Here is a 115343-nt window from a genome sequence, read left to right as displayed (position 1 = left end):
TGGTGCCGATCAGGCTCGCGTCGCTGCGCATGATCGCGTCGAGCATGGCCTCGTGGTCGGACTCGGCCAGCGCGGCGCCCGTGCCGGCGCGGAAGGCCACCTCCAGCCGTGTGAGGCCCACGGCGCGCCAGGGCAGCCCCATGTAGCCCTGGTAGCCGCGCGTCTCGCGGTTGCTGGCGAGGTATTCGGTATCGCGGTGGAGGATGACGGGATAGTGCGGCTCGGGCAGTTCGAGCGGCTCGCCCACGCCGAGCACGTCGGGCCGGTTGCTGGCGATGGCCACGCCGTGCTCGTCCACCAGCGCGACGATCGCGTGGCGGTTGCCGTCGTCGATCTCGTCGAAGATCGCCCGCATCTCGGTCTCGAAGCCGAAGCTCAGCGCCACGCAGCCGACGGTGCGGCCGTCGTGCCCCTCGACCCGGTGCGCGTACACCAGCACATGCCGACCCTCGGCCACGAGCGGGTCGAAGCCGTGGAACTGCGCGAAGCCCGGCCGCGCCATCGCCTCGGTGAACCAGGGCGCGTCGGCGAGCGCGTCGGGCGCGGCGCAGGGCAGGTCTTCCAGCCGGCAGAGCACGCGGCCGGCGGTGTCGAGCAGCAGGATCTCGTCGTACACCGTGTACTTGGCGCGGTATTCGTCGAGCCGGGCGCGCAGCACGGCGGCGTCATGCTCGTCGGGCGCGCTGGCGAACTCGACCAGCACCGGATCGGTGGCGATGAAGCCCACGTCCGCCGTGCGCTCGTACAGGCTGCGCACCAGCACGTCGATCGTCACCTGGGCGCGCGCGATGAGGTCGTTGTGCTTGTTGGCCAGATGCACGTCGATCACGCGGTCGAGCAGCTTGTGCTGGAGCGCGCCGAACTGCTCGCGCGTCGCCACCAGCGTCGAAAGGAAACGCGCCGCCGCCACCGGACAGACCATGCGCGCGGTCGATTCGACCAGATCCCAGCGCAGCTGCAACTCGTGCAGCTCGCGTTCGAGCTGCTGCACATGGCGCATCGACGGCAGCGCCGCCTCGATGAGGGCGCTGCGGCCGCTGGCCTGATCGTGTTCGCGCGAGGCGGGGCGTACTCGCATGACTGGACTCCGTGGGATGTTGATGTTGTTGGCGGTGTCGGAGGTGGGCGCCACTTGTTGTGCCGGCCCCTGCGGGCCGGGGCGGGGCGCTCCATCGGGTCAGAGATTGCTGGCGGCGCGCACCTCGTGCATGTCGGTCACGCCCATGAGCGCCTTCTGGATGCCGTCCTGGCGCAGCGTGCGCATGCCGGCGCCGACGCCCGCGTCGAGGATCTGCTCGACGCGCCCGCCGGTCTGGATCAGGCGCTTGACCGCGCGGTCGGCCACCAGCAGTTCGTGGATGCCGGCGCGGCCCTTGTAGCCGGTGCCGCCGCAATGCTTGCAGCCCGGCGCATGCCAGAGCTGGAGCCGGCCGCGCTCGTTGCCGAACATCGCGATGCCCTTCCTGAGCATCTCGTCGCGGCTCGGGCGCGCGGCCTCGGGAATCTGGGTGCTGTACTCGTCGAGCAGCGCATTGATCTCGTCGCCGTCGAGTTCATGCGGCTCGCGGCACTTCTCGCACAGCCGGCGCACGAGGCGCTGGGCCAGCACGCCGAGCAGGGCGTCGGCGAAGTTGAACGGATCGAGCCCCATGTCGAGCAGTCGCACCACCGATTCGGCGGCGCTGTTGGTGTGCAGCGTGCTGAGCACCAGGTGGCCGGTGAGCGAGGCCTCGACCGCGATGCGCGACGTCTCCTGATCGCGCATCTCGCCGATCATGATCACGTCGGGGTCGGCGCGCAGGAAGGCGCGCAGCGCGTCGGCGAAGGTCCAGCCGATCTTGGGATTGACCTGCACCTGGCGCAGCCCGGCCTGGGTGATTTCCACCGGGTCTTCGGCGGTCCAGATCTTCCGGTCGGGCGTGTTCATGTGGGCCAGACAGCTGTGCAGCGTCGTGGTCTTGCCCGAGCCGGTCGGGCCGCACACGAGAAACAGGCCGTAGGGCCGCTGGGCGATCTTCTCGATCTCGACGCGGTTGCGCTGGCTCAGGCCGAGCTTGGCGAGCGGCACCGGCTTGGACGAGGCCAGCAGCCGCATCACCACGTCCTCCAGCCCGTTGTTGGTCGGGATGGTGGCGACGCGCAGTTCCAGCTTGACCGGCGCGTGGCGTGAGAAATCGATCTTCCCGTCCTGCGGCTTGCGGCGCTCGGAGATGTCGAGCGAGGCCATGATCTTGATGCGCGCGATCACGGCCCGGCGGTAGGTGGCGGGCAGCTCCAGATAGGGCTGCATGTCGCCGTCCTTGCGAAAGCGGATGCGGGTCTTGGCCTTGCCCGGGTAGGTCTCGATGTGGATGTCGCTCACGCCCTGCTGATGGGCGTCGAGGATCATCGTGTTGACGAGGCGGGTGAGGGCGTTGTCGCTCTCGCTCACCTGCACGTCCTCGATCTCGATGCCGTCGGCCACGCCTTCGGCGGCGAGGCGCTCGGCCAGCGCGGTCACGTCGCCCGGCTCGTACTCGACCATGCCGCCGTGATCGTCGTCGCCCGGGTCGCGGTAGCCGCGCGCCAGCCCGGCGTCGAGCGCCTCGGGCGTGGCGAGCACCGTCACCACCTTGCGCTGGGTGCTGAACTTGAGCTCGTCGGCCACATGGCCGCGCGCCGGGTCGTCCACCGCCACCACGAGCAGTCCGTTGCGCTCGGCGATCGGCAGCGCGCGCAGCCGGCGCGCGACCGCGGCCGGCACCAGCAGGGCGGCGGCCGGGTCGAGCGGAAAGGCGTCGAGATCGACCGTCGGCATGCCGAGCTTGGTGCCGAGCGCGGCATTGAGCGTGTCCTCGTCCACCGCGCCGAGGTCGAGCAGGGCGCGGCCGAGCGGGCCGCCCTGCTGCTTCTGGCGCTTGAGCGCGGCGGCGAGATCGGTCTCGGTGATGCGGCCGTGCTCCAGCAGCAGGTCGCCGATGCGCATGACCGGCAGCGTCGACTGGCTGTCAATCTCGCGCCAGAGCTTGTCGGCCGAGGCAATGCGCAGGTTGATCGTGTGCTGGAGGCCCGGGACCGTGGCGGTCGGATCCTCGGTCGGCGCGTCGCGCGGCACGAGTCCGAGCCCGGCCGCCGCCGGAAAAGCCGCCGGGGCGGGAGTGCGTCCGGCGCCGGCCGCGTCTTCCCTGGCGAGCGCGAGCGGCGCGCGGCGCGGGTCGAGCTCCCAGCGCAGCACCGAGGCATGCGGGATGAAGCTGCGCATCAGGCCGTCGTCGCTGGCGATGTAGAGGAAGGCGCCGCCGGCCGTGTCCACCGTGGCGAACACCTGCCCCTGCTCGCTGGTGTCGTCGGTGTAGATGACGCGGTAGTCGCGCAGCGGCGGCAGATGGCGTCCGGGCTGCGCATGCAGCGGCGTGGTCAGCCGTACCGCGCGCAGCAGCGCCAGCTTCATCGCCAGCGGCTTGCCGAGCGCGTCCGGTTCGAACAGCAGCGTGTCGGCACCCGGCGCGAAGCGCACCAGTCGGCCTTCCACATGGCTGCCGCGCAGCATGTCGAGACGGCAGGCGCGGGGATCGCCCTCGGCCAGGCTGACGCCGGTAAGGCCGGGCCAGTCAAGCGTGTCGAGCCCGGCAAGCCGGTCGTTTGAATCGGGGGCACCCATGGCGTGATTCGGGGGCGAAAAAAGACTCGCCTATCTGAACCCGCGCCGGGTCGCGCCGATGCCGCGATAAGCGGCCCAAGCCCGTTTTTGATGCGGGTTTCCGGATTGCGCGACCCGCGCGGCTGCCGGCTGCGCCAGCCGCGCTACAGCCGGCGCAGCCGGGCCGAGATGCGCGCCTCGATGAAGCCGTGCAGCCGGTCCCAGGCGATCGGCTTGTAGAGCAGCAGCGCGTCCGCCGGCAGCCCGCCGCGCTCGGCGATGGCGCTGGCGTCCAGCCCGGTGATGACGACCAGATCGACCGCGTCGTACTCGCGCGCCGCGCGCAGCCGCCGCAGCATCGCGAAGCCGTCCATGTGCGGCATGACCAGATCGGTCACGAGCAGGTCGGGCTGCCATTGCGACAGCTTCATGAGCGCCTCGATGCCGTCGCCCACCGCGAGCAGATCGACGTCGAACTTCCACTGCGCGACCTTGCGCTCGAACAGCCGGCGCGTCGGCGCGTCGTCCTCCACCAGCAGGATGCGCATGCGCCCCGGCGCGCTGGCCGCGTTGCGCGCGCTGCGCTGGCGCCAGGCCGCGAGCGATTGCGCCGAGATGCGGCGATGCCCGCCGGCCGTCTTCCAGGCGGCCAGCTCGCCGCGGTCGACCATGAGCTTGACGCTGCCGATCGACAGCCCGAGCTGCTCGGCCGCCTCGGCCGTGGTGAAGAAACGCTCGCCGTCGTCGGCGGGCTGGTCGTTGGAATTGGAAGGCGTCATGCCCCGATTTTTTGCCAACCACTGCCGAGGCTCAAATCTTTTACGGCGCTTAGAATCGTTTTTGTCGTTTTTGATGTTTTGATCCGGTTTGAGGCCGAATCGCTCCCGCCCCCCGGCCGACGCTGTCGCGTCCATCCCACGCTCCGCCACGCATCGTGACCTCCATCTCCCCTCCGGTTCCGCCGTCCCGGCCGTTGCGCGCGCTCGCCATCGACGATGACGCCCAGGCGCGCGAGCGCATCGCGGGAGCGCTGCTCGCGGCCGGCATCGGCTGCGACGGCTTCGCCGACGGACGCCGGGCGCTCGTGGCGGCGGCGCGCCAGCCCTACGACATCGTGGTGTGCGCGCGCGAGTCGGCCTGCTTCGACGGCGCCGCCGTGCTGGCCGAGCTGCGCCGGCTGCCGCAGACCCGGGTGCTGCCGGTCATCCTCACCACGCGCGTCGCCGACCGCGCCGGCCTGCGCGCCGCGATGAACCTCGGGGCCGACGACGTGCTCGCCAAGCCGCTCGATCCGGCCGAACTCGTCGAGGCCGTGCGCGCCCGTCTCGCGCGCGCCGAGGCGCTCGGCGACTGCCTGCGCGCGCGCCAGGAAGCCGACCGCGAGGCCCTGCTCGACATGTTTCCGCACGAGCTGAACACGCCGCTCAACACGCTCGTGGGCTTCGCCGAGGTGCTCGCCACCACGCCGCTCGACGCCGCCGAGCGCCAGGAGGCGATGACCGCCGTGGCCGACTCGGCCGAGCGGCTGCGGCGGCTGTCGGCGCGCTTTCTCGTCGCCACCCGGCTGCGCGAGGGCCAGAAGCTGTTCCGCAACGACACGGTGGACACGCGCGCCCTCGTCCGGCTCGCGCGCGATGCGGCCACGCGTCACGGCGCCGCCTGTCGTGCCCCGGACAAACCCGGGGCCGCGTGCTACTTCACATCGCCCGACGGCCTGCGTGCCATCCTTGATGAACTGCTCGACAACGCGATGAAGTTCCGCCACCAGCATGCCGAGGTGGTGGTGGGCGAAGACGCGGCGGGCCTGTCGATCGAGGTGCGCGACGACGGCCCGGGGCTGAGTCCGGAGCGGCTGTCGCGGCACCGGCTGTTCGACCAGTTCGACCGCCAGCGCCACGAGCAGCAGGGCAGCGGGCTGGGCCTGTTCATCGCGCGCCGCGTTGCCGAGCAGACCGGCATCAAGTTTCCGGCGCAGCCGACGTCAACCGCTCAGACGTCGGGCGCCAGGATCGTGTTGCGTCTCGACAAGACAACCTGAGTTCCTTCCATGCGATTCCGATTCCGCCTCCAGTCAGCGGTCGCCGCGCTCTCCCTCACGCTGCTCGCCGGGCTCTGGCTCGCGTTCCTCGTGCAGATGGACCATGAGCGCGACCTCACGCTCGACAACGCCCGGCGCGACATCCGCAACCTCGTGCTCTCCTTCGCCGAGCACACCGACCGCACGATCCAGGGCGCCGACCAGGCCGCCCGCTTCGTGCGCCACCAGGTCATCGAGCGCGGCAGCGCGGTCAATCTGCAAAGCTTCGTGAGGGACGGCCTCATCGTCGACCCGATGTACAACCTCATCACCTGGGTCGGCGCCGACGGCTGGACCGTCAAGTCGTCGCAGAACGACAACCGCATCAACCTGAGCGACCGCGAGCACATCCGGGTCCAGCTCGACGCCCCCGACGGCAGCGACAAGCTGTTCTTCAGCAAGCCCGTGCTCGGCCGGGTGTCGAAGAAGTGGTCGCTCCAGCTCACGCGGCGCATCAATGCGCCCGACGGCAAGGCGGCCGGCGTGATCGTGGTGTCGCTCACGCCCGACTACTTCACCGGGCTGTTCGCGAATGAAGACCTCGGCCACGGCGGCCTGCTCGCGCTCGTGGGCGCCGACGGCATCGTGCGGGCCCAGGCCGGCGGCGAGCGCCAGATCCTCGGCGACAACGTCGGCGACAGCGCGGTGTTCCGCACCATCGGCAAGCTCGGCAACGGCGCTGCCGAGGGCAGCGACTTCATCGACGGCACGCGCCGGCTCTACTCCTTCGCGACCCAGGCCGATACCGGCCTCACGGTTGTACTGGGCGTGGCCGAGAACACCGTGCTCGCGGCCTGGGAGCGCCGGCGCAACGCCGGGCTGGCGAGCCTGATCGCGATCACGCTCGTGGGCCTCGGGCTCACGGCGCTGGTCATCCGCCAGGCCACCGCGCAGGACCGGCTCGTGACCGCGCTGCGCGAGAGCCAGCGCCGCGCCAACGAGGCCAACGAACTGAAGAGCAAGTTCCTCGCGAGCGTGTCGCACGAACTGCGCACGCCGCTCAACGGCATCCTCGGCTATGCCGAACTCATCCGCGATTCGGCCGAGGACGACGACATGCGCGAGATGGGCGACATCGTTCACCAGAGCGCGACGCATCTGCATGCGCTCGTCAATTCCATCCTCGACTTGGCGAAGATCGAGGCCGGCCGCATGGACCTGCAGGAAGAAGACTTCACGCTCGGCAACCTGTTCGAGCGCGTGGCCCAGCTCAACGACGTGGCGGCGCGCAACAGGCGGCTGGAGCTGCGCACCGACGTCGATCCGATGCTCGCGCGCCCGGTGCACGCCGACCAGATGAAGCTGTTCCAGGTGCTCAACAACCTGGTCAACAACGCCGTCAAGTTCTCGGAACACGGCGTGATCAGCCTCGGCGCGAAGCCCGTGGGCGACGGACGGCTGCAAATCCTCGTGAGTGACAATGGAGTCGGTATCCCGCGCGAATCCCTCGCGCGGATCTTCGACCGCTTCCAGGGCACGTCCAACGACTTCGTCCATCCGTCGCAGGGGGCGGGGCTGGGCCTGCCGCTGGCCAAGGAGTTCATCGAGATGATGCACGGCACCATCGCCATCGATTCCGACCGCGACGCGGGCACCCGCGTGACGATCGAACTGCCGCTCGTGTTCGCGCCCGAGCCGGCTGCCCGGCCGGAGGTGGCCCATGCCTGATTCGCGTCACGCCCTGGTCGTCGACGACAACCAGATGAACCGCAAGCTGGCGATCGCCTTCCTCAAGCGCCTGAACTGGACCGCCGACGAGGCTCAGTCGGGCAGCGAGGCGCTCAACCGCGTGCAGGAAGGCAAGTACGACGCGGTGCTGCTCGACCTGCGCATGCCGGTCATGAGCGGCGAGTCGGTCTGCCGCGCGATCCGTTCCGAGCCGCGCTTCGCGCATCTGCCCGTCATCGCCTACACGGCCCACGCGATGATCGAGGAGAAGCAGCAGATCCTCGGTGTCGGCTTCAACGCGCTGCTCATCAAGCCGACGTCGTTCTCCGACTTCAAGGCCGTGTTCGAGACGCTCTGATGACCGCGCCCTTGCGACGGGTGCTGCTCGTCGAGGATTCGCCGGTGCTGCGCCGGCTGTTCGCGCTGTGGTGCGAGCACGCGGGCTGCGCGGTCACGACCGCGCCGGGCCTGCGCGCGGCCGAGGCGCTGCTCGACGAGCTCGCGCCCGAAGCCATGCCCGAGCTGCTGGTGGCCGATTTCGAGCTGGGCGACGGCGCCGCCTTCCATCTGTTCGAGCGCGTGGGCGCGCCCGTCATCGTGTGCTCGGGCCATGAGCGGCGCGCGCTGCCCGACGGCCATGACGCCCGCGTCGCGGCCTGGCTGCGCAAGCCGGTGTCGCGCGCCGAGTTCGTCGCCGCGCTCGATGCCGCGCTCGGCCGCAGCGAGCCGAGCGTGTCGCCGCGCGACCTCGCGCTGCGCGCCGCCTACGAGGCCGAGCGCAGCAAGGAATTCACCGAGCTCGTGCGCGAGCTGACCGACGGTCTGCTGGATGACGCGCGCCGCCGCGCTCACCGCTTCGCGGGCGTGGCCGCGGTGTTCCGCGACGAGCCCATGGCCGACGTCGCGCGCCGCGTCGAGCAGGCCGCGCTCGCGGGCGAGGCCCGCGTCGCGCTCGACACGCTGCGCGCCTGCCCGGATTTCAACGCTGCATCACCGAAAGCCCAGCCATGACTCCGCCCCTGCGCGCGCCAACGATCGCGGGTCGCCCGCCGAGCGCGCTGATCATCGAGGACGACAGCTTCTTCGCCGCCCAGCTCTGCCAGCAGCTCGCCCAGGCCGGCGTGCACGAGCTGGTCGAGCTGGGTTCGGTGGCCGAGGCCGACGCCTTCGACTTCAGCCTGGTCGCGCCGGTCGATCTCGCGCTCGTGAGCCTGTCGCTCTACGACGGCGACTGCCTGGGCCTGCTGCGTCGGCTCATGGAGGCGCGCGGCGCGCGCCGGCTGCTGCTGCTGAGCGCGCATTCGTTCAGCATCGCGCGCACCGTGCAGGCGTTTGCCGAGGTGCTCGGCTTTCCGGTCGTGCAGGTGGTGGAGAAGAGCGAGCCGCCGCAGGCGGTGAGCCGGGCCATCGCGCATGCGCTGCGCACGCCCGTTCCGGCGGCGGCGGCGCCGCTGCGCCCGCTCAGCTCGCGCGCGGTGGCGATGGCGATCGCCGAGGAGCGCATCGAGGCCTTCTTCCAGCCCAAGATCCAGCTCGCCACCGGCGAGGTCGTGGGTGTCGAGGCGCTGGTGCGGCTGCGCGAACCCGATGGCCACATCGTCTCGCCGGCCGAGATCCTGCCGGGCCTGATCGGTACCGGCTCGACCAGCCTGCTCACGCTCCAGATGCTGAGGCAGGCGGCGCGGCTGTCGGCCGACTGCCTCGACCTCGGCCAGTCGATCGCCTGCGCGATCAACGTGTCCACCGCCGAGCTGGCCGATTCGGCGCTGTGCGAGGAAATGGCCGAGATCGTCGGCAGCCACGGCATCGATCCGTGCTGGATCACGCTCGAGGTGACCGAGGGCGAGATGATGGGCGACCTCGCCGCCACGCTCGAGAACGCGGCGCGGGTGCGCATGGTGGGCTTCGGCCTCGCCATCGATGATTTCGGCACCGGCTATTCGTCGTTCCAGCGGCTGTCGACGATTCCGTTTTCCGAGCTGAAGGTGGATCGCGCCTTCGTGCACGGCGCGGCGCGCGACGAGCGCGCCCGCCTCATCGCCAAGGTCTGCGGCGAGATCGGCCGCACCTTCGGCCTGCGCACCGTGGCCGAGGGCGTCGAGAACCGCGACGACCTGGCCGTCGTGCGCGACCTCGGCTTCGACTACGTGCAGGGCTGGGTCTACGGCAAGGCGATGCCGCGCGACGAGTTCATGAGCTTTCTCCAGCGCTCGAACGCGCTGATCTGAGCCGGCCGGCGCCCGAGCGCGCCGATCGGCGGTCAGCCCGGCGCGCCCGCCCGCGGTCCCGGGCGGGCGTCGGGTCGCGCTACCGCAGACAAAGTGCGAACTCGTTCACGAAGCGTTAACGTCGGCGCCCCCAAACAGCAATACATCGGAGCGTCCGCCATGGTTTCACGTCGTGTTCTCGCCCTCGTCGGGGCGGTTTGTCTAGCGGGTCTGGCGGCCTGCAATTCGTCGGTCGATGGCGCATCGACCGCCAAGCCCAGCTTCAACCGCGTGCTGTCCTTCGGCGACAGCCTGAGCGATGTCGGCACCTACGCGCCGGCCGTCGCCTCGGTCGGTGGCGGCAAGTTCACCACCAACCCGGGCCCGATCTGGGTCGAGCGCATCGCCACCGACCTCGGCCTCACGATCACGCCCTGGGAAACCGGCGGCTTCGGCGCCCCCGTCACGGTCAAGACCGGCTACGGCTATGCCCAGGGCGGCGCGCGCGTGTCGAAGCAGCCCGGCATCGACTGCGACTACGTGCCCGCGACCGACAGCTGCGCCATCACCGGCCCGCTCGCCACGCCGCAGTCGAAGCAGCTCGACGCCCAGCTCGCGCGCGGCAACTTCACCGACCACGACCTCGTCTTCCTGCTCGGCGGCAGCAACGACGTGCTCTATCACGCCAACCTCGTCGCGGCCGAAGCCGAGAGCCAGGCCGTCGCGCTGGCCGAGATCACCACCGCCGCCAACGACCAGGTCGCGCAGATCGCCCGCGTGCTCGCCACCGGCGGCAAGTACGTCGTGACCTTCACGCTCCCCGACGTGGGCCGCGCGCCCGACGGCGTGGCCGCCGGCGCCCAGGCCCAGGCGCTCATCAACGCGCTGGTGGTGCAGTTCAACACCCAGCTCAGGCAGGCGATCGCCACGCAGAAGCTCGACGTGGTGGTGGTGGACGGCTATGCGCTGCTCAACGACGAGCTGAGCAATCCCGCCAAGTACGGCTTCACCAACACCAGCGGCACCGCCTGCAACCCGACGCTGACGCAGGACACCTCGCTGCTGTGCTCGTCGGCGACGCTGGTCGCGGCCAATGCCGACCAGACCTATGCCTTCGCCGACGGCAAGCATCCGACCACGCGCGGCCATCAGGCCATTGCCGACGCGGTAAAGGCGGCGCTCGTGGCCAAGGGCTGGAGGTAAGCGCCGGGGCAGGGTGGGCGGCTCCTATAATCCGGCTGCTTTTTTATCCAGTGGCAACCGCCCACCTCCCGCGCCCATGTTCCCCGACCACCTGCTCGACAAGCTCAACGACGAACAGCTCGCCGCCGTCACCCTGCCCGACGAACCGGCGCTGATCCTGGCGGGCGCCGGCTCGGGCAAGACGCGGGTGCTGACGACGCGCATCGCCTGGCTCATCCAGCAGGGGCGCGTCAGCCCGAGCGGCATCCTCGCCGTCACCTTCACCAACAAGGCCGCCAAGGAAATGCTCGCGCGGCTCGGCGCGATGCTGCCGATCAACCTGCGCGGCATGTGGATCGGCACCTTCCACGGCCTGTGCAACCGCTTCCTGCGCGCCCACCACCGCGACGCCGGCCTGCCGCAGACCTTCCAGATCCTCGACAGCGCCGACCAGCTTTCGGCCATCAAGCGCCTGCTCAAGGGCCTGAACGTCGACGACCAGAAGTACCCGGCCAAGAACCTCCAGCACTTCATCAACAACTGCAAGGAAGAGGGCCTGCGCGCCGAGAAGACGCCCGCCCACGATCCGCAGAGCAGGAAGTTCGTCGAGCTGTACGAGGAGTACGACCGCCAGTGCCAGCGCGAGGGCGTGGTGGACTTTGCCGAGCTGCTGCTGCGCAGCTACGAGGTGCTGCTGGCCAACGAGCCGCTGCGCGAGCACTACCAGCGCCGCTTCCGCCACATCCTCGTGGACGAGTTCCAGGACACCAACAACCTCCAGTACAAGTGGCTCAAGCTACTGGGCCGGCAGGCCTCGGTGTTCGCGGTGGGTGACGACGACCAGAGCATCTATGCCTTCCGTGGTGCCAACGTCGGCAACATGGCCGCCTTCGAGCGCGACTTCCGCGTCCAGCACCTGATCAAGCTGGAGCAGAACTACCGCAGCTACAGCAACATCCTCGACTGCGCCAACGAACTCATCGCCAACAACGGCAACCGCCTCGGCAAGAACCTGCGCACCACGCGCGGCCACGGCGAGCCGGTGCGCATCTACGAGTCGATGACCGACCAGCAGGAAGCGCAATGGCTGGTGGACGAGGCGCAGAACCTCATCGCCGGCGGCAAGTCGCGCAGCGAGATCGCGGTGCTCTACCGCAGCAATGCGCAGTCGCGCGTGATCGAGAGCGCGCTGTTCAAGGCCGGCATTCCCTATCGCGTGTACGGCGGGCTGCGCTTCTTCGAGCGGGCCGAGATCAAGCACGCGCTGGCCTATCTGCGGCTGATGGAGAACCCGCATGACGACACCGCCTTCCTGCGCGTCGTCAACTTTCCGGCGCGCGGCATCGGCGCGCGCTCGATGGAGCAGCTGAGCGACATCGCGCGCGAGCGGCAGTGCTCGCTGCATCAGGCCGTGCCCTACCTGAGCGGCAAGGCCGGCAAGACGATCGGCGACTTCGTGACGATGGTGGACGGCCTGCGCTTCGAGACCGCCGGCCTGCGCCTGCCCGAGGCGGTCGACCAGATGCTGGAGACGAGCGGCCTGCGCGCCCATTACCGCGCCGAGAAGGAAGGCCAGGAACGGCTGGAGAACCTCGACGAACTCGTCAACGCGGCGGCCAACTTCATCAGCGACGACGGCATGGTGAGCGGCATCGCGGGCGCGAAGGGCTTCGGGCTGTCGGGCAGCGAGCAGGCGGCGCTGGCGGAGGGTGCGGGCTTCGACGCGACGGGCGGCGGGCAGGGCGATGCGGGCTTTGGCGCCGACGGCCTGGCGGCGGGCGGCGGCGCCGATGGCCTCGCCAGCGACGGTGGCCCGGCCATCGCGGACGGCGCAATCGCCCTCGTGCCGGACGCCGACGGCGTGCTCGACCTGCCGATCCCGCCGCTCGCGGCCTTCCTCGCCCACGCCTCACTGGAGGCCGGCGACAACCAGGCCGAGGCCGGCCAGGACGCGATGCAGCTCATGACGGTGCATGCGGCCAAGGGGCTGGAGTTCGACGTGGTCTTCCTCACCGGGCTGGAAGAGGGTCTGTTTCCGCACGAGAACGCGGCCGCCGAAACCTCGGGCCTGGAGGAGGAGCGCCGCCTGATGTACGTGGCGATCACGCGGGCGCGCGAGCGGCTCTACATCAGCCATGCCCAGACCCGCATGCTGCACGGCCAGACCCGCTACAACGTGCGCAGCCGCTTTCTGGGCGAGCTGCCCGAGGGCTGCTGCAAATGGCTCACGCCCAGGATCTCGGGCTATGCCGCCCAGCAGGCCGGCAGCGTCAAGGCCGGTTGGAAGCGCGACTGGAAGGAAAGCCGCTCGACCGGCTGGGAGGAGCTTGGCGAGTACGACGCCAAGGCCGCGCGTCGCGCCGACATCCCCGACACCGGCGGCGGCCCGGTGCCCGGCTGGGTGCAGAAGCAGCAGGCCAGCGACGCCGGCCTGCGCCTCGGCCAGAGCGTGCGCCACGCCAAGTTCGGCGAGGGCGTGGTGACCAACATCGAGGGCAGCGGCAGCGACGCGCGCGCGCAGATCAATTTCCGCAGCGCTGGCAGCAAATGGCTGGCGCTGTCGGTGGCCAAGCTCGAACCGCTCTGAGCCCGGCTTCGATCATCGCGTCGTTCCGGGGCGTCCGCGGTCCTGCGTGACGCGGGTGTTGCCGGCGCGCCCGGCGGTCATGCAAGCCCTTGCATGACTTGCTTCGCATCAAGCAAGGGCCGCGAACGCGGGCAGAGCATGGAATCGAAGGCGGGGCCGGATAGCCCGCCGGATCCGAAAACCACCGGAGATTCCATGACCACCTTCCACGCTGTCGTCTGGCTCGATCACGCCCAGGCGCATGTCCTCCACTTCGATGCCGACGCTGCCGATGCCACGCATCTCAAGCTGCGCGGCAAGCATGCGCGCCATCCCCAGCAGTCCGACGTCAATGCCTTTTTCGCCGATGTCGGCAATGCGCTTGAAGATGCTTCCGAAGTGCTGGTTACTGGAAGCTCGGGCGCGGCGGCCGACTTTGCCGCCTGGGCGCGCGGCCATCGTCCCGTGCTGGAGAAGAAGATCGTCGGCGTCGAGACGCTGGCCCAGCCGACCGACAACCAGCTCGTCGCGCATGCGCGCAAGGCCTTCGTAAAGCTCGACCGCTTCAACGGCACGCCCACGCCGAGCTGACCGCAAGCCATCGGCAGGCCCGCGCAAGGCGGGTTTGCCGCCGATCGTCCGGTCGCGCCGCTTCAGATCTTGAACGCGCCGACCGCCGCGACGAGCTGGGCCGCCTGCGCGCGCAGGCTGTCCGCCGCCGCCGCGCTTTCTTCCACGAGTGCCGCGTTCTGCTGGGTCACGCGATCGAGCTGGCCCACCGCGTCGTTCACCTGATCGATGCCCTGCGTCTGTTCGCGCATCGCCAGGCTGATGTCGCCGATGATCTGGGCGACCGCCGCGACCTGTTCCACGATCGTCCGCATCGACGTGCCGGCGTCATCGACCAGGCTCGCGCCGGTCTGCACCCGCTCGACGTTCGTGCCGATGAGCTGCTTGATCTCGCGGGCCGCGTCGGCGCTGCGGTGGGCAAGGCCGCGCACTTCGCTCGCGACCACCGCGAAGCCGCGCCCCTGTTCGCCCGCGCGTGCCGCTTCGACCGCCGCGTTCAGCGCCAGGATGTTGGTCTGGAAGGCGATACCGTCGATCGCGCCGATGATGTCGGCCACCTTGCGCGAGCTGCGGTCGATTTCCTCCATCGTCGTCACCACGCGCTCGACGAGTTCGCCACCTCGCGCCGCCGCGTCGCGCGCGGCCGCCGCGAGCTGGTCGGCGCGCGTCGAATGCTCGGCCGTCGCCTTGACGGTGCCATTCATTTGCTCCATCGAGGCGGCGGTCTGCTGGAGGTTGCTCGCCTGTTCCTCGGTGCGCTGGCTCAGATCGGCGTTGCCGCTCGCGATCTGGCTGGAGCCGGTGGCGATCGAGTCGCTGCTCGCGCGCACCTTGCGCACCACGCCCGCGAGGCTGGTGTTCATGTCGCGCAACGCGGCGAGGAGCTGGCCCGTCTCGTCGCTCGTGCGCACCTCGATGGACGAGGTCAGATTGCCGGTGGCGATCGCGCGGGCGGCGGCGACGGCGGTGCCGATGGGGCGGGTGATCGAGCGCGTGATGAGCAGCCCCGTCACCACGGCAACGAGCACGCCCAGCGCGCTGCCGAGGCCGATCATCCAGCGGTTGCTGCTGCGCGTGTCTTCGACGAGCGCCGAGCGTTCCTTGAGCAGCGCTTCCTCCGTGCCCGCGAATTCGTGCTGGAGCGCGCGGAAGGCGTCCATCGCCGCCTTGTCGCGGCCCGCGCCGAACGCCTTCATCAGATCGGCCTCGGACTTGCTGCCGGCGCTCACCTGCCGGCGCAGCGCGATGTAGTCGTCGGCAACCGTGCGGAATTCGTGGTGATGCGCCTCGATGTCGGCGAGCCGGCGCTGCTGGGCCGGGTTGTCGGCGGTGAGCTGGCGCGCCCGGACGAGGTGCTCGTCGAACGCGGCGACGCCGGCCTTGTACGGATCGAGATAGCCGTCCTGGCCCGCGATCAGATAACCGCGCACGCCGGTTTCCATGTTGATCATGGCCTGAAGCAGGTCCTCTGCCTCGGACAGGACCTGGTAGGTATGGGTGTTCCAGCCTTCGGCTTCCTTGATGCGGCCGGCGGAGAAGAGCGTGCCGCCGATGACGGCCATGAAGACGAGGATGACGGTGACGAAGGCAAGCGCGAGTCGGCGCCCGATCGGGAGATTGGCGAGCACGGAGGTCCTTTCGGAATGCTGCTGTCGAAAAAGGCCGGTGCGGCCATGAAGCCCGCGCATGCTTGGCGCGGCAGCGCCAGAAGGTGGCGATTTCCGCATTGTGGTGAGCGGTCGTGCGGGCATTCGTTCGAAAAGGCGGCGAAACGGTGGCGTGGAGGCGGGTCGGTCTTTGCCGATGAACTCGCCCGCCTGCCGGCTTCACCGGTGCCGGCAGGCGCCGCGGCGCACCGGCTCGAACCTGCCCGCGCTTCAGCGGCGCGGCTGCGTCAGCAGGTCGAGCGTCATGCGCTCGAAGCGCTTCACGTCGACTTCCCGCACCACCTTCACCGGCCGCTCGCCCATGCCTGGGCCGTGGCCGACCGGCCAGCTAAGCGTGCTGCCGTAGCCTGAACCGGCGCTGTCGGTATCCACATCGACGAGCACGGTGTCGGCGCGCGTGACGAGCGTCGGATCGAGCCAGACCGCCACCGCCATCTCGTCCCACATCGGCAGGTTGAGGCCGAAGCGTCCCAGATAGCCCGCGAAGGGCGTGCGCCCGGCGCCGGCGCGGCGGATGAAGTCGTCGCTCCAGAAGCTGCGGGTGGTCGGGTCCACGGGCAGCTGCGTGACCTTGCGCCAGGTTTCGTGCAGCACCGCGCTTGCGGCCTCGGGGTCGAAGCGCAGGTTGAATTCGAGCCTCGGGTTGTGCGCGTACTCGGCGGCGAAGGCGTTGTCGGCCGGCAGCGGGTTGTAGCTGCCGCCCATGAACACGAGTTCCTTCGCGTTGCGCGCGAAGTCGGGGTCGATGCGCGCCGTGAGCGCGAGGTTGGTGAGCGGGCCGGCCGCGATGATCGTGACCTCGCCCGGAAACTCGCGTGTCTTGCGGATGAGGAAGTCCATCGCCGTGCCGGGCGCCGGCTTGATGTCGGGCAGGCCCGACGCCACCGGCGGCACGCGCCACGGATCGTCGGGATGCGCCTCGCGCGGCGCGCTCTGGTAGGCGGGCCAGCTCTCGGTCCAGGCGCCCTTGTAGACCAGCTTGCCGAAGCGCATCTCCCAGGCCCTGGTGCGCGCAGGGTTGTTGACGAGCGGCAGCACCGCGCCCGCGAACACCGGCACTTCGGTGCGCTGCGCCACCTCCAGCAGCCGCAGCGCATGGGCGACGTTCTCGTCGCGCCAGCCGTCGCCGCTCACCACGGTGATGCCCAGCAGCTCGACGTCGGGCGCCTGCAGCAGCATGAGGATGGCCTGCTGGTTGGAGCCGGCGGCGCCGTAGGCGTCCTGGTCGATGATGACCTTGCGCTTCGGAGTGTCGGCGAGGGCGGTGGTGCAGGCGAGCAGGGCGAGGGCGGCGAACAGGCGCGTCTTGGGCATGACGATGGCGGAGGAGGTGGGGTCGGCGAAGGAAGCAGCATGCATGCCGCGCGACCCAGGACCGTGGTGGCGGCGGCGCCGGCCGGTCAGGCCTCGGGATCGGCGTGTCGGTGGCGACTCGCCAGCCAGTCGCGCAGGGCGAGGTAGAGCGTCAGCAGCAGCAGCAGCGCCGTCGGCAGCAGCACCGCGCGCCAGCGCGCGACTTCGGCTTCCTTGAGCGCGGTACGGGCGGCGAGCCTGACGGCCGCGTCGATGTCGGTGGGGTGGCTGTCCAGCACGCTCTTGCTGGTGCGCTCGACGATGTCGTCGGCCAATTCCGCCGGCGTGTGCGGCAGCGCGCGCAGGGCCTGGTGGAGCGGGCCGGTGTCGGTCGGCGCTCCGGCCGACCACCACATGGCGCCGAGCAGCACGGCGGCCGGGAGCAAGCCGAGCAGCAGCGCGCGCAGGCCGGCGACGAGCGCGCACAAGCCGGTGGCCAGCCACCGCAGGCACCTGGCCAGCGCGGCCCGACAGCGCGCGATCCTGGCCCGCCACCCCGGCGTGCCGGCCGGCGCGCCGGCCGCCGAGACCGCCACGCGGCGACAGCCTGTCCGCGCCATCAGCCAGCCGGCCACCAGCAACAGCCCGAGGGCCATCGGTGGCAACCCGCTCGCCACGCCGGCGATCAGCAGCGCCAGCAGCACCGTGACCGCCGTGAGCTGTCCGGGTCCGGTGGCCAGCCCTCCGCCGCGCAGCAGCAGCATCAGCGCGCCGACGGCGGTGAGCGACCACCCCAGCCCAAGCAGCGGTGACTTGAGGCCGTCGCCCAGCCCGGCGGTGATCACGAGGGTCACACCCAGCGCCAGGATCAGCAGCCGCAGCGCCGAGGCGGTGCTCGAACCGCGCGAGAGATCGCGGCTGGCCCAGTAGAACAGCGTGACCGGCAGCTTGAGCGTCTTGAGCAGCGCCGCCACCGGATCGACCCCGAGATGCGGACCGCTCGCCGCCGCATGCACGACGGCGACGGTCTTGCCGAGAGTGGCGGTCATGAGATCGCTGCCGAACTGGCTGCCGATGCCTTCGCGGCCGAGCGCGCAGGCCTGCACCAGCCGCACGAGCCGCGTGGCGTCGAGATGAGGATCCCAGGTCGCGAGCAGTACGCTGGCCGGCGGGCGCGGGTCGGCGCCCGCCGCGCGGTCGGCCCGCAGCGCCTGCACCACGTCGGGCATCTCAGCGCGCATCACGCGCAGCTGGAGCTGGCGGATGAGGGCGTCGGCACTGGTGCGCAGCTCGGCCGGCGGCAGCACCCGCGAATCATCGAGGAATCGCAGTTCGGCGTGAATCTGCGTGGTCAGCGCCGCGCGGCGCCGCTCCCGATCGGCTTCGACAAGCTCGGGCAGGGCGTCGGGTGCGAGCGTGCTGTCGCGGGTGGCGAGGTCGGCCAGCGCGGCGGCGACCTCCCTGGCGCGGCCGGGGTAGAGGCGGGCGAGGCGGCGCGGCACGAGCACGGCGCGCACCAGCCGGTCGATGGCGTCGAGCCGGCCGTGCATCCAGTCGTTGGCGCGCCAGGAGCGGCGGTAGAAGGCGCCGAAATGCGCGAGCTGCATGCCGGCGACCTTGGCCTCGGGCGAGAGCACGCCAGCGCCGGTGTTGCCCCAGGCATCGCGGTCGAAGCGCGCGCTGACCTGCACGAGTTCGACCGCGCCGGTGGCGTCGCTGTCCTGGCCGTCGCCGAAGACGGTGGACAGCACATGCAGCGCGATGAGGCGCCGCGTCGGACCGTCCCAGCCGTCCAGGTGCGCCGCCGCGCCGAAGGTGTAGGCATGGGCGCGCTGGAGTGTGGCGGCGATGCGGGCGTCCTCGGTGTCGGCTCCGGCGTCGAGCAGGCGCTTGCCGCGCAGGATGTCGAGCATCGACTTCATGACCCGGCCGAGGGCGGCGAGGCCACTGTCGAAGGTGGTGAGGAAGTCGGCGGCGGTGTCGGGTTTGTCCGGTCCGGCGGGTGTGTCGGGCTTGTCGAGGGCGGTCGCGAGTTCGCGGAGCTGCGCGACGAGCTGTTCCACGCAGTGGCCGGACACGTCGGCGGCGCTCGTGACCCGCGCGAGGCTGGCGGCGATCGCGGCGGCGCGGCTGGGGCCGTCCGGCGCGACCGCCTTCTTGAGCACGTCACGGCAGTGGCGCGTCGTCGTCCAGGCGCTGGAGCGCAGCTGCTGATCGAGCCGGGTGATGGCGTCGTGGGCGATGCTCAGGTCGGAGTTGTCGGCAGTGCCGAGCCGGCGTTCGTCGCAGAGGTGGATCGAGCGCAGGGTCTTGCGCATCAGCGAGCGCAGCCGGGCAAGCAGGCTGGTCCGGAGGTGGAGGTCGAGATCCCGCGGCAGACGGGGCGCGCGGAAGTCGGCGCCAGCGGGTGGACTGTCCGCGGAGGTGGTGTCGGAGGGCGGGCTGTCGGAAGGCAGGCCCACGGCATCGTCTTCATGCGCGGCGATCGGCGCGACCCTGCCGCGCCAGAGCTGCTCCAGCCAGTCGCGCGTCGATTGGGCGAGACCGGGTGTGGTCGGGTCGCCGACGAAGGCGTCGCTGGCGGCCAGCGCGGCGATGACGGCGCTGGCGCGCCGCGCGGCGCGGTCTTCGAGATAGGTCGGCCAGACCGTGCGGGCGAGACCGATGACGGTGCCCGCGTCGGCCTTCTCGACGAGGATGTCGATCTTCGAGCGGTAGTTGCGCACGGCGGCGTTGTGGTCGCGGATCTGGGCCAGCTGTTCGCTGATGACCTGGTTGCCCGGGATGCCGACCAGCGCGTCGAGCGCGACCGCGCCGATGCTGGGCTGGTCGCCGGGCGCTCGCTCGCGCACCGAGGCCGACGGATCGGGGATGACATAGAGGAAGACGCGCCGCACCGGCCGGTCGGCCGGCATCGTCATGATGGCCGCGAGCGCGGATTCGATCGGCTTGTTGTTGAGCACGCCGCCGTCGATGACGTAGCGCGGCTTCGACGTCATGTCGGGATCGGTGGCGCGCAGTCGCGCCTCGACGCTCGCGGGCTGGGCGAGGCGGTCGTCGGCACCGGTGAGGAAGGGCTCGAAGGCGGCCGGGAACGAGGCGGTGGCGCGGGCCGCGCGCGCGAGCCGCCGGGCGACGGCGCCGCTGTCGCCATCGAAGCTGGCCATCGGCACGACATCGTGGCGGTTGTCGATGCTGGCGCCGTGCACGAAGTGGAAGCGGCCGCGATGGTTGACGTCGAAGATGGTCGAGCCGAGGTCGTCGGCCTGGCGCACGAGTTCGCCGTCGAGCAACGTGGTGGTGAGCGTGAGCGACAGCGGCGCTTCGATGGCCGGCGCGGCCGCACGGCCGCCGATCAGATTCTCGAAGGCCGTCTTGATGCGCGGCAGGAAGTAGTCGTTGCCGTCGAGCAGCGAGGGTGGCGCGGGCGTGGCCGGGTCGCGCAGCAGGTCGGTGAGCGAGCCGCTGTCGAGCCAGACGTCGCGCAGCGTGTCGATGCCGCAGCGATAGACCGCGCCGATACCGAGCGCGGCGCCGTTGATGCCGCCGGCGCTGGTGCCGCTGATGACATCGACGCGAGCCTCGTAGCCGAGCAGGCACAGCAGATCTCGATAGACGTCGCAGGCCGGCTCGTCATGCTGCGGATTGGAGCGGGTGAGTCGGTTGATCTCGGTGGCGACGCCGCCGATCCAGATGCACAGGCTCACGCCGCCGTTCATGGCGACCGCGAAGCGCAGTTCCTCGACGAGGCCGGGCGGGGCGGTGAGAGGGACGCTGGCGCCGACGGGCGCGGTAGTGGCGATGGTCATGGCGGCTTCCTCCCGGGCGGGATGCGGTGCGCCGGAGTGTGGACAGCGCCGCCGTCAGGCGCCATCAGGGCGAAATGTCCTGCCCCGGCGTCCTTCAGGACTCGCCGGTCTCGTCGCCCAGAAACCCGCCCGCCTGCCGGCTCCACAACCGCCAGTAGGCCCCGCGCCGCGCCAGCAGCGCCTCGTGCGGGCCGTCCTCCACCACGCGGCCGTGCTCGAACACGACGATGCGGTCGAGATGGGCGATGGTCGACAGTCGGTGCGCCACCACGATCACCGTCTTGCCGCGCATGACCGTGTCGAGCGTGCGCTGGATCGCCTGCTCGGTGAGCGAATCGAGCGCCGAAGTGGCCTCGTCGAGGATGAGCACCGGCGCGTTCTTGAGCACCACGCGCGCGATCGCGATGCGCTGGCGCTGGCCGCCCGACAGCTTCACGCCGCGCTCGCCCACCATCGAGTCGTAGCCTTCCTTCATCGCGGCGATGAAGTCGTGCGCCTGGGCCTGGCGCGCGGCGGCCTCGACCTCGGCATCGCTCGCGTCGAGCCGGCCGTAGCGGATGTTGTCGCGCAGACTGCGGTGGAACAGGCTCGGGTCCTGCGGGATGAGACCGATCTGCGCATGCAGCGAGTCCTGCGTGAAGTCGCGCAGGTCGTGGCCGTCGATGAGGATGGCGCCCGACTGCGGGTCGTAGAGCCGCAGCACGAGGTTGACGAGCGTCGACTTGCCCGAGCCCGAGGCGCCCACCAGCCCGACGCGCTCGCCCGGCGCGATGCGCAGCGACAGGCGGTCGAACACGAGCGGCGCGCCGTCATCGCCACCGCGCGCGGCCGTCTTGCCCGCGTTCGCGTCGGTGCCGGCGCCGCGCGACTTCGTGGTCGGCGCGCCGTCGCCGGCCCTGTGACCGTAGCCGAACACCACCTCGCGCAGCTCGATCGCGCCGCGCTCGACCACGACGTGGCGCGCGCCCGGCGCATCGACGATCTCGTGCGGCCGGGCGATCGTGTTCACGCCGTTGGCCACGTTGCCCGAGTACTCGAACAGCTCAAGGAAGCGCCGGCTCAGGTTGCGCGCCTCGGTGATGATGAGCAGCGCCAGCCCCGTGACCGTAACGAACTCGGCCACGCCGATCGCGCCCTCGCGCCACAGCCGGATCGCGTACCAGAGCATGCCGATCTTGAGCGCTGCCGCCGCGAGGAACTGGAACCAGCGCACGCCCTCGGCATAGCGGTTGGCGGTGCCGATCGCCTTCAGTTCGCGCCGATACTGGTCGCGCAACAGCATGCGTTCGTGCCCGAAGCGCGCGAACAGCCGGCTGCTCGTGAGGTTGCCGACGGCATCGACGATGCGGCCGTTGGTCTCGCTGCGCGCCGCCGCCGCCGCGATCGAGTACGGCTGGCAGCGCCGCGCGAGCCAGAACGACGCCAGCACGAAGCCCGCGATCCACAGCGACACGAACAGCGCCAGCCCCGCGTTCGCGCGGTGCAGCAGCACGATCGACACGCCGAACACCACCGACACCGGCCAGAAGTCGAACAGCATCAGCCCGAGCGTCTGGTTCACGCCGAGCGAGGTCTCGCCGATGCGGTGGGCGAGCGCGCCCGCGAAGTTGTCGCCGAGATAGCGGTGCGAATGGCCTTGCAGCCAGGCCGACATCGCCTGCGCGATGGCCTGGCGCTGGCGCGGGAACATCCAGAGGAAGAGCGTCCCGCTCGCGCGGCTGGCGACGACCTCGCCGAGGCTGAGCGCGACGAACCACGCGAACGGCCCGTCGATGCGCGCGAAGGCGTCGGCGGCCGAGCCGGCGCCGGTGACGGTGCGCACCACCTCGCCCAGCGCCCAGGGCAGCAGGATGCCGCAGCCGGCCTGGGTGGTTTCGAGCAGCAGCAGCGCGAGATAGCTCCAGGGGCGCACCCGCACCGCCGCCCAGAGGAAGGCGAGTGGCGTGGCGGGCAGTGGTGTGACCGGCGTGCCGTCGGCGCGGGCGAGGCCGGTGGCGCGATCGGGCGCGCGGTCGTCAGGCATCGGCGGGATCGGTGCCGTCGGTGCGGCGCGGCAGGTCGAGCGGCGGGATCAGCTCGGACGGGGCGGCGCACGGGTCGGCGGCGTCGGCCGGCGCGTCGGGCTCGCCGGGCGGGCTGGCGTGGCCATCGAGTCCGGCGGCGAGGTTGATCAGGCCGACATTCCTGCCGGCAAGCAGGTTCAGGTCGAGCGTCGCGTTCGGGTCGATCGCGTCGAGCTGGTTGGCCGAGGGCGCGTGTGCCGCCACCTCGGCGCGCGGCACGGTGGCGCTCACCTGGGTGCCGCGTCCGCCCGGGCCGGGGCCGATCTCGAAGCGCCCGCCGAAGAACTCGACGCGCTGGCGCATGCCCGCGATGCCGTGACTGCCGGGCCGGCCGCGCCAGCCTGGCGGCAGGCCGGTGCCGTCGTCGGCCACGGTCAGGCGCACGCCGCCCGCCACCTCGTGCAGGTTGACGCTCACCTGCGTGGCGCGGGCGTACTTCGCCGAGTTGTTGAGCGCCTCCTGCACGATGCGGTAGAGCGCGATCGCGCGGTGCTCGTCGAGCACGGGCAGCTCGGGCTCGACATCGAGTCGCCATTGCAGGCCGCTCGTGCCCGCGAACTGCTCGACATGCATCTGCAAGGCCTTTTCGAGACCGAAGGTGTCGATGAGGCTCGGGCGCAGGCCCTCGACGATGCGGCGCTTGATGTCGGTGGTCTCGGCCAGCGTGGCGAGGGCGCGGTCGAGCCGGGGCAGCAGCGCGGGCGCGGTCTCGCGCAGGCCGCGCTGGATCGCGGCCAGGTCCATGCGCAGCACCGTGAGGTAGGCGCCGAGTTCGTCGTGCAGCTCTGAGGCGAGGCGGGATTTCTCGTTCTCGCTCACGTGCAGCAGGTGGCGCGAGAGGTTCTGCAGCTCGGCGGTGCGGGCCTCGACCTGGGTCTGGAGGTTGTCGTTGCGCGCGCGCAGGCCGTGCTCGGAGGCGCGCAGCTTGAGTTCGGTGTGCTTGTTGAGCGTGACGTCGAAGGCGGCGCCGCTCATCGCGACGGCCACGCCGTCCTCGTTGCGCACCGGCGCGCCGCGCGAATTGATCCAGCGGATGCTGCCGTCGGGCCAGATGACGCGGAAGGTCTCGTGATAGGGCGCCTCGCCGCGCAGCGCCGCCTGCACCCCCTCGTCGACGTTGTCGCGGTCCTGCGGATGGATCACGCCAAGGAAGCGGGCGTAGGTGACGGACTGGTCGTCGGCGAAGCCGAAGATGCGCTTGCACAGCACCGTCCAGTCGATGACCTCGGAGGTGAGATCCCAGTACCAGAGGCCGACGCTGCCGGCGACGGTCGCGTGTTCGAGCTGGTGCTGCGAGCGTCGCAGCGCGAGCTTGGTACGGCGTTGCAGCTCGACCTGGCGACGCAGCATCACTTCGGTGGCGACCGCGCCGGCGAGGTCGAGCAGGTTGCCGAGCTGGTCGGCGCTCCAGTCGCGCGGTACGCGATCGCAGACCGACAGCGCGCCGAGCACCGGGCCGTCCTCGCTCAGGCGCAGCGGCACGCCGCAATAGCTCACGAGGCCGAGCGCGCGGACCGGCAGGCTGCCGGCGAAATGCGGATCGAGCCGCGCGTCGGTGAGCAGCAGCGGCGCGCCGGTGGCGACCACGCGCTCGCAGAAGCCGCCGACCAGCGGCAGCTCGCGCGAATCGGGCAGGCCGCCGTCCATGCCGAAGGCGCTCTTGATGAACTGCCGGTGGTCGTCGATGAAGTTGATGAAGGCGATCGGCGCGGCGTTCATGCGCGCGGCCACGCGGGTGAGCCGGTCGAAGCTGGCGTCGGGCGTGGGGTCGAGCAGGCCCGCTTCGCGCAGGACGTCGAGGCGGGTGGAGCCGGCGCCGCCGTCGATCGGGGTCGGCGTCGCGGCCTCGCGTCCGGTGGCGGTCGCGCGGGACGGGGCGGCGCCCGTGGCATCGGGGCGGGAGTCGCGCTTGCTCATGGCGGTCTCGTCCCCGTCTGCGTCAGCTGGGGCGGTAGCCGAGGCGCACGTAGATCGGCGCGTAGGCCTCGGCCTGGGTGATTTCGAGCAGCGATTCGCGCGCCAGCTCGAGCATCGCGACGAAGTGCACGACGACGATGGCCGGCCCGCGCCCGAGCAGGCGCTCGTCGCCGAGGAACAGCTCGGTGAACTCGACGAAGCGGCTGTCCTGCAGGCGCCGCAGGATGCGGCTCATGTGATCGCGCACCGACAGCTCCTCGCGCGTGATGCGGTGGTGCTGCACGAGCTTCGCCCGCTTGAGGATGTCGGCGAAGGCCTGGCGCAGGTCGTCGGGATTGACGTCGGGCAGGCGCACCGACGTGGTGTTGTCGATGAGGGCCTCGGCGCGCCAGAAGTCGCGGCCGAGCTGGGGCAGGTCGTCGAGCTGGCGGGCGGCGAGCTTCATCTGCTCGTATTCGAGCAGGCGGCGCACGAGTTCGGCGCGCGGGTCCTCGGCTTCGTTGCCGTCGTCGGCCTTCTTGACCGGCAGCAGCATGCGCGACTTGATCTCGATGAGCATCGCGGCCATGAGCAGGTATTCGGCGGCGAGCTCCAGGTTGCGCTCGCGGATCTGCTCGATGTAGCCGAGGTACTGCTTGGTGACATCCGCCATCGGGATGTCGAGCACGTTGAAGTTCTGCTTGCGGATGAGATAGAGCAGCAGGTCGAGCGGCCCCTCGAAGGCCTCCAGGAACACTTCAAGCGCGTCGGGCGGGATGTAGACATCCTGCGGCAGCTTGAACAGCGGCTCGCCGTAGAGCTTGGCGTAGGCGAGGCCGTCCACCGTGTCGGGCAGGCCGTCGGCCGCCTGCGTGTCGTGCAGGGCGGCCTCGTCGAGGGGCGTGGCGCTCACGCGCTCAGGGCTCGGAGCCGTAGACGTAGGGCTTCTGCGCCACGCGGGCCTTCTTGAAGGCTTCCTGCTCGTCGGGATCGAGGTTTCTTTCCCAGAGGAGGGCGCGGCCGTCGCGCTGGGCCTGATCGAGATAGGGCTTGGCCTGCTTGAGCTGCTTGAGGAACTGGGTGATGTCGGACGTGTAGGTTTCCATGGCGGTTCCCGGCGGTATCGATCTTGAAGCGCGCGATTCTAGCCTTGCGTCGCTGACGCGGAACCGTCGGCGCCGGCGAGTTTCCAGGCCAGCGCCAGCGCCGCCGCGCGATCGGGCTGGAGATGGTCGGCGCCGAGTTCGGCGAGCAGCCCGCTGCGCTCGATGAGCGAGCGCGGCTGGGGGTTGGCGCCGAACAGCACGAGGTCGCCGCCCGCGCGGCGCTGGTTGTCGAGCCATTCGCGCAGCGCCTCGGCGCCGGTGGTGTCGAGGTTGATGAGCCGCGTCAGATCGACGATGACCACGCGCGCCGACGCCGCGTTGCTCAGCGCCTCGACCTTGCCCACCGAGCCGAAGAACAGCGAGCCGTACAGCCGGCAGGCGGCGACGCGGCCATAGGCCGATTCGTCCGGCGTCAGCTCGACCGGCGCGGCTTCCGTCAGCGAGGCTACGCGCGTGATGAAGAAGGCCGCCGACAGCACGAGGCCCACTTCCACCGCCACCGACAGGTCGAGCACCACGGTGAGCAGGAAGGTGCTCACGAGAATGATCCGGTAGTTGTTGCTGAACGCCCTGGCCTTCACGAACTCGCGCCACTCGCCCATGTTCCAGGCCACGAACAGCAGGATCGCGGCCAGGCCGGCGAGCGGCACGTGCGCGGCGAGCGGCGCCGCCACGAGCACGATCACGAGCAGGAACAGCGCATGCGCGATGCCCGCCACCGGCGAGGTCGCGCCGGCGCGCACGTTGGTGAGCGTGCGCGCGATCGTGCCCGTGGCCGGGATGCCGCCGAACAGCGGCGTCACGAAGTTGGCGACGCCCTGGGCCATCAGCTCCTGGTTCGGGTCGTGATGCTCGCCGAGCAGGCCGTCGGCCACGCGCGCGCACAGCAGCGACTCGATCGCGCACAGCAGCGCGATCGTGACGATCGGCCCGAACAGCTGGCGCACCGTCGCCCAGTGGAACTCGGGCAGATCGGGCGCCGGCAGCGCCTGCGGAATGCCGCCGAAGCGCGAGCCGATCGTGCTGACCGGGATATCGAGCAGCCACACGGCCGTGGTGGTGGCGACCAGCACCGCGAGCGGAGCCGGCAGCATCGCCGCGAAGCGCCGCCAGCGCGGCACCAGCGCCGTCGCCGACGGCGGCTTGGGCCAGGTGAACATGATCGCGAGGCCGCCCGAGGCCACCGCCAGCGCCCAGGGGTTGAAGCTGGCGCGCGCGGCCCAGAGCGCATGCAACTGCTCGAAGAACTCGCCCGGCATCTTCGGGATCGCCAGCCCGAGCAGGTCCTTGAACTGCGACAGCGCGATCAGCACCGCGATGCCGTTGGTGAAGCCGATCACCACCGACACCGGGATGAAGCGGATCAGGTTGCCGAGCCGCAGCGCCCCCATGGCGAACAGCAGCAGCCCGGCCAGCATCGTGGCGATCAGCAGGTTGGCCAGACCGTGCTGCTGGATGATCCCGAACACCACGACGATGAAGGCGCCCGCCGGTCCGCCGATCTGCACCCGCGAGCCGCCGAGCGCGCTGATGCACAGGCCCGCGATGATGGCGGTGAACAGCCCGGCGTCGGGCGTCACGCCGCTGGCGATGCCGAAGGCCATCGCCAGCGGCAGCGCCACCACCGCCACCGTCGCGCCCGAGGCGCAATCGCGGCCGAAGCGCGCGAGGCTGTAGCCGGCGAGGTTGTCGATCAGGCGCGGGCGAAAGCGCCAGGACGCGGCGGAGGGGCTGGACATGACGGGACCGGAGCGGAAGGGAAGCGACCGAGTCTAGGCAGCACGCCCGGGGATTGCCATGCGCAGTCGCAGGGAGTGCGCAACAGCGGGGCAGCCGCGGAGCGGGGAGGTGCGGGCGCCGCCAGGCGCGTGGGCGGGGCCTGATGAGCAGCGCCCGGCCCGATCGTGCGGTCGGCCGGCTCAGGCCCGCTGGAGCGCCGGCGCGGCCGCGCTGTCCGCCGTCGCCGTCGTTGGCCTGAGCGCGCGTGCGAGCGCGGCGTCGAGTTCGGCCTCGGTCGGCCAGCAGCCACCGCCGCCGAGCGCGCTGCTGCGCACCGGATCGGCCGGCGCGAACACCGGCACCGGTCCGTCGCGGAACAGCATGATCGTGGCGACGCGGCAGGCCGAGGCGATGTGGCCGAGGCCGGTGTCGGTCGACACGCACAGCCGGGCCGTGCCGAGCCAGCCGATCCACGCCGGGATGTCGAGCCGGGGCGCGAGGCGCGCGGACGGGCCGATCGCGGCGCAGATCGCGGCCGATTCGGCACGCTCGGTGTCATTGCCCCAGGGCAGGACGGGCGTGACGCCGCGCGCGACCAGCGCCTGGCCCAGTCGCACCCACAGCTCGTCGGCGCAGCGCTTGTGCGGCCGCGAGGCATGCGGCTGCAGCAGCGCCCAGTCGGGCGGTGGCGGCTCGATGCCGGCCGGCAGCGCGACGCAGTGCAGCGCATAGTCGGGCGGGCAGTGCGGATCGCTGTCGAGCGCGGCGGCCATCAGCGCGCGCAGCCGCGCGGCGCCATGCAGATGCGGCACCGGCGGGCAGCGGCGGCGGAAGTGGCGCGCGCTGCCCGCCTCGCCGCAATCGCCCGGGTCGTGGGTGATGCTGTCGGCGGCGCGCGCGAGCCGACTGACGATCAGGCTCTTCCACATGCCCTGGCCGTCGACGACAAGGTCGTATTCGGATTCGCGCAGGCTGCGCACGAGGGCGGCGAGTTCGCGCCAGTGCGCGCCGCGCAGCGGTGCCTTGCGCCAGCGCCGCAGCGGCACGGTGAACACCCGCCTCACCTCGGGATGCAGGCGCGGGATGGCGGCGAAGCGCTCGTCCACGACCCAGTCCACCTCCAGACCGGGCCAGCGCCGCAACGCGTCGGTCACGGCGGCGAGCATGAAGATCTGGTCACCGAGGGCCGACAGCTTCACCACCAGCAGGCGGCGCGGCGGACGAGCGAGGCGGGGGGCGGACAGGCCGGGCAGAGCGGGAGCGGCGGGCAGGTTCACTCGGGCAAGGTCTGATGCGGAAACGGTCGGCGCGTCTGGCGCCAGCCTTTGGCCGAAGGTCGGATGAAATCGCCCGGAAAGATAACCGCAAGCTGCTGCCGAAGTGTGTTTGAGGTGACTGGGTCGATGGGCGGAGCCCGGTTGCTAGACTCCGACCCTCTTCAATCCGTCCGGCCATGCAAAGCCGGGCGTCAATCGCCCGCAACCGGTCCTGCCGGTCTCGTGCGCGGGCCCAGCAGGGAGGGGCGACGTGCCCGAGATTCTTTCCGGCCTGTTCCAGGTCAAGTGGCTGGTCGTGGCGATCTTCATCGCCTCGACCACGTACGTGCATTTCAGGGGGCGGGTGCGGCACCGGTTCTTCCGCCAGCTCACCGACCATTCGACCTTCACCGCGCCGATCAACACGGTGATGTACCTGTGCTCGAAGGTGCCGGCGACGCCCTTCCTGCGCGAAGCCGATTTCCCGCGGCTCAAGCCCGTGACCGATGCCTGGGAAATGATCCGCGACGAGGCGGTGGCGGCCTACCGCGAGGGCGTGATCAAGGCGGCCAACGGCTTTACCGACGCGGGCTTCAACTCGTTCTTCCGCACCGGCTGGACGCGCTTCTACCTCAAGTGGTACGGCAAGCCGCTGGATTCGGCGCGCTCGGTGTGCCCGAGGACGCTGGCGCTGCTGGAGAGCATTCCGGGCATCGAGGCGGCGATGTTCACGGTGCTGCCGCCGGGCGCGCGCCTGCCCAATCACCGCGACCCGTATGCCGGCTCGATCCGCTACCACCTCGGGCTGGTCACGCCCAATTCGCCCGAGTGCTACATCGAGGTGGACGGCGAGAAGCGCCACTGGCGCGACGGCGAGGCGCTGTTCTTCGACGAGACCTACATCCACACGGCCGTCAACAACACCGAGGTGGCGCGGATCATTCTCTTCCTCGACATCGACCGGCCGCTCAACAACCCGCTGGCGCGAGCCTTCAACCATCTGGTGCGGGTGACGCTGCTGCGCGCCTCGGCCACCGAGAACGTGCCGGGCGAACGCATTGGCCTCATCAACCGGCTGTTCTCGCAGGTCTACAAGATCCGCGTGGTCGGCAAGAACCTCAAGAAGCGCAGCAAGCCCGCCTACTACCTCGCCAAGTGGGTGCTGATCGGCGGGTTGCTGTACCTCGTGCTGCGCTGAGTCCCGCGCGCCGCCGACGGCGGGCGAGCGGCCTGGAGCATCTTCCGGCGCGGACCGGGCGGCCGCTCATGACCGATGCGGTCGCGGCCGGGCGGGCGTGACTCCGGCGGACGTTGCGGCGACCGCCGGCGCCGGCAGGCCGCCGCCCGGACTGTGCTCACTCGGTCAGCCGGCAGACCCGACCCGGTTCCGGCTCGACAACGGCCCAGCGCACGCGCACTGGCCGGGCCTTGCGGCCGCCCCAGGGCGCGGTGAACTCGCCGTGCTCGCCGCCGCGCTCGAACAGCGCGACCACGCGCGGATCGGGCAGGTCGCCGCCTTCGCCGGTGCGGCTGTCGTCGATGACGACCAGCGCGCCGCAGCCGGCCACGTCGGCATCGCCCGTCCAGGGCGCCTTGAGCGGATCGGCGTCGATGAACACCGCCGGCACCGGCTTGCGGTGGATGGCGATGTTGCCGGCCAGCCAGGTGTCGCCCACGACCACCCGCAGCGGCCCGCGCCGCGCCGGATTCCAGGCTTCCACCGCCGCGCGCGACACCGTCTCGCCCGGGAAGTTGCTGCGGCCGCGATGGCCCGCGAGCGAGGGCAGCAGCGTGTTGCCGAGCAGATAGCCGACCGCCAGCGCGACCTGGATCGCCGCCACCACCTTCAGCACGCGTCCGAGGTCGAGCGCCTTCGCGCCACCGCGCGGCCAGGCCAGCACCGCCAGCCAGCCCGCGAGCAGGAAGTACATGCTGGCCCATGGGCTGTCGATGAACATGCCGCCGAACAGCGCCAGCGCCAGCGTGATGATCAGCGGCCCGAGGCCGACCGCGAGCACGAAGCGCCGGTCGCTCGGGCAGAGCAGGGCGGCGCGGTCGGCGGCGAGGTCGTCGCCCCTGACCGCCGCGTGGCCCTCCGCCGTGGCACTGCGCCGACCGAGCCAGTGCACCAGCCCGAGCCCGAGCGCCACCGGCAGCAGCCGCACGATCTGCGTCGAGACGAAACCCCAGAGGTTCACGAAGCGGTTCATCCGGTGCATGTCGCCGACCGAATGCTCGACATAGCGCAGCGTCGGGAAGTCATGGGCGATGCCCCAGGCGAGATGGGGCGCCAGCACCACGAGCATGACCGCCGTCGCCAGCGCGATGCCGCGCCACAGCCGCGCCTCGCCCAGGCGGCGCTCCCACGCCACCAGCGCGGCGAAGCTCGCGAAGAACAGCGTCGCGCTGTACTTGGTCAGCAGCGCGATGCCGCAGGCCGCGCCCAGCGCGATCCAGTCGCGCCTGCGGCCGAGCCGCAGCGCGCGGTGGAAGAACAGGAAGGCCGCCGCCAAGGACGGCAGCTGGGCCACGTTGTGGTTGAAGTAGAGCCCGCGCAGGTTGTGGTACGCCGCGAGCGACGCCAGCAGCACCGTGGCCAGCGACAGCGCCGGCGCCACCGGCCGGCCCGCGCCGTCGCGCAGCTCGCAGCCAAGCTTCCAGACGAAGGCCAGCGCGATCGCCACGCAGCCCGCGCCGGCGAAGAAGGTCAGCCCCGGCGACGGTCCGAACAGCGTCACCAGCCCGTGCATGACCCAGGACGGCAGCGGCGGATGCTTGTAGTAGCCCAGCTCCAGCGTGCGCGACCAGACCAGCTCCTCGATGTTGTCCCAGGGCGAGTTCAGGCCGATCGCCGCCGGCAGCACGGCCCAGAGCAGCAGATGCGCGCCGAGGCAGAGCGCGAGCAGCCGGGCGATGCCATGCCGGTCGGGCGTGGCTGCGAGGAGGGGCGAGGCGAGGTCGGGGGCGGGCTGGCTGCTCATGCGGCGACGAGCGGCCGGGCCAGCAGGCGTTCCAGCACGCGTAGCGGCGAGGTCTCGGGCTGGAGCTGGTCGGCGGCGTCGAGATAGAAGGTCTGTTCCATCATGAACTGGCCGCCCATGACGGCATGCAGCACCTGGTCGCTGAACACGATCCAGGTCGTGCCCGGCGAGAACTCGACCGTCGCCTGCTCGCAGTCACGCTGCCAGCCCAGATCGGCCTTGCCCTCGTCATGCAGGCCGAGCATGTAGTGGTCATAGGGCGTGCGCAGCGACTTGGTCACGTGCAGCGCGCGCAGCACCGCCGCCGAACCCGGAAAGGGTGCCTTGATGCGCGGCAGGAAGTGCTTCGCGAAGGGCTCGAACTCCTGGCCGACGCGCCAGACGCGCGGCTTGCCCACCGGATTGAGGTTGTGGAACACGCGCAGCAGCCGCGTGCCGTGGGTGGGGTTGGACGGGAAGGCGTCGACATGCAGCCGGGTGTCGTCCTTGCGCCAGCTGGTTTCGCGGCCCTCGACGGCCACCGGCCGGTAGGAGGTGTTGCCCAGGCGCAGCTTGCCGACGTAATGCGGGAACAGCCGCTCGGCGAGCGCGGTGGCCTGGTCGCGATAGCGCGCGACCATCGCATGCAGCTCGGTCTGTTCCTCGGGCGTGCCGCTCGCGCCGCGCAGTTCGCCGTTGGTGCGCAGGCTGATGTTCTTGGCCTTGCCGTCGCCCCAGCGCGGGTCGAGAAAGCGGCGTTCGGCGTCGCGCAGCGCGAAGCGCAGGTCGGGAAGGCAGAGCACCGCGCCGGCTTCGAGCTGGCGTTCGACGGCATGCGTCGGCGCGCCGGCGCCGGCAACCCAGGCGGTGTCGGGCAGGGTGATGAGCGGGGTAACTGGCATGGCGGTCCGGTGCGTCTGGCGGAAAAGGCCGCAAGCCTAGCAAGCCGGGATTGGCGCCGCCTTGCGGCGGATCGGTGCGGACGGTGATCGGCGCGTGGCCGGCTGGCGACGGGCGCGCGGTTGCCCGGACCGGGCATCACGCCGCCGGGCCGGCCCGCGCCCGGTTCAATTGCGCCGGCCCAGGTTCACCACCAGCACGGCCTCGTGGCGCTGCCACTGGATCGCGATCACGTAGGGATGGCTGCAGGCGCGCTGCTGCAAGGCCGGCGCCGGTCCGCGCAGCGTGGTCGGCACCGAGATCACGAGCCGCTCGCCGAAGTACTCGCGCGCATTGCCGGCCAGGGTGTTGGCGATCTCGCCCACGGCGTCGAGCAGGTTGCTCTCGTCGCGGATGGGTTCGCGCATCGCCACCAGCAGATGCTCGATCGTCGCCCGGCCGGTCGAGAAATAGACGTTGCCGCTGAAATCGCCGCTCACCTCGATGAGGCCGGTGTACTCGTGGCTGGGCAGCGGCTCGTCGGCGGTGGACAGCCAGGCCGAGCGCAGCATCGGCGCGGTCGCGGTGATCTGGTGGAAGTAGCGCTCCACCGCCGCGACGAACACGCCGATGTCCTTCTCGTTCAGGTCGATCATGGTCGTCAGCTCACCAGTTCGGTGAGGGCCGCGCCCAACTGGGCTTCGGTGAAGGGCTTGTACAGAAAGCCCTGGGCGCCGCGCTTGAGCGCCTGGAGCGCGGTGGCCTTATCGGCCAGCGCCGACACCACCAGCACTTTCACCTCGGGCAGCAGGGCCACCAGCTGCCCGACGCATTCGATGCCGTCCATCTCGGGCATCGTCAGGTCGAGCGTGACCACGTCGGGCCTGTGCAGGCCGGCCAGCCGCAGCGCCTCGACGCCGTTGCGCGCCATGCCCACCACGGTGAATTCGTTCGCGCGCCAGTCGGCGGCGATCCGCGCGATGCGGGTGCGGATGATGTTGGAGTCGTCGACGATCAGCAGTCGCATGCCATGCCTTGGGATCAGTTCGCCAGTCGGACCGTGAACTGGGTGAATTCGTTCTCGCGCGTCGAGCAGCGCAGGCCCGCGCCGAGGCGGGCGAGCCGGTCGCGCACGAGGTCCATGCCGATGCCGTGGCCGGCGTGTCCGTCGGCCCGGTCGGCGGCGGTGCTGACGCCGGCCTCGAACACCTTCATGAGCACCTCGCGGTCGTCGAGCGCGGCGAGTTCGGCCTCGCCGTAGCGGCCGCTCGCGAGCAGCGCCGCGCGCACCGCCGCCGGCGACATGCCGCGGCCGTCGTCGCGCACCACGAGTTCGTAGCAGTCGGGCAGGGCACGCGCCTTCACCTCGATGAGCCCGGTGGCCGGCTTGGCGCGGGCGCGGCGCTCGTCGGGCGTCTCGATGCCGTGGCTGACCGCGTTGCGCACGAGCTGGACGGTGATGTCGCGCAGCTCGCCACGCAGCGGCGCCGGCAGCGGCGCGAGGCTGTCGAGGTCGATCGCCAGGTTGAGCCACTTGTTCTGGTCGTCGGCCACGTTGCGCGCGACGCGTTCGAGCTGGCTCGCCACGTCGAGCGGCGTGACCGGCGCGACGGTCTCGGCCGGCGCCGCGTCGCGCGGATGCATCTGCTGGATGCGCGCGGTCATCTCGCGCACGAGGGCGATGCGTTCGAGAAAGGCGCTCAGCCGCACCGGAATGCTCAGCAGGGCGTCGGCGTCGAGCCGGGGCGCGTCGCGCAGCGGCAGCAGCAGCCGCTCGAATTCGTGCGCCATGGTCTCGAACATGTCGAGTCCGAGCGCGGCCGCCTCGCCCTTGATGCCGTGCAGCACGCGGCAGAAGCCCTGGATCAGGCGGCGCGGATCGTCCTCGCCGACGCGTTCGCGCAGGTCGTCGTTGATCTGCTCCAGTCTGGCCTGGGTGTCGTCCAGATAGCCGGCGAGCGCGCGGGGCTCGGCGCGCAGCAGGTTGAGCAGCACGCCCACCTCGCTCGCGGCGCGTTTGCGGGCCTCGTCCAGTTCCTGCGCCAGCTCGACCTGCCCGGTCACGTCGGCCACCGTCACCAGCAGGTGCGAGACCTTGCCCGCGACCATCGCGCGCCTGAACTCGAAGTCGAGATAGCGCCGCGCGCCGCCCTGGCCTTCGAGCGTGACCGGCACCTCGCTGAGCGGATTGAGGCTGCGCACCAGCGTCTCCTTCACGCGGTCGCCGAACAGCAGGGCGAGGTATTCGCGCGCCGCCTCGTGCGTGGCCGGCGCCACCATCGTCGCCAGCAGATCGAGGAAGTTGTCGCCGCTCCTCACCTCGCATCCGAGGATGCCGCCGAGCGAGGCCGAGAACTGCGTGCCGACGCGATGGTCGGGCGCGAGCAGCAGCAGGCCTTCCGACACCGTGTCTAGGATCTCGCGGTTCTCCTGCTGGGCCTGCTCGATGCGCGCGTCGTTGTCGCGCAGCCGGCGCAGGAACTTGAACAGGATGAAGCCGAAGTTGAGCAGCGCCAGCAGCATGCCGCCGGCCTGCACGCGGCGCAGCCATTCGGCGCGGTCGGCGGCGCCGGCTTCGAGCGCGCCGGTCAGGTCGTTCATCGCGTCGAGCAGCCCGAGGTTGAGGTCGCGCGTGGCGAGCACGGCGGCGTCGAGGTCCGCGTCGGTGAAGGACTCGGCCACGAGCGGTGCCGTCGCCTTCTGGTAGCGGGTCCACAGACTGGTGGCGGCGGCCAGCACCTCGCGCCCGCGTTCGGATTCGACCGCGCGCAGCGTGACCGGCTGACCGGTGCCGCCGGCCGTCTCGCCGCCGCTGGCGAAGGCCTTGAGCGTGCGGTCGAACAGCGCCCGCGTGCGGGTCAGCTCGACCCGGGCCGCCTCGGCGGGTGCGCCCTCGGCGCGCAGCGACTGGAGGTCGAGCACCGCCTTGGTCATGCGCTGCGACAGCATCCGCTGGCGCCCGGCCAGGTTGATCGCGACCGCGTCCTCGTTGATCTGGAACGACGTGTAGAAATTGAGGATCAGGACGCCGAGGTCGAACAGCAGGAAGAAGGCAACCGCGATGACGATTTCGCGGTACTTGCCGAAAAGTGAAGCTTTGCGCGCTGGCACGGGAACTCCGCGTGATTGGCAGGGAATCGGTTCAGGCCCTGCGGGCCTTCCGGCCTCGCAAGGCATGTGCCCCCGATTCGCGCGCAATTCACGGGTGCCGGTTCACTCCGTGATATTCGTCACGGTTACAAACTCCATCGCAATGGCGATGCGCCGAGTCAGCGAATGCGCATTCCGGCCACGGCGCCCGAATGCGGTTCGAGTAGGAAAATTCCCGGATTGGATTTCTCATCCGCATGAGAAGCGGCTAATACCATTCCCTCGCTGATGCCGAATTTCATCTTGCGCGGGGCAAGATTTGCCACTACCGCCGTGTATTTGCCCGCGAGCGTCGCGGGGTCGTATGCACTCTTGATGCCCGAGAACACATTGCGGGTGCGGCCCTCACCAAGATCGAGCGTCAGGCGCAGCAGCTTGTCGCTGCCTTCCACATGCTCGGCCTTGACGATCAGCGCGATGCGCAGATCGACGGCGGCAAAGGTGTCGATCTTGATCTCGGGCGCGATTTCCTCGCCGCCCGGAATCAGCCTGGGCGCGGCCGGCGGCTCGAACAATGCGTCGAGCATCTTCGGATCGACGCGCTGGAGCAGATGCTCGTAGGGCTTGACCGTCGCGGGCAGGGCGGGAGCGTCGCCGTCAAGCGCGTCGAGGCGCAGCGGCTGCGGCAGGCCGAGCCAGCCGGCCACCTTGGCGGCCGTCGCGGGCAGCACCGGCGCGAGCAGGTAGGTGAGCACCGCGAAGGCGCGCACCGCGTCGCTGCACACGGCGTGCAGCTGCTCGCGCGCCTCGGGCTTCTTGGCCAGTTCCCAGGGCTTGGCGGCGTCGTAGCGCTGGTTGATGAAGTCGGCCACGGCCATGAGTTCGCGCAGCGCGCGGCCGGTGTCGAGGCCGTTGATCGCGGCGATGATCGATTCGCGCGCCGCGAGTGCGTGGAAAGTCATCGGCGACCATTCCTGCGCGCCGTCATTGCCGACGCTGAAGGCATTCAATTCACCGCCGAATTGCTTGACCAGAAAGCCCGAGGCGCGGCTGGCGATATTGACGTACTTGCCGACCAGATCGCTGTTCACGCGCGCGACGAAATCTTCCGGATTGAAATCGACATCCTCGACGCGGCCATTGAGCTTGGCGGCGATGTAATAGCGCAGCCATTCCGGATTCATGCCCAGTTCCAGATACTTGAGCGGCGAAAGTCCGGTGCCCCGGCTCTTGCTCATCTTTTCGCCGCTCACGGTCAGGAAGCCGTGGACGTGAATCTGGTCGGGCGTCTTGCGGCCGGCAAACTTGAGCGTCGCCGGCCAGAACAGGGTGTGGAAATAGATGATGTCCTTGCCGATGAAATGGTGCTGCTCGCAATCCGGATCGGCGAGAAATTCATCGAAAGTCTGGCTGGCGCCATTCGCGGCGGCCTTGCCCGAATCGAAATAGTTCTTGAGCGCCGCCAGATAGCCGATCGGCGCATCCAGCCACACATAAAAGTACTTGCCCGGCGCGTCCGGAATCGGAATGCCGAAATACGGCGCATCGCGCGAGATGTCCCAGTCGCCGAGGCCGTCCTCGCCTTCCTTGGGTTCGCCGAGCCATTCGTTGGCCTTGTTGGCGACCTGGTCCTGGAGGCGGTCGGTGGTGGTCCATTCGCGCAGGAATTCGACGCAGCGCGGATCGCTCAACTTGAAGAAGAAATGCTCGCTGCTGCGCATCTCGGGCGTCGCGCCCGACAGCACCGAGTACGGATTCTTGAGTTCGGGCGGCGTGTAGACCGAGCTGCACACCTCGCAGCTGTCGCCGTACTGGTCCTTGGCGCCGCACTTGGGGCACTCGCCCTTGATGTAGCGGTCGGGCAGGAACATGCCCTTCACCGGATCGAAGAACTGCTCGATCACGCGCGTCTCGATGAAGCCGGCGGCCTTGAGCGCGAGATAGATGCTTTGCGACAGCTCGGTGTTCTCTGCCGAGTCGGTGCTGTGCCAGTGGTCGTGGCTGATGTGGAAGCCGTCGAGGTACTGCTTGCGGCCGGCGGCGATGCCGGCGACGAAGGCCTGCGGCGTGAGGCCGGCCTTCTCGGCCGCGATCATGATCGGCGCGCCGTGGGCGTCGTCGGCGCCCATGAAGTGCACTTCGTGGCCCTGCATGCGCTGCGCCCTCACCCAGATGTCGGCCTGGATGTATTCCATGATGTGGCCGATGTGGAAGGCGGCGTTGGCGTAGGGCAGGGCGGTGGTGACGAAGAGCTTGCGCGGCATGGTCTGTTCTGAGAAGCGGGCGCCGGGGCGCGGGGGAGGCCGATTCTAGCCGCCGCTTCTCCCCCGGCCGGCCGTGCTCAGGCGAGGCGGAAGGCGGCGACCGCGCGCGTCAGATCCTTGGCGCGTTCCGACAGTCCCTCGGCGGTGCGCATGTTGGCGTCCACCAGCTCGGCGTTGGAGCGGGTGATGCGGTCGATCGCGCCGACCGCCTCGCTCACCTCGCGCACGCCGACGCTCTGTTCCATCGACGCGCGGCTCACCGCGCCGATCACCGCCGACACCTCGCTCACCTGGCCGACGACCGCGCCGATGCGTCCGCGCGCCTCGCCCACCTGCCGGCTGCCGGCGCCGATGCGCGTGACCGACTCGCCGATCATCGTGCGGATCTCGGTGGCCGCCTCGCCGCTGCGGCGCGCGAGCGTGCGCACCTCGCTTGCCACCACCGCAAAGCCGCGGCCCTGTTCGCCGGCACGGGCGGCCTCGACCGCCGCGTTGAGCGCGAGCAGGTTGGTCTGGAAGGCGATGCCGTCGATGACACCAAGGATCTCGCCCATGCGCTTCGCGCTCGTCTCGATGTGGGCCATCGTCTCGACCAGCGTGCCGACCGAGGCATCGCCGTCGCGCGCCACGTCGCTGGCGCCGCGCGCGAGTTCATCCACGCGCTCGGCGTTGCCGACGGTCTGGTTGAGCATCGAGGTCAGCTCGGCCATGTTGGCGGCGGCCTGCTCGAGGTTGGCGGCCTGGGTCGAGGTGCGGTCGGACAGTTCCTGGCTGCCGCCCGCGATCTCGTCGCCGGCCGCGGCGACGGCGACCGCGTCGTCGCGGATGCGCGCGACGAGCCGCGACAACCCGCCGACCATGCCGTCCAGCTCGCGGCCGATGTCGGCAAGCTCGTCATGGCCGTGATCGTCGACACGGGCAGTGAGGTCGCCGGCGGCCGTCGCCGCCATCACCCGGCCGAGCTGGCCCAGCCGATACGCGACCGAGCGGTAGAAGGCGATGGTCAGCAGCAGCACGGCCGCGAGGCAGCCGGCCACGGCCGAGCCGAGGGTCAGCAGCAGCCTCTCGCTGCGGGCGACGCGCTGACGCAATTCCTGGCGCAGCGCATCGAACAGGCCGGTGCCGACCGTATCGAGTCCAGCAATGGCCTGCGTCCCTTCGGAGAAAAAGGCTTCGGCCCGGTCGCTGTTGCCGTCGGCATCGCGGATCAAGGCGACGGCATGGTCGGTGAAGGCGATGGCTTGTGCGGTCGCGGACTCCAGTGCCGGCAGGCCGGCGCGCAGACCTGCGTCGTGGCGTGCGGCGGTTTCGACTTCTTCGTGTGCATCGCGCAGTTCGCTGGTGGCCATCTGGGCCCGGGCGATGACGGCCATGGTCTGGGCAATCGTCGCGTGACCGCTGGCGAGCGCGCCGGCGGTCGTGCCGCGCACCAGCGCGACATGCTCGATGGCACGCGGCAGATGCATCGTCGCGGCGGTCATCAGGTAGTAGGACGCGGCGTCGGGATCGAGCGCGAGGCCGCTGGTCTCGTCGATGCGATCCAGCAGGCGGCGCAGACGGTCGATCGCCTCGGTATGCAGCCGCAGCGAGCTGGCGGCGTCGAGGCCGTCGAGCCGGCCGGTGAGTTCGTTCCAGCTTGCGCGGTAGTCACGCCAGTCGTCGGCGAGGCCGAAGCGTGCGTGAGCGGCGATGCGGCGGTCGAGCGCGGCGAGCGCGGCATCGACGTCGCGGCGGGCGTCGGCGGTACGAGCCACCGATTCGGGCTTGCCGCCGAGTCTCATGCTCATGCGGCCGCGATGCTGCTGCGTGGCCTTGATGAGAACGACGGTGTCGTGTGCCAGGTCCAGGCCGTCGATCTCGTCGAGCGCGACGCGGCGGCTGTCATGCGCCAGTCCGACGCAGTAGGCGGCCATCAGGGCAAGCGCCAGGGTGAGCGGCCCGATGAGCAGCAGGAACTTGGGCAGAAAGCGCAGACGGCGCAGCAGCGCTTCCGCCGGGTCGAGAAGGAAGGACATGAAGACAACCCTGGAACATGCCGCGCGACGATGGCGGCCTGCTCGATTACAGGGGAGTTCATCAGCCTGAAATGAGGCAAGAAGCGCTGCGCGGCCGAGGCAGTTCGTCCCAATGTCCTACAGTCAAGCCAGGGTTTCCCGTGGAGGCGGGGCCACGGGCGGCAGCGCCTTCAGGCGTCGGCGGCTTCCGGCAGGCGCGAGGCCATGACCTTGTCCACGCGGTTGCCGTCCATGTCCACCACCTCGAAGCGCCAGCCCGCCCACTCGGCATGCTCGCCGGTGCGCGGGATGCGGCCGAGCAGCAGCATCATCATTCCGCCCAGCGTGTGGTAGGTGTCGCTCTCGCCCTCCGGAAAGTGCTCGATCGCGAGCTTGTCCTGCATCTCGGGCACGGCGATGGCGCCGTCGAGCAGCCAGGAGCCGTCCTCGCGCTGGAAGGCGGCGTTGTCTTCGGCCGCGTCGGCGGGCAGCTCGCCGATGATGGCTTCGAGCACGTCCTTGAGCGTGACGAGGCCCTGCACCTCGCCGTATTCGTCCACCACGAGCGCGACGGTGCTGCGGGCGCTGCGCAGGTTCTCGATGAGTTCGGTGCCGGTGAGCGTCTCGGGCACGTAGAGCGCGGGTGCGAGGCGGGCGGTGAGGTCGAGATCGCGGCCCGCGAGCGCCGAGGCGAGCAGGTCCTTGGCACGCGCGAAGCCGAGCACTTCGCCGAGGTCGCCCTTGCAGACCGGAAAGCGCGACACGTCGCTCTGCTCGATCTTGGCGCGGTTGACCGCCGATTCATCTTCCACGTCGAGCCAGACGATGTCGCCGCGCGGCACCATCAGCGAGCTGAGCTTGCGATCGTCCAGGCGGAAGACGTTGCGCACCATTTCGTGCTCCGAGCGCTCGAAGATGCCGGCCTCGGCACCCTGGCGCATCAGCACCTGGATCTCGGCCTCGCTCACCGGCGGCTCGTCGGTCTGGCGCGCGCCGAGGATGCGCAGCAGCCCGTCGGTGCTCGCGGTGAGCAGATGCACGAAGGGTGTGGCGATGATCGACAGGCCGCGCATCGGCCGTGACATCAGGCGCGCGAGCGGCTCGGGGCTGATCTGGCCGAGCCGCTTGGGCACGAGTTCGCCCAGCACGATCGACAGGAAGGTGATGAGCACGACTACGACCGTGAGCGCGAGCGGACGGGCGACCGGCTCGCTCATCCATGGCGCGTTTTCCATGAACCAGAGCGCGAGCGGATCGGCCAGCGCGCCCTCGCCGACGATGCCGGTGAGCACGCCGATCGAAGTGATGCCGATCTGCACCGTCGAGAGGAAGCGGGTGGGATGTTCGGCCAGCGCTAGGGCTTCGCGCGCGCCCTTGTCGCCTGCGTCGGCGAGTTGCTGGAGTCGGGCCTTGCGGGCGGTGACGACGGCGATTTCGCTCATCGCGAACACGCCGTTGAGAAGGATAAGAATCAGCAGGAAGCCGATTTCCATGGGAAATCAAGGGGATAAGGGGACGGGCCAGCATAGCAGAGGCACCCGCAGGGGTATCGCGGGCTTGCGGGCGCGGGCGTTGCTTGCTGCGGTAAATTGAAGTGGTTTTCATTCAGAACCGACAACGCGCGCAACGCTCCCAAGCCATGACCATCAGCCAGGAATCCGCCCAGGCCGCCCTCGCGGGCGTCGTCGATCCCAACACCGGCCGCGATCTCGTCGCCGGCAAGTCGGTGCGCAAGCTGCTCGTGCAGGGCGGCGGCGTGACCGTCGACATCGAGCTCGGCTATCCGGCCAAGAGCCAGATCGAGCCGATCCGCGCCGCCGCCACGGCCGCGCTCGTCGCCGCCGGCGCGGTGGCGCCCGTCGTGAACGTGACGCAGAAGATCGTCGCCCATGCGGTGCAGCGCGGCGTCAAGACCATGGCTAACGTGCGCAACATCATCGCGGTGTCGTCGGCCAAGGGCGGCGTCGGCAAGAGCACGACCAGCGCCAATCTCGCGCTCGCGCTCGCCGCCGAGGGCGCGCGCGTGGGCCTGCTCGACGCCGACATCTATGGCCCGAGCCAGCCGACGATGTTCGCGCTGTCGGGCAAGCCGGTGTCGGAAGACGGCGCGACCATGAAGCCGATGGAGAACTACGGCGTGCAGGTCAACTCGATCGGCTTTCTCATCGATCCGGGTCAGGCCGTGGTGTGGCGCGGTCCGCTCGTGGTGCAGGCGCTGACGCAGCTGCTGGAGCAGACCGCCTGGGACGACCTCGACTATCTCGTCATCGACATGCCGCCGGGCACTGGCGACATCCATCTGTCGATGGCGCAGAAGGTGCCGCTGACGGGCGCGGTCATCGTCACGACGCCGCAGGACATCGCGCTGATCGACACGCGGCGCGGCGTGGACATGTTCGACAAGGTCGGCATTCCGGTGCTGGGCGTGGTCGAGAACATGGCGGTGCATGTGTGCAGCAATTGCGGCCATACCGAGCACATCTTCGGTTCGGGCGGCGGCGAGCGCATCGCGAAGGAACTGGGCGTCGAGCTGCTCGGCGCGCTGCCGCTGGCGATGGACATCCGCCTGAATGCCGACGCGGGCAAGCCGACGGTCGTCGCCAGCCCCGACTCCGAGGCGACCAATCTGTACAAGGCCATCGCGCGCAAGGTCGCGGTCAAGGTGGCGGACAAGGCCAAGGACTACTCGGGCAAGCTGCCGGGCATCGTCGTCAGCAGCAACACCTGAGGGGGCGCATGGATACGCCTTCGCACCAGCTGACGATGACCGTGCTGATGACGCCGGACATGGCCAATTTTTCCGGCAACGTCCACGGCGGCACGATCCTCAAGTTTCTCGACCAGGTCGCCTATGCCTGCGCGAGCCGTTACGCGGGCAGCTATGTGGTGACGCTGTCGGTGGACCAGGTGATGTTTCGCCAGCCGATCCACGTGGGCGAGCTGGTCACCTTCCTGGCCTCGGTCAACTACACCGGCACGACCTCGATGGAGGTGGGCATCAAGGTGGTGACCGAGAACATCACCGAGCGCGTCGTGCGGCATGCGAACAGCTGCTATTTCACGATGGTGGCGGTGAAGGACGGCAAGCCGGTGGCGGTGCCGCTGCTGGAGCCGGTCAGTGACGTGGAGCGCTCGCGCTGGGAGGGGGCGAAGCAGCGGCGCGAGCTTCGGCGTGAGCTGGATGCGCGGTTGCACAGCACTCGGCGGGCTCCTGCCTCGGCGCCTTGACCGGCTGTTGGTTTGCGCACCGGCGCCGGGCGGGTGTCGGGCCGGGCGGGGCTGACTGGCGTGGCCGCGCCTGAACGGCGCGGCTGCCCTTCGCTCCTTCGGTAGCTCGCGGGATCGGCAATCCAACTCGGCCCGGCTGCGCCGGACCTCAGACAGGATTGCCTGAACGCCTGCGGCGTTCTCCCGCGACTACCTCGTCGCTCGGCACGCCAGACAGCCCCGCCCGGCCCGACACCCGTCCGGCGCCTCAGTGAGGCGGGCACGGGCGAGGGGGCTGCTGCGCAGCCCTTGCTGGCGGTGGGCGGAATGATTACTGCCGTGCTTGTCGCTGCCCGGACTGTGCCGAAGGCTCGTCCGTCTTCCCGCCACGCTCGCCGAGGCGTGCATGCCGTTGGAGCTGCGCCACTGCCATCGAGGCAGGCGAGCCGCAATGAGGCAGGCGAGCCGCAATCACCCGCACCAAGGGCCGCGCAGCGGCCCTATCAGCCCAAACGAGTGAACGAGGCGGTCGGTGGGGATGGGCGGGGGCGGGCGGCCATCGGAAGCGCCGAGCGACGAGGTAGACGCGGGAGAACGCCGCAGGCGTTCAGGCTTGCCTGTCTGAAGCCCGGCAACGCCGGGCTGAGTTGGCAAGCCGGCCCGCGGGCTACCGAAGGAGCGACGGGCGGCCACGCCGTCCAGGCGTGGCCGCTTCCGCAGGCCGCCCGCCCGCGCCCATCCCCACCGACCGCCGGAGCCAATCACTCAGCCGCAGCCCGCTCCCGCGCCGCCCACCGCTGCGCAAGCACCCCCCCGACGGCCAGTTGCAGAGGGTGGTAGATCATGATCGGCAGCAGGATCAGCCCCAGCGCCGGATTCGCGCCGAAGATCAGCTGCGCCATCGGCACCCCCGACGCCAGCGTCTTCTTCGAGCCGCAGAACACGCTCGCGATCCGCTCCGGCTCCGCCATCCCCAGCGCGCGCGCCACCGCGTTCACCGCCAGCAGCACGACGCCGAAGATCAGCGCCGTGCCCACCACCGTCTCGATCAGCGCGCCCGCGCCGTAGTGCGACCACACGCCCTGCGCGACCGAATCGGCGAACGAGGTGTAGACCAGCAGCAGGATCGTCAGCCGGTCCACGGTCGAGAGCCGCTTCTTGTGCTTCGCGGCCCAGTTGCCGAGCACCGGCCGCGACAGCTGGCCCAACGCCAGCGGCAGTACCAGCCAGATCAGCAGGTCGAGGATGACCTTGGCGAGCGGGAACTCCACGCCCGTCTTGCCCAGCACGAAGCCGAGCCACGCGGGCGTGAGCACCACGCCGATCAGGCTCGACAGCGTCGCGTTGAACAGCGCCGCCGGCACGTTGCCGCGCGCCGCCGCCGTCAGCGCGACCGACGACGACACCGTCGACGGCAGCGCGCACAGATAGAAGAACCCGAGTTGCAGATCCGCCTTCATGAAGCCGCCGGTCGTGTGCAGCAGCAGCAGCCCGATCAGCGGAAACACGAGAAAGGTCGTGAACTGGACAAGCAGATGCACCTTCCATTGCAGCGTGCCCGACTTGAGCGAGGCGAAGCTCAGCGACAGCCCGCTCAGGAAGAAGATCAGCGCCACGCCGATCTTGTTGAGCAGCTCGGGATGCAGCCAGCCGCCGTGCGCGCCGGGCTCGGGCCAGATCGCCGCGAGGCCGACGGCGATGAGCATGCCCTTCATGAACCAGTCGAACTTGAAACCCATGGTCGTCCTTCGGAGGGGCGCGCCGGAGCGCGCGGAGGAGAGGCGGCCCGCGTCGGGCGCGGGCTCGTGCTGTGGCGTGCGGCCGGTCGGCAGCCGCGTCGGGCCGGCTTACCAGGCCGCCACGCAGCCGTCGCTGCGCGGGTCTTCGCCGCCTTCGATCCAGCCGTCGGGATGCAGCACGAGGCCGCCCGCATGGCCGAGGCGTTCGTCGAAATCGCCCACCACCTCGACCGCGTGACCGAGCTTCGCGAGGCCATCGACGATCTGCGCCGGGAAGCGCGATTCGAGCTTGAGCGTCGTGGCCGGCTCGGCCCAGGTGCGGCCGAGCAGCCAGCGCGGCGCGCGTACCGCCGAGCGGATGTCGTGGCCGCCCCAGACGTAGCGCGAGAACACGGCGGCCTGCGTCTGCGGCTGGCCTTCGCCGCCCATCGTTCCGTACACGAGCACGCGGCCGTCGGGCAGTTCGGTCATCGCCGGGTTGAGCGTGTGGAAGGGCTTGCGGCCCGGTTCCAGACTGCGCAGCAGGCCGGGGCGCAGGTCGAAGGAGCAGCCGCGGTTCTGCCACCAGATGCCGGTCTCGGGCAGCACGCAGCCGCTGCCGAACTCGAAGAAGATGCTCTGGATCATGCTCACCGCGCGGCCCTCGCGGTCGACGGCGCCCATCCAGGTCGTGTCGCCGTCGCTGCTGGGAGCGGGCCAGGGGCTGGCGGCGTCGAGCGGCACGCGCGCGGCGAGCGCGGCCACATGGTTGGGCGACAGCCAGGCCTGCGGATCGATGCTCGCGAGCGCCGGATCGGCCACCTCGCGGTCGCGCAGCTTGAAGGCCTGCTTGGTCGCCTCGACCAGCAGGTGGATGCCGCGCAGCGTGTCGGGCGAATCGCCGTCGGCGCGCAACTGCTCGAACTGGGCAAGGATGAGCAGCGAGGCGAGGCCTTGCGTGGGCGGGCGCAGGTTGTACACGGTGCCGGCGCGCAGCTCGGCGCGCAGCGGCTCGGGCCAGTCCGGCTGGTGGGCGGCGAGGTCGGCGCCGGTGACGGGGCTGCCGATGGCGGCGAGGTCACGCGCGATGCTCGCCGCGAGGTCGCCGCGGTAGAAGTCGTCAGCGCCGGCGCGGCCGATCTGCTCCAGCGTCGCCGCGAGCGTGGGGAAGGCGTGGCGGTCGCCGTAGCGCGGCAGGCTGGCCGGCACGTTGCCGATGCCGCCCGCGCCGCCCGGTTGCGGCGGGCGCAGGAAGGCGCCGGCAAAGCCCGGCTGCATTTCCAGCTGGTGCAGCTTGGCGGCGGTGTTGGCGGCCTGGCTGTGCGTGACCGGAAAGCCTTCGCGCGCGTAGTGCACGGCCGACTCCAGCAGCCGCGCCATCGGCAGCTTGCCGCCCCAGTGGCGGCGCGAATGCTCGTAAGCCGCGCCCCAGCCCGACACCGTGCCCGCGACCGTGTTGGCCGCGAGCGGGCCGCGCCACGGAATGCTGTCCATGCCCGCGTACAGCTCGCGGCGCACGTTGGCGCCCGCACGGCCGCAGGCGTCGATCGAGCGCATCGGCACGCCCGGCGCGCGCAGCAGCCAGAAGCCGTCACCGCCGATGCCGGTCATGTGCGGATAGACGACCGCGAGCGTGGCCGCGACGGCGATCGTCGCCTCGATGGCGTTGCCGCCCTCGCGCAGGATGTCGAGCCCGGCCTGGGCGGCGAGGCTGTGCGGCGCGACGACGGCGCCACGGGTTCCGAGGATGGGGGTCATGGGGCGCTCCGGGCGCGGTTGGGGGTTCGGGGGCGGACGGTGGCGGTGCCGGTGGCCGGCGGTGCAGCCTTGGCGGTGTCGGCATTCGGAGCGGATGCGACGCGGGCGCGGGACGCATCCGTGGCGGGCGACTCCGACACCGGCGCGGCTGCCGCCTGGGCGGTCGCGATCACGGCCGCCGGCAGGCCGGCATGCTCGGCCGAGCCATGGGCCGGAACCAGATGCGCCCGCATCGCCCGATGCGCGCCGATCGCGTCGCGCGCCAGCACCGCCTCGACGATCTCCGCATGTTCGGCAAAGGACTCGGCCATGCGCTCGGGCTGGCGGAACTGGGTCCGCCGCCAGGCCGCGACCTGGGCATGCAGCGCCTCGGCCGTCCGCGCCAGCACCGGGTTGTGGGCGCCGGCAAGCAGCGCGGCATGCAGTTGCAGGTTGAGGTCGGCATAGGTGGCGCCGTCATCGGCGGCGACGGCGGCGCGGGCGCGGGCATGCAGATCGGCGAGGGCGGTGCGCTCGGCATCGGTCATGCGCACGGCGGCATGGCGCGCGCACGCGGCCTCGATCTCGCCGATGGCCTCGAACACCTGCCCGAGTTCCTCCGCCGACAGCTCTGCCACGGTCGAGCCGCGATTGGGCTGGTGATGCACGAGGCCACTTGCGGCGAGCTGCTTGATCGCCTCGCGCACCGGCGTGCGTGACACGCCATAACGCGCCGCGAGGGAGTGCTCGTCGATGCGCTCGCCGGGCACGAAATGGCCCAGCGCGATGTCATCGGCGATGCGCCGCGCGACGGCGTCGGCGCGACTGGGACGGGAAGGGTTGGATTGCATGCAATCTTGACGGTCATGACGCTGAGGTGAGCGTCGGGAGCCGCGATTCAACCGCATAAATCGGACTGATGCGCGCTTTTCCCCTGCCGTGATGGCTGGATTGCATGCAATTTCTCAGTGCGAAACCGGTCTTGGAGCCGCCATCCGCGTTCCGGCCCGACAACGCGTCGCGCCTGGTCCGGGGACGCTGGCGGCGCGGCGGGTGGCCGGCAAGGGCCGCCCGCATCTTCGTTGTTACCTGACAAACATTGCGTCGAGGCGGCTGTTGTGCAGGTGGCCGACGAGGGCCGGTGTCGCTCTCTCGGGCATATTTTTTGGCCGAAATGAAAACGGCGTCCGGAATCGCTTCCGGACGCCGTTCTGGCAATTGCGCCTAATTGCGGCGGCAATCAGCGCGACATCATTCCTCGAAGTCGGTAATCAGCTTGACGTCGATCGCACAGGCGCCCTTGTCATTCGTGCCGAGGCGGTATTCGACATGGTCGCCAATCTTGAGCGTCGCGAATTCGGCATTCACCACGCTGTTGTGGAAGAAGAAGAGATTCGTGCCGCCATTGAAAGGCGTGATGAATCCGAAACCTTCCTTGAGATTCTGGATCTTGCCTTCGAGCACTTCGTCGCTGTCGGGATCGACCGGCACGGCGGGCGAGGGCAGTGCCGCCACGGTCGGCGCGGCGGTCGGCTGCACGTCATCGCTCTGGACGCGCACGCGCGCCTCGGCGGGCGGGACGAACAGGCCGTTGATGAGCGGATCGTTGCGCGTGAAGCGGTCGTCGATGACCTGGTGCATCAGGAAGGGCAGGGTCACTTCCTCGATCAGGGACTGCGCGGTGCGCGTCTCGCGCTCGTTGCCGTGCTGGTCGGTGAACTTGAAGTCCCAGGCCATGAGCAGAACGCGGATGCCCAGCGTGTTGAGCTTGCGCACCAGCGGCAGGTAGTCGCCGTCGCAGGCCACGAGCGCGACCACGTCGTAGCGCTTGAAGATCGCGAGTTCGTAGGCTTCGAGCGCGAGCCAGACGTCGATGCCCTTCTCTCCGTTGGCACCGAGCGGCAGGTAGTGCGTGGTGACGCCCTGGCGCATGAGCACGTCGTCGAACAGGCGCTCCTTGAGCAGCACGTCGCGCTCGGCCGCGTCCTGGGCGCGCAGCCGGCCGCGGAAGTAATGCGCGTCGACGATCTGCGCATATCGGACGTCGATGCCATCGGCGGCCGCGACTTTCTGCTTCATGAATTCATGCATGCCGGCAATCGAAAGCCGGGAATGACGTGCATGAACATACTGGTAGTAGTTGCTCACGTGGAGCAGGAAATTGCCGTCGTAGAAAACGCCGATCTTGGTGAGTTTCTGATTTGCAACTGGCATTGAAACCACATCCTTAAGAATTGATTCGTGACTGCATTGAATGGCACTCAACCACCCGGGCGGGCGGGTTCGTGATCGTAACGGACAATTTTGTCCGCTATGAAACCGCCGGTCGGCCGACGTGACCGATTGGGTGTCCGGCGGGAACTCGGGCGGAATCCGGGTCGCCCGCAAGTTACGCCGCTCTCGCGTCAGCAGCCTTTCCGGCTTGCATCCGATGGTGTCGGCGGTCTCATTCGTTCACCGCCAGCGTCACTTCGGCCGAGGTCTGCTCCAGCGCGACGAGTTCGGCCGGGGTGGACGGCGCGCTGTCCTGCGAGCACGCACCGCCGTCGAGGCTCAGGGCGGCGTCGATGTGCAGCCGCCCGGTCGCGCGCTCGCGCAGCACTCGGGTCACGCGGATCCGCGCGCAGGGCGAGGCGCGCTGGCCGGCAAACACGCCGGCCACCATGCGGTTAGAGAAATTGACCGACGGCAGCGGCGGCGCCGGATCGTCCGGCGCGACATGCGCCTGCCACAGCGCCGACCAGCCGGACAGGTCGCGCGCGACCTGCAAGCCGGGCGTCGCGATACCCGAACGGCCGCGGCTGTCGATGACGCCGAAGCCGACTTCGTCCCAGCCGTCGTCCCACCAGCCACCGTCGCCCCAGTAGCCGCCGAAGCCGATGCCGACGCCTCCGCTGCACGCGCCGAGCGTCAATGCCAGCGCCAGCGCGGCCGGCAACCGGGGCACGCCCCCGCAACGTTGCATGTGTGCCATGTCAAATCTCCGCACAAACCCCGAATCCGGTCGTCGGCCATCGGCTCGGGAAGATTTCCCAAGCCGCATGGACAAGCTGTTCCTAGTCTCGGCCGGCTATCGAACACAGGGCGCCCGTCAGAGGCGTCCGGATCCCGGAGGAGACATGCAGCATCTTCATGCGCGCGCGCCGATGGCGCTCGCTGTTGCCATTGCGCTCGGCCACATGGCCGAGGCCGGGGCCCAGCAGCAGACCGCCCGGCTCGCCGACGTGGTGGTGGTCGCGCCGACGCCGCTGCCAGGCGTCGGCCAGCCCAAGAACGAGATTCCCGCCGCCGTGCAGACCGCGACCGACAAGGACCTCGAGCGCACGCATTCGCCCGACATCTCGGACTACCTGCGCCGCAGCGCGGCCGGCGTGTTCGTCAACGACATCCAGAACAACCCCTTCCAGCCCGACGTGAACTACCGGGGCTTCACCGCCTCGCCGCTGCTCGGCACGCCCCAGGGCATCTCGCTGTACATGGATGGCGTGCGGCTCAACCAGCCCTTCGGCGACGTGGTGAGCTGGGACCTGATCCCGAAGTCGGCCATCCGCAGCCTCGCGCTCATGCCGGGCTCGAACCCGCTGTTCGGCCTCAACACCCTGGGCGGCGCGATTTCGCTCACCACCAAGGACGGCCGCAGCGCGCCCGGCACGGCGCTCGACGTGAACTACGGCAGCCATGCGCGCCGCTCGGCGACGCTGGAGCACGGCGGCTCGAACGAGGCGGGCTTCCACTGGTTCGTGACCGGCACCCAGTTCCGCGACAACGGCTGGCGCGTCGAGTCGCCGTCGGACGTGGGCCAGGTGTTTGCCAAGCTCGGCTGGGGCGACGAGCGCACCGACGTGTCGCTCACCGCCGCGCATGCCAACAGCAACCTCAACGGCAACGGCCTGCAGGACGTGCGCCTGCTCGCCAGCGACTACCGCGGCGTCTATACCAAGCCCGACAACACGCGCAACAGCCAGAACCTGCTCAACCTCGCCCTGAGCCATGCGGTCAGCGACAGCTTCACGCTGTCGGGCAACGCCTATTACCGCGACATCGGCACCCGCACTTACAACGGCGACATCAACGAGGACAGCCTCGGCGAATCGCTCTACCAGCCCAATGCCGCCGAGCGCACCGCGCTGACCAACGCTGGCTACACGGGCTTCCCGACCCGCGGCGAGAACGCCTCCAACACGCCGTTCCCGTTCTGGCGCTGCATCGCCAACTCGCTCACCAACGGCGAGCCGAACGAGAAGTGCAACGGCCTCATCAACCGCACGAGCACGACGCAGACCCAGTTCGGCGCCAATCTCCAGGCGAGCTGGACCGCGCCGCTCGCGGGCCATGAAAACCGCTTCACCGTCGGCGGCGGCTATGACGGCAGCCGCGTGGCGTTCACGCAGTCGAGCGAGTTCGGCTATCTGGTGCCGGGGCGCGGCGTGGTCGGCACCGGCGTGTTCGCCGACGGCACGCAGGACTCGGAAAACGCCTTCGACTCGCGCGTCGATCTGACCGGCACCGCCCATACCTGGAGCGTGTACGGCACCGACACCTTCGCCGTGACCGACGCGCTGCGCGTGACGGCCTCGGCGCGCTACAACCGCACCCGCGTCTCCAACCACGACAACCTCACTCCGCGCGGCGAGGACGGCTCGCTCGACGCGGTGCACAGCTTCCAGCGCGTGAATCCGGCGCTCGGCCTGACCTGGACGCCCGAGCGCGCCTTCGGCGCCTATGCCGGCGTGACCGAGGGCAGCCGCGCGCCGTCGGCGATCGAACTCGGCTGCGCCGACCCGGCCAACCCCTGCCGCCTGCCCAACGCGATGGCCGGCGATCCGCCGCTGAAGCAGGTGGTGACGCGCACGATCGAGGCCGGGTTGCGCGGCCAGTTCGACCGCTCGCTGGAATGGAACGCGGGCGTGTTCCGCGCCGTCAACCGCGACGACATCCAGTTCGTCGCCGACGACCAGGCCGGCTTCGGCTACTTCCGCAACTTCGGCAAGACGCGCCGCCAGGGCGTCGAGCTGGGCCTGAACGGGCGCGCGAGCGACAGCGTGAGCTGGGGCGCCAACTACAGCTACATCGACGCGACCTACCAGAGCGCCGAAACCTTCAACGGCGAGGCCAACGGCAGCAACAGCGGCGTGCTCGAAGGCGAGCCCGGCTTCGACGGGACGATCAGCGTCAAGCCCGGCGACCGCATGCCGCTGATCCCGCGTCACCTGTTCAAGGCCTGGGCCGACTGGCGCGTGCTGCCGACGGTGCGCATCGGCCTCGACATGAACGTGGTGGGCGATTCGCTCGCGCGCGGCAACGAGAACGGCCAGCACCAGGCCGACGGCGTGTACTACCTCGGGCCGGGCAAGGTCGGCGGCTACGCGGTGCTCAATCTCGGCGCCGACTGGCAGGCGACGCGGGCGGTCAAGTTCTACGCCCAGGTCAACAACCTGTTCGACCGCAAGTACGCGACGGCGGCGCAACTGGGCGCGACCGGCTTCCGCGGCGACGGCAGCTTCATCGGCCGGCCGTTCACCACGCCCGTCATCGACGGCGAGCGGCCGCTGATGCATTCGACCTTCGTCGCGCCGGGCGCGCCGCGCATCTTCTGGATCGGCGCGCGCATCGAGTTCGGCCGCAGCTGATGCGGCCGAAGTGCGGGCGGTGCCCTGCCGGCGCGCGCGTCCGCGCCGGTACTTGCATGTCCGGCGCCACGGCTGGGCCGGCATGGCGGCCGCCGATCGGCGCGCGTCGTGCCGGCGCCCGGTCCATGCCCTCGGCTATCGTCGCGGCATGAAGTCGAATGCCCGCCGAGACCTGGCGCTTGCCGCCGCCAGCGCTGCCGCCACCTTCGCCGTCGGTGCCCAGCTCGAACTGAACGAGGCGCTGCTGCGCTGGACGCGCGGTCTGGAGCGCTTCCAGATCGACGAGGTGCCGCTCGCGCTGCTGGTGCTGACGCTGGCGCTGAGCTGGTTCGCCTGGCGCCGCGTGCGCGAGACGCGTTGCGAGCTGGCGCTGCGCATCGAGGCCGAGCGCCGCGCCGAGGACAGCGAGCGGCGCTACCGGCTGCTCGCGCGCGAGGCCATCGGCATCCAGGAAGCCGAGCGGCGTCGTCTCGCGCATGAACTGCATGACGAGATGGGCCAGACGCTCAACGCCATCAAGATCGAGGCGGTGTCGCTGCGCCGCCGCGCCGAGGCGATGGGCGAAGGCGTGGTCGGCGGGCAGCCGGCGGCCGTGCCGCTGCCTGCCGCTTCGCCGCCCGCCGTGCGTGATGACGCTGTCATGCCCGCCTCCGTCGCCGCCGAGCTGCGCCGGGGCGCGAGCGCCATCGTCGAGCTGAACGACCATGTGTACGCCACGGTGCGCGCGATGATGGGCCGGCTGCGGCCGGTCGCGCTCGACGAGCTGGGTCTGGTGGCGGCGCTCGAGCATTGCATCGACGGCTGGCGTCCGCGTCTGGCTGGCACGAGCTTCGAGTTCGGCGCGAGCGACGGACTCGACCGGCTGCCCGAGCCGATCAGCATCACCGTGTACCGGCTGGTGCAGGAAAGCCTCACCAACATCGCCCGCCATGCCCAGGCCACGCGGGTGCGCGTGGATGTCACGCGCGAGGGCGGCGTGGTGAAGCTGGCGGTGCATGACGATGGTCGCGGCCTCGTGCCCGGCGGCGGTCGCGGCGGGCTCGGGCTGCTCGGCATGCAGGAGCGGGTCGAGTCGGTGGGCGGGCGGTTCGCGCTCGCCAGCGAGCCGGGCGGCGGCACGATGATCACGGCCGAAATCCCGGTCACGGAGGATGAAGATGCATGACAGGGCCACGATCGCGGTGCTGCTGGTGGACGACCACGCGGTCGTGCGCGAAGGCTATCGCCGGCTGCTGGAGATGACCGGGCGCATCCGCGTCTGCGCCGAGGCGGCCGACGGCGAGGAGGCCTACCGGCGCTATGCCGAGGCCGACCGCATCGACGTGGTGGTGATGGACATCACCCTGCCGCGCATCAGCGGGCTGGAGGCGATGCGACGCATCCTCGCGCGCGACAACCGGGCGCGGGTGCTGGTGTTCTCGATGCACGAGGACGCGGTGTTCGTGAGCCGCGCGCTCGATGGCGGCGCATGGGGCTATCTCACGAAGTCGAGCGCGCCCGAGGTGCTGGTGGAGGCGGTGCTGGCGATCGCGGCCGGCCGGCGCTATCTCGGCCCCGACCTGGCCACCGCGCGCGACGACGCCACGCGCCGCATGCAGCGCGACGAGATCGCGCGGCTGAGCGAGCGCGAGTTCGAGATCTTCCGGCTGCTGGCCGAGGGCAACGGGCCGCAGCGCATTTCGGAGCTGCTCAACCTCACGCCCAAGACCGTGGCCAACTACCAGTCCAACATCCGCCAGAAGCTCGGCGTCGAGAACACGGCGCAACTGGTGCACCTGGCGATCGACTGCGGCGTGCTCGACCGCGCGCGCGATGCCGGAGGCGAGGCGTGATGGCGGGCAAGGGTGCTGCAAGCGCTTGCGGCCATGCGCCCGACGATGCCGGTCCGCCCGAATGTCGCGAAGGCTGCGGCGCCTGCTGCATCGCGCCGTCGATCTCGTCGCCGATTCCGGGCATGCCGGGCGGCAAGCCGGCGGGCGTGGCCTGCGTCCAGCTCACGCCGGAGCTGCGCTGCGCGATCTTCGGGCAATCCGGCCGGCCGGCCTGCTGTTCGGGTCTCCAGGCGTCGCACGAGATGTGCGGCGCCGACCGTGAGCACGCTCTGGTCTGGCTGACTGCGCTCGAAAGGGCGACGCAACCCTGACGCCGCGCCTCAGGCGGCGAGTTGTCCCTGGCCGCCGTGAATGGCGGCGTACTGGTCGTAGGCGTCGAGCGCGAGTGCCGCGTACATCATCGACGGGCCACCGCCCATGTAGACCGCGAGACCGAGCACTTCCTCGACCTCGGCGCGCGTCGCGCCGAGCTTGACCAGCGCCTCGACGTGATAGCCGATGCACGGATCGCAGCGCGCCGCGATGCTCATGCCCAGCACCACCAGTTCCTTCATCTTCTTGTCGAGCACGCCGTCGCGCGTCGCGGCCTGGGCCAGCGTGCTGAAGCCGCGCGTCACGTCGGGGAGGCTGGCGCGCAGCTTGGCGAGCGAGGCGGACTGGGATCGGGTGATGTCGGGGTAGTACTTGCTCATTGGCGGAGGCTCCGGCGGCGTCTTGGTTTTTTGGAAAAGGGGGCCGAAGCGTCACGGCAAGCGCCGGTTCCGGCTGTGAAGAAATACGCCGGATGCGGGTTTGCGAGGACTCGGTCAAGGCGCTTTGTGTGCTTGTCGAGCCTGCTGTTTGATGCCGCTTTTCGAGCTAACACTGAAACCGACACGGGCTCAAAGTTCTCCCCTGTCATGGTCGGCCGCAATCCTGTCCATGCAGCTCGGGAAGGAGATGGGAGCGTGATAGGGAATCGTCTTAATGCCGCCCTGGCGGTTTGTCTTGGTTTTGCAGTGTGTGCGCTCGCGGTGATGGTCGTGCGTGATCTTGACCAGGCCACGCTCGACCGCGCCTCGACCTCGCATGCGTTGCTGCGCGAGCGTGCCGCCGCCGACTGGCTCGCGGGCGAACTCGTGACGGTCGAACGGCTGGCCATGCCGGGCGCCGCCGTCGCGGGCGAATTGCGGCCGCTGCCCGAGGCGCGGCGCCGGCTCGACAGCCTGGCCACGGGCGGGGACGAGCGTGCCGCGCTGGCCGACCTGGACGAGCGTCGGCGTCGCCTGCTGGCCGCGCGCGACGCGGTCAATCTGGCAGAGCGGCTGAATGTCGAGGGCGAGGCCCGGGCGCGCGCCGGTCTGGCGCTGGCCGCGGCCGCGCGCGACTACCGCGAGGCCGCGCGCGGCTTCGTCAACGAGCGTCGCGCCGATTCGGACGCGCGCGAATTCCAGCGCGGCTCGCGGCGCGAGGCGGGCGCCGACTGGCTGCGGATCGCGCTCGCGGCGCTGCTGGCCGGCGTGGCCTGGCTCGGCTGGCGCGCCAGCGTCGTGCGCGACACGGGCGAGGCCGCCGGGCCGCGCTCGGCCGAGGCCCGGCGCGTGGCCCGGGTGCGCGAGGCGATGATGGCCGCAGGCCGCAGCGAATCCACCGGCGTCGAGGAGGCGAGCGGCGTGCTGGATACGGCGCCCGCGAGCGCCGATGGCTTCGACGAGAACCTGCGCGCGCTGCGCGCCGCCGTGCGGGCCAAGGCCGACATCATCGACGTCGAGGCGCGCGAACCGGCCAGGAACTGATCGGGCCGCGTCACGCCCCGCATGTCCGGTGCGCCGGCGGCGCCGGCCGGACTCTCGTCCGGAAAAAGACGGTGGCGGCGCGCCGCGTGCGGCTTTTCAGCTCGCCTTGCGCCCCGGCTTGCGCGCCCGCGCATAGGGCGCGAACACCTCGGCCAGATCGGGCTCGTCGAGCGTGTCGCCGAGCGTGAGATGGCGCTCGCAATGCAGCAGGTGCTCGTCGCTGAGCGCGATGGCGGTAGCCACGTCGCCGCGCTCGATCGCGTCGAGCAGGGCAACGTGCTCGTCATTGGCGCACAGGCTCGTCTGGGCCGACTGGTAGAGCGCGATCATCAGCGAGGTGCGCGCCACCAGCGTGCGCAGCATGCGCGCGAGTTCGTCGTTGCCCGCCGCCTCGGCCAGCCGCAGGTGGAAGGCGCCCGACAGCTCGATCCAGGCCGTGCGGTCGCCGCGTTCGTAGGCGGCATGCTCGTCCTCGACCAGCGCGCGCAGGCCGGCGAGCCAGTCCTTGGCCGGCGCGACCGCGAGCTTGCGCACGATGCCGGCCTCGATCACGCGGCGCGCCTCGAACACCGCATGCGTCTCGTCGATGCCCGGGCTCGCCACCGAGGCGCCGCGATTGGGCTGCAACTCGATCACGCGCTCCTGCTTCAGTCGCACGAACACGCGGCGCACCACCGCGCGCGTGGTGCCGAAGATCTCGCACAGCGTCGCCTCGGTCAGGCGCGCGCCCGGCGCGAGCCGGCGCGTCATGACCGCGTCGAAGATGGCCTCGTACAGGGCATCGTCGGCCGCCGAGCCGAGGCTGCCGTCATCGCCGTTCACTGCTCTCAACTCGTTCCCCCTCAGGCTGCTCCGGGCGCGAAACGCGCCATCCATCCCGTGTACGGCTTGGGCAGCGGCGCGGCGTAGTCGCCGCGCTTCGATGTCCGCAAGCCGAGTGCCGCCATGCCTTCCAGCAGCTTGACCGCCGCCGTCACGCCCTCGATCACCGGCACGCCGAGCGCGCCCTGAAGCCGGTCGCGCAGGTCGGCCATGCCGGCGCAGCCCAGCACGATCGCGCCCGAACGGTCCTCGCGCAATGCGTGCCGGCATTCCTCCTCGATGCGCTCGTAGGCGCCCGAGCCGGGATCTTCCAGCTCGAGCACCGCGATCTCGCAGGCCCGGATCGCACGGCACTGCCGGGTGAAACCGTAATTGTGCACAAGATGCTCACTGATGATGCACGTGCGCTCCAGCGTGGTGACCACGGAGAAACCCGTCGCCACGAAAGTCGCCATGTGCATGGCCGCCTCGGCCACGCCGATGACCGGCGCCGTGGCCACCTCGCGCGCCGCGTTCAGCCCCGGATCACCGAAGCAGGCGATCACATGGCCGGCCGCGCCCAGCGCCTCGCCGGCGCGCACCTGCTCGATCACGCCCACGGCGGCGAGCGCGTCGTCATGGTGTCCTTCGATGGAGGCCGGCCCCGTCGTGGGATTGACGCAGTCGATGACGGTGCCGGGCGCGGCGCAGCGCGCGGCGGCGGCACCGATGGCGGCCGTCATCGCGGCGGACGTATTGGGATTGATGACGCGGATGAGCATGGTCAGCGGCTCCGGAAGACGGGTGTGACGGATTTGGTATGCGAATTGCTGTATGCAATCGTCTCGCCAGATTGTGCACAAAACTGGTGAGTCATGAGCGCAAATCAATACGAAGCACAACTACGGGAAAAGCATGAAGAAAGCCATCATCGGGGTCATCGCCGCCGCTGCCGCCGGCGGCGCGTGGGCGCAGAGCAGCACCGTCACGCTCTACGGCATCGCGTCGAGCGATGTGGTGAGCGTCAATAACGTGGTGGGCGCCGGTGGCGCCACGAAGTCGCAGACGCGCATCGACAGCGGCGCGCTGTCGGCCTCGCGCCTGGGCTTTCGCGGCAAGGAAGATCTCGGCGACGGCCTGAGCGCCATCTTCACCCTCGAAGCCGGCGTCAACCTCGACGACGGCCAGACCGCGATGGGCCGCACCTTCGGCCGGGGCGCCTTCGTGGGCCTGGATGGCCGCTTCGGCACCGCCACCGTCGGCCGCCAGTGGAACCTGAACGACGACCTGATGTGCGGCTTCTTCATCTGCGGCGGCTTCGCGGCCTTCCGCTACACCGAGTTCGACTGGCTGAGCGACCTGACCAACAACACGGTCAAGTACTGGTCGCCGAGCGTCGGCGGCCTGAAGGTCGGCGCGCTCTACTCGGCCGGCGAATCGACCACCAGCAGCAACGGCGGCCGCACCGTCGAGGGCGCGCTCGGCTATGACGCGGGCCCGTTCAGCGCCGGCGCCACGATCCACGAAGGCAAGAACGCCGACGCGAGCCGCACCGACAGGCTCTGGTCGCTCGGCGCGAGCTACAAGCTCGGCGCGGTCAAGCTGCGCGGCGCCTTCGCCAACAGCAAGACCGAGTCGCTGAGCCTGCCCACCGCCACCACCTGGGATGCGGGCGCGGACTGGGCCGTCGCGCCGCAATGGCGCCTGAGCCTCGACCATGTGGCGCGTAACCAGAAGGGCACGAAGAACGACTCGTACTTCGACCGCCTGATCGTCGTGTATCAGCTGTCGAAGCGCACCGACATCAACGCCAACCTGGTCCGCATGAACAACAGTGGCACCGCGAGCGAGCGTTTCTACGGCAACGGCAAGGCCGGGGTCGATCAGCGCGTCATCGCACTGGGCATGACGCACACGTTCTGACCCATCCCACCGGCGGCGCGGCGGGTCATGGAACTTGCTTCGCCGTCAGGCTGGCACCGTTCCCCGGCGCCGGCCGCACCGACTTGAAGGAGCCTTCCCATGCGATCCGCATCCGACATCGAACTCGTCAAGGTCAGCAAGCTCTACGGCGGCAGCACGCGCGCGGTCGATGCGATCGACCTGCGCATCGCGGCCGGCAGCTACTGCTGCCTGCTCGGCCCCTCGGGCTGCGGCAAGACCTCGACGCTGCGCATGATCGCGGGCCATGAGGAGGCGAGCGACGGCGACATCATCATCGGCGGGCACAACGTCACCCTGTTGCCGCCGAGCGAGCGCGGCACGGCGATGATGTTCCAGAGCTATGCGCTCTTTCCGCACATGAGCGCGATCGACAACGTCGCCTACAGCCTCAAGGTGAGGGGGCAGGACAAGGTCACGCGCCGCAAGCGCGCCGCCGAGGTGCTCGAACTCGTGTCGATGACGCCTTATGCCGAGCGCAAGCCGGCCCAGCTTTCGGGCGGGCAGCAGCAGCGCGTGGCACTTGCCCGGGCCCTCGTGAACGAACCGCGCGTGCTGCTGCTCGACGAGCCGCTGTCGGCGCTCGACCCCTTCCTGCGCGTGAAGATGCGCGCCGAGCTCAAGCGCTGGCAGAAGGATCTCGGCATCACCTTCGTGCACGTCACGCACTCGCAGGAAGAGGCGATGGCGCTGTCCGATCTGGCGGTGGTGATGAGCCACGGCCGCATCGAGCAGGCCGGCTCGCCGCACGACATCTTCAACAGGCCGCGCACCGAGTTTGTCGCGCGCTTCCTGGGCGGTCACAACGTCATCCGCGCCGATGCCGGCCGGCCGGCGCCGATCGCCGTGCGCGCCGACAAGGTGAAGCTCGCCGCCGGCGCGCCGGCCACGGCCGGCTTCGACGGCAGCTCGATCGCCGGCCTCGTGCGCGGCGTCGAGTACCAGGGCGTGCATGTGCTCGTCACGCTCGATGCCGCTGGCGACCAGGAACTCGTCGCGATGGTGGACGAGGCCAGCTACTACGCCGCGCCGCTGCAACCCGGCGAAGCCTGCACCCTGAGCTGGAACAGCGCCGACGCCCATCTGCTCGCCGCCTGAACGCAACGCCTTGCAAAGCCTTGCGGCACCGATATTGCAAACCCTTGCAGGACGCGCCCCACAAGCGTCCGCAATCCGCCGCGCCCGCGGCACCACCACGACCTACCCACACAGGACAGTGAAATGACCGACAAGCTCATCCGCCGCGCCTTCGGCCTCGAACGCGACGACAGCGCGACGCCCGCCGAGCCCGCCAGCGCCTCGCGCCGCGGCCTGCTCAAGGGCGCGATCGGCACCGCCGGCGTCGCCGCGATCAGCGGCTTCCCCTATGTGCACGCCCAGGAAAAGATCGTGCTGCGCTACGTGGGCACCGCGGTCAACCAGAGCAAGGCCATCGCCGACAAGTTCAAGGAAGACACCGGGATCGAGATCCAGTACATCCCGCTCAACACCGACGACGTCACCAAGCGCATCGTCACCCAGCCGTCTTCGTTCGATCTGGCCGACACCGAGTTTTTCTCGCTGCGCAAGATCATCCCGACCGGCAACCTGATCGGCATCGACACGAAGCGCATCAAGAACGCCGACAAGATCACCACGCTCTTCACCAAGGGCGAAGTGGGCGGCAAGAAGGTGGGCGACCAGGGCACGGCGCCGAAGAAGGTCATCTACCTCAAGGGCGCGACCAGCAAGGAATTCGCGGCCGAGCCGACGCAGTTCATGTCGCTCATCCCGACCGTCTACAACGCCGACACGCTCGGCATCCGCCCCGACCTCATCAAGCGCCCGATCACGAGCTGGGCCGAGCTGCTCAACCCCGAGTTCAAGGGCAAGGCCGCGACGCTCAACATCCCGTCGATCGGCATCATGGACGCGGCGATGGTGGTGGAGGCCATGGGCATCCACAAGTACGCCGACAAGGGCAACATGACCAAGGCCGAGATCGACCTGACGATCAAGACCATGATCGAAGCCAAGCGCGCCGGCCAGTTCCGCGCGCTGTGGAAGGACTTCAACGAGAGCGTGAATCTCATGGCCTCGGGCGAGGTGGTGATCCAGTCGATGTGGTCGCCGGCCGTGACCGCCGTGCGCGGCAAGGGCCTCGACTGCGTGTTCCAGCCGCTCAAGGAAGGCTATCGCGCCTGGGCCGCCGGATTCGGCCTGCCCAAGGGCCTGAGCGGCCGCAAGGCCGATGGCGCCTACGAGTTCATCAACTGGTTCCTCGACGGCTGGGCCGGCGCCTATCTCAACCGCCAGGGCTACTACGCCGCCGTGCTCGACACCGCGAAGGCGAAGATGGAGCCCTACGAATGGGCCTACTGGATGGAAGGCAAGCCCGCCGCCAAGGACATCAAGGCGCCCGACGGCACGGTGCTGGAAAAGGCCGGCAAGGTGCGCGACGGCGGCAGCTACGAGCAGCGCATGGGCGGCATCGCCTGCTGGAACTCGATCATGGACGAGAACACCTACATGGTTCAGAAGTGGAACGAGTTCGTCGCCGCCTGATCGCGGCCCGACCGGAACGCGGGGCGGCCGTCAAAGCCGCTCCGGCAATGCATCTTTGAAAATTCGCGAGGACGATCATGGCCGACATCTCTCCCGGCATCGCGGCGCCACCGCTCGGCAGCGGCTCGGGCACTTCATCCGTTCCGCCGAAGGCGAGGGCGGCGCGGCGCGTGCCCGGCGTGCCGGCCTGGTTGCAGGCCACGCCCGCCACCCTCGTCTTCGCGCTGTTCTTCGTCATCCCGCTCGCGCTCGTGGCGGTGGTGAGCTTCTGGCAGTACAACGAGTACGAAATCATCCCGGCCTTCACATTCCAGAATTACATCGACATCTTTTCCGGCTGCTTCGGCGGTGGCGATGACGGCATGTGCACGACCTTTCGCACCTACCTGAGCACGCTCAAGTTCTGCGCCCTGGTCTGGGCCTTCACGCTGATGATCGGCTTCACGGTCAGCTACTTCGTGGCCTTCCATGTGCGCACGACGGGCATGCAGACGCTGCTCTTCCTGCTGTGCACGATCCCGTTCTGGACCTCGAACGTCATCCGCATGATTTCGTGGATTCCGCTGCTCGGTCGCAACGGCGTGGTCAACCAGTTCCTGATGGCCACCGGCATCACGAGCAGCCCGGTGGAATGGCTGCTGTACAGCGACTTCTCGGTGGTGCTGGCCTTCGTCCACCTGTTCACGATGTTCATGATCGTGCCGATCTTCAACTCGATGATGCGCATCGACCGCGCCCTCATCGAGGCGGCGCGCGATGCGGGCGCGACCGGCTTCCAGATCCTGCGCGACGTGATCGTGCCGCTGTGCAAGACCGGCATCATCATCGGCTCGATCTTCGTCATCACCATCGTGATGGGCGACTTCGTGACCATCGGCGTCATGGGCGGGCAGCAGATCGCGTCGGTCGGCAAGATCATCCAGGTGCAGACGAGCTATCTGCAATTTCCGGCCGCGGCGGCCAATGCGGTGATCCTGCTCATCGTGGTGCTGATGATCATCTTCGGCCTCACGCGCATCGTCGATATCCGCAAGGAGCTGTGATGAACGAAGGCAAGCGTCCGGCGAGCTTCTATGTGCTCGCGCTGTTCTTCGCGGCCTATGTGCTGTTCCTCTACGGGCCGACCATCACGATCTTCGTGCTCAGCTTCCAGGGGCCGGAAGGCGGGCTCACGTTTCCGATGCGCGGCGTGTCCTTGCACTGGTTTGCAAAGCTGGCCGAGGGCGTGGGCGTGGTGGACATCTGGGCCGCCTTCGGCCGGTCGATCCGCGTGGGTCTGGTGGTGATGGCGCTCAACGTGGTGATCGCGCTGCTCGCGGGGCTGGCCTTCCGCAAGCGCTTCTTCGGCGACGGCGCGCTGTTCTACACGTCGATCGCGAGCCTGATCATGCCGTCGATCGTGGTGTCGCTCGGCATCGGCCTCGCGTTCCGGCTGCTCGATACCGGCCTCAAGAGCTGGTTCGAGAGCATGGGCTGGCAGGAGCTGGCCGACGGCTACGGCAGCAGCATGGGGCTGTACACCTCGGCGCTCGGCGCGCATCTCACATGGACGCTGCCCTTCGGCCTGCTGATCATGTTCGCGGTGTTCAACCGCTTCAACACGGCCTATGAGGAAGCCGCGCGCGACCTCGGCGCGACGCCGTGGCAGGGCTTCAAGGATGTGGTGCTGCCCATCATCGGGCCGAGCGTGATTGGCGTTGGCATGTTCGGCTTCACGCTGAGCTGGGACGAGATCGCGCGCACCTCGCAGGCCATCGGCGACCTCAACACGCTGCCGCTCGAATTGCAGGGGCTGACGACGACGGTGACGACGCCGGTCATCTATGCGCTCGGGACGGTGACGACGGTGCTGTCGCTGGTGGTGGTCGGGGTGGCGGTGGCGGCGATGCGGATGCTGGCGAGGCGCAAGGCGGGGTGAACCTCCCGCGCGGCGTCGCGGTCGGGCATGCTCCGCCCACGGGCGAACTGCCATCGCCCACCTACCGGGGCGAAACCATGTCACCCAAACCGCCGCCGTGCTTCCGCGACCTTGCCCGTCTCGGCCGCGCGGCTCCCGCCGCCAGCCTCGCGCCGATCGGCGATTTCCGTGCGCTCGACGAAGCCGGCTTCATCGATGCCGGCGACTTCATCTTCCGCAAGTGGCGCGAGCGCGCGAGCGAGCGCGGCGAGCCGGTACCGCTCGATCTCTCGCGCTCCTGCAAGTACGGCTCGCTGTTCATGAGCCTCGTGTACGGCGGCACGATCGCCGGCAACTACCAGCACCAGTTCAACATCATCGACGGCCGCATCGTCGATCTGAGCCATGCGGCGGCCGACGTGTTCCGCATGCGCGAGCCGTATGCGCATGACGCCGACCTGTTCGTGGCCGACTTCCACCGCGAGTCGATGGCGAGCATCACGCCGCGCGTGTCGGGCTGGGTCGAGGAATTCCTCGCGCGCGACGAGGACTGAGCGCGCCGGTCGGCCGCCGTGCCCGGGTGAGGACCACTTGCCTGCGCGACGCGCACCCCGGGCGCCGGCGCTCGTCGCCTCACGCCGCCGGACGCGCGGCGCCCGCATCGTTGCGCGCCGTGCCTTCGTGCCAGCGCGCCTTCGGCACGAGGATGGCCTCGGCCGGCTGCTCCATGAAATGCGGCGACATGATCTGCACGCCCGCCGTGTTGAACTCGTCCTGGATCGCCGCGTGCAGCTGGCTCAGCACCGGCACGCGGCGGATCGGAACGTCGATGTGCGCGAACAGTTCGTACTCGACGTAGAAGTCCTGCAAGGCGCGCTGGTACACGAAGGGCTCCGGCTCGCGGCGCAAGCCCTCGGTGGCGGCGGCCGCGCGCTTGAGCAGCGCATGCACCTGGCGCCACGGTGCGTCATAGCCGATCGTCACCTTGGTCGAGATGAGCGTGCCCTGCTGGCCCGCGAGCTTGCTGTAGTTGCGCACCGAGCTGGCGACCATCACGTTGTTGGGGATGGTGATCTCCTCGTTGCGGATGTTGACGAGCTTGACCGACAGCACGCCCATCTCCTTCACCACGCCGTCGGTGTCGCCCACGGTCACGAAATCGCCGATGCGCAGCGCGCGCGAGTACACGAGCACGAGTCCGCTCATGAGCTGGCCCACGATGCCCGACGAGCCGAGCGTGAGCATGAAGCCGAACAGCACCGACAGGCCCTTGAACACCTCGCTGTTCGAGCCCGGGATGTAGGGATAGACGAGCGTGAAGGCGAGCGCCCAGGTCACGACCACGAGGATGCGGCGCGTGGCATTCGAGGTTTCCGGGTGCAGGCCGGGTACCTGGAAGCGTCCGCGCGTCACACCGTCGAAGATGCTGTTGATCGCGCCCACCACGCCGCGCGCGACGAACAGGATGAAGGCGATCGTCACGAGGCCCGGGATCGCTTCCAGCACGCCCGAGCCGAAGCGGCCGAGCAGGTCGGCGACGAAGTCGGCCATCTTCGAGCCGAGCGGCGCCGTCACCGCGAAGCGGCCCAGCACGAAGGCGATCCACGAATAGGCGATGCTCGCGCCGACCACGATTGCAAACGCTTGCGCGAGCCGGACCAGCACGCGGAAGGCATGTTCGGACCAGTCGATGCCGAGCAGCTGGCGGCGCGCGATGCGGGTCTCGATCAGCCGGTGCAGCGGGCGGATCGCGCGTTTCGTGGCCTGCATCAGGAACCACAGCAGCACGACCGCGATGGCGCTTGCGAGCAGCGAGGCGAGCAGGCCGCGCACGAGGCTGGCGCCGCGCGTCATCTCGACGCGGGCGCGGATCGCGTCGCGCAGGCGTTCCTCGGCGCGCTCGACGGCCTGGTCGAGCGTCAGGCCTTCTTCGGCGTCGAGGTCGCGTTCGAGCACGGTGAAGGCGGTGGTGTCGCCGAGGCGCAGGGTCACGCCGCGCTGGTCGTTCCACAGGAAGGGTTCGCGCGTGACGGGCGTGTCGAGGTGGGCGTCGTCGAGGTTCTCGAGCCGGCGCAGGGCGCGCGCGGCGCGCGTGGCCGGATCGGCGCCGGTGAACTCGCTGCGCATCGTGTGGAGGTCGCGGTTCATGAAGCGCAGCGTGGCCTCGGCGGGGGGCGCGGCGTCGGTGGCCGGGGCGGGGCGCTCGGCGGCGGCGCGCGCCATGATGGGCAGGGCGGCGAGGGCGACGAGCAGGAGGACGAGGCGCAGGACCGGCGCGAGGCGCTGGCGGAGGGTGGTCATGGCGGGCGTGGCTCCGGGGTGGCGACACGAGGGTTGTAGTCGCGCGCCGGGCGCGGAGCAATCGCCCCGCGCGCCGGTGGTCGGTCGCGGGCGGTGCGCGTGCCGGTTGCGCAGGTGAGCCGCATGCGGCCGGCGGCCCGGGACGGGGCCAAGCGCGGCGGATGGGGGCCGGGGCAAGCACCGATCCGCCACCGTCCCCATGCAGTCCCACGCGCCCTTGGCTGGCTTCACTCCCCGCCGGCCGTGCGCGGCGGCGCGCCGAAGAAGCGCAGCGGCGCCGCGCGCCAGCGCCGCCACAGCGCGCCCGCGAGCGCGCGCAGCTGGCGCCCGTCGATGCTGACCTGGCGCGCCCGCAGCGCCATCCACAGCGCGAGCGAGAAGCTCACGGTGAGGTTGACCGCGCCGATCAGCAGCACGCCGGCCGCCGCCGTCGCCACCGTCTGCCAGGGCAGGGCGAAGTCGAAGGCCACGAGCGCGAAGCCGAGATTGGCCGAGGCGAAGGCGATGTGCCGGATGTCGAGCGGCCAGCCGAGGATGGCGCCGACCGTGCCCGTGCTGCCGAGCATGAAGCCGAACAGCAGATTGCCCATGATCCCGCCCAGCCGCGCCTCCAGATAACCGCCGAAGCGCGCGGCGCGGCCTTCGCCGAGCAGCGCGCGCAGCCAGCCGATGCGCGCCACGCGCGCGCCGAAGCGCTCGATGCGCGCCTTGTTGTCGAAATAGCCCGACAGCACGCCCGAGAAGAACAGGAACACGCCCGCGATCGCCGCATGCGGCAGCGCGAGGCCGAGCGGGTCGAGGTCTTCGAGCAGATGCGCGGCCTTGCCGGCATCGATCGGCGGATGGCCGAGCGCGAGGCCGAGGCCCCAGCTCAGCAGCATCGCGGTGGGCAGCGCCACCGTCACGTTGCCGAGGATGGCGGCGAGCTGGGTGCGCACCACGCCCGCCACCAGATCGGCCACCGCGTCGAGCCGCGCGAGTCGCCCGCGCCTGACCTCGCCGAGCTGGCTCACGAGGGTCTGCGCGGTCATCGCCGGCTGCTTGGTCGCCACCGTGAGGTGCAGCAGGTAGATGACGACGAAGCCGATGCCGTAGTCGAGGCTGTACATCAGCGCCCGGCCCGCGAGCGACGCATCGACCTTGCCCATGAACACCTTGAGCAGCGCCATGCCCGCGATGATCAGCCCGGCGCCGGCGGCCGAGCGCCACATGCCCCAGTACTCGTCGCGCGTGGCGGCGATGTAGTGCTCGCCGGTCTGGGCCGCGTTGTCGGTCACGCGCAGCGCGAGCAGGCCGAGGCCGCCGGCGACGTGGGCCCGCACGCTGTCGCGCCGGTTCTCCGCCTGGATGGTGTCGTGCGCGATCGCGGCCCAGCCGGTGATGGCGGCCTCGCGCGAATCGGGCCGGAAGCGCGCCCCGAGCAGGTTCACCACCGCGTCGAGCCGGTCGAGGCTCTGGCCTGCGCGGATCATCAGATGGGTCAGGTGGGTGCTGGTGCCGACGGTGCGCGCGACGCGGTGGGCGCGCTTCAGCACCTCGCGGCACTGGTCGATGATGACCACGAGCTGGCGTTCGTCTTCCACCGGCGCGGCCGGGTCGTCGAGATGGGCGCGGAAGCCGTCGGCGAAGCGCTGGGTCTCGCGCGCCACCGCGAGGAAGCGCGCCGCGAAGTCGCGGAACTCGGGCGCGAGCGGCGCCAGTTCGCGTTCGATGCCGAGGCCGCCGATGCGGTAGGCGAGCAGCAGCGCGGCGTCGAGCAGGTCGTCGACGAGCTGGCGTCGCTCGGCCTCGCCGATGCCGTCGCCAGGCGCGATGCAGCGCCAGAAGCGCAGCAGCTCGGCGCGGTCGAGCGCGTCGAGCCATTCCCAGTCGCGCGGGCGATGGAAGATCTGGCGCATCGCGTCGCCGAATTCCTGCTCGTCGGGCAGTTCGGGCAGCACGCGCTTGGAGATGAGCCGCCACAGCTCGGTGAAGAAGCCGGTGCCGGGCAGGATGCCGCTGTCGGCGAAGAAGCTGGTGAGCCGGCGGCTGGCGAGCAGCGCGGTGAAATGCGCGCGCACCTGGCGCCGCGTGTTCGGCTCGGCTTCAAGCGTGGCGAGCAGGAGGTGGAAGCGCCCGCGTGCCTCGTCGGCATCGTCGGCGCGCCTCGGTCGCACGGCCGCGACGAGGCCGGCGAACAGTCGGACGGGATCGGCGGTGGGGTCGGCAAAGCGGCCGAGCGCCAGCGCCAGCTGGGAGTTGTTGTTGGCTTGAGCCATCGAGCCCTGCGAGGTCGGTTGGCGGGACCGGCAGGCTAGGGCGCACGACGTGGCCGAGGGAAGTGTTACGGCAGCGGATGCGTCATCGGGCGGTCCGCGCGGAGCCTCGGGCTGCGGCTGGGCGGGGCAATACGCCGGCCGCCGGCCTTTCGTGCCCGAGGCGGCCTTGCCCCGAAAAGGCAACGCGGCGCAAGCCGCCGGCAGGAGCACCGGGACTTGCGCCGCGTCGCGGACTGATGCGTGCGTTGCCGCATGCGGTGGTCCGGGGCGGTCGCATGAAGCAACCGTCAGCCACTCGCCGCGGGCCGCGCGACGGCGACGGGATCCCGCCTGACCGTCGCGCCGCGTTGCCGATCAGAAGAACAGGATCGCGCCGACCGCGCCACCGCGCAGCTTGGCTTCGTTGCCGTTCATGGCTTCCGACTTGGTCTGGCCGAGTTCGGCGACGACCGTCACCGCCTTGGTCAGCTTGTAGTACGCGCCCAGCGTGATGTTGCTGTTCTTGTCGAGGTCGGTGCCGGTGCCGTCGCGCAGCTTGCTTTCGCCGTAGCTCACGCCAGCGGTCAGCTTGGGCGTGATCGAGTAGGTGGCCTGGGTGATCCAGTTGCGCTGCTTCTTGTCGCCTGAATCGCCGTCCGACAGGATGCCGAGGCCCTTGCCGTCCTGGTAGTTGGCCATGAGGCCGAAGTCGCCGAGCTTGCCGAGGGCGCCCACTTCGACCGCGTTCATCGTGAAGTCATCCGAGCCGGCGGTGCCGTTCGACTTGAAGCGCTGGGTCTTGCCCGTCACCCAGGCCTTGCCGCCTTCGAACTTGTAAAGGCCGCGGACCTGGAGCTGCGGCGACTTGCTGCCGTTGGCCGTGCCGTCGACCGGGCTGAACACGCCGCCCTCGACCGAGAAGCCGTTGACCGACGGCGACAGGTAGCTGAGCTGGCCGTAGTAGCCGAGGAAGCTGTAGCCCGCGCCGATGTGGCCGAGCGTGACGCGGCCGCGCTGCGTGGCCTGGACCGGGGCGCCGGCGCCGAGCAGGGTCATGTCGCCGAAGATCGCGGCGTCGCCGTACAGGCCGCCGTCACGGCCGATCTTGAAGGTGCCCGAGTCGGCGTTGCCGGCCGTGAAGAAGGCGCGACGCACGTCGACGTTGTTGTTCTCGGCCGTGGCGTTGTTGGTGGCGGTGTGCACGGCGATGAGGATCGTCGCGCCGATGTCGATGCCGTCCTGCGTGGTCTTCGCGCTGGTGACGAGCGCGTTCGGCAGCAGGCCGTTGCCGATGGTGGTGCGGCCGTCGGTGCCGCCGCAGCCGAGTGCCTTGGTCGCGAGCGCCGCGCCGCCGATGTTCTGGTTGCCCGAGCAGCTGGTGGGCGTGTAGTAGGCGTTGATGATGCCGCCCAGGTCGAGGGTCCAGTCGCCAGCCTTGAATTCGACGGCCTGGGCGCCGAGCGGCAGGGCCAGGGCGGGCAGGGCGGCGAGGGCCAGGGCGAGCTTGCAAGCGCGGGTCTTCATGGGGGGTGTCTCCTCTCCAGTTGCGTTGTTTGCGTCCGTCCGTGATCGGCCGGATCGACGTAACAAGTGGCAACGCACATGCCAACGCAGTGCCGCACGCGGGTTTGTCCGGACCGTGCTGTGACGCGATGGAGCAGGTTTGACAGCGCTTGCGCCGTGCGGACTCACCCTGAAGAAGCCGTTGTTGCGGACTGATGCGTGTCATCAGCTGGACTTGCTGCACTGCCGCATTGTCAGACTGTTTCAAACGGCAACGGGGCACGGCCTGTGCATGGCTGCAAGGGTGTGCAACATCGCCACGGCGCGACACACAACGCGCCGGACGAACCCTGAGGAGACTTCATGCACAAGGCAGTACTGGCGGCGCTGATCGCGCTCATGGCGGGGGGCGCGAGCGCCGCGAAGGTGTACGTGACCGAGGAGGGCGCGGGCAGCATCGGCGTGATCGATGCCGCCGCAGCAAAGCTCGAGACGAGCATCAAGGTCGGCGGCCGCCCGCGTGGCCTCGCGATCTCGCCCGACGGCAAGCGCATCTATGTGAGCGACATGCAGTCGAACGGGCTGCTGGTGCTCGACACCGCCACGCGCGAGCCGGTCGCACGCATCGCGCTAGGCGAATCGCCCGAGGGCGTCTACATCTCGAAGGACGGCAAGCTGGTGGCGGCAGCGGTCGAGAAGGCACAGTCGGTGGCCTTCGTCGATACCGACAGGCTCGCGGTCGTGGCCAAGGTCAAGGTACCCGGCGACAACCCCGAGCATTCGGTGTTCAGCCCCGACGGCCACTATGTGTTCACCGGTGCCGAGGATGGTCGTCAGGTCGACGTGATCGACGTGGCGAAGAAGAAGGTGGTGGCAAGCGTCATGGTCGGTGAGCGGCCGCGCGGCATCGCCTTCAGCCCCGACGGCAAGCTGGCCTACGTGGCCTGCGAGTTGGCTGACCAGGTGTCGGTCATCGACGTCGGCACGCTCAAGGCCGTCGGCACGATCAAGGCCGGCAAGCGTTCGAACGGGCTCGCCATCTCGGCTGACGGCGCGACGCTCTACGTGAGCAACGGCGCCGACGGCACCGTGGGCTTCATCGACACGGCGAAGCGCGAGATGGTCGCCACGGTCGAGGTGGGTAAGCGGCCCTGGAACATGAGCCTCGACCGCGACGGCACGAAGCTCTACGTGGCTGCCGGCCGTTCTAACCAGGTGACGGTCATCGATACCGCGACGCGCACGGTCGCGGCCACGATCCCCGTGGGCGAGACGCCCTGGGGCGCTTTCGCCGACTGATATCCGGCGCGAATGGCGATCCGGGATCTGGCCCCGCGTCGGCGGTGCCGACGCCGGCCGTCGCGCATCTGTCCAGGTGTTCATGGATGCGGCCGGGAGCGTCAGGGTTGTTCCAGCGCTGTCCTGTGAATGTGGCAACCCTCGGCGGCCGTGCTGTTGCACGCTGCAACAGGTGTGTCAGCCGCGCTCGCGGGAGGCTTTCGGGACCGGGGGATTTCCCTTGCAAAAACAGCTGATTTGAGGCTTGCAAGCGATGGCATGCGCTTTGCCCTAGGGAGGGGCGATCGTCAACAGAACGACGTCCACACCGACAAGAGGAGGCAAGCACATGCGCAAGACCCTGATTTCCGCGGCCATCACGGCCGGTTTCGTGTTTGGCGCGGCGGCAGCTGCGCATGCCGGCGTGACCGACGACATGATCGTCAACGCCGCTGCCAACACCAGCCAAGTCGTCACCTGGGGCATCACGCCCGACGGCCAGCGCTTCAGCACGCTCAACCAGGTCAACACCAGCAACGTGAAGCGCCTGGTGCCGGCGTGGAGTTTCAGCTTCGGCGGCGAGAAGCAGCGCGGCCAGGAAGCTCAGCCCGTCATCCACAACGGCAAGATGTTCGTCACGGCCTCGTACTCGCGCATCTACGCGCTCGACGCCAAGACCGGCCACAAGCTCTGGAAGTACGAGCACCGCCTGCCCGACGGCATCATGCCCTGCTGCGACGTGATCAACCGCGGCGCCGCCCTGTACGACAACCTCGTCATCTTCAGCACGCTCGACGCCCAGCTCGTCGCGCTCGACCAGGACACCGGCAAGGTCGTCTGGAAGGAAAAGATCGACGACTACCAGGCCGGCTACTCGAACAGCGCCGCGCCCATCATCGCCCACGGCCTCGTGATCACCGGCGTGTCCGGTGGCGAATTCGGCGTGGTCGGCCGCGTCGAAGCCCGCAACGCCAAGACCGGCGACCTCGTCTGGACGCGTCCGACGGTCGAAGGCTACATGGGCTACACCTACGACAAGGACGGCAACAAGGTCGAGAACGGCATCAGCGGCACGACCAACGCCACCTGGCCTGGCGACCTGTGGAAGACCGGCGGCGCGGCCACCTGGCTTGGCGGCACCTACGATCCCAAGCTCGACCTGCTCTTCTTCGGCACGGGCAACCCCTCGCCCTGGAACAGCCACTTGCGCCCCGGCGACAACCTGTTCTCGTCGTCGACGCTCGCGATCGAACCCAAGACCGGCAAGATCGTCTGGCACTACCAGACCACCCCGCACGACGGCTGGGACTTCGACGGTGTGAACGAGTTCGTCACCTACGACGCGGGCAACGGCAAGCGCTTCGGCGGCAAGGCCGACCGCAACGGCTTCTTCTACGTGATCGACGCGAAGGACGGCAAGCTGCAGAACGCCTTCCCCTTCGTGAAGAAGATCACCTGGGCGTCGAGCATCGATCTCAAGACCGGCCGCCCGAACTACAACGACGCCAACCGTCCGGGCTCGCCCGTCGAAGGCGGCAAGGGCAGCACCGTGTTCGCGGCCCCGTCCTTCCTCGGCGGCAAGAACCAGATGCCGATGGCCTACAGCCCGAAGACCGGCTACTTCTACGTGCCGGCCAACGAGTGGGGCATGGACATCTGGAACGAGCCGATCGCCTACAAGAAGGGCGCGGCCTACCTGGGCGCCGGCTTCACGATCAAGACGATCGACGACTACATCGGCGCGCTGCGCGCGGTCGATCCCAAGACCGGCAAGATCGTCTGGGAAGTCAAGAACAACGCCCCGCTGTGGGGTGGCGTGATGACGACCGCCGGCGACCTCGTCTTCTATGGCACGCCCGAGGGCTACCTGAAGGCGATCGACGCCAAGTCGGGCAAGGAACTGTGGCAGTTCCAGACCGGCTCGGGCGTCGTGGCGCCCCCGGTCACCTGGATGGACAACGGCGTGCAGTACGTCGCGGTCGTGTCGGGCTGGGGCGGCGCGGTCCCGCTGTGGGGCGGCGACGTGGCCAAGAAGGTCAACATGCTCGAACAGGGCGGCTCGGTCTGGGTGTTCAAGCTCGCCGACAAGCTCTGATCCAGACTTCGCTTTGGATGGGCCTCCCTACCCGGAGGCCCCGGACGGGCGCCGTATCTGCGGCGCCCGTTTTTTTTCGCGACTCCGCGATGTGCCGCGTGCGGGCCGCCGCCCCCTGGCGCGCCCCGGCGACGTGCCGGCGCGGGCCGGCGCCGTCGGCCTCAGGCGTGGGTGTCGATGTTGTGGCCGAGCGAGCCGACCGGTCCGCGCGAGGCGGCCGGGGCAGGCGTCGGCAGGTTGCCGACCAGTTGCGTGACGGTGCTCGCGTCGGCCTCGATGGCCTTCTTTAGCACGGCCATGCCGACCTTGTCGTCGCTGCCGACGTTGGCCAGTCCCGCTGCCGATCCGGTGTTGATGCTGATGCTCATGTCTGACTCCCCGTGCCGCGCCGAATGCGCCGCCATCGCTGCATGACGGCCCGCCGCCGCGCCGCTTGAGCATCCCGCGCCGGACGGCGGGCCGCCGCGGCCGGAAAGCCGATGCCAGCCGGTAAGCTCGCGCCCGATCCTGCAACCCCGGAAACCCATGGCGCCCACCCCTCTCCAGCTCATCGGCGCGGCGATCTTCGCGATCGCGCTCGTGCACACGTTTTCAACCAAGATCTTCGAACGGCTCGCGCACGCCCAGCCGGCGCACGCTGGGCTGTGGCATCTGCTCGGCGAGGTCGAGATCGTGTTCGGCTTCTGGGCGATGGTGCTGGTGCTCGCAACCTTCGCGCTGGAGGGCTCGCACGAGGCGATCGGCTATCTGGAGTCGCGCAACTTCACCGAGCCGATGTTCGTGTTCGCGATCATGGTGGTGGCGGGCACGCGGCCGGTGCTCGGCTGCGCGCGCGGCGTGATCGGCGCGCTGGCGCGGCTGCTGCCGCTGTCGGGCGGCGTCGCCAACTACTGGCTCACGCTGGCGCTCGTGCCGCTGCTCGGTTCCTTCATCACCGAGCCGGCGGCAATGACGCTGGCGGCGCTGATGCTGCGCGACCGCTACTTCACGGGGGCGGTGAGCGAACGCATCAAGTACGCGACGCTCGGCGTGCTGTTCGTGAACGTGTCGATCGGCGGCACGCTCACCCACTTCGCGGCGCCGCCGGTGCTGATGGTGGCGAGTGCCTGGGGCTGGGACACGGCCCACATGCTCGCGCACTTCGGCTGGCGCTCGGCGCTCGCGGTGGTGGTGAACGCGACGGCCGTGGCGATGCTGTTCGGCCGCGAGCTGGCGAAGCTCGACACGCCGGCGGTCGACGGGCAGGGCGCGGCGGCGCCGCTGCCGGTGGTGGTCGTGCACCTGCTGTTCCTCGCGGGCGTCGTGGTGTTCGCCCATCACCCCGTGGTGTTCATGGGGCTGTTCCTGTTCTTCATGGGCTACACGACCGCGTACGCGCGCCACCAGGAGCGGCTGATCCTGCGCGAGGGGCTGCTCGTGGCCTTCTTCCTCGCCGGCCTCGTGGTGCTGGGCGGCCAGCAGCAATGGTGGTTGCAGCCGCTGCTCACCAGCCTGAGCGAAGGGCAGGTGTACTACGGCGCGACGGCGCTCACGGCCATCACCGACAACGCGGCGCTGACCTATCTCGGCTCGCTGGTCGAGGGACTGAGCGACGGGTTCAAGTACGCGCTGGTCGCGGGCGCCGTCACGGGCGGCGGGCTGACCATCATCGCCAACGCGCCCAATCCGGCGGCGGTGTCGATCCTGCGCGAGCGCTTCGGCGATCACACGGTGCAGCCGCTGTCGCTCTTCCTCGCGGCAGTGCTGCCGACGCTGGTTGCGATCTGCGCCTTCCGCTTCCTGTGAGGTGGCGGCGGTCGGCGCCCCGCGGTTCATCCCGGCGGGTGATGCGTGAAGGATTTCTCGCGTCATGCGGGTTGTTGATCCGGCTTACCGTCGCGCGAGGAGCGCGGCCTTATCGTCTCGCGCGCTCGCCACTCCCCTCTTGCGCCGACGATGACCGCTCTGCCCGATCTGCCCGCCTTCCGCTCCGCGACCGACCTGCCCAGCGGCCACGGCGACGCGTCCGGCGCGGCTGGGGCGCCGGACGCCGACCCGCCGGCGGATGACGATGTGCCGGCGGATGCGCCCGGTCTGGCTGTCGCCGCGCCCCTGCCCGATGCCGCCGGCATCGGCGAACTCGTCTGCCCCTTGCCCGCCGATGCCGACCAGCGCAGGGCCGTGCTCGCGCTGGCGCGCGGGCGCAGCTTCGCGCTGCTCGGCGACGTGGGCAGCGGCAAGCGGCAGACGATCGCCAATCTCGTCGCACAGGGGCTGGCCGGTCGGCGCCGGATGCTCGTGGTCGGCGCCGCGCAGGCCAGTCTCGATGCTCTCGGCTGGAAGCTGGCCGAGGCCGGTATCGATCAGTTCGTGCTGCCGCTGCACGGTCGTCATGGCCGGGCGCCGACGCTGCATGCGCGGTTGCGCGCGGCCTGGCTGGGCGGCGTGGCCGGGTTGCCGGCGCGGCACGCACGCGATGTCGAGCAGCACGCCGCCCTCGGCGCGGGCTTCGATGCCCTGGTCGCACGATTGCACACGCCCCACGCCTGCGGGCTGACGCTGCACGAGGCGATCGCCCGCGTGCTGGCGGCCCCGGCCGCCGAACCCGTCGACCCGGCCGCCGTCCCCGTGCTCGCCTGCACGGCGCCCGACGACATCGATGCTGCCCGTCTTGCCGGCCTGCGCGCGCTCGCCGTCCGCCTTGGCGAGCGCGCCGGGCGCGCGGGCGTCGGCGCGAATGCCGCCACGCCCGACGACACCCTGCTCGACCTCATCGGCCATGCGCGGTGGAGCGTCGAATGGCAGCTCGGCCTCGACCAGGCCGCCGCCGCCCTGCGCGCCGCCATCGACACCGCCGCCAATGCCGTTCAGGACTGGCGCCGCGCGGTCGACCTGCCGGCCCTCGGCCTCGACGCCGCCACCCGGCGCGGTCTGCGCCTGCTGGCCGAGACGCTCGCCAATCCGCCGGCCGGCATCGACGCCCGGCTCGCGCTCGCGCCCGGCGCCGCCGTGCTCTGCGCCCGGCTCGATGCCGCGCTCGCCTTACTCGACCGGCATGCGTGCTGCCGGGCCGCGCTGCCCGCGCCCTGGACTGAACCGGTCATGCGCGCCGCGCGCGCCGGTCTCGACCTGCTCGCCGAGGAAGACCGCCGCTTGCGCGGGCTCGGCCCGGTCTGGCCCGAGCGCACGCTGGACCAGCTTGGCCAGGGCGCCGACCAGCTCGCGCGCTGGCGCGAGTTGCGCGCCCGGCTGTCGGCGCGCTACCGGCCCGAGGTCGCACGGCTCGACCTGGCAGCGCTCGCCGCCGAATGGGTGCGCGCCGGCGAAGCCGCCTGGCCGATGCGCGGCCTGCGCCGCAAGCGGGTGGCCGACCAGTTGCGGCCCTGGATCGAAGGCGATGCCACGCCCGACACCGGCGCCGACCTCGCGCTGCTGGCCGAGATCGCGCGCCTCGAACCGGCCATCGCCACGCTCGACCGGCTGCGTCTGCCCGACGGTCCGTGGCGCGGCTTCGACACCGACCTCGCCGTGCTGGGCGCCAGCTTCGTGTTCCAGCAGCGGCTGGCCGAGCTGCATGCGGGCGGCGACTGGAACCATGACGGACTCGACTGCGTGGCCGACGGCCGCGCCGGCCGCGACCTAGCCGAGCAGTACCGCCGCGTGCGCGAACTGCTGCAGCTGCGCGGCGCCATCGCCGACCTCGACGGCTACGACAATCTCGGCAATCTGACCGGCGGCCTCTGGGCCGGCCGCGCCACCGACCGGCCGAGGTTGCGCGCCGCGCTCGCGCTGCACGCGCTGCTCGCCGGGGTGACGAATGGCCTGCCGCTCGCGCCCGCCTGGGAAACCGGACTGACCCTGGAGATCCGCCTGGCTGCGCCCGCGACCTCGGCCGAGGATGATCCGCTGGCCCGCCTGGTCGCGGCCCTGCGCGCGCTGGCCGCCTGCGAGCGCGAACTTGCGGCCCCCGCGTCCTTCGACGCCGCGCTGCCCGGGATATGGCAGGGCGGCGCCACCGACGGCGCCCGGCTCGCGCAGGCTGCCGAGCATCTCCGTGCGCTCGACCGCGTCTGCCGCGACCTCGGTGGCGGCCCGGCGCGCCAGGACGATGTGCGCCGGCGGCTCGACGGCTTCTTCGCGCGGATCGCGGCCGATCCGGCGGGCGGGCTCGTCGCGATCGCGCCGGCCCGTGTCGGCCATCTCGTGGCCGAGGCCGCGCTCGACGGCGCGCTCGACGCCTTTCTCGCCTGCGCCGGCAGTGCGCCCGACGTGCATGAACGGCTCGCGGCGCACGGTCTGCCGGCGCTGCTCGGGCTGCTGCAACGATTGCCGGCGGTCGCGCCGCGCCTGCCCGCCTGGTGCGACTGGCGCGAGGCGCGCGCCGAGGCGCTCGACGCCGGCCTCGCGCCGCTGGTGGAGGCACTGGAAGCCGGCCGCTTCGCGCCCGACGCGACGGCCGCCGTGTTCGAGCAGGCCTGGCTGCGCGGCTGGGTCGATGCCGTCATCGCCGCCGATCCGCTGCTGCGCGACTTCGATGCCAATGCGCACGAGGCGGCGCGCCGCGACTACCGGGCGCTGGACGACCGCCTGCGGCTCGCCGCGCGCGAACGGGTGCGCGTCGCGCTGCGCGCCGAGACAGTGCTGCCCGGCTATGACGCCGTCGGCAGCGTGGTCGCGCAGGACCTGGCGAGCGTGTCCGGCATCGCCGCGCAATGGCTGCTGATCCGGCGCGAGATCGAGCGCGGGCTGGCCACGGCCGATGGCCTGCCTACTGGCGCCGCCCCGCTGGAGATCGCCGCGCTGCTGGCCGATGCCGGCGAGGCGTTGCTGCGCCTCACGCCCTGTCTGCTCGCCACGCCCGACGCGCTGGACGGCGCATTGCCGGCCTCGATCGTCTTCGACGTCGTGATCGCCGATGCGAGCGACGGCCTCGCGCCCGCGACGCTCGACGCCCTTGCGGGCCGTGCCCGGCAGTTCGTGCTCGTCGGCGCTGCCACCGCCGGCCTGCCGGTGATCCGGCTCGGCAGCCACCATCGCAGCCGTGATCCCGCGCTGCTCGCCTTCAGCCGCGCGCGTGGCCGGATCGGCGCGCAATGGCTGCTGCCCGCACCCACCGGCGCGAACGACGCGCGCCAGTGGCATCGGCTGGCGCCGGGGCTCGACGCCGACGGCGTCGCGCGTGCGGTCGCGCGCAGCCTGTGCACCCAGCTGAGGCTCGCCGCCGTCGCGGCCGAAGCCGATGCCGTCACCGCCGTCGCCTTCGGCGGCGACGCGGTCGTCGCACCCCGCCGCGCGAGCTTCGGTGCCATCGCCACCGATGCCGGCCTGCGTGCCGCGCTCGACGCCGCCCTGGCCGCCGAGCGCGCGGCCGATCCCGCGCTCGACGCCTTCTTCGCCGATGACCAGCCCGAGCCGCTGGTCGTGCGCGACCTGGCCGATCTCGCCCGCGGCGATGCGCGCGACGTGATCTATCTCGTGGCCCGCGATCCCGTCCCCGAAGAGGCGTGCGACGGTTTGCCGGGCGACATGGCGGTCGCGCGGCTGCATCTCGCGCTCACCCGGGCCCGCGCCACGCTCCATGTGTTCGCGCCCGCGCCGGGCGGGATGCAGATGCGCGCGACGCAAGTCGGAGAGCGGCTGGTGCCGGCGCTGCGAAATGGCGAGCCGGAGGCGGGGCGTGCCGGTACGCCTGACGGAGCCGCCGGCGCGTGCGGACGGACGTCCGGCGCGGAGTTGTCGGCGGAGCTGCGGCTGCTGTTCGACGATCTGGAATGGGCGGCCGAGGCTGGCGCGTTGGCTGCGACCGCGGCGATGTCCACGGCGACGACGGCGGCGAACGGCACCGTGACCGATGGTCTCGCCGTGGCGGTCAGCGCGGCGCTTTCCGGCCGGGGCTGGCAGGTCGGGCAAGGGTCGGGGCAGGGTGATGCGCGCTGCGGCGTACCGCTCGTCGTTGCCGACCCCGAGCGGCCGTGGAGCGAACTGGCCGCCGTCGAGTACGACATGCCGGGGCTCGACAGGCTCGCTGCCGTCGACCGCGAACTCGCGCGGGAAGCCACGCTGCGTGATCTTGGCTGGGACGTGCTGCGCGTCGCCGTGCTCGATGCCTGGCGTGACCCGGTCGCGCTCGGCGCCCGGCTCGACGACGAACTGCGGCTGCTGCTGAGCCGGCGTCGCCGGGCGCGCGGCGCCATGGAGATGACGCCACCCCGCGCGGCAGCGTCGGTGCTGCCGTCCGCGCCGGCACCCGGAGGGAAGCCGGCGTCGGAATCGAAGCCGGCTGTCCCGGTGATCGCGGCGCCGGTCGAGGAAACAGTCGCCGAGCCGATCGCCGAGCTGATCGCGGAGCCTGAAGTCGCCTCGCCCGTCATGACGGCGGGCGTGACGCCGGCCCGCGCGGCGACTGCGGTGACGGTAGACCCGCCGTCAGCCGCCGCGCTCGACGAGGGCATCGCCCTCACGGATGACAGCGCGACGGAACACGCGCTCGTGGACGACACGCCGATGGAATGCGGCGACATCATCGGGCCGTTCGCCGCAGCTCCGACCGCTTCTGAAACCGGCGATCCCGAAGCGTCCGTGCCGTGCGCCAGGGTTGTGCCTTCCGCTTCAGAGTCACCCGAGCCAGAGCCGGAGCACGTCCTTGGCCTGCGGTCCGTCGCCGATCCTCACGGCTTTCGCGCCGTCGATCGCGTCAGTCTCGCGCTGGCCCTCGGGCGGGCGCCCGCCGAGGTTGTCGACGACGACCAGCAGCTGCGCGCGATGGCGCTGCACGTGGTCGGCCGCGAAGGCCCGGTGCGCGAGGATGTGGTCGCACGCCGCATCGCGCGCGCGTGTGGCCAGTCCGATGACGGTGGCAGCCTGCTCGCGCGCATCCGCGTGCTGCTTGCCGACCGGCCCGTCACCTTCGAGGGCTCGCGCGTCTTCGTCTGGCCCGGGCGCGGCGGCATCGACCGCTTCCGCCATCCCGGGGACGCCAGGCCGCTCGACGAAATCGCGCATGCCGAGCTTGCCGCTCTCGCGCGCGAGATCGACGCGGCCGGCGCCAACGACCCAGTTGCCGCCGTCGCGGCGATGGCGCGCGCCTGTGGCCTGGACGAACCGGACGCCGTCGCGCGCGACCGGCTCGAACTCGCCTGGCTCGCACGCGGCCACCGGCCGAACTGATCCTCCGGCCCGCGCCGGACGAAGCGCCTGAACGCCGCTGTCCCCAGGCTGGAAAGTCCGATCCGGCCGCCGAACCCGGCCTCCTCGCCAAACCCGGTCGCCCGAAACGACAACGGCCCGCGCAGGGCGGGCCGCTGGCAGGGCGGACAAGCGTCGGCCGGCGCGAGCGCGCCGCCGACGCCGGACGATCACTCGGCGCGGTAGTAGCCCACGCCGATCAGCGCATCACCCGCGCGGCGCACATAGGCCGTCTTGTTCTCGACCTTGTTCGTCACCGGGTTGCGCCAGATGTAGTCGATGTAGCCCGCCCCCTGGCTGTTCACCGTCGAGATCATCTCGGCCACGATCGGCTTGCCGCTCGCGTCGCGCAGGTTTGCCACGGGTTTGCCGACGAGCTTCGGATTCGAGCCCAGGGCGAGATAGCGCGCGTCCTTCAGCCCGATCGCGAACACGTAGAGATCGTTGCGCACGAACTCGCCCTTCGGGTCGTTGAACTCGCGCCAGGCTTGGGCCGCGCCCACGCGTTCCACTTCGGCATAGGCGCCGTTCAGGAAGGCGTGCGCCTGCTCGGCCGTCGAGCGCGGCGTGTAGTAGCCCACGGCCAGTACCGTGTCGCCCACGCGCTGTACCAGCGCCGTCTTGTTCTCGACGTGGTTGGTGACCGGGTTGCGCCAGATGTAGTTGACGACGCCATTGCCCTTGTCGGCGCTGGCGTCGATGAGGTTGCGGAACACCGGGTTTCCGGCCGCGTCATGTACTTCGAGCACCTGCTGACCGACCAGGGTCTGAGGATTGTTGGCCGTGGCCTTGAGCACGCCGTCGGTGCCGAGCGCCACGACGTACAGGTCACCCTGCGAATACAGGCCGCCCGGCTTGCTGAACTCGTCGAAGGCGGCGCTGCCCTGTTTCACATAGGCGACGATCGCCCGGTCAAGCAGGGCTTCGGCCTGGGCGCGGCTGCCGCGCGCGGCCATCGCGGTCTGGGTGTGGGCCGTGGCGATGCTGGCGGCCTCGCTGGCGGCGGGAACGATGGCGCAGGCAAGGGCGAGCGCGGTGCCGATACGGAGGAAGGTGGCTTGCATGAGGGCCTCGTGTTTTGCGTGTTGTCGAACAGGACTGCTGATGGACGCACGCTAGAAGAGGCCTAGCGAATGCCACTTGATCCAGTTGGTGCCGAGGCGTGCCATTCGCGCTGCCGCATGCGCAAGGTCAAGCCGGCGCGATCGGCGTCGACATTGCGCGACGAAACCCGTATTTCCGGTGCGGATTTCGCATGTGGAGCACGTCGGTCGCCGGAACACAACCGTGCGGCGGCCCTGTGCCCCGGTCGGGCGCTTATTCGCTTGCGCTGTCGCCAGCTCCCACGATGTGATCGCCAACTGGCTGCGCGGACGAGCTGATTTGATCAGGGTCAACCCTGAATGTGTTCCCACTCCCGCTCGCGGTCGTAGCAGCATGCAATCGCGCGGCATTCACGCCCACAAGGTAAAACGCGCGCTATCTGGACACACATCTGACATGGACATCCGTCTTTCCGGCGACGAACCCCAAGCCGATTTCCACATGGGCGCGACCCTGCTTGTCGTGGACGACAATCCCGACAACATCGCCGTGCTGGGCGCCATGCTCCAGCCGCTGTATCGCGTGCGCGTGGCGACGTCGGGTGCGCGGGCGCTGGAGATCGCGGTCACGCCGCCCGAGCCGGAGCTGATCCTGCTCGACCGCATGATGCCGGGCATGGATGGCGACGAAGTGCTGGCCCGTCTCAAGCTCGATCCGCGCACCGCGTCGATCCCGGTCATCTTCGTCACGGCCATGAGTTCGACCGACGATGAATGCGCCGGCCTCGGCCTCGGCGCCGTCGACTACCTCACCAAGCCGCTCGTGCCCGCGCTCGTGCTCGCGCGCGTGCGCACCCAACTCGAACTCAAGCATGCGCGTGACCGGCTGCGCGACATGAACGCCTCGCTCGAGGACGAAGTGGCGCGGCGCATGGCCGAGAACCAGATCGTCCAGGACGTGACCGTGCATGCGCTTGCGCGACTGGCCGAGATCCGCGATGCCGGCACCGGCAACCACCTGCGCCGCACCCGCGCCTACATGCGTCTGCTGGCCTCGCGGCTGCGCGAGCATCCGCGCTTTAGCGAGGTACTCGCGGGCGACGGTATCGAGCTGCTCGCCAAGTCGGCGCTGTTGCACGACATCGGCAAGGTGGGCATTCCCGACTCGGTGCTGCTCAAGCCGGGGCGACTCGATCCGGGCGAGCGCGCGCTGATGGAAACCCACGCGATGCTCGGCGCCGAGGCCATTGCCAATGCGGAGCGCGACGCCGAGCGGCCGATCGCCTTTCTCGCGCGGGCCAAGGAGATCGCCCGCCACCATCACGAGCGCTGGGACGGCAGCGGCTACCCCGATCGGCTCGCGGGCGAGGCGATCCCGGCCAGCGCGCGAATCATGGCGCTGGTCGATTCCTTCGACACGATGGCGAGCCGCCGGCCCTACAAGCAGCCGATCCCGCTCGATGTGGTGCGTGCCGCGCTCGTGGCCGAGCGCGGTCGGCAGTTCGACCCTGACGTGGTCGATGCCTTCGACGCTGCCTTCGACGACTTTGCGCGCATCGCCGCGAGCTACCGCGACGAAGGGAGCTATTCGTGAGCCTGGAGGTCCCCGGCGCCCGTGGCGCCGGCCGTGCGCCGGTGGCGGCCAGCACCGAATCCGCCGTCCTTGGCGTTGATGCGACGACCCGAATCCACTGCGGCCCGCTGCTCTCGCCGATGGACACCCAGGCCTTCATCGAGAAGATCGCGGCCACCGCGCCCGGCGTGCTCTGCGCCTTCCATCTCGACGCCGACGGGCGTGCGTCCATGCCTTGGGCTGCGCAGTCGCTGGCCAACATCTACGGGCTGCGGCCGGACGAGGTACGCGAGTCGGCCGACGCCGTGTGGGCACGCGTCCATCCCGATGACCTCGAGCGGCTGCATGCGCTGATAGCCGCCTCGGCGCGCGACATGACGCCGTGGCGCGCCGAGTTCCGCGTCAACCATCCGGCGCGCGGCGAGATCTGGGTCGAAGGCCATTTGGTACCCGAGCCCGACGGCCAAGGCGGCCTGCTGTGGCAGGGCTTTCTCACCGACATCACCGAGCGCCGCCGCGTCGGTGCCGAGCTGGACCGCTACCGCTATCGGCTGGAGGAGCTGGTGGCCGAGCGCACCGCCCAGCTTGCCGAGGCCAACCGGGCGCTGGCACTGCGTGCCGCAGAGATCGGCGACCTCTACAACCAGGCGCCCTGCGGCTATCACTCGCTCGACGCGGCCGGACGCTTCATCGAGATCAACGACACCGAGCTGAGCTGGCTCGGCTACGCGCGTTCGGAGGTCATCGGGTGCAAGGGGCTGGCCGACGTGCTCGCGCCCGAATCGGTGCCCAAGTTCGGTGAGGCTTATGCGCTTTTCAAGGCCGAGGGCGAGCTGTCGGGGCTGGAGCTGGAGCTGCGCCGGCGCGACGGCTCGCTGCTGCCGGTCATGCTCAACGCACGCGCCATCTATGACGTCGACGGCAAGTTCGTGTGCTCGCGCACGACCATCTTCGACAACCGCGAGCGCCGCGCGCGCGCCGCCCAGATCGCCGCGCTCAATGCCGCGCTCGAGCGCCGCGCCTTCGAGGCCGAGGCCGCCAACCGCGCCAAGAGCGATTTCCTGGCGAACATGAGCCACGAGATCCGCACGCCGATGAACGCGATCATCGGCCTGACGCAACTGCTCCAGCGCCACAGCGCCGACGCGCTCCAGACCGAGCGCCTGGGCAAGATTGCCGACGCTGCGCATCACCTGCTCCAGGTCATCAACGACATCCTCGACATTTCCAAGATCGAGGCCGGCAAGGTCGAGCTCGAGATCGGCGATGTCGACCTGCGCGCGACGTTCCAGCGCGTGGCCGCGCTCATCAGCGACCGCGCCATCGCCAAGGGACTGAGCGTGACGGTCGATCCCGAGCCGCTGCCGAACACGCGGCTGCGCGGCGACCCGACCCGGCTCACCCAGGCACTGCTCAACTACGCGAGCAACGCGGTCAAGTTCACGAGTCGGGGCGGCGTGCGGCTCGGCGCGCGCATCGAGCACCAGGAGGCGGGGAGTGTGCTGCTGCGCTTCGAGGTGCGAGACACGGGCATCGGCATCGCCGAGGCCGACCAGGCGCGCTTGTTCCGGCCTTTCGAGCAGGCCGACAACTCGACCACGCGGCGCTTTGGCGGCACCGGCCTCGGGCTGGCGATCAATCGCCGGCTGGCCGAGCTGATGGGCGGCGAGGTCGGCGTGGAAAGCCGGCCGGGCGAGGGCAGCTGTTTCTGGTTCACGGCCCGGCTCGGGCGCGCGGCCGGGGCACCGTCTTCGCTCAGCGGGCCGACCGTCACCTCGGTGCTGCGCGACCAGCAAGGGCTGCTGCGGCGCTGCCAGGGCCGGCGCGTGCTGCTGTGCGAGGACGATCCGGTCAATCAGGAAGTCGCGCGCGCCCAGCTCGGAGAGATCGGGCTGCAGGTGACGATCGCGGGCGACGGCCAGGTCGCCGTCGAGCTGGCGCGTGCCCACGACTGGGCGCTGATCCTCATGGACATGCAGATGCCGCGCATGGACGGTCTCGACGCGACCCGCGCGATCCGTCAGCTGCCCGCGCACGCGACCACGCCGATCGTCGCGCTCACCGCCGGTGCCTTCGGCGAGGACCGCTCGCGCTGCCTTGCCGCCGGCATGAACGATCACCTTGCCAAGCCGGTCGACACCCGGGCGCTGCACGCGATGCTGCTGCGCTGGCTGCCGCCGGTGATCGAGCTGCCGCCGGAGCGGGCGCCCGAGGCCATGGCGCTGGTCGACATGGCCGAGGCGGGCCGGACTCGCGCGGGTGCGATGCGCGCCGATGGCGCGCTGGCAGGCGACGCGGGGCAGGCGGGGCAGGCCGCCGCCGGCGTGACGCATGCCGACCGGCCGGAGGAGGCCGTCGGTGACGGACTGGTCCGGGGGCTCGCCACCGTGCCCGGCATCGCGGTCGAGCAGGCGCTGGCGACCGTGGCCGGCCGCGTCGATCTGCTGGCACGCGTCATGACCGCCTTCGTGCAGCATGCCGAGCCGCGCCCCGCCGATAGCGCGCCGGAGACGATCCGGCGCTGGAGCCACGGCCTCGCGGGTGCGTCGGGTGGCATCGGCGCGCTCGACCTGATGGTGCTTGCGCGCGAGACAGAACGCATGGCCCGCGACGGCGAGCTGGCAGGGCTGCCGGCCCAGGTCGCGCGTTGCTCGCGCGGGCTGACGGCGCTGCTCGACGCGCTGCGGCCACTCGTGGGGCAGGCGGCGCTGCCTTCGCCGACCGCGCTGCGCATGCTCGACGACGGCCTGTCTCGGCTCGACTACCTGCTCGGCATCGATGACCTGTCGGCGCGCGAGACCTTTGCCGGACTGAGGCCGGCGCTCATCGCGCGCTTCGGTGCCGAGGCGATCGGCCGCCTTGCGCGCCAGGTCGAGAGCTACGACTGTCGCGCCGCGCTCGTCAGCCTGCGCAGTCTGGTCGACGGGCGGTGAGCACAGTGGTACGCCGCGCCGGATGTCGCGGCGCGGCGCTCGCCGGTTTCAGCCGCTGCTGACCGGCAGCAGTATCCAGACCACGAGCACGCACCACAGCAGCAGCGCGATCAGGCTGCGCGCGAGGACGCCACGCAGGGCGCGCAGCTCGTCCTCGCGCTCCGCATCAGACGATCCAGCCCTCGTCGTGGGCGGTAAGCAGGAAGCCGCGAACCTCGTCGGCGATGTCGCGGGCGTCGAACTGCTCTTCGAGCTGCGCGACGATGATGTGCTCGGGCAGGGTGCCGTCGCAGCGGGCGAGGATGGCGCCGGCGCTCGCGTTGAGGCGGATGGGCCCATCAGGGTGTACGAGAACATAGGACTCCTCGGCGGCTTCCCAGCGCAGGCGCAATGGCGCGACCAGACGCGGCGGATCGACGAACGGGGCTTCGGTGGTGTGGATGGCTGTCATCGTCGGACTCCTTGGGGGATGCACTTGTCGGCGTCGCCCTCGGAAGTGTTTCGGGAGGAGGTTGCGGATCGTGTTCGCGGAACCGGTTTGCGCAACTTGTGTGCCGACCATGACCATCACGGGCGAAGCAGCCCTGACGGGGTTTGCGAGGCGCATCGACGGCCCGCAGGCGCTCGCCAGCGTCCCATTCGCGGGCGAACGGGACGCTGGAGTGCTGTCGGGTGGACTTGCGAGGCGCTTTCGGCCCGATTGGCCCGATCGCGGGCGATCTGGCGGCTGATTCGGCGACGGACGACGAATGCGGGAGACGACAGCGATGCGACGCACTGTTGCATCGCTGTTCCAATTGGTGACAGCCATGTGAAGCAGCCGTCGCAGCCCGGCATTGCACCGGGCCAAGCCTGCGTGAAACGGCGTTTCAGCCTGCGTCGGTAGTGCGCTGGCCGAGTTCGGGGAACTTCCGGTAGATCGTGTTGCGGCTGATGCCGAGCGCGCGCGCGGCGGCCGACACGTTGCCGCGATGGGTTTCGAGCGCGCGGCGGATCAGTTCGAGTTCGATCTGGTCGAGCGAGCGGCCAACGGGCCAGCCGGGTTCGCCCGGGCGTGGCTGGGCGCCGGCGGTCGGGTTGCCGGGCGTCGCGGCGGCGGCGTTGCCGGCAGCGGCCATGTCGGCGCCCGCGGCAGGCCAGCCGGGCTGTGCCGGCCAGCCGCCGGGCTGGGCGCGCTCGCCGGGGAAGGAACCTGCGCCCGGGAAGGGCGCTCCACCGGGATGGGCGCCATTGCCGGCGTAAGGCGCCGCGCCGTGATCGGGGCGCGGCGGCGCGAAGCCGTTGTCCCCGCGCGGCATGACGTCGGCAAGGCCGGCAGGCATCGCCGCGGGCTGGGGCGGCAGGCCCGCGCCGGGCGCGAACCGTCCGCCACCGAGGTCGCTGGTCGGGCCGACCATGCCGGGCGCGTTCGGCGGCACGAAGGCGGCGAAATCGGTCAGACCCGGCGCGAGGCCATGCGCGGGCGTGGCAGACGGTGGCGCTGCGCGCGGCGTCATGCCTTCGGGCATCGGCTGCTCCAGCTCCTCAATGAAATCGTCGGGCATGTGGTCCATGCGGATCACCTGGTCACCGTCGGCCATGACGATCGCAGTACGGATCACGTTGGTGAGCTGGCGGAAGTTGCCCGGCCAGCGTGAGCGGTGGAAGGCGTCCAGCACCTCGGGCGCGACGGTGTAGCGGGCGCCGTGCGCGGCCTCGTTGAGCAGGATCTTGCTCACGATGGCGCCCAGGTCGGTGCGGTCGCGCAGCGGCGGCAGCTTCACCACGAGGCCGTTGAGGCGGTAGTACAGGTCTTCGCGGAACTCGGCGCGCGCGATCATGTCGCGCAGGTTGCGGTTGGTCGCGCAGATGATCATCACGTTGACCGGGATGCTCTTGTTGCTGCCGAGCGGCGTCACCACGCGCTCCTGCAGCACGCGCAGCAGCCGCGCCTGAAGTTGCAGCGGCATGTCGCCGATTTCATCCAGGAAGAGCGTGCCGCCGTTGGCCGCGACGATCTTGCCGTGCGAGCCGCGCTTGCGGGCGCCGGTGAAGGCGCCGTCCTCGTAGCCGAACAGTTCGCTCTCGATGAGCGTGTCGGGCAGCGAGGCGCAGTTCACCGCGATGAAGGGCATGCGCGCGCGGGGCGAGTCGTTGTGGATCGCCTGGGCCAGCAGTTCCTTGCCGGTGCCCGTCTCGCCGATGACCATGATCGGGATGTCGCGGCCGATCACCTTCTGCGCCTTGGCGATGACGGCCTGCATCTGCGGGTCGCCGGTGTTGAGGTAGCGCAGGCTCGACAGCCGGTTGGAGCGGCCGGCGTGGCGCTCGTCCTGATGCCCGCCGGGCGGATTGAAAAGGCTTGCAGCCGCGCCGCCGTCGTTGATCGGGGGCGGCCCGGCATGGTCGGTTGCAGCAGGCGTGACGGGTGCCTGGCTTGCCGCGAAACCGGGCGTGATCCAGCGTTGGTTTGTGCGCAGGTCGGCGCGCAGGCCGACGATCATCCCGTTGAGGAGACGCGCGGTGAGCGGCGTGGGATTGACGGTGCGGTAGTGCTCGCGCAGGTCGTTGAGCGGCATGCCGAACAGCGAGCTGAAGGTGTGGGTTTCGAGCGCGCCCTTGCCCAGGCCGGTGAGGAACAGCGCGCCGCGATTGGCGGCCAGCACGCGGCCTTCCTGGTCGCAGGCGATGATCCCTTCCATGAGCGTGCCGATGAACTCCGGCCGGCTGTGGAAGTGGATGCAGATCGCCTTCTGGAAGGCGTTGTCGAAGAGCTGGTTCTCGATGATGCGGGCCGACATGCGCACCAGCGCCATCGTGTGCTTGTGGAAGTTCCGGAAGTCGCCCGTCACGTCGAGGATGCCGGCCACCTCGCCGCGCGGATCGAAGATCGGCGTGGCCGAGCACGTGAGGAAATGGTTGGCGCGCAGGAAGTGCTGGTCGGCGTGAACGGTGGTGGGCGCAGCCTCGGCAATCGCGGTGCCGATGGCGTTGGTGCCGCGGTTCTGCTCGGCCCAGCTCACGCCCGGTTGCAACGCCACGCGCTGGGCACGTTCGACGAAATCGCCGTCGCCGAGCGTGTGCAGGATCGTGCCCATCGCGTCGGTCAGCACCACCATGCTGTGGGTGTTGATGATGTTTTCGTACAGCGATTCCATGACCGGCGCCGCATGCACACGCAGGACACGACTCTTCTCGAGCGTCTGGTCCATTTCGGCGCGTGCGAGCGGGCTGGCATCCGGGGTGCGGCTGCTTTCGAGGCCGAAGCGCTGCGAGCGCTGATGGGCGGCCTCGATCACCTGGCGGGCAGTTTCCTCGGCGGATTCGGTGGCAAGTGCGGGGTGCAGCGTCGCGAGGGCGGCGCTGGCATCAAGCGGATCACGCTGCGGAAAGGCGTCCGTGGCGGGCATGGTGTCTCCTCCAATTTGCCGCGGCTGGCCTGACGTCCGCCGCATGCTGTCTCTGACTTCGGTGTCCCCCGATTGCTCGGCGATGGTACACGTGTTGCAAATGAGCGCAGATCGTGCCAGCGAGTGACTTGTGTGCTTGCACCACGATGGTTTTCCCGGTCACGCGAGTGGTGGCACATGACTTGCCCACTCCCCCTCACCAATCACAGTCAGGGAGGCGGCCCTCCGGCCAGCCCTGGCGCGATCCCATTTCATGTCCAGGTGAGGAGACAAACCATGCGGAATATCCGCTCAGCCCTTCGTTCGCGCGCGCTTGCCGGTGCGCTCGCCATTGCCGGTCTTGCCCTGTCGGCCGAAGCCTTCGCCCACGGCGATGTTGTTCCGCACGCGGTCGACACGTCGTCGCTGCCGCAGCTCGGCGAAGAATGGCGCGACAACAATCCCTACACGGGCAACAACGACGCGATCAAGCTCGGCCAATCGGCCTTCGGCCAGAACTGCGCCCGATGCCACGGTCTCGACGCAATCTCCGGCGGCATTGCGCCCGACCTGCGCAAGCTCGACCGCGATTGCATGGACATTCCCAACGAGAAGAAGAAGGCCGCCTGCTACAAGGAGGTCAACCAGTATTTCCTGATGTCCATCCGCGGTGGCAAGGTCCGCAATGGCGCCATCTACATGCCGCCGTTCGAAGGCATCCTGAGCCAGGAAGCGATGTGGTCCATCAAGGCCTGGCTCGAAACCCGTCGTACCAAGGACGAGTAACTCTTGAATCACGGTAACAAGAAGCAGCGTCGCGCGTTGTTGCGCGGCGCCATCGGCATTGCCCTCGGTCTCGGAGCCGGCGCTGCGGCGCGGGCCGATGAGGCCTACGACCGCATCCGCGCCACGGGCATCCTCAAGGTCGGCGTCTACAAGGAATTCTTCCCGTTCGCCGATGACGAGGCCGGCATCGACGTCGACATCGCCAAGGCGCTCGCAACGCAGCTCGGTCTCAAGCTGAAGCTGCTGCCCTTCGACGCGGGCGATGACGTGGGCGATGACCTGCGCAACATGGTGTGGAAGGGTCATTACCTCGGTTACGGCCCGGCCGATGTGCTGCTTCATGTGCCGGTCGATCGTGTCCTGCAGGAAGCGAACAAGCAGGTCGAGATCTTCGGACCGTACTGGCGCGAGCAACTCGAAGTTGCGCGCAACACCGAGCGCCTGCCCGACTGGACCGGCTTCGATGTCTTCCAGAAGGAGAAGATCGTCGTCGATGGCGCGTCGATCTCGTCGATCGCCATGCTGTCGCTGGAAGCCGGGCGTTATCGCGAGAACGTGATCAACGCTCATGACATCAAGGTCGCGCTCGACACCTTTCGCAACGGCGGCGCGGCAGCCGTCATGGGCACGCGGGCCGAGTTGCAGGCTGGACTGGCCGGGATGTCGGATGTCGCGATCGAGCCGGTCAAGATTCCGGGGCTGCCGGTTTCCGGCTGGGCCGTCGGCATGGCGGTCAAGGCCGAGAGCATGGATCTCGCCCATGCGCTGCAAGGTGCGCTGAACCAGATCATCGACAGCGGCGCGATGGCGGCGATCTTTGCCCGCCACAACGTTCGCTATGTTCGGCCCTGAGTCCGGACGACAGAAGACCGGAACATCAGCGGTGACGGCATTGCACGGACGCCGCTGATTGTTTCATTCAGCAGCACCGCCTGTTCCGGCCTGGAACAGCGCCGGTCCGCGGTCTTGATGGGTAAGCCACCGTCTTCGCTTCATCCCTGAGCGCTCAACTCTCGCCATTCCTCATCGGTCCACAGCCGCGAGCGCGCGACGAAATGCACGCCCTCGCTGTCTTCCAGCGAGAAGGTGCCGACGCTGCCCGCCTCCACGTCAAGCGTGATCTGCGAGCCCGACAAATAGTCGAACTGCATCTCGCTCACATGGAACGGCACGCCGCCTACTTCGCCCATCTGGATATCCGTCGAATTGAGCGCCATCTCGCCCTTGGGGAAGAGCATCGGCGTACTGCCGTCGCAGCAGCCGTGCGACTGATAGAACATCAGTTCGCCGTAGCGCGCCTGCAAGCGCGCGATCAGCGTCAGGGCGGATTCGGTCGCCAGGACTCGTTGAATCATGCTTGTCTCCTCTGCGTCGGTGCGATGGCGTCGTGGCAATGAGCACCAGTCTCCGACATAACGAAAAAGGCGGCCGAAGCCGCCTTTTTCTTACAGTCAGGGAACTGCCGGCGATCAGAAGAAGCCGAGCGCGTTCGGGCTGTAGCTGACCAGCATGTTCTTGGTCTGCTGGTAGTGATCAAGGATGATCTTGTGGGTTTCGCGGCCGATGCCCGATTCCTTGTAGCCGCCGAAGGCAGCGTGCGCCGGGTAAGCGTGGTAGTTGTTGACCCAGACGCGGCCGGCCTGGATGTCGCGACCGAAGCGATAGGCACGGCTGCCATCGCGGGTCCAGACGCCAGCGCCGAGACCGTAGACGGTGTCGTTGGCGATCGACAGGGCTTCGGCGTCGTCCTTGAAGGTCGTCACCGACAGCACCGGGCCGAAGATTTCTTCTTGGAAGATGCGCAGCTTGTTGTGGCCCTTGAACAGCGTGGGCTGCACGTAGTAGCCGCCGGCGAGGTCGCCGCTGAGTTCAGGCTTGCTGCCGCCGATCAGCAGTTGTGCGCCTTCTTCCTTGCCGATGCCGATGTACGACAGGATCTTGTCCTGTTGAACCGCCGACGCCTGGGCGCCGATCTGGGTTTCGGTGTCGAGCGGGTTGCCTTGCTTGATCGCGGCAACGCGCTTGAGGACGCGCTCGATGAAGCGGTCGTAGATCGATTCCTGGATCAGCGCGCGGGTCGGGCTCGTGCAGACTTCGCCCTGGTTGAACGCGAACAGCACCATGCCTTCGATCGCCTTGTCGAGGAAGGCGTCGTCAGCGGCCATCACGTCTTCGAAGAAGATGTTGGGCGACTTGCCGCCGAGTTCCAGCGTGGCCGGGATCAGGTTGTTGGCGGCGGCTTGGGCAATGACGCGACCCGTGGCGGTCGAACCCGTGAAGGCGATCTTGGCGATGCGCTTGCTGGTGGCCAGCGGCATGCCGGCGTCGCGGCCGAAGCCGTTGACGACGTTGAGCACGCCCGGGGGCAGCAGGTCGGCGATCAGCTCGACCAGCACCAGGATGCTGATCGGGGTCGATTCGGCCGGCTTCAGCACGACCGAGTTGCCGGCGCCGAGGGCCGGGGCCAGCTTCCACGCGGCCATCAGGATCGGGAAGTTCCAGGGAATGATCTGACCGACCACGCCCAGCGGCTCATGGAAGTGATACGCGACGGTGTTCTCGTCGATCTGGCTCAGCGTGCCTTCCTGGGCGCGCAGGACGCCGGCGAAGTAGCGGAAGTGGTCAACGGCCAGCGGGATGTCGGCGTTCAGCGTTTCGCGGATCGGCTTGCCGTTGTCGACGGTTTCGGCGTAGGCCAGACGCTCGAGGTTCTGCTCGAGGCGGTCGGCGATCTTCAGCAGGATGTTGGCGCGCTCGGCATGCGAGGTGCGGGCCCACTTGACCTGGGCGGCGTGCGCGGCGTCCAGCGCGAGTTCGATGTCGGCGGCATTCGAGCGCGCGGCCTTGGTGAAGACCTTGCCGTTGATGGGCGAGATCACATCGAAGTACTGACCGTCGACCGGCGGCACGAACTGGCCATTGATGAAGTTGTCGTATTGGGCTTTGAAAACCAGGGGGGCGCCGGCGGCACCAGGGGCGGCGTAAACAGTCATGCAGGTGTCTCCTTCACTTCAGCAAAAAATCAGCAGTTGGTCTCCGGTCGCCACCTTTCTGCCCTGTGACATAGGTGACGCCTGAACGTCCATCCGCACGGTGCATGCCATCTAGGGTTTACGCTAGGTTTGACGCGGTAAAGCCTGAAGCGCCGATCGCTGAAAATTGCAAAAACACTCGATAACCCGAACAAGCATGGGTTTCCGGTCCTGTTTAGGCGCACCTTCGAGGTCGACTACCGGCACTTTGATTGATCCGGACTATCGAAAAGGCGATGGAGGTGTTGTTGCAAGCTCAAGCAGACTTTACCGCACTGTTCCGTCATGGAGCAGGGAAAACCCTTGGTCTTGGGCTGATCCGTCGTTTGACGGGCACTTTGCGCGGCTGTCCGAAATCCCGCGCTTGCCGCATGACTTGCCTGTGAACGGCGCACATGACCGCATGCATGCGGTCGTCACGGGAATTTCCCGGCACGGCAATTCCCGAAGAAGTGCTCGATCGCTCATAACGGTTTGATGACCGCTGGCCGCATTGATAGCCAATTTGATGTGTCAGCGTGCCGTGCAACTGCGATTTGGTTCCATTCCGATTCCGCGGCAGGAATGCCATTTCGCCGGTATTGATCACGAGATCATTGTCATGATCGCCAGCGGCATGACCAAGCGCTAGATTGATGGGCTTATGGCCCGACAATGCCTATTCGAAGTTTCATCGGGATTCATTGATCCGGTCACGAGTATGGCCGGCGCTGACGTGTTCATCAGGCAGATTCACTCGCCAGGATCGATAGGCTGATTCTTCTTGTCGATGCCTTCACATTTCTGCCAGGAATGCTTGCCAATTGCCGAAACGAAATGCACCGGAAAGCGCGAATGCGCAATTGCCGCGTTCGTCCGGACGCGTGGTCATTTCCCGACCGATGACGGCGCAAGCGGCGCTTGTTCATGGATGGCGCTTCAACTTGCGGTCGCCTTTCAAGCCGCATAGGCTCCCGCAAGCTCGGGATTGCCGGCCCGTTCGCCGGGTAACTGATTGTTCTGCGCCGGCCAGTCATCACGTGCCGGGTAAGACTCGGTAACCATATGTGAATGCGGGGGATGAAATTCGCGGCCGCCGACGCTAGGTTTCGGATGACGCGCGTCGATTTGACTGAAAGCAGTCGCCGGGTGCGAACTTTTGGTAATCGGTGGTTGCGGTCGCCGGTTCAGGTTTTCGATGGTTCCATTCGTCCGCCGACATTTCGGGTGAAGCGGCTGGTCTTTTCCGCACGAATCCGGAGGCCAGGCATGGCGCAACCGATCAAGTCCAACTCACTCAATTCATTCCGAATGCTGAATTCCTTTCCTCGCAAGCTGGTTTCGGTGGTTGTCGCGACCTCGTTCTTCGCCGCTGGCGCCTGGTGGGCGCGGCATCCTGAAACCCAGGCCGTGACTCAGGCCGTCGCCGCGCCGGTGGCGGCGCAGGTGTCAACTGCCGCCAGTGTGCAGGGCTTGCCGGGCTTTGCCGATCTGGTGGCGGCGAACGGGCCGGCGGTGGTCAACATCGCGGTCCAGCAAAAGCTGCAGGGCAATGATCCGCGTCTGGGCGCGGATCCGTTTTCACAGTTCTTCGGCGCGCCGGGCCAGCGTGGGCCGCAGAGCCGCATCGTGCGGGGCCAGGGCTCGGGTTTCATCATCAGCGCCGACGGCCGCATCCTGACCAACGCCCACGTGGTCGATGGCGCGACGACCGTCACGGTCAAGCTCACGGACCGGCGCGAATTCAATGCGAAGGTGATCGGTGTCGACAAGCGCACCGATGTCGCGGTGGTGAAGATCGAGGCCAGCGGTTTGCCGGTGGCCAGGATCGGCAATCCGGCGGACTCGCGCATCGGCGACTGGGTCGTGGCCATCGGTTCGCCGTTCGGCTTCGAGAACACGGTGACGAGCGGGATCATCAGCGCCAAGAGCCGCGCGCTCGGCCCGCAGAGCAACTACGTCAACTTCATCCAGACCGATGTGCCGATCAACCCGGGCAACTCGGGCGGGCCGCTGTTCAACATGAACGGCGAGGTCATCGGCATCAACTCGCAGATCTTCAGCGAGACGGGCGGCTACATGGGGCTGAGCTTCGCGATCCCGATCGACATCGCGATGAACGTGCAGCAGCAGCTCGTCGCGACCGGCAAGGTGGTGCGCGGCCAGCTCGGCGCGCTGGTGCAGCCGGTGAGCGCGCCCACCGCGAAGAGCCTGAAGCTGCCTGAGCCTTCGGGCGCGCTGGTGGTGAGGGTGGAGCCGGGCAGCGCGGCCGAGAAGGCGGGCCTGCAACCGGGTGACGTGATCCGCAGCTTCGACGGCAAGAAGGTCGATCTGTCGTCCGACCTGCCGCTGCTGGTGGCGGCGACCAGGCCCGGCACGAAGGTGAAGCTCGATGTGTGGCGCGAGGGCAGGGCGACGACGCTGGACGCCTCGCTCGGCGAGCTGAAGGAGTCGCAGATGGCAGCCGCCGAGCCCGAGGCCGGCAAGCTCGGCGTCGCGGTGCGCCCGCTCACGAAGGACGAGCAGCGCGAAGCCAAGATCAACGGTCTGCTCGTCGAGCAGGTGACGGGCGCCGCCGAGGCGGCCGGCCTGCAACCGGGCGATGTGCTGCTCCAGGCCGGCGGCAAGCCGCTGCGCTCGCCGATCGATCTGCAGAAGGCCGTCAAGGAGGCCGACGGCAGCGTGGGCCTGCTGGTACAGCGTGATGACGCGCGCTTCTTCGTGCCCGTGCCGCTGAACTGACGCCAGAGCTCGGCGCGCATGTCGCGCTGCCGCAAAGACAAAGGCCCGGCGCATCTTCTGATGCGTCGGGCCTTTGCTTTGATGCCAGCCGGTGGTCCGGCCTGTGCGGAGGGAGAGACAGCAAGCAAAGCGTCAGAATGTCTTGCTCACGGACGCATCCTAGCCGGGCGTGCTGCGTCGCAACAAGCGCCGTAAGTAGGGAATTTCGCGATCCGGTTTGGCCGCGTTGCAAGCGGCGCGATGTCGAAGGCCGCTGACGCCAGCGCCCTGCGAGCTGTCGATCCGTGTGATGTTGGCGCTGGCGGAAGCGGCTTCATGGTTTGAGACAATCGCGCTTTTGCAGAGAAAGCCCGGAACCCGCCATGAGTATCAAGAGCGACCGCTGGATCCGCCGGATGGCATCCGAGCACGGAATGATCGAACCCTTCGAGCCGGGCCAGGTGCGCCAGCGCGACGGGCACAAGATCGTCAGCTACGGCACGTCGAGCTACGGCTACGACATTCGCTGCGCCGACGAATTCAAGGTGTTCACCAACATCAACAGCACGATCGTCGATCCGAAGAACTTCGACGAGAAGAGCTTCGTGGACGTGAAGAGCGACGTCTGCATCATTCCGCCCAACAGCTTCGCGCTCGCGCGCACGGTCGAGTACTTTCGCATCCCGCGCAATGTGCTGACGATCTGCCTCGGCAAGAGCACCTACGCGCGCTGCGGAATCATCGTTAACGTCACGCCCTTCGAGCCGGAATGGGAGGGCTATGTGACGCTGGAGTTCAGCAACACCACGCCGCTGCCGGCCAAGATCTACGCGGGCGAGGGCTGCGCCCAGGTGCTGTTCTTCGAGAGCGACGAGGTGTGCGAAACCTCGTACAAGGACCGTGGCGGCAAGTACCAGGGCCAGCACGGCGTGACACTGCCCAAGACCTGATCGGCACCCCGGCGAACCGTCCTGAAACGGTCGCCGCGATTGCCATTGCAGTGTCGAAACGCGGCGCTATCATCCGCCGCTCTTTCCACCGGCCGCGCCCTTGCGCGGCCGTTTCACTTAGGGCTCGCCCGCGATGAAATTCCGCTTTCCCATCGTCATCATCGACGAGGACTTCCGCTCGGAGAACGTCTCCGGTTCAGGCATCCGCGCGCTTGCCGAGGCGATCGAGGCCGAGGGCGTCGAGACGGTGGGCGTGACGAGCTTCAGCGACACCGCGATGTTCGCGCAGCAGCAGAGCCGCGCGTCGGGCTTCATCCTCAGCATCGACGACGACGAGTTCAATTCCGACGTGCCGCAGGAGCAGCAACAGGCGATCGTGAACCTGCGCGCCTTCGTGGGCGAGATCCGCCACCGCAACGCCGACATCCCCATCTTCCTGTACGGCGAGACGCGCACCTCGCGCCACATCCCGAACGATGTGCTGCGCGAGCTGCACGGCTTCATCCACATGTTCGAGGACACGCCGGAATTCGTGGCGCGCCACATCATCCGCGAGGCGCGCGCGTATCTGGATTCGCTGCCGCCCCCGTTCTTCCGCGCGCTCACGCATTACGCGCAGGACGGGTCGTACTCGTGGCACTGCCCGGGGCACTCGGGCGGCGTGGCCTTTCTGAAGAGCCCGGTCGGCCAGATGTTTCACCAGTTCTTCGGCGAGAACATGCTGCGTGCAGACGTTTGCAACGCGGTGGAGGAACTCGGCCAGCTGCTCGACCACACCGGCCCGGTCGCGGCGAGCGAGCGCAACGCGGCGCGCATCTTCGGCAGCGACCATCTGTTCTTCGTGACCAACGGGACGAGCACGTCGAACAAGATCGTCTGGCACAGCACCGTGGCGCCGGGCGACATCGTTGTGGTTGACCGCAACTGCCACAAGAGCGTGCTGCACTCGATCATCATGATCGGCGCCATCCCGGTCTTCCTCATGCCGACGCGCAACAACCTCGGCATCATCGGCCCCATCCCGCTGGCCGAGTTCACGCCCGAGGCCATCCGGGCCAAGATCGAGGCGCACCCGATCGCGAGCAAGCTGCCCGAGCATGTGAAGGCCAAGCCGCGCATCCTCACCATCACGCAGAGCACCTACGACGGCGTGATGTACAACGTCGAGGCGATCAAGGGCCTGCTCGACGGCCGCATCGACACGCTGATGTTCGACGAGGCCTGGCTGCCGCACGCGGCCTTTCACGACTTCTATGGCGACTTCCATGCGATCGGCAAGGACAGGCCGCGCTGCAAGGAGTCGATGCTGTTCGCGACGCAAAGCACGCACAAGCTGCTCGCCGGCCTGTCGCAGGCATCGCAGATCCTGGTGCAGGACAGCGAGCAGAACGGCCTCGACCACTACCGCTTCAACGAGGCCTACCTGATGCACACGAGCACGTCGCCGCAGTACGCGATCATCGCCTCGTGCGACATCGCGGCGGCGATGATGGAGCCGCCCGGCGGCCCGGCGCTGGTGGAGGAAAGCATCGTCGAGGCGCTCGACTTCCGCCGCGCGATGCGCAAGGTGGACCAGGAATTCGGCGCCGACTGGTGGTTCAAGGTCTGGGGCCCGGACGACATCTCCGACGACGGCATGCCCGATCCCGACGAGTGGGAGTTGCGCGGCGACGAGCACTGGCACGGCTTCGGCAAGCTCGCTCCGGGCTTCAACATGCTCGACCCGATCAAGGCCACGATCGTCACGCCGGGCCTGGACGTCGATGGCAACTTCAGCGACGAGTTCGGCATTCCGGCCGGCATCGTCAACAAGTACCTCGCCGAGCATGGCGTCATCGTCGAGAAGACCGGGCTGTACTCGTTCTTCATCATGTTCACGATCGGCATCACCAAGGGCCGGTGGAACACGCTGGTGACGGCGCTCCAGCAGTTCAAGGACGACTACGACAAGAACGCCCAGCTGTGGCGCATCCTGCCGGAGTTCGTGCAGGCGCATCCGCGCTACGAGCGCATGGGCCTGCGCGACCTGTGCGAGCAGATCCACGGCATGTACCGCCGCTTCGACGTCGCGCGCCTGACGACCGAGATGTACACGTCGAAGATGGAACCGGTCATGAAGCCGGCCGATGCCTTCGCGGCGATGGCCCACCGCGAGATCGACCGCGTGCCGGTCGACGAGCTGGAAGGCCGCGTAACCAGCATCCTGCTTACGCCTTATCCGCCGGGCATTCCGTTGCTGATCCCGGGCGAGCGCTTCAACCGCACGATCGTCGACTACCTGCGCTTCACGCGCGAGTTCAACGCCGCCTTCCCCGGCTTCGAGACCGACGTGCATGGACTCGTCGCCGAGAAGCAGCCGGACGGCAGCAAGAAGTACTACGTGGACTGCGTGCGCGGCTGATCGCGCGCGGCGCGGCCGGTGGCAGGTGCCGTCGGCCTGTGCGTTGAGCCGGTCCAATGCCGGCCCGTCCCCGGCTCAAGCCGCCGGATTGCGGGACTGGTCCGCGAGGCCGAGCTTGGCTGCGTACATGTTCCGGTCGGCCGTCTTCACCAGCGTGTTCGCGTCGTCGGCGTCCCCCGGATAGCGCGCGGCGCCGATCGAGCAGCCGACGTTGACGCGCAGCGAGCGACCGTCGCCGCCGGTGATGTTGATCGGCTCGGCGAAGGCGGCGACGATGCGGCCCCTGAAGGCGGCCAGATCGCCGTCGCTTTCAATGCCGGAGCCGAGCACGACGAACTCGTCGCCAGCGAAGCGCGCGATCAGGTCGACATCGCGCATGCGTGCCGACAGTCGCGCCGACAGCGCCTTGAGCACCTGATCGCCGGCGAAATGGCCGTGGCTGTCGTTCACGCCCTTGAAGCCGTCGAGGTCGAGGAAGAGCACGGCAAACGGCGCGCCCGCGCCGGCGCGCGCCGCGCCGATGTCGCGGTCGACGCGGCGCAGGAAGGCGTCGCGGTTGGCGAGGCCGGTCAGGCTGTCGGTACCGAGCTGGTCGCGCATGGCCGTGAAGCTGCGCGCGAGTTCACCGATCTCGTCGCGCCGCGCCACGTTGACCGGCAGGTCGAAGCGGCCCTCGCCGAGCTGGCGTGCCGCGACCGACAGCCGCTTGATGTCGCCCGTCACCCAGTTGATGACACGCAGGCCGATCAGCACCGCGAGCAGGCCGGCGAGCAGCGCCGCCACCACGGTGCGGCCGACGTTGCGCATCACGCCTCCCATGAAGTCCTCGCGCGGCATCGCCACCACGGTGATCCATTCGAGGCCGGCGCGGTCGCGGATGCGGTCGAAGGCCACGTGCACATGGCGGCCGTGGTCGTCGTCGAAGGACAGCGTCTGCGGAAGGCCGGGCTCGCCACCGCCGGCCAGCTGGCGCCGGATCTCGGTCCAGGTCGCGGTCAGCAGCGGCGAGCCGCTGTCCATCGCATTGATGCGCGCACTCGCGCCGCCCGGCACCGCCCGCACGTTGGGGCTGACCGACGAGGCGATCAGGTCGCCATTCGGTTCGACGATGAAGGCCAGCCCCTGCGGCGACACCTTCAGCCGGCGCACGAAGTCGTTGAGCGCGCGCAGCGACATGTCGGTCGCCACCACACCCTCGAACTGGCCAGCCGTGTTGAGCACACGGCGCGCGCGGGTCGCCACCAGCTCCTGGGTGCCGAAGTCGATGTAGACGGCGGTCCAGGTGTCGGAACTGGTGTTCTCGCCGGCCTTGAACCAGGGACGCTGGCGCGGATCGAACAGGCGGTTCTCGCGCCGGTCGAAATTGAGGTCGCCGTTGATGCCGCTGAAGCGGTAGACGGTGCGGGTGTCCTCGGCCTTGAGCTTGATGCGCAGCTCGCCCTCGCCGAGCGAATGCCGGAACAGACCGATGTTCTGGCCCGCGCGGTTGCCGTAGTAGACGTAGTTGTTCGGGTCGATGTGCAGCGAGGTCGCTATCCAGAACCGCGTGCGCAGGTTGGCGAGGTCGCTCTCGATGGTGACGGGCGCCGGCATGCCGTCGGGGAAGGCGGCTTCGAGCGTGGCGCCCGAGCCGACGATATGCCGGTCGACCGCCTGACTGATGCGGCTGGCGGTCTCGATCAGCACATGGTCCGACAGCGTCGAGACGGCGTTGCTGCCCGCGAGATAGGAGAGCAGGCCGATCGTCCCGGCCAGCCCGAGCACGAGCGCGAGATAGGGAACGATGAGGACGAGACGCAGCGACAGGCGGTTCTTGGGCAGGATGGTCATGCGGTGCGTGGAGGGCTGAAGCCGCGCGACTGTCTCACACGCGGCTGCGGTGTGGCGCGGGGGTGGAGCGGTGAGCGTGCGCTTGTCGGATGGCCCGGCGTGGTCGGCGGGGCCGTCCGTGCGCTCATGTACCATCCGCGCCTTGCCGCGACACCGCACGCGGGAGAGCGCGCCGCCTGTCGGCGCCGCCGAAGGCGCAACCCCCGAAATCGCTCAGGCCCCCGAACCGCATGCAGGCATGGCAACTCTGGAGAGCGCGCGGGCGAGCCGCGCCACCGAAGGGGCTCAAAACTCTCAGGTAACAGGACAGGGCGGGGGATCGGGCTTGGCACGCATGAAGCTTTCATGCACGCCATTGCCTAATGGACCTTCCAGCGATCCCGAGAGAACCCCATGTCCGACGCCCCCCTGCGCCATACCCCGCTCATCGACACCCATCGCGCTGCGGGCGCCCGCCTCGTCGATTTCGGCGGCTGGGAAATGCCGCTCCACTACGGTTCGCAGATCGACGAGCACCACGCCGTGCGCCGAGGCGCGGGCATGTTCGACGTCTCGCACATGTGCGCGGTCGACATCGCTGGCGAGGCGAGCCTGCCTTTCCTGCGCCGCCTGCTCGCCAATGACGTGGCCAAGCTCAAGCTGCCCGGCAAGGCGCTCTACAGCTGCATGCTCGACGAGAGCGGCGGCGTGGTGGACGACCTGATCGTCTATTTCCGCGAGCCGGGTCGCTATCGCATCGTCGTCAACGCCGGCACGGCGGGCGGCGACATCGCCTGGATGGCCGCCGCGAGCGAAGCCTTCGGCCTGCCGGTCAGCATCACCGCGCGACGCGATCTCGCCATCGTCGCGGTGCAGGGGCCGCAGGCGCGCGCGAAGGTCTGGGGCGCGTTCCCGCATCTGCGCGCGGCTACCGAGAACCTCGGCCCCTTCTTTGGCGTGGCCGTGAGCGGCGGCGGCGTGCTCGCCGCCGGCGATGGCGACTACTTCGTCGGCCGCACCGGCTACACCGGCGAGGACGGCTTCGAGCTGATGCTGCCCGCGCCGCGCGCCGCCGATGCCTGGAAGGCGCTCGCCGCCCAGGGCGTCGCGCCCTGCGGACTCGGTGCGCGCGACACCCTGCGCCTGGAGGCGGGCATGAACCTCTACGGCAACGACATGAGCCGCGAGGTGTCGCCGCTCGACGCCGGCCTCGGCTGGACCGTCGATCGCAAGACCGAGCGCAACTTCACCGGCCGCGCGGCGCTCGACGCCAATGGCCAGCGCCACGTCTTCCTCGGCCTGAAGATGACCGAGCGCGGCGTGCTGCGCTCGCACCAGCGCGTCAGCACCGAGCACGGCGAGGGTGAGATCACGAGCGGCACACATTCGCCCACGCTCGGCCATTCGATCGCACTGGCGCGGCTGCCGCTCGGCGTGCGGGTCGGCGATGCGGTCAGCGTGGATATCCGCGGCAAGGCGCATGCCGCCACGGTCGTGAAGCTGCCCTTCGTGCGCCACGGCCAGGCCGCCGGCTGAAGCCCGGCGCCAAGGCGCCGGCCCTTGCCGCGCGGCATGAAACGCCTGCCGCCGCGCTTTGCGCGACACTCGTCTTCCGCCGCCGCGCGCGGTCCTCAACCGAACGAATCAATCGAAGAAACGCCCTCCAGGGCCAGGAGCCAAGCATGAATCTCCCCACCGATCTCAAGTACGCCGCCAGCCACGAATGGGCCAAGGTCGGCGATGACGGCCTCGTCTGGGTCGGCATCAGCGATCCGGCGCAAGCCGCGCTCGGCGACATCGTCTTCGTCGGCGACGTGAAGGTCGGCGAGACGCTCGCCGCTGGCGACGTCGCCGCCGTGGTCGAGTCGGTCAAGGCCGCTTCCGACATCTACGCGCCGGTCGCCGGCAAGGTCGTCGCCGTCAACGAGGCGCTGGCCGACACGCCCGAACTCGTCAACACCGAGCCTTACGCCAACTGGATCTTCAAGCTCGAAACCACCGCCGGCCTCGACGGCCTGCTCGACGCGGCGGCCTACGCCGCCGTTGCCGACGAGACGCGCTGATTTCGTCGCGCGCCGCGCGGGGCAGGGGCCACGCCCGCTGCCGCCCGCCTCCACCGGCCCTGACCGGTGAAGCCCGCGCGCAGGCCCGGTGCCGGACGGTCTGACGCCGCCCGCCCAGGCCCGCCCGCCCGGCTCCCGCCGCCCGGCGCGCCATCCGCCGCCCGAGCCGACCGACCCCCGGCCCGCGCGCAAGCTTTACGGTCATTCCAACGCCATGTCCTTCACCGATCTCGAACACCACGACGCCTTCTGCCAGCGCCACCTCGGCCCGCGCGATTCCGACCTCGCCGCGATGCTGGCGACGGTCCTGCCGGCAGCCGATTCGCCCACCCTCGACACGCTGGTCGAAGCCATCGTCCCCGACTCGATCCGGCTGAAGGGCGCGCTCGACCTCGCCGCGCCGCTCACCGAGGAAGAAGCCCTCGCGAAGCTGGAGCGCGTTGCCGCGCGCAACCTGCAATTCCGCAGCCACATCGGCTGCGGCTACCACGGCACGTTCACGCCCAAGGTCATCCTGCGCAACATCCTCGAGAACCCCGCCTGGTACACGGCCTACACGCCCTACCAGGCCGAGATCTCGCAGGGCCGCATGGAGGCGCTAGTCAACTTCCAGACCATGGTCTGCGACCTGACGGGCATGGAAATCGGCAATGCCTCGCTGCTCGACGAAGCCACCGCCGCCGCCGAGGCGATGACGCTGGCCAAGCGCTCGGCCAAGAGCAAGAGCCACCGCTTCGTCGCCTCGGCCGACTGCCATCCGCAGACGCTCGCGGTGCTCGCGACGCGCGCCGAGGCGCTCGGCATCGAGCTGGCCGTCCTCAGCGACGCCGAGCTGCTCGCCGAAGCCAGCGCCGCCGCCTCGCCCGCCGACGCCGCCAGCCCGATCGGCGGCGCGGCCGTCACCACGCCGGGCGCCTTCGGCTATCTCGTGCAATACCCCGGCTCGACCGGCGCGATCCGCGACTGGCGCGCGCTCGCCGACGCGGCCCATGCCGCCGGCGCCGTCCTCGCCGTGTCGGCCGACCTGCTCGCCTGCACCGTCATCGCGCCGCCCGGCGAATGGGGCGCCGACATCGTCGTCGGCAGCAGCCAGCGCTTCGGCGTGCCGATGGGCTATGGCGGCCCGCACGCCGCCTTCCTCGCCTGCCGCGACGCCTACAAGCGCTCGATGCCCGGCCGCCTTGTCGGCGTGAGCATCGACGCGCGCGGCAAGCCGGCCTACCGCCTCACGCTCCAGACGCGCGAGCAGCACATCCGGCGCGAGAAGGCCACGTCCAACATCTGCACGGCGCAGGTGCTGCTCGCGGTCATGGCGAGCATGTACGCCGTCTGGCACGGCCCCGAGGGCCTGCGCCGCATCGCGCTGCGCGTGCACCGCCTCGCGGCCGCGCTCGCGGGGGAGCTGCGCACCGCCGGCTTCACCGTGCCGCAGGAATTCTTCTTCGACACGATCACCGTGACGGACATCGACGCCGAGCGCATCCACGCCAGCGCCCGCGCCAACCGCATCAACCTGCGCCACATCGACGCCGCGACCGTCGGCATCAGCCTCGACGAGACGACCACCGCCGCCGACGTGCGCGCGCTGCTCGCATTGTTTGGCGTGACGCTGCGCGACGACGAGGTACGCGCCGACGCCGACCGGCTGGAAGCGCGCTCGGCGGCGGCGGGGCAGGGCGCGTCGGTCGGCATGGCGGGCGCAACGGCTGGCGCCGCGTCGGCCGGCGCTTCGGCCCTCACCGCCGTGCCCGCCTTCGAGCACGCCCTCCCGCCCGCGCTCATCCGCGCCAGCGGCTATCTCGCGCATCCGGTGTTCAACACCCATCGCAGCGAGACCGCGATGCTGCGCTACCTGCGCCGCCTCGCCGACCAGGATCTCGCGCTCGACCGTTCGATGATCCCGCTCGGCTCCTGCACCATGAAGCTCAACGCCACGGCCGAGATGATCCCGGTGACGTGGCCCGGCTTCGCGCAGCTGCATCCGCATGTGCCGCACGAACAGGCGCTCGGCTACGCCCAGCTCATCGACGAGCTGGAGAAGATGCTCTGCGCCTGCACCGGCTATGACGCCGTCAGCTTCCAGCCCAACTCGGGCGCCCAGGGCGAATATGCCGGCCTGCTCGCCATCCGCGCGTACCACCGCGCGCGCGGCGAGGGCCATCGCCACATCTGCCTGATCCCGGAAAGCGCGCACGGCACCAACCCGGCCTCGGCCCAGATGTGCGGCATGGAAGTCGTTGTCGTGAAGTGCGACGCCAACGGCAACGTCGATGTGGCCGACCTGCGCGCCAAGGCCGAGAAGCATTCGGCCACGCTGGCGGCGCTGATGGTCACCTACCCGTCCACCCACGGCGTGTTCGAGGAAGCCATCGTCGAGATCTGCGACGTCGTTCATGCCCACGGCGGGCAGGTGTACACCGACGGCGCCAACATGAACGCGCTCGTCGGCCTCGCGGCGCCGGGCAGGTTCGGCAGCGACGTGTCCCACCTCAACCTGCACAAGACCTTCTGCATCCCGCACGGCGGCGGCGGGCCGGGCGTCGGCCCGGTGGCGGTCAAGGCGCATCTCGCGCCCTTCCTGCCCGGCCATCTGCCGCATGGCGACGACACGCTCGCCGACGGCAAGGTCGGCCACATGGTCAGCGCCGCCGACCACGGCTCGGCCAGCATCCTGCCGATCTCGTGGATGTACATCGCGATGATGGGCGCCTCGGGCCTCAGGCGCGCGACCGAGGTGGCGCTGCTCAACGCCAACTACATCGCCGCCAAGCTCGCGCCGCATTACCCGGTGCTCTACAGCGGCCGCAACGGGCTGGTGGCGCACGAGTGCATCCTCGACCTGCGCCCGCTCAAGGACGCGACCGGCGTCGGCGCCGAGGACGTCGCCAAGCGCCTCATCGACTACGGCTTCCATGCGCCGACGCTCAGCTTCCCGGTCGCGGGCACGCTGATGGTCGAACCGACCGAGTCGGAATCGAAGGAGGAGCTGGACCGCTTCATCGCTGCGATGGTCGCCATCCGCGACGAGATCCGCGCCGTCGAAGAAGGCCGCCTCGACCGCGAGGACAACCCGCTGCGTCACGCGCCGCACACCGCCGACCAGGTCAGCGCGAGCGACTGGCCGCATGCCTATTCGCGCGAGCTGGCCGCGTATCCGCTGGGCTCGCTCAAGGCGCCGGGCGCCAAGTACTGGCCGCCGGTGGCGCGCGTGGACAACGTCTGGGGCGACCGCAACATCATGTGCAGCTGCCCGCCGGTGTCGGATTACGAGGGCTGATCGCCCGGAACCGGCCCGTCACGGGCCGGAGCCGGCGGCGCCATGCCGCCGGCTGCCGGCTTCGCCAGAAGCCGCCGGGCCGCCTCGATGCCATCGACCAGCGCCCGGTCCTGGTCGAGATGGCCGAAGGCGCCGCCCCGGCCGGTGACGACCAGGTTCCCGAAGCCGTCGAGCGCGGCGCCGAGCCGCTCGCGCGCCGCCCGGCCCGCGCGGTCGAGCACCGGATGCGTGCCCGCCAGCCGCACCACGAAGCTGTCGATCGGCGGCGCGTCGTCGGCGAGGCCCATGGCGGCCAGTTCCTCGCGCGCCAGCGTCACCAGCGCCGCCTCGTCGGCGGTCCAGACGGCGTCGCCGGCATCGCACCAGTATTCGCAGCACAGGCAGGTGAGGCCGGGGCCGGGCATGAGGCGCGGCGACCAGTTGGTGAAGTTGGTCAGCCGCGTCATGCCGAGGCCGGCGTCGGTCACGTACACCGAATGCTCGGGAAACGGCCGGGTGTCGCGCTGGACGAGATAGACCAGCACGGTGCTGCGCATGCGCAGCGCGCCGGCATCGGCGAGCAGCGGTGCCGGCAGCGCCGGCGACAGCCGCGTGGCCAGCAGCCGCAGCGGCATCGACGACAGCAGGCCGCGGCAGGGCAGGTGCGATTCCTCCCCGTCGGCCGCGCGCAGCCGCAGGCCGGTGATGCGGCCGTCCGCATGCTCGATCGCCACCACTTCCCGCCCCATGCGCAGCTCATGGCCCTGCGCGCGCAGCCAGCCGGCGATCGCCTCGTAGAAGCTGCCGATGCCGTCGGGCGGATAGAACACCTCGGCGTCATGCCGGCCGGCGTCGGCGCCGTGCATGAGCGCGCGCCAGCGGGCCGCGAGCCAGAGGCCGAAGCTGCCGTCGGCGCGCCCGGATTGCGTGCCGGGGTCCAGCTCGTCGGCGTCCATGCCCCAGACCTTGCGCAGATAGGGCGCGAAGAAGGCGTCGTACAGCGGCGCGCCGTAGTGGGCGCGCAGCGTCGCGGCATGGCTGTCGGCGTCGCCGGGCGCGAGCCGCGCCCTGACCAACCCGGTCACGAAGCCGGCCAGCTCGCCGGGCGGCAGATGGCGGGCCAGTTCGGGCAGGCGCGGCGGATAGGCGTGATGGCGCCCGCGCCAGAAGAAGCCGGTCAGGCGGCGCAGGCGCAGCACCTCGTCGCCGAGCAGGGCGGCGATGAGGCCGCGCACCTCGGGCAGCTCGGTGGACAGGTAGTGAGCGCCGAGGTCCACCGTGAGCGCGCCGCGCCGCAGGCTGCGGCACAGGCCGCCCGCCTGCGTGTCGCGCTCGACGAGGCAGATGCGCTCGCCGGCATGCGCCAGCGTCCAGGCGGCGCCGAGGCCGGCCGGGCCGGCGCCGATGACGACGATCGGCGGGCGGTCGTCCGTCGTGGCGGGCGTCATGCGCCGTCCTCCGGCGCGAGCGGCCGGGCGTCGGCGCGGCTGGCCGCGCGCTCGCGGCGATGCGCGGCGAGCGTGTCGTCCACGAGCGCGGCGAGCCGGGCGCGGAAGCCGGCGGCCGCGAAACGCATCGCATTGGCGCGGCAGTCGGCGGCCCGGATGCGTGTCCGCCCGGTCTCAAAGCGCCGCACCGCCTCGATCACCGCGTCCTCGGTGAGCGCGTCGAACAGCACGCCGGTCGGCTGGCCGTGCGGATCGTCGAGCGGCCGCACGATCTCGCTCGCGCCGCCGCGCGCGTAGGCGATCACCGGCGTGCCGCAGGCCTGGGCCTCGACCATCGCCATGCCGAAATCCTCGGTGCCGGCCGACAGGTAGGCCGGCGCGCGCAGGAATTCGGCATGCACCTCGGCCGGTTGCAGGAAGCCGGTGAAGTCGATGTTCGGCCCCGCCAGGCGCCGCAGCGTCTCGCCTTGCGGGCCGGCGCCGAACACCGTGAGCCGGCGCTCGGGCATGCGGTTGAAGGCGCGCACCAGCAGGTCGAGCCGCTTGAACGGGTTGTGGATCGCGCCCGCGAGGTAATGGCCGTCGCGGCGCGCCACCGCCGGGTCGGGCCGGAAGCGGTCGATGTCGATCGGCGGCGACAGCACGGTCGCATCGACGCCCCAGCACTGGCGGATGCGCCGCGCGATGAAGTGCGAGGCCGCGAGATGCAGATCGACCGAGGGCGTGGCGCGCTGGTCCCAGCCGCGCAGGTAATGGAACAGCAGCGAGGCCAGCCAGCGTTTCGGCCCGCGCGTCCAGCCGAAGTTGCGCAGGTAGTCGGCCTGGAGGTCCCAGACGAAGCGCATCGGCGAATGCACATAGGACACATGCACCTGGTCCGGCCCGACCAGCACGCCGCGCGCGACCGCGTGGCTGCACGAGATGACGAGGTCGTAGCCGCCGAGGTCGAGCTGCTCGATGGCCAGCGGCATGAGCGGTGCGTAGTACCAGTAATGCCGGCGCGCGCCCGGCAGGCGCTGGATGAAGCTGGTGGCGATGCGCGCCGGAAAGAGCCCGCGCTGGGCGGCGGGCAGGTCTTCCACCACGGCGAACAGGTCGGCCTGCGGGAAGGTGAGCAGGATCTCGTGTAGCACGCGTTCGGCGCCGCCGAAGGTGACGAGCCAGTCGTGCACCACGGCCACGTGCAGGCCGGCGGCGAGGCTCATGTCAGACCGCGCCGCGCGCGCCGAGCACCGCCGGCAGCGTGGCGAGCAGCAGCCGCGCATCCAGCGCGCGCGAGCGGCGGCGGGCATAGAGCCGATCGTAGGCGAGCATCTGCCGCAGCGACACCTCGCTGCGCCGGCGCACCTGCCACAGCCCGGTCATGCCCGGCGGCAGGGCCTCGCGCCATGCGCGCACGGCGGGCGGCAGCGCGAGGGCGAGGTCTTCGGGCAGCGGACGCGGGCCGACCAGCGCCATCTCGCCCGCCATGACGTTGAGCAGCTGCGGCAGCTCGTCGAGGCTGAAGTGGCGCGCGAAGCGCCCGGCGCGGCCGCAGATGCGCGGGTCGTCGTCGAGGCAGCCGAAGGCTTCCCAGCGCGCGCGCACGGCCGGGTCGGACGCGAGCCAGCGTCGCAGCCGCGCGGGCGCGTCGGTGTGCATGGTGCGCAGCTTCCAGATCAGGAAGGGGCGGCCGTCACGGCCGAGGCGGCGCTGGCGGAAGAACACCGGCCCCGGCCCGTGGCGGCGGATGGCGAGCGCCGCGCCGAGCCACAGCGGCGCGCTCGCCATGAACAGCAGCAGCGCGATCAGCCGCGTGAGCGGGCCGGGCGCGCCCCGGGCCGGGGCCGTCGCGCGGGGAGTGGCGAGCACGCTGCTCATCGCCCGCCTCACGCGAAATGCCGGGCCAGCATGAAGGCCTCGGCATGCTCGGCGCCGACCTGGCAGCCGCGATGGCGCAGCAGCACTTCCACATCGGCGGGGCGGCGGCCGGGCGCCTGCTCGCCCGCGTACAGCGCGATCGCGTCGAGCTTGGCGGCGACATCGCCGGCGTCGAGCAGCACATGGAAGTTGGGCGCGAAGCCGTTGCTCCAGGCCTGGTCGGTGGAGCTGGCGACCTCGAACAGCGCGACCGTGCGGCGGCGCCGGAAGGGCCGCGTCGCGATCTCGACCGCCCGCGACACGGCGCGGTGCGCCTGATGGCTGTCGCCGGGCGCATGGGTGAGGACGATGTCGCTCCATTCGACGGCGGGCAGGATGGCCTCGTGCAGCGCCTCGATGTCGCGGTCGGCGGTGATGTCGGGCAGGGCGTCGGGCAGCAGCTCAGGCGTGGCGCCGAGCCGCGCGCAGGCGGCGCGGAACTGCCCTACCAGCGCCGGCCAGCCGTCGCCGATGCGGCGGTCGGCGCGCCGCAGCGCGAGCACCACGCGGCAGTCGGCGCCCAGCCGCGCAAAGCGGTGCAGCGTGCCGCCGCAGCCGAGCGTCTCGTCGTCGGGATGGGCCACGATGGCCGCGACGCGCCGGTTCAGGACGTCCACGCCATGCCGTAGGGCTGGGCCATGCCCCAGAAGGTGAGGGCGGCGTCGATCTCGTGCGCGGGGCGGCGCGCATACCAGTCGAGCGAGGTCGCAAGCGCCTTCGGCCAGGGCGTGAAGCGCAGGTCGTCGCCGAGCAGGCGGCGCAGCGGATCGAGGTTGGCGACGAGCCGGGTGTGCGGCGTCTCGCCCTTGCGCATCGGCACATGCTGGATGCCGGCACGGTTGCCGAAATGCTCGTTGACCGCCCGCGCCACCTCCAGCACGGTCATCTCGACGCCGGTGCCGCAGTCGTGCACCTCGCCGTCGAAGGGCGCGCGCATCACGTCTACCGTCAGGCGGGCGGCGTCGTCCACGAACAGCATGTCCACGGTCTGGTCGCCCTCGCCGTACACCTGCAAGGGCAGGCCGCGCAGCGCCTGCGCCGCGAAGATCGGCAGCACCTTGCGCACCGGGTAGAGCTTCTGGCCCGGGCCGTAGATGTTCAGGTAGCGCAGCACGCTGATGCCGATCGGGTGGTAGCGCGTCAGCAGCCGCGCCGACTGCTCGGCCGCGAACTTGGTGATGGTGTACACGTTGAGCCAGACGCTCGGCTTGGAGGCGAGGAAGGCGCGCGGCACCCGGGCCTCGACCGCCGCCTCGAACACGTTGATCGCGCCGAGCACATTGGTGTGGATGGCGGTGCGCAGCTCGGTCTCCAGCTCGGAGGTGCCGAGCCGCGCGGCCAGAAGATAGACCTCGTCCGCACCTTCAAGCGCCGGCCGCAGGCTGGCCTTGTCGAGCACGTCGCCGGTCATGTGCTGCACGCCTTCGGCCAGGCTGCCCTTGTGCGGCGGCGAGGGATCGAGCGCGATGACCGTGTCACCACGCGCGACGAGTTCATTGCAGACGGCCCGCCCGACGAAGCCGGCACCGCCGATCACGACCGATTTCATGGCTGTGCGCCTCCTGCTCGTGGGCCGGACCGGGCTTCGAGATGAACGCCCCTGCCGGCACGGCGGACTCTAGGCAGGAAGCCGGGGGAGCGGGAACGGGCCGTTACGCTTTCGACGGGCTTGCGGTGACGGCGCGGGCGGACCGCCGTCGGCGCGGCGGTGGTCGGCCCGGTTTGTAACAGCCATCGGCTCCCTTGCCCGCCGCCGCCCGCATCGGCTGATCGCGTCGGTCATGTCGGTCCGGCGCGCGGCTGGCCGTTGGCAGCGGCTCGGGCCGACAGGCGGTCGCGGGACTGTCGGCATGCTGAAGTCGCGCGACCGCGAGCCTGAAGGCGGTCCGCCGGCATCGGCGGGACGGCACCGCGCCGCATGCCTATGCGCCGACACCTGCGCTCACCAGGCACGCCACGACTGAAAGCTGGCCAACAACTTCGGAAATCTCTACTGGGCAACCCCGCCGTGCCGGACCGTCCGGCACGGAAACTCCTCCACCGGAAGGATTGCCCGATGAACAGAAGCTCGCTGTTCCCCGTCGCGCTGGCGCTCGCCGGGAGCCTCGCACTCGCCCTCCAGCCTGCCCGGGCCGCCGATGCCGCCGACCCCGACCCCTGCAGCCAGCCCGGCCCTGCCTGGCTCGGCGCCTGCCGCCTGCTGCCCTACGAGACCAACGCCATCGTCCACCGCAGCGCCACTGGCGACGACTCGGCGCTGCGCGGCGACTTCTCGCTGCGCTACGTCGCCTGGGCCAGCGACGGCGCGCTGCGCACCATCGACCATCCGGTGCGGCTGGAACCGGGCGCCGAAGCCTTCATCTCCTACACCGGCGAGTTCGACTACTACATGCTCAGCCGGCCCTCCAGCCCGGTCGTCAACCGCATCAGCAACCCCGCGCTGCACCTGCGCTGGTACGCCCAGGGGCCGATGCTCGACTGGGTCGACTTCGGCCTCGAACACAGCTCCGACGGCCAGACCATCGGCAGCCGCTCCGAGCGCGACATCGCCCGCGCCCAGGAGGAATACGCGGCCGGCAACCACCGCTACTTCGACGGCATCAGCCGCAGCATGAATTTCGTCTCGGGCGAGGCCGCGTTCGGCAACGAGGAGAGCGTGCTGGTGCGTACCCGCGTCAAGTACTTCGCCACCACCGATTCCGACATCACCTGGGGGCCGCTCGCGGGCACGAACACCAGCTTCCGCGACTACGACCGCTACCGGCTCATCGTCGAGCACCGCTTCGGCGACCTGGCGCTGGCCGACGTGACCTACCGCGCCGGCGATCGCGGCTTCGCGACCGATTCGGTCGATGTCGGCCTGAGCCTCGACCAGAGCCATGCGCTGCCGCTCTACCTGCGGCTGCATTCCGGTCCGATGGCCACGCTGTCGGACTACACGCGTTCGCAGCGGATGATCGCCGTCGGGCTGCGCTTCAGCGAATGACGGCGGCGCGCGCCGGCCGGGCCTGATCGGCGCCGGGCCGGGCGGCAGCCCGTCTCCGCGCCGGATTGCCCCCGACAGCCGCCCGCCTCAACGTCCGAGCGTCTGCGACGGCCGCTCGCCGAAGAGCTTGCGGTAGTCGGTCGAGAACTGGCTCAGGTTCCAGAAGCCGTGAGCCGAGGCGATATCGCCGATCGACGCGCCGTGCTGCGCAGTCCCGGCGCCGACCTTCGTGCCGGCCGCGTCGGCGCCGGGCAGGGCGCGCGCGCCGACGGCCGCCTCGCGCAGCCGCCGCCGCACCGCGTTGAGCCGCAGCGTGCGCAGCCACACGACCGGACTCGCGCCCAGCACTTCCTCGAAGGCGTATTGCAGCGCGCGGCGGCTGACGTGAAAGCGCTGGCACAGCTCGGGCACGGTGGGCACGGCGTCGGGCTCGGCGCGCACCGCGTCGCAGATCGCGCGCACGAGCTGCTGGCGCCGCGCGAAGCTCGCATGGCCGCGCGGCGGTTCGGTCGGCGCTTCGAGCAGGCCGACGAGCACGTCGAGCACCGATTGCTGGAGCTGGCGGCGCGCGGCGTCGTGCATGGGGCCGGCGGGCGCGTCGATGCCGGCCGGGCGCGCGTCGCGGTGCCGGGCGGCAGTGCCGGGCAGGCCGGCGTCGGTCGCGCCCGCCGCCGCGCCGGCCCACACGCCGTTGGCAAGCGCGCCGTCGAGCAGCGCGCCCAGTTGCAGCAGCGCCTGCGCGCGCCGCGCCTCGCCCACCTGCCACCAGCCCGGCCCCGCGAGCCGGCCGGCGTCGATGCGGCAGCCGATCGCATCCGCATAGCCTTCGAGCGCATCGCGCCCGGCCACCACGCCGAAGATGTCGTGCGACGACGGCGTCAGCAGCTCGAAGGCGCTGCCGCCCGCGCGCAGCATCACGCCGTCGGCGCCGACGGTGCGGCCCTCGATGCGCGTCCCGTCATGCACCACCGGTATGCCGCACCAGATTGCGTCATCGCGGATGCGGCAGGTCTGGCGCACGGCGTGACTGGTGCGCTCGCGGAACACCTGCACCGAGTCGATCCAGAACTCCGCCAGCTCGCCGTCGAAGCTGCCGGGCGCGAGCTGGTCGTATTCCTGGTCCCAGCCGCTGAGGTTGCGCGCGTGCTCGTCGGCATCGTGGGCGCGGATGCGGCGGGTACTGAACGGTTGCTGGCGCGGGACGGGCGCGCCATCGCGGCCGACGAACGCGGCGCCGCGCAGGAAAGGCACGCCAGCGGGCGCGGTGGACGGATGCTGAAGAGCGGTCGAGGTCGGGCGCATGCCACCTCCGGAAACTTGCCGAATTTCGATAACGCCGGGCCGGATCGCGGTCCTAGCCTCGGCGTGCTGCATCGAAAAAAGCAACCGCCGCGCCACTGAACCTACGTCCACCTTTCAGCGGCGCGGCCCTCTCTCGAACAGGACCGCGCATGACAACCAACACCGAACCGGCGCTGCACAAATCGCTCGGCACGCTCCAGCTATGGGGCATCGCCGTGGGCCTCGTGATCTCGGGCGAATACTTCGGCTGGAGCTTCGGCTGGGCCTCGGCCGGCACGCTCGGCTTCATGGTCACCGCCATCTTCATCGCGGCGATGTACGCCTGCTTCATCTTCAGCTTCACCGAGCTGACCACGTCCATCCCGCACGCCGGCGGGCCTTTCGAGTACTCGCGCCGCGCCTTCGGGCCGGTGGGCGGCTATCTGGCCGGCTTCGCGACGCTGGTGGAATTCGTGTTCGCGCCGCCGGCCATCTCGCTCGCGATCGGCGCCTATCTCAACGTGCAGTTTCCGGCGCTCGATCCGAAGATCGCAGCGCTCGGCGCCTATCTCGTGTTCATGGGCCTGAACATCGTCGGCGTGCAGATCGCCGCGACCTTCGAGCTGTTCGTGACGCTGGTCGCGATCTTCGAGCTGCTCGTGTTCATGGGCGTGGTGTCGCCGGGCTTCAGCGTCGCCAACTTCGTGAAGGGCGGCTGGTCGGGCGAGGATGCGTTCAGCCTCGCGTCGGTGCCGGGCATGTTCGCGGCGATCCCATTCGCGATCTGGTTCTTCCTCGCGATCGAGGGCGTGGCGATGGCGGCCGAGGAGGCGCGCGACCCGAAGCGGTCGATTCCCATCGCCTACATCGCCGGCATCCTGACGCTCGTCGTGCTCGCCATCGGCGTGATGCTGTTTGCCGGCGGCGCAGGCGACTGGACCCAGCTCGCCAACATCAACGATCCGCTGCCCCAGGCGATGAAGCTCATCGTCGGCGACAACAGCGGCTGGCTGCACATGCTGGTGTGGCTCGGCCTGTTCGGGCTGATCGCGAGCTTCCACGGGATCATCCTCGGCTACTCGCGCCAGATCTTCGCGCTGTCGCGCGCCGGCTATCTGCCCGAGCTGCTGGGCCGCGTGCATCCGAAGTTCCGCACGCCGCATCTGGCCATTCTCGCGGGCGGCATCGTCGGCATTGCCGCGATCTTCAGCGACGAGCTCATCACCTTCGGCGGCCAGACGCTCACCGCCAACATCGTGACGATGTCGGTGTTCGGCGCGATCGTCATGTACATCCTGAGCATGGCCAGCCTGTTCAAGCTGCGCGCCACCGAGCCGGGCCTGCCGCGCAGCTTCCGCGCGCCGGGCTTCCCGGTGGTGCCGGGCTTCGCGCTGCTCGCGGCCGTGGTCTGCCTCGTGGCGATGACCTACTACAACCCGCTGATCGCCGGCGTGTTCGTCGGGCTGATGGCGCTGGGCTATCTGTACTTCCTGGCGACCCGTTCGCGGCGCGCGGTGCGCGCGGCGACGGCGGTTTGAGCAGGCAAGCGATGCGAAGCGTCGGCGCGACGGGCGGTGCCATGCCTGTCACCGCGCCGCCGCCTGAAGATGCATCCGCCGCACATGAAAAAGGCCGGGCTTTCGCCCGGCCTGTCGTGCGCCAGCGTCGTCGATCAGTGACCGTGCGTCGATACGTGCAGGGTCACGGCGCTGGCCTCACGGCTCGATGCCGATCAGGTGCTCTGCTTCGACTGACGGCTGCTGCCGCCCTGATCGTCCTGCTGGCGCGATTGCCCGCCCGAGATGTCCGATTGCTGGTTGCTCTGGCCGCCTTGCTGGTTGCGCTGGCTGCCCGACTGGCTTTGCTGGTCCTGCTGGCGGCCCGATTGCTGGCCGCCCTGGAGCTGGTCACGGTCCTGCCCCGATTGCTGAGACTGGTTGGCGTTGCCGCCGCCGCCTTGCTGCTGGTTGCGGCCCGACTGGTTGGACTGCTGCGATTGCTGGTTGCCCATGTCGGTGCCGGCCTGGTTCGACTGCTGCTGGTTCTTGCCCTGACTGCCTTGTTGCTGGCTCATCGTAAGTCTCCTTGTACGGAATCGAAGACCGCGCTCAACGTCGCGGCAGACACAGGTTGCGACGGGCGCCAGGCACCGCCTGTCGGCCTGCGCCGCATGCCCGTGTCGGCGCGGCTGGCACTCGGGTTGATGCAGCCGGCGCGCCTGCTGCGCTGCATTGCCGCCGGCAAACCCGCGCCATTGCTGGCGCCGCTGC

At 69.9% G+C, this 115343-nt stretch carries 83 protein-coding genes and 1 riboswitch (1 of these 84 only partly in view); of the genes, 38 read left to right on the top strand and 45 right to left on the bottom strand.

Annotated elements, in window-relative coordinates; all coding sequences use genetic code 11:
• The 3 genes from H566_RS0102145 to H566_RS0102135 form a co-directional block, all read right to left on the bottom strand.
• A protein-coding gene (locus H566_RS0102145; RefSeq protein ID WP_028310132.1) for a chemotaxis protein CheW crosses the window boundary here: on the bottom strand, window positions 1-1078 show its 5' portion. 1547 nt of this gene lie to the left of the window's left edge; only the first 1078 of its 2625 coding nucleotides appear in the window; its start codon is at window positions 1076-1078; the stop codon falls past the left edge of the window.
• Window positions 1079-1177: 99 nt separating this feature from the next.
• Complete coding sequence (locus H566_RS0102140; protein WP_084544667.1) at window positions 1178-3640, bottom strand: GspE/PulE family protein; 2463 nt, start codon at window positions 3638-3640, stop codon at window positions 1178-1180.
• A gap of 143 nt (window positions 3641-3783) precedes the next feature.
• A complete protein-coding gene (locus H566_RS0102135; RefSeq protein WP_028310130.1) occupies window positions 3784-4398 on the bottom strand; it encodes a response regulator in 615 nt (204 codons plus the stop codon).
• A gap of 155 nt (window positions 4399-4553) precedes the next feature.
• Between H566_RS0102135 and H566_RS0102130 the strand changes: the two genes are divergently transcribed.
• The 8 genes from H566_RS0102130 (at window position 4554) to H566_RS0102095 (ending at window position 13910) form a co-directional block, all read left to right on the top strand.
• The gene (locus tag H566_RS0102130; RefSeq protein ID WP_084544663.1) at window positions 4554-5657 is read left to right on the top strand and encodes an ATP-binding response regulator; all 1104 of its coding nucleotides are present in this window, start codon (window positions 4554-4556) and stop codon (window positions 5655-5657) included.
• A 9-nt stretch (window positions 5658-5666) separates the two neighbouring features.
• Window positions 5667-7364 carry a cache domain-containing sensor histidine kinase gene (locus tag H566_RS22410; protein WP_034410304.1) on the top strand — a complete coding sequence of 566 codons (1698 nt, stop codon included), beginning with the start codon at window positions 5667-5669 and terminating at the stop codon, window positions 7362-7364.
• Window positions 7357-7722 carry a response regulator gene (locus H566_RS0102120; protein WP_028310128.1) on the top strand — a complete coding sequence of 122 codons (366 nt, stop codon included), beginning with the start codon at window positions 7357-7359 and terminating at the stop codon, window positions 7720-7722. Before H566_RS22410 ends, H566_RS0102120 begins: the two co-directional genes overlap by 8 nt.
• On the top strand, window positions 7722-8375 hold the full coding sequence (locus H566_RS0102115; RefSeq protein ID WP_028310127.1) for an Hpt domain-containing response regulator: 654 nt from the start codon (window positions 7722-7724) through the stop codon (window positions 8373-8375). Before H566_RS0102120 ends, H566_RS0102115 begins: the two co-directional genes overlap by 1 nt.
• Window positions 8372-9592, top strand: coding sequence for an EAL domain-containing response regulator (locus tag H566_RS0102110; RefSeq protein WP_028310126.1), 1221 nt, complete (start codon window positions 8372-8374; stop codon window positions 9590-9592). The genes H566_RS0102115 and H566_RS0102110 overlap by 4 nt, the downstream gene beginning before the upstream one ends.
• A 159-nt stretch (window positions 9593-9751) precedes the next feature.
• A complete protein-coding gene (locus tag H566_RS0102105) occupies window positions 9752-10774 on the top strand; it encodes an SGNH/GDSL hydrolase family protein (protein ID WP_028310125.1) in 1023 nt (340 codons plus the stop codon).
• A gap of 76 nt (window positions 10775-10850) precedes the next feature.
• Entirely contained in the window at window positions 10851-13340 is a 2490-nt protein-coding gene (locus tag H566_RS0102100; protein WP_028310124.1) for a UvrD-helicase domain-containing protein, read from the top strand.
• 195 nt (window positions 13341-13535) lie between these two features.
• Window positions 13536-13910, top strand: coding sequence for a hypothetical protein (locus H566_RS0102095; protein WP_028310123.1), 375 nt, complete (start codon window positions 13536-13538; stop codon window positions 13908-13910).
• A 62-nt stretch (window positions 13911-13972) separates the two neighbouring features.
• On the opposite strand, the gene H566_RS0102090 is transcribed toward H566_RS0102095, so the two are convergent.
• From H566_RS0102090 to waaC, 9 genes are all read right to left on the bottom strand, one after another.
• Window positions 13973-15517 carry a methyl-accepting chemotaxis protein gene (locus H566_RS0102090; protein WP_028310122.1) on the bottom strand — a complete coding sequence of 515 codons (1545 nt, stop codon included), beginning with the start codon at window positions 15515-15517 and terminating at the stop codon, window positions 13973-13975.
• 249 nt (window positions 15518-15766) lie between these two features.
• A complete protein-coding gene (locus H566_RS0102085) occupies window positions 15767-16915 on the bottom strand; it encodes a nucleoside hydrolase (protein ID WP_211238026.1) in 1149 nt (382 codons plus the stop codon).
• A gap of 41 nt (window positions 16916-16956) precedes the next feature.
• Window positions 16957-20658 (bottom strand): patatin-like protein, encoded by a 3702-nt coding sequence (locus H566_RS0102080; protein WP_028310120.1) that lies wholly within the window; start codon window positions 20656-20658, stop codon window positions 16957-16959.
• Window positions 20659-20752: 94 nt separating this feature from the next.
• A complete protein-coding gene (locus H566_RS30325; protein WP_084544659.1) occupies window positions 20753-22681 on the bottom strand; it encodes an ABC transporter ATP-binding protein in 1929 nt (642 codons plus the stop codon).
• Complete coding sequence (locus H566_RS27115) at window positions 22674-24638, bottom strand: PAS domain-containing protein (protein ID WP_051377874.1); 1965 nt, start codon at window positions 24636-24638, stop codon at window positions 22674-22676. Before H566_RS27115 ends, H566_RS30325 begins: the two co-directional genes overlap by 8 nt.
• 22 nt (window positions 24639-24660) lie before the next feature.
• Window positions 24661-25530, bottom strand: a complete 870-nt coding sequence (locus H566_RS0102065) for a segregation and condensation protein A (protein WP_028310118.1) — start codon at window positions 25528-25530, stop codon at window positions 24661-24663.
• 4 nt (window positions 25531-25534) lie between these two features.
• Window positions 25535-25723, bottom strand: coding sequence for a DUF3460 family protein (locus H566_RS28750; protein ID WP_028310117.1), 189 nt, complete (start codon window positions 25721-25723; stop codon window positions 25535-25537).
• A gap of 38 nt (window positions 25724-25761) precedes the next feature.
• Entirely contained in the window at window positions 25762-27462 is a 1701-nt protein-coding gene (locus tag H566_RS0102055) for a SulP family inorganic anion transporter (RefSeq protein ID WP_028310116.1), read from the bottom strand.
• Window positions 27463-27642: 180 nt separating this feature from the next.
• Entirely contained in the window at window positions 27643-28719 is a 1077-nt protein-coding gene (waaC, locus tag H566_RS22400; protein WP_051377872.1) for a lipopolysaccharide heptosyltransferase I, read from the bottom strand.
• Between the two features lie 250 nt (window positions 28720-28969).
• On the opposite strand from waaC, the gene H566_RS0102045 reads away from it, so the two are divergent.
• A complete protein-coding gene (locus H566_RS0102045; RefSeq protein ID WP_245591263.1) occupies window positions 28970-29896 on the top strand; it encodes an aspartyl/asparaginyl beta-hydroxylase domain-containing protein in 927 nt (308 codons plus the stop codon).
• Between the two features lie 157 nt (window positions 29897-30053).
• On the opposite strand, the gene H566_RS0102040 is transcribed toward H566_RS0102045, so the two are convergent.
• The 8 genes from H566_RS0102040 to H566_RS0102005 form a co-directional block, all read right to left on the bottom strand.
• On the bottom strand, window positions 30054-31679 hold the full coding sequence (locus H566_RS0102040) for a glycosyltransferase family 39 protein (RefSeq protein WP_028310114.1): 1626 nt from the start codon (window positions 31677-31679) through the stop codon (window positions 30054-30056).
• Window positions 31676-32560 carry a Kdo hydroxylase KdoO gene (kdoO, locus tag H566_RS0102035; protein WP_028310113.1) on the bottom strand — a complete coding sequence of 295 codons (885 nt, stop codon included), beginning with the start codon at window positions 32558-32560 and terminating at the stop codon, window positions 31676-31678. Before kdoO ends, H566_RS0102040 begins: the two co-directional genes overlap by 4 nt.
• A gap of 165 nt (window positions 32561-32725) precedes the next feature.
• Complete coding sequence (locus H566_RS0102030; RefSeq protein ID WP_028310112.1) at window positions 32726-33193, bottom strand: chemotaxis protein CheX; 468 nt, start codon at window positions 33191-33193, stop codon at window positions 32726-32728.
• Window positions 33194-33198: 5 nt separating this feature from the next.
• A complete protein-coding gene (locus H566_RS0102025) occupies window positions 33199-33564 on the bottom strand; it encodes a response regulator (RefSeq protein ID WP_028310111.1) in 366 nt (121 codons plus the stop codon).
• Window positions 33565-33578: 14 nt separating this feature from the next.
• Window positions 33579-35648, bottom strand: coding sequence for a type IV pili methyl-accepting chemotaxis transducer N-terminal domain-containing protein (locus H566_RS0102020; RefSeq protein WP_051377870.1), 2070 nt, complete (start codon window positions 35646-35648; stop codon window positions 33579-33581).
• Between the two features lie 158 nt (window positions 35649-35806).
• Window positions 35807-37891, bottom strand: coding sequence for a methionine--tRNA ligase (gene metG / locus H566_RS0102015; protein WP_028310109.1), 2085 nt, complete (start codon window positions 37889-37891; stop codon window positions 35807-35809).
• A 77-nt stretch (window positions 37892-37968) separates the two neighbouring features.
• Entirely contained in the window at window positions 37969-39906 is a 1938-nt protein-coding gene (locus H566_RS0102010) for a methyl-accepting chemotaxis protein (protein WP_028310108.1), read from the bottom strand.
• Window positions 39907-40076: 170 nt separating this feature from the next.
• Window positions 40077-41378: a hemolysin family protein gene (locus H566_RS0102005; RefSeq protein WP_028310107.1), complete on the bottom strand. Its 1302-nt coding sequence runs from the start codon at window positions 41376-41378 to the stop codon at window positions 40077-40079.
• 146 nt (window positions 41379-41524) lie between these two features.
• Here H566_RS0102005 and apbC point away from each other — a divergent pair, with 146 nt between their 5' ends.
• Both apbC and H566_RS0101995 read left to right on the top strand, forming a co-directional pair.
• A complete protein-coding gene (apbC, locus tag H566_RS0102000; RefSeq protein ID WP_028310106.1) occupies window positions 41525-42613 on the top strand; it encodes an iron-sulfur cluster carrier protein ApbC in 1089 nt (362 codons plus the stop codon).
• A gap of 8 nt (window positions 42614-42621) precedes the next feature.
• Complete coding sequence (locus H566_RS0101995; RefSeq protein ID WP_028310105.1) at window positions 42622-43113, top strand: acyl-CoA thioesterase; 492 nt, start codon at window positions 42622-42624, stop codon at window positions 43111-43113.
• A gap of 740 nt (window positions 43114-43853) precedes the next feature.
• Here H566_RS0101995 and H566_RS0101990 read toward each other — a convergent pair.
• From H566_RS0101990 to H566_RS0101970, 5 genes are all read right to left on the bottom strand, one after another.
• The gene (locus tag H566_RS0101990) at window positions 43854-44831 is read right to left on the bottom strand and encodes a bile acid:sodium symporter family protein (protein WP_028310104.1); all 978 of its coding nucleotides are present in this window, start codon (window positions 44829-44831) and stop codon (window positions 43854-43856) included.
• A 108-nt stretch (window positions 44832-44939) separates the two neighbouring features.
• Window positions 44940-46568, bottom strand: a complete 1629-nt coding sequence (locus H566_RS0101985) for a gamma-glutamyltransferase family protein (protein ID WP_028310103.1) — start codon at window positions 46566-46568, stop codon at window positions 44940-44942.
• The gene (locus tag H566_RS22395; protein WP_084544654.1) at window positions 46565-47398 is read right to left on the bottom strand and encodes a GntR family transcriptional regulator; all 834 of its coding nucleotides are present in this window, start codon (window positions 47396-47398) and stop codon (window positions 46565-46567) included. Before H566_RS22395 ends, H566_RS0101985 begins: the two co-directional genes overlap by 4 nt.
• Window positions 47399-47798: 400 nt before the next feature.
• Window positions 47799-48761, bottom strand: a complete 963-nt coding sequence (locus H566_RS0101975) for an NYN domain-containing protein (RefSeq protein WP_028310102.1) — start codon at window positions 48759-48761, stop codon at window positions 47799-47801.
• A 232-nt stretch (window positions 48762-48993) separates the two neighbouring features.
• Window positions 48994-49521 (bottom strand): hypothetical protein, encoded by a 528-nt coding sequence (locus H566_RS0101970; RefSeq protein WP_156924268.1) that lies wholly within the window; start codon window positions 49519-49521, stop codon window positions 48994-48996.
• Between the two features lie 145 nt (window positions 49522-49666).
• Between H566_RS0101970 and H566_RS0101965 the strand changes: the two genes are divergently transcribed.
• From H566_RS0101965 to H566_RS0101950, 4 genes are all read left to right on the top strand, one after another.
• On the top strand, window positions 49667-52177 hold the full coding sequence (locus H566_RS0101965) for a TonB-dependent receptor (protein ID WP_028310100.1): 2511 nt from the start codon (window positions 49667-49669) through the stop codon (window positions 52175-52177).
• Between the two features lie 148 nt (window positions 52178-52325).
• Window positions 52326-53342 (top strand): ATP-binding protein, encoded by a 1017-nt coding sequence (locus tag H566_RS22390; RefSeq protein ID WP_169732479.1) that lies wholly within the window; start codon window positions 52326-52328, stop codon window positions 53340-53342.
• A complete protein-coding gene (locus H566_RS0101955) occupies window positions 53335-54009 on the top strand; it encodes a response regulator (protein ID WP_028310099.1) in 675 nt (224 codons plus the stop codon). The genes H566_RS22390 and H566_RS0101955 overlap by 8 nt, the downstream gene beginning before the upstream one ends.
• The gene (locus H566_RS0101950; RefSeq protein WP_034410299.1) at window positions 54009-54320 is read left to right on the top strand and encodes a YkgJ family cysteine cluster protein; all 312 of its coding nucleotides are present in this window, start codon (window positions 54009-54011) and stop codon (window positions 54318-54320) included. Before H566_RS0101955 ends, H566_RS0101950 begins: the two co-directional genes overlap by 1 nt.
• A gap of 9 nt (window positions 54321-54329) precedes the next feature.
• Here the strand turns inward: H566_RS0101950 and H566_RS0101945 are convergent, their stop codons facing one another.
• A complete protein-coding gene (locus tag H566_RS0101945) occupies window positions 54330-54701 on the bottom strand; it encodes a carboxymuconolactone decarboxylase family protein (protein ID WP_028310097.1) in 372 nt (123 codons plus the stop codon).
• Between the two features lie 132 nt (window positions 54702-54833).
• On the opposite strand from H566_RS0101945, the gene H566_RS0101940 reads away from it, so the two are divergent.
• Complete coding sequence (locus tag H566_RS0101940; RefSeq protein WP_169732478.1) at window positions 54834-55784, top strand: hypothetical protein; 951 nt, start codon at window positions 54834-54836, stop codon at window positions 55782-55784.
• Between the two features lie 96 nt (window positions 55785-55880).
• Here H566_RS0101940 and H566_RS0101935 read toward each other — a convergent pair whose 3' ends face one another.
• Together H566_RS0101935 and H566_RS0101930 are read right to left on the bottom strand one after the other, a co-directional pair.
• Window positions 55881-56606 (bottom strand): GntR family transcriptional regulator, encoded by a 726-nt coding sequence (locus H566_RS0101935; protein ID WP_169732477.1) that lies wholly within the window; start codon window positions 56604-56606, stop codon window positions 55881-55883.
• A 20-nt stretch (window positions 56607-56626) separates the two neighbouring features.
• A complete protein-coding gene (locus tag H566_RS0101930; protein WP_028310094.1) occupies window positions 56627-57367 on the bottom strand; it encodes an aspartate/glutamate racemase family protein in 741 nt (246 codons plus the stop codon).
• Between the two features lie 133 nt (window positions 57368-57500).
• Here H566_RS0101930 and H566_RS0101925 point away from each other — a divergent pair, with 133 nt between their 5' ends.
• The 6 genes from H566_RS0101925 (at window position 57501) to H566_RS22385 (ending at window position 63521) form a co-directional block, all read left to right on the top strand.
• Window positions 57501-58508 (top strand): porin, encoded by a 1008-nt coding sequence (locus H566_RS0101925; RefSeq protein ID WP_028310093.1) that lies wholly within the window; start codon window positions 57501-57503, stop codon window positions 58506-58508.
• 99 nt (window positions 58509-58607) lie between these two features.
• Entirely contained in the window at window positions 58608-59624 is a 1017-nt protein-coding gene (locus H566_RS0101920; RefSeq protein WP_028310092.1) for an ABC transporter ATP-binding protein, read from the top strand.
• 123 nt (window positions 59625-59747) lie between these two features.
• Window positions 59748-61070: an ABC transporter substrate-binding protein gene (locus H566_RS0101915; protein ID WP_084544651.1), complete on the top strand. Its 1323-nt coding sequence runs from the start codon at window positions 59748-59750 to the stop codon at window positions 61068-61070.
• A gap of 77 nt (window positions 61071-61147) precedes the next feature.
• Entirely contained in the window at window positions 61148-62113 is a 966-nt protein-coding gene (locus tag H566_RS0101910) for an ABC transporter permease (protein WP_051377866.1), read from the top strand.
• Window positions 62113-62988, top strand: coding sequence for an ABC transporter permease (locus H566_RS0101905; protein WP_028310089.1), 876 nt, complete (start codon window positions 62113-62115; stop codon window positions 62986-62988). Before H566_RS0101910 ends, H566_RS0101905 begins: the two co-directional genes overlap by 1 nt.
• 77 nt (window positions 62989-63065) lie before the next feature.
• The gene (locus H566_RS22385; RefSeq protein WP_156924266.1) at window positions 63066-63521 is read left to right on the top strand and encodes a transcriptional regulator; all 456 of its coding nucleotides are present in this window, start codon (window positions 63066-63068) and stop codon (window positions 63519-63521) included.
• A gap of 79 nt (window positions 63522-63600) precedes the next feature.
• On the opposite strand, the gene H566_RS22380 is transcribed toward H566_RS22385, so the two are convergent.
• The 3 genes from H566_RS22380 to H566_RS0101885 form a co-directional block, all read right to left on the bottom strand.
• Window positions 63601-65268 carry a mechanosensitive ion channel family protein gene (locus H566_RS22380; RefSeq protein WP_051377864.1) on the bottom strand — a complete coding sequence of 556 codons (1668 nt, stop codon included), beginning with the start codon at window positions 65266-65268 and terminating at the stop codon, window positions 63601-63603.
• A gap of 227 nt (window positions 65269-65495) precedes the next feature.
• Complete coding sequence (locus tag H566_RS0101890; protein ID WP_051377862.1) at window positions 65496-67526, bottom strand: site-specific recombinase; 2031 nt, start codon at window positions 67524-67526, stop codon at window positions 65496-65498.
• Between the two features lie 354 nt (window positions 67527-67880).
• On the bottom strand, window positions 67881-69029 hold the full coding sequence (locus H566_RS0101885; protein ID WP_034410296.1) for a porin: 1149 nt from the start codon (window positions 69027-69029) through the stop codon (window positions 67881-67883).
• 342 nt (window positions 69030-69371) lie between these two features.
• Here H566_RS0101885 and H566_RS0101880 point away from each other — a divergent pair, with 342 nt between their 5' ends.
• Both H566_RS0101880 and H566_RS0101875 read left to right on the top strand, forming a co-directional pair.
• Window positions 69372-70307 carry a cytochrome D1 domain-containing protein gene (locus H566_RS0101880; RefSeq protein WP_034410293.1) on the top strand — a complete coding sequence of 312 codons (936 nt, stop codon included), beginning with the start codon at window positions 69372-69374 and terminating at the stop codon, window positions 70305-70307.
• A 328-nt stretch (window positions 70308-70635) separates the two neighbouring features.
• Window positions 70636-72381 carry a PQQ-dependent methanol/ethanol family dehydrogenase gene (locus H566_RS0101875; protein WP_028310085.1) on the top strand — a complete coding sequence of 582 codons (1746 nt, stop codon included), beginning with the start codon at window positions 70636-70638 and terminating at the stop codon, window positions 72379-72381.
• 161 nt (window positions 72382-72542) lie between these two features.
• Here H566_RS0101875 and H566_RS29310 read toward each other — a convergent pair whose 3' ends face one another.
• Complete coding sequence (locus H566_RS29310) at window positions 72543-72749, bottom strand: putative motility protein (RefSeq protein WP_028310084.1); 207 nt, start codon at window positions 72747-72749, stop codon at window positions 72543-72545.
• A gap of 157 nt (window positions 72750-72906) precedes the next feature.
• On the opposite strand from H566_RS29310, the gene H566_RS0101865 reads away from it, so the two are divergent.
• Together H566_RS0101865 and H566_RS0101860 are read left to right on the top strand one after the other, a co-directional pair.
• On the top strand, window positions 72907-74166 hold the full coding sequence (locus H566_RS0101865) for a putative Na+/H+ antiporter (RefSeq protein WP_028310083.1): 1260 nt from the start codon (window positions 72907-72909) through the stop codon (window positions 74164-74166).
• 150 nt (window positions 74167-74316) lie between these two features.
• On the top strand, window positions 74317-79527 hold the full coding sequence (locus H566_RS0101860; RefSeq protein ID WP_028310082.1) for a DUF3320 domain-containing protein: 5211 nt from the start codon (window positions 74317-74319) through the stop codon (window positions 79525-79527).
• Between the two features lie 188 nt (window positions 79528-79715).
• On the opposite strand, the gene H566_RS0101855 is transcribed toward H566_RS0101860, so the two are convergent.
• Window positions 79716-80609, bottom strand: coding sequence for a cache domain-containing protein (locus H566_RS0101855; RefSeq protein WP_028310081.1), 894 nt, complete (start codon window positions 80607-80609; stop codon window positions 79716-79718).
• Window positions 80610-81045: 436 nt separating this feature from the next.
• Here H566_RS0101855 and H566_RS0101850 point away from each other — a divergent pair, with 436 nt between their 5' ends.
• Together H566_RS0101850 and H566_RS22375 are read left to right on the top strand one after the other, a co-directional pair.
• A complete protein-coding gene (locus H566_RS0101850) occupies window positions 81046-82182 on the top strand; it encodes a response regulator (protein WP_245591262.1) in 1137 nt (378 codons plus the stop codon).
• Window positions 82179-85094 (top strand): hybrid sensor histidine kinase/response regulator, encoded by a 2916-nt coding sequence (locus tag H566_RS22375; protein ID WP_156924264.1) that lies wholly within the window; start codon window positions 82179-82181, stop codon window positions 85092-85094. Before H566_RS0101850 ends, H566_RS22375 begins: the two co-directional genes overlap by 4 nt.
• A 166-nt stretch (window positions 85095-85260) precedes the next feature.
• On the opposite strand, the gene pqqD is transcribed toward H566_RS22375, so the two are convergent.
• Both pqqD and H566_RS22370 read right to left on the bottom strand, forming a co-directional pair.
• Window positions 85261-85545, bottom strand: a complete 285-nt coding sequence (gene pqqD / locus H566_RS0101840; RefSeq protein ID WP_084544649.1) for a pyrroloquinoline quinone biosynthesis peptide chaperone PqqD — start codon at window positions 85543-85545, stop codon at window positions 85261-85263.
• A 418-nt stretch (window positions 85546-85963) separates the two neighbouring features.
• A complete protein-coding gene (locus H566_RS22370) occupies window positions 85964-88483 on the bottom strand; it encodes a sigma-54-dependent Fis family transcriptional regulator (protein WP_051377857.1) in 2520 nt (839 codons plus the stop codon).
• A 276-nt stretch (window positions 88484-88759) separates the two neighbouring features.
• Between H566_RS22370 and pedF the strand changes: the two genes are divergently transcribed.
• The gene (gene pedF, locus H566_RS0101830) at window positions 88760-89248 is read left to right on the top strand and encodes a cytochrome c-550 PedF (protein ID WP_028310078.1); all 489 of its coding nucleotides are present in this window, start codon (window positions 88760-88762) and stop codon (window positions 89246-89248) included.
• A gap of 3 nt (window positions 89249-89251) precedes the next feature.
• Window positions 89252-90100, top strand: a complete 849-nt coding sequence (locus H566_RS0101825) for a substrate-binding periplasmic protein (protein WP_028310077.1) — start codon at window positions 89252-89254, stop codon at window positions 90098-90100.
• Between the two features lie 140 nt (window positions 90101-90240).
• Here the strand turns inward: H566_RS0101825 and H566_RS0101820 are convergent, their stop codons facing one another.
• Together H566_RS0101820 and exaC are read right to left on the bottom strand one after the other, a co-directional pair.
• The gene (locus H566_RS0101820) at window positions 90241-90603 is read right to left on the bottom strand and encodes a DUF779 domain-containing protein (RefSeq protein WP_028310076.1); all 363 of its coding nucleotides are present in this window, start codon (window positions 90601-90603) and stop codon (window positions 90241-90243) included.
• Window positions 90604-90717: 114 nt separating this feature from the next.
• Entirely contained in the window at window positions 90718-92241 is a 1524-nt protein-coding gene (exaC, locus tag H566_RS0101815; protein ID WP_028310075.1) for an acetaldehyde dehydrogenase ExaC, read from the bottom strand.
• A 1329-nt stretch (window positions 92242-93570) separates the two neighbouring features.
• On the opposite strand from exaC, the gene H566_RS0101810 reads away from it, so the two are divergent.
• The 3 genes from H566_RS0101810 (at window position 93571) to H566_RS0101800 (ending at window position 98331) form a co-directional block, all read left to right on the top strand.
• Window positions 93571-95001, top strand: coding sequence for a DegQ family serine endoprotease (locus H566_RS0101810; RefSeq protein WP_034410289.1), 1431 nt, complete (start codon window positions 93571-93573; stop codon window positions 94999-95001).
• Between the two features lie 362 nt (window positions 95002-95363).
• The gene (dcd, locus tag H566_RS0101805) at window positions 95364-95930 is read left to right on the top strand and encodes a dCTP deaminase (RefSeq protein ID WP_028310073.1); all 567 of its coding nucleotides are present in this window, start codon (window positions 95364-95366) and stop codon (window positions 95928-95930) included.
• Between the two features lie 133 nt (window positions 95931-96063).
• On the top strand, window positions 96064-98331 hold the full coding sequence (locus tag H566_RS0101800) for an arginine/lysine/ornithine decarboxylase (protein ID WP_028310072.1): 2268 nt from the start codon (window positions 96064-96066) through the stop codon (window positions 98329-98331).
• 75 nt (window positions 98332-98406) lie between these two features.
• Here H566_RS0101800 and H566_RS0101795 read toward each other — a convergent pair whose 3' ends face one another.
• Window positions 98407-100161: a diguanylate cyclase domain-containing protein gene (locus tag H566_RS0101795; protein ID WP_028310071.1), complete on the bottom strand. Its 1755-nt coding sequence runs from the start codon at window positions 100159-100161 to the stop codon at window positions 98407-98409.
• A 150-nt stretch (window positions 100162-100311) separates the two neighbouring features.
• Window positions 100312-100400, top strand: a riboswitch (glycine riboswitch).
• Window positions 100401-100554: 154 nt separating this feature from the next.
• Between H566_RS0101795 and gcvT the strand changes: the two genes are divergently transcribed.
• The 3 genes from gcvT to gcvPB all read left to right on the top strand — a co-directional run bounded on the left by gcvT (window position 100555) and on the right by gcvPB (window position 105480).
• The gene (gene gcvT / locus H566_RS0101790; protein WP_034410287.1) at window positions 100555-101676 is read left to right on the top strand and encodes a glycine cleavage system aminomethyltransferase GcvT; all 1122 of its coding nucleotides are present in this window, start codon (window positions 100555-100557) and stop codon (window positions 101674-101676) included.
• A gap of 146 nt (window positions 101677-101822) precedes the next feature.
• A complete protein-coding gene (gene gcvH, locus H566_RS0101785) occupies window positions 101823-102203 on the top strand; it encodes a glycine cleavage system protein GcvH (RefSeq protein WP_028310069.1) in 381 nt (126 codons plus the stop codon).
• Window positions 102204-102417: 214 nt separating this feature from the next.
• The gene (gene gcvPB, locus H566_RS0101780) at window positions 102418-105480 is read left to right on the top strand and encodes an aminomethyl-transferring glycine dehydrogenase subunit GcvPB (protein WP_028310068.1); all 3063 of its coding nucleotides are present in this window, start codon (window positions 102418-102420) and stop codon (window positions 105478-105480) included.
• Here gcvPB and H566_RS0101775 read toward each other — a convergent pair.
• The 5 genes from H566_RS0101775 to H566_RS0101755 are packed head-to-tail and all read right to left on the bottom strand — an operon-like array spanning window position 105468 to window position 110355.
• A complete protein-coding gene (locus H566_RS0101775; protein ID WP_028310067.1) occupies window positions 105468-106907 on the bottom strand; it encodes an FAD-dependent oxidoreductase in 1440 nt (479 codons plus the stop codon). The genes gcvPB and H566_RS0101775 overlap by 13 nt on opposite strands.
• A complete protein-coding gene (locus tag H566_RS0101770) occupies window positions 106904-108112 on the bottom strand; it encodes a glycosyltransferase (protein WP_169732476.1) in 1209 nt (402 codons plus the stop codon). The genes H566_RS0101775 and H566_RS0101770 overlap by 4 nt, the downstream gene beginning before the upstream one ends.
• A 1-nt stretch (window position 108113) precedes the next feature.
• Window positions 108114-108758: a sugar transferase gene (locus H566_RS28735; RefSeq protein WP_281173111.1), complete on the bottom strand. Its 645-nt coding sequence runs from the start codon at window positions 108756-108758 to the stop codon at window positions 108114-108116.
• Window positions 108759-108775: 17 nt separating this feature from the next.
• Window positions 108776-109423, bottom strand: coding sequence for a PIG-L deacetylase family protein (locus H566_RS0101760; protein ID WP_028310065.1), 648 nt, complete (start codon window positions 109421-109423; stop codon window positions 108776-108778).
• Entirely contained in the window at window positions 109411-110355 is a 945-nt protein-coding gene (locus tag H566_RS0101755; RefSeq protein WP_028310064.1) for an NAD-dependent epimerase/dehydratase family protein, read from the bottom strand. Before H566_RS0101755 ends, H566_RS0101760 begins: the two co-directional genes overlap by 13 nt.
• Before the next feature lie 507 nt (window positions 110356-110862).
• Here H566_RS0101755 and H566_RS0101750 point away from each other — a divergent pair.
• Window positions 110863-111792, top strand: a complete 930-nt coding sequence (locus tag H566_RS0101750; RefSeq protein WP_028310063.1) for a hypothetical protein — start codon at window positions 110863-110865, stop codon at window positions 111790-111792.
• Window positions 111793-111879: 87 nt separating this feature from the next.
• Here H566_RS0101750 and H566_RS22360 read toward each other — a convergent pair whose 3' ends face one another.
• Window positions 111880-113094 (bottom strand): helix-turn-helix domain-containing protein, encoded by a 1215-nt coding sequence (locus H566_RS22360; RefSeq protein WP_051377852.1) that lies wholly within the window; start codon window positions 113092-113094, stop codon window positions 111880-111882.
• A 149-nt stretch (window positions 113095-113243) separates the two neighbouring features.
• Here H566_RS22360 and eat point away from each other — a divergent pair, with 149 nt between their 5' ends.
• On the top strand, window positions 113244-114611 hold the full coding sequence (eat, locus tag H566_RS0101740) for an ethanolamine permease (protein ID WP_034410284.1): 1368 nt from the start codon (window positions 113244-113246) through the stop codon (window positions 114609-114611).
• A gap of 194 nt (window positions 114612-114805) precedes the next feature.
• Here eat and H566_RS0101735 read toward each other — a convergent pair whose 3' ends face one another.
• Complete coding sequence (locus tag H566_RS0101735; RefSeq protein WP_028310061.1) at window positions 114806-115147, bottom strand: hypothetical protein; 342 nt, start codon at window positions 115145-115147, stop codon at window positions 114806-114808.
• Window positions 115148-115343 lie beyond the last annotated feature (196 nt).

The sequence above is a fragment of the Derxia gummosa DSM 723 genome, from assembly GCF_000482785.1.
Lineage (GTDB): Bacteria > Pseudomonadota > Gammaproteobacteria > Burkholderiales > Burkholderiaceae_E > Derxia > Derxia gummosa.
The sequence above is the reverse complement of the archived record's forward strand: the minus strand, read 5'-3'. Positions and strand labels throughout refer to the sequence as shown.

Bases quoted from the DNA above. Each gene is read 5' to 3' on its own strand.
- H566_RS0101850 (WP_245591262.1), top strand. From the start codon at position 81,046: ATGGACATCCGTCTTTCCGGCGACGAACCCCAAGCCGATTTCCACATG.
- H566_RS0101995 (WP_028310105.1), top strand. From the start codon at position 42,622: ATGGATACGCCTTCGCACCAGCTGACGATGACCGTGCTGATGACGCCG.
- H566_RS0101750 (WP_028310063.1), top strand. From the start codon at position 110,863: ATGAACAGAAGCTCGCTGTTCCCCGTCGCGCTGGCGCTCGCCGGGAGC.
- H566_RS0102120 (WP_028310128.1), top strand. From the start codon at position 7,357: ATGCCTGATTCGCGTCACGCCCTGGTCGTCGACGACAACCAGATGAAC.
- dcd (WP_028310073.1), top strand. From the start codon at position 95,364: ATGAGTATCAAGAGCGACCGCTGGATCCGCCGGATGGCATCCGAGCAC.
- H566_RS0101860 (WP_028310082.1), top strand. From the start codon at position 74,317: ATGACCGCTCTGCCCGATCTGCCCGCCTTCCGCTCCGCGACCGACCTG.
- H566_RS0101865 (WP_028310083.1), top strand. From the start codon at position 72,907: ATGGCGCCCACCCCTCTCCAGCTCATCGGCGCGGCGATCTTCGCGATC.
- H566_RS0101810 (WP_034410289.1), top strand. From the start codon at position 93,571: ATGCTGAATTCCTTTCCTCGCAAGCTGGTTTCGGTGGTTGTCGCGACC.
- H566_RS0101820 (WP_028310076.1), bottom strand. From the start codon at position 90,603: ATGATTCAACGAGTCCTGGCGACCGAATCCGCCCTGACGCTGATCGCG.
- H566_RS0102025 (WP_028310111.1), bottom strand. From the start codon at position 33,564: ATGCGACTGCTGATCGTCGACGACTCCAACATCATCCGCACCCGCATC.
- H566_RS0102080 (WP_028310120.1), bottom strand. From the start codon at position 20,658: ATGACCATCGCCACTACCGCGCCCGTCGGCGCCAGCGTCCCTCTCACC.
- H566_RS0102100 (WP_028310124.1), top strand. From the start codon at position 10,851: ATGTTCCCCGACCACCTGCTCGACAAGCTCAACGACGAACAGCTCGCC.
- H566_RS0102095 (WP_028310123.1), top strand. From the start codon at position 13,536: ATGACCACCTTCCACGCTGTCGTCTGGCTCGATCACGCCCAGGCGCAT.
- H566_RS0101930 (WP_028310094.1), bottom strand. From the start codon at position 57,367: ATGCTCATCCGCGTCATCAATCCCAATACGTCCGCCGCGATGACGGCC.
- H566_RS0102135 (WP_028310130.1), bottom strand. From the start codon at position 4,398: ATGACGCCTTCCAATTCCAACGACCAGCCCGCCGACGACGGCGAGCGT.
- H566_RS22380 (WP_051377864.1), bottom strand. From the start codon at position 65,268: ATGACCACCCTCCGCCAGCGCCTCGCGCCGGTCCTGCGCCTCGTCCTC.
- H566_RS0101920 (WP_028310092.1), top strand. From the start codon at position 58,608: ATGCGATCCGCATCCGACATCGAACTCGTCAAGGTCAGCAAGCTCTAC.
- H566_RS0102010 (WP_028310108.1), bottom strand. From the start codon at position 39,906: ATGTCCTTCCTTCTCGACCCGGCGGAAGCGCTGCTGCGCCGTCTGCGC.
- apbC (WP_028310106.1), top strand. From the start codon at position 41,525: ATGACCATCAGCCAGGAATCCGCCCAGGCCGCCCTCGCGGGCGTCGTC.
- H566_RS0101890 (WP_051377862.1), bottom strand. From the start codon at position 67,526: ATGGCTCAAGCCAACAACAACTCCCAGCTGGCGCTGGCGCTCGGCCGC.
- H566_RS0101885 (WP_034410296.1), bottom strand. From the start codon at position 69,029: ATGAAGACCCGCGCTTGCAAGCTCGCCCTGGCCCTCGCCGCCCTGCCC.
- H566_RS0102055 (WP_028310116.1), bottom strand. From the start codon at position 27,462: ATGTCCAGCCCCTCCGCCGCGTCCTGGCGCTTTCGCCCGCGCCTGATC.
- H566_RS0101910 (WP_051377866.1), top strand. From the start codon at position 61,148: ATGGCCGACATCTCTCCCGGCATCGCGGCGCCACCGCTCGGCAGCGGC.
- H566_RS28750 (WP_028310117.1), bottom strand. From the start codon at position 25,723: ATGGAAACCTACACGTCCGACATCACCCAGTTCCTCAAGCAGCTCAAG.
- H566_RS0101985 (WP_028310103.1), bottom strand. From the start codon at position 46,568: ATGACCCCCATCCTCGGAACCCGTGGCGCCGTCGTCGCGCCGCACAGC.
- H566_RS0102030 (WP_028310112.1), bottom strand. From the start codon at position 33,193: ATGATCGACCTGAACGAGAAGGACATCGGCGTGTTCGTCGCGGCGGTG.
- H566_RS0102105 (WP_028310125.1), top strand. From the start codon at position 9,752: ATGGTTTCACGTCGTGTTCTCGCCCTCGTCGGGGCGGTTTGTCTAGCG.
- H566_RS0101875 (WP_028310085.1), top strand. From the start codon at position 70,636: ATGCGCAAGACCCTGATTTCCGCGGCCATCACGGCCGGTTTCGTGTTT.
- H566_RS0101990 (WP_028310104.1), bottom strand. From the start codon at position 44,831: ATGGGTTTCAAGTTCGACTGGTTCATGAAGGGCATGCTCATCGCCGTC.
- H566_RS0102140 (WP_084544667.1), bottom strand. From the start codon at position 3,640: ATGGGTGCCCCCGATTCAAACGACCGGCTTGCCGGGCTCGACACGCTT.
- H566_RS0101775 (WP_028310067.1), bottom strand. From the start codon at position 106,907: ATGACGCCCGCCACGACGGACGACCGCCCGCCGATCGTCGTCATCGGC.
- exaC (WP_028310075.1), bottom strand. From the start codon at position 92,241: ATGACTGTTTACGCCGCCCCTGGTGCCGCCGGCGCCCCCCTGGTTTTC.
- H566_RS0102005 (WP_028310107.1), bottom strand. From the start codon at position 41,378: ATGGAAATCGGCTTCCTGCTGATTCTTATCCTTCTCAACGGCGTGTTC.
- gcvH (WP_028310069.1), top strand. From the start codon at position 101,823: ATGAATCTCCCCACCGATCTCAAGTACGCCGCCAGCCACGAATGGGCC.
- H566_RS0101970 (WP_156924268.1), bottom strand. From the start codon at position 49,521: ATGGCACACATGCAACGTTGCGGGGGCGTGCCCCGGTTGCCGGCCGCG.
- H566_RS0102110 (WP_028310126.1), top strand. From the start codon at position 8,372: ATGACTCCGCCCCTGCGCGCGCCAACGATCGCGGGTCGCCCGCCGAGC.
- H566_RS0101735 (WP_028310061.1), bottom strand. From the start codon at position 115,147: ATGAGCCAGCAACAAGGCAGTCAGGGCAAGAACCAGCAGCAGTCGAAC.
- H566_RS0101755 (WP_028310064.1), bottom strand. From the start codon at position 110,355: ATGAAATCGGTCGTGATCGGCGGTGCCGGCTTCGTCGGGCGGGCCGTC.
- H566_RS0101965 (WP_028310100.1), top strand. From the start codon at position 49,667: ATGCAGCATCTTCATGCGCGCGCGCCGATGGCGCTCGCTGTTGCCATT.
- H566_RS0101915 (WP_084544651.1), top strand. From the start codon at position 59,748: ATGACCGACAAGCTCATCCGCCGCGCCTTCGGCCTCGAACGCGACGAC.
- metG (WP_028310109.1), bottom strand. From the start codon at position 37,891: ATGCCGCGCAAGCTCTTCGTCACCACCGCCCTGCCCTACGCCAACGCC.
- H566_RS0101770 (WP_169732476.1), bottom strand. From the start codon at position 108,112: ATGAGCCTCGCCGCCGGCCTGCACGTGGCCGTGGTGCACGACTGGCTC.
- H566_RS0101880 (WP_034410293.1), top strand. From the start codon at position 69,372: ATGCACAAGGCAGTACTGGCGGCGCTGATCGCGCTCATGGCGGGGGGC.
- pedF (WP_028310078.1), top strand. From the start codon at position 88,760: ATGCGGAATATCCGCTCAGCCCTTCGTTCGCGCGCGCTTGCCGGTGCG.
- H566_RS29310 (WP_028310084.1), bottom strand. From the start codon at position 72,749: ATGAGCATCAGCATCAACACCGGATCGGCAGCGGGACTGGCCAACGTC.
- H566_RS0102085 (WP_211238026.1), bottom strand. From the start codon at position 16,915: ATGCATGCTGCTTCCTTCGCCGACCCCACCTCCTCCGCCATCGTCATG.
- H566_RS22385 (WP_156924266.1), top strand. From the start codon at position 63,066: ATGTCACCCAAACCGCCGCCGTGCTTCCGCGACCTTGCCCGTCTCGGC.
- H566_RS0101855 (WP_028310081.1), bottom strand. From the start codon at position 80,609: ATGCAAGCCACCTTCCTCCGTATCGGCACCGCGCTCGCCCTTGCCTGC.
- H566_RS0102040 (WP_028310114.1), bottom strand. From the start codon at position 31,679: ATGAGCAGCCAGCCCGCCCCCGACCTCGCCTCGCCCCTCCTCGCAGCC.
- H566_RS22390 (WP_169732479.1), top strand. From the start codon at position 52,326: ATGAAGTCGAATGCCCGCCGAGACCTGGCGCTTGCCGCCGCCAGCGCT.
- H566_RS22395 (WP_084544654.1), bottom strand. From the start codon at position 47,398: ATGCAATCCAACCCTTCCCGTCCCAGTCGCGCCGACGCCGTCGCGCGG.
- H566_RS0101950 (WP_034410299.1), top strand. From the start codon at position 54,009: ATGGCGGGCAAGGGTGCTGCAAGCGCTTGCGGCCATGCGCCCGACGAT.
- H566_RS0101905 (WP_028310089.1), top strand. From the start codon at position 62,113: ATGAACGAAGGCAAGCGTCCGGCGAGCTTCTATGTGCTCGCGCTGTTC.
- pqqD (WP_084544649.1), bottom strand. From the start codon at position 85,545: ATGACAGCCATCCACACCACCGAAGCCCCGTTCGTCGATCCGCCGCGT.
- H566_RS22410 (WP_034410304.1), top strand. From the start codon at position 5,667: ATGCGATTCCGATTCCGCCTCCAGTCAGCGGTCGCCGCGCTCTCCCTC.
- gcvPB (WP_028310068.1), top strand. From the start codon at position 102,418: ATGTCCTTCACCGATCTCGAACACCACGACGCCTTCTGCCAGCGCCAC.
- eat (WP_034410284.1), top strand. From the start codon at position 113,244: ATGACAACCAACACCGAACCGGCGCTGCACAAATCGCTCGGCACGCTC.
- H566_RS22370 (WP_051377857.1), bottom strand. From the start codon at position 88,483: ATGCCCGCCACGGACGCCTTTCCGCAGCGTGATCCGCTTGATGCCAGC.
- H566_RS0102115 (WP_028310127.1), top strand. From the start codon at position 7,722: ATGACCGCGCCCTTGCGACGGGTGCTGCTCGTCGAGGATTCGCCGGTG.
- gcvT (WP_034410287.1), top strand. From the start codon at position 100,555: ATGTCCGACGCCCCCCTGCGCCATACCCCGCTCATCGACACCCATCGC.
- H566_RS30325 (WP_084544659.1), bottom strand. From the start codon at position 22,681: ATGCCTGACGACCGCGCGCCCGATCGCGCCACCGGCCTCGCCCGCGCC.
- H566_RS27115 (WP_051377874.1), bottom strand. From the start codon at position 24,638: ATGAGCAAGCGCGACTCCCGCCCCGATGCCACGGGCGCCGCCCCGTCC.
- H566_RS0101975 (WP_028310102.1), bottom strand. From the start codon at position 48,761: ATGCCAGTTGCAAATCAGAAACTCACCAAGATCGGCGTTTTCTACGAC.
- H566_RS0101945 (WP_028310097.1), bottom strand. From the start codon at position 54,701: ATGAGCAAGTACTACCCCGACATCACCCGATCCCAGTCCGCCTCGCTC.
- H566_RS0101925 (WP_028310093.1), top strand. From the start codon at position 57,501: ATGAAGAAAGCCATCATCGGGGTCATCGCCGCCGCTGCCGCCGGCGGC.
- H566_RS0101955 (WP_028310099.1), top strand. From the start codon at position 53,335: ATGCATGACAGGGCCACGATCGCGGTGCTGCTGGTGGACGACCACGCG.
- H566_RS0101795 (WP_028310071.1), bottom strand. From the start codon at position 100,161: ATGACCATCCTGCCCAAGAACCGCCTGTCGCTGCGTCTCGTCCTCATC.
- kdoO (WP_028310113.1), bottom strand. From the start codon at position 32,560: ATGCCAGTTACCCCGCTCATCACCCTGCCCGACACCGCCTGGGTTGCC.
- H566_RS0101800 (WP_028310072.1), top strand. From the start codon at position 96,064: ATGAAATTCCGCTTTCCCATCGTCATCATCGACGAGGACTTCCGCTCG.
- H566_RS22360 (WP_051377852.1), bottom strand. From the start codon at position 113,094: ATGCGCCCGACCTCGACCGCTCTTCAGCATCCGTCCACCGCGCCCGCT.